Source organism: Acinetobacter sp. SM1B (assembly GCF_003289665.1).
GTDB classification, from domain to species: Bacteria; Pseudomonadota; Gammaproteobacteria; order Pseudomonadales; family Moraxellaceae; genus Acinetobacter; species Acinetobacter schindleri.
The window spans coordinates 428,357-531,319 of record NZ_QMBM01000001.1 but is presented as its reverse complement, the minus strand read 5'-3'; the positions used below and the strand labels follow the sequence as shown (position 1 = coordinate 531,319).

90 protein-coding genes and 2 pseudogenes are annotated in these 102,963 nt (G+C 43.0%); 31 read left to right on the top strand and 61 right to left on the bottom strand.

What is annotated here, in order from left to right; all coding sequences use genetic code 11:
- Positions 1-17 precede the first annotated feature (17 nt).
- Positions 18-1,079: an RNA-guided endonuclease InsQ/TnpB family protein gene (locus C8322_RS02590; protein ID WP_111810742.1), complete on the bottom strand. Its 1,062-nt coding sequence runs from the start codon at positions 1,077-1,079 to the stop codon at positions 18-20.
- 20 nt (positions 1,080-1,099) lie between these two features.
- Here C8322_RS02590 and tnpA point away from each other — a divergent pair, with 20 nt between their 5' ends.
- Entirely contained in the window at positions 1,100-1,513 is a 414-nt protein-coding gene (gene tnpA, locus C8322_RS02585; RefSeq protein WP_004889908.1) for an IS200/IS605 family transposase, read from the top strand.
- Between the two features lie 17 nt (positions 1,514-1,530).
- Here the strand turns inward: tnpA and C8322_RS02580 are convergent, their stop codons facing one another.
- From C8322_RS02580 to C8322_RS02560, 5 genes and pseudogenes are all read right to left on the bottom strand, one after another.
- Complete coding sequence (locus C8322_RS02580; protein ID WP_004889909.1) at positions 1,531-2,001, bottom strand: HAD hydrolase-like protein; 471 nt, start codon at positions 1,999-2,001, stop codon at positions 1,531-1,533.
- 243 nt (positions 2,002-2,244) lie between these two features.
- Positions 2,245-2,742, bottom strand: coding sequence for a translation initiation factor IF-3 (gene infC / locus C8322_RS02575; RefSeq protein WP_004889910.1), 498 nt, complete (start codon positions 2,740-2,742; stop codon positions 2,245-2,247).
- A 59-nt stretch (positions 2,743-2,801) separates the two neighbouring features.
- A complete protein-coding gene (thrS, locus tag C8322_RS02570; RefSeq protein ID WP_004813026.1) occupies positions 2,802-4,724 on the bottom strand; it encodes a threonine--tRNA ligase in 1,923 nt (640 codons plus the stop codon).
- 238 nt (positions 4,725-4,962) lie between these two features.
- Positions 4,963-6,120: pseudogene (locus C8322_RS02565) on the bottom strand (alanine racemase).
- A 22-nt stretch (positions 6,121-6,142) separates the two neighbouring features.
- Entirely contained in the window at positions 6,143-7,423 is a 1,281-nt protein-coding gene (locus C8322_RS02560; RefSeq protein ID WP_004889919.1) for a D-arabinono-1,4-lactone oxidase, read from the bottom strand.
- 481 nt (positions 7,424-7,904) lie between these two features.
- Here C8322_RS02560 and C8322_RS02555 point away from each other — a divergent pair, with 481 nt between their 5' ends.
- A complete protein-coding gene (locus tag C8322_RS02555) occupies positions 7,905-9,545 on the top strand; it encodes an acyl-CoA synthetase (RefSeq protein WP_004889922.1) in 1,641 nt (546 codons plus the stop codon).
- Between the two features lie 56 nt (positions 9,546-9,601).
- Here C8322_RS02555 and C8322_RS02550 read toward each other — a convergent pair whose 3' ends face one another.
- Together C8322_RS02550 and znuD are read right to left on the bottom strand one after the other, a co-directional pair.
- Positions 9,602-11,065, bottom strand: coding sequence for a phospholipase D family protein (locus tag C8322_RS02550; protein WP_111810353.1), 1,464 nt, complete (start codon positions 11,063-11,065; stop codon positions 9,602-9,604).
- A gap of 106 nt (positions 11,066-11,171) precedes the next feature.
- Positions 11,172-13,346 (bottom strand): zinc piracy TonB-dependent receptor ZnuD, encoded by a 2,175-nt coding sequence (gene znuD / locus C8322_RS02545; RefSeq protein ID WP_111810352.1) that lies wholly within the window; start codon positions 13,344-13,346, stop codon positions 11,172-11,174.
- A gap of 140 nt (positions 13,347-13,486) precedes the next feature.
- Between znuD and C8322_RS02540 the strand changes: the two genes are divergently transcribed.
- The 4 genes from C8322_RS02540 (at position 13,487) to C8322_RS02525 (ending at position 17,449) form a co-directional block, all read left to right on the top strand.
- Positions 13,487-14,251 (top strand): DUF4184 family protein, encoded by a 765-nt coding sequence (locus C8322_RS02540; protein ID WP_111810351.1) that lies wholly within the window; start codon positions 13,487-13,489, stop codon positions 14,249-14,251.
- Between the two features lie 162 nt (positions 14,252-14,413).
- Positions 14,414-16,195 carry an aspartate--tRNA ligase gene (gene aspS / locus C8322_RS02535; RefSeq protein ID WP_111810350.1) on the top strand — a complete coding sequence of 594 codons (1,782 nt, stop codon included), beginning with the start codon at positions 14,414-14,416 and terminating at the stop codon, positions 16,193-16,195.
- Positions 16,196-16,355: 160 nt separating this feature from the next.
- A complete protein-coding gene (locus tag C8322_RS02530; RefSeq protein WP_004908914.1) occupies positions 16,356-16,577 on the top strand; it encodes a hypothetical protein in 222 nt (73 codons plus the stop codon).
- A 5-nt stretch (positions 16,578-16,582) separates the two neighbouring features.
- A complete protein-coding gene (locus C8322_RS02525; protein WP_005402070.1) occupies positions 16,583-17,449 on the top strand; it encodes a lysophospholipid acyltransferase family protein in 867 nt (288 codons plus the stop codon).
- Positions 17,450-17,495: 46 nt separating this feature from the next.
- Here C8322_RS02525 and C8322_RS02520 read toward each other — a convergent pair whose 3' ends face one another.
- Positions 17,496-18,218 carry a putative nucleotide-diphospho-sugar transferase gene (locus C8322_RS02520; protein ID WP_005402069.1) on the bottom strand — a complete coding sequence of 241 codons (723 nt, stop codon included), beginning with the start codon at positions 18,216-18,218 and terminating at the stop codon, positions 17,496-17,498.
- A gap of 287 nt (positions 18,219-18,505) precedes the next feature.
- Here C8322_RS02520 and C8322_RS02515 point away from each other — a divergent pair, with 287 nt between their 5' ends.
- Entirely contained in the window at positions 18,506-19,408 is a 903-nt protein-coding gene (locus C8322_RS02515; protein WP_008303447.1) for a hypothetical protein, read from the top strand.
- 182 nt (positions 19,409-19,590) lie between these two features.
- The gene (locus C8322_RS02510) at positions 19,591-20,484 is read left to right on the top strand and encodes a hypothetical protein (RefSeq protein ID WP_005402067.1); all 894 of its coding nucleotides are present in this window, start codon (positions 19,591-19,593) and stop codon (positions 20,482-20,484) included.
- A gap of 24 nt (positions 20,485-20,508) precedes the next feature.
- On the opposite strand, the gene C8322_RS02505 is transcribed toward C8322_RS02510, so the two are convergent.
- The 16 genes from C8322_RS02505 to mazG all read right to left on the bottom strand — a co-directional run bounded on the left by C8322_RS02505 (position 20,509) and on the right by mazG (position 36,506).
- Complete coding sequence (locus C8322_RS02505) at positions 20,509-21,420, bottom strand: glycosyltransferase family 32 protein (RefSeq protein WP_005402066.1); 912 nt, start codon at positions 21,418-21,420, stop codon at positions 20,509-20,511.
- A gap of 54 nt (positions 21,421-21,474) precedes the next feature.
- Entirely contained in the window at positions 21,475-22,233 is a 759-nt protein-coding gene (locus C8322_RS02500) for a glycosyltransferase family 25 protein (protein ID WP_111810349.1), read from the bottom strand.
- A 3-nt stretch (positions 22,234-22,236) separates the two neighbouring features.
- Positions 22,237-23,211, bottom strand: coding sequence for a Stealth CR1 domain-containing protein (locus tag C8322_RS02495; protein ID WP_111810741.1), 975 nt, complete (start codon positions 23,209-23,211; stop codon positions 22,237-22,239).
- 27 nt (positions 23,212-23,238) lie between these two features.
- Positions 23,239-23,961, bottom strand: a complete 723-nt coding sequence (locus tag C8322_RS02490; RefSeq protein ID WP_111810348.1) for a glycosyltransferase — start codon at positions 23,959-23,961, stop codon at positions 23,239-23,241.
- Positions 23,962-24,089: 128 nt separating this feature from the next.
- Positions 24,090-25,016, bottom strand: coding sequence for a branched-chain amino acid transaminase (locus C8322_RS02485; protein ID WP_111810347.1), 927 nt, complete (start codon positions 25,014-25,016; stop codon positions 24,090-24,092).
- Positions 25,017-25,040: 24 nt separating this feature from the next.
- A complete protein-coding gene (glnE, locus tag C8322_RS02480; protein WP_111810346.1) occupies positions 25,041-27,791 on the bottom strand; it encodes a bifunctional [glutamate--ammonia ligase]-adenylyl-L-tyrosine phosphorylase/[glutamate--ammonia-ligase] adenylyltransferase in 2,751 nt (916 codons plus the stop codon).
- Between the two features lie 78 nt (positions 27,792-27,869).
- Positions 27,870-29,147, bottom strand: a complete 1,278-nt coding sequence (locus tag C8322_RS02475) for a sensor histidine kinase (RefSeq protein WP_111810345.1) — start codon at positions 29,145-29,147, stop codon at positions 27,870-27,872.
- Positions 29,148-29,840: 693 nt separating this feature from the next.
- On the bottom strand, positions 29,841-30,374 hold the full coding sequence (yjgA, locus tag C8322_RS02470; RefSeq protein WP_004813080.1) for a ribosome biogenesis factor YjgA: 534 nt from the start codon (positions 30,372-30,374) through the stop codon (positions 29,841-29,843).
- A 2-nt stretch (positions 30,375-30,376) separates the two neighbouring features.
- The gene (locus tag C8322_RS02465) at positions 30,377-30,646 is read right to left on the bottom strand and encodes an HPr family phosphocarrier protein (RefSeq protein WP_008303424.1); all 270 of its coding nucleotides are present in this window, start codon (positions 30,644-30,646) and stop codon (positions 30,377-30,379) included.
- Positions 30,643-31,494, bottom strand: coding sequence for an RNase adapter RapZ (rapZ, locus tag C8322_RS02460; protein ID WP_008303422.1), 852 nt, complete (start codon positions 31,492-31,494; stop codon positions 30,643-30,645). Before rapZ ends, C8322_RS02465 begins: the two co-directional genes overlap by 4 nt.
- Positions 31,495-31,508: 14 nt before the next feature.
- Positions 31,509-32,360: a pantoate--beta-alanine ligase gene (gene panC / locus C8322_RS02455; RefSeq protein ID WP_103800619.1), complete on the bottom strand. Its 852-nt coding sequence runs from the start codon at positions 32,358-32,360 to the stop codon at positions 31,509-31,511.
- A 1-nt stretch (position 32,361) separates the two neighbouring features.
- Positions 32,362-33,171, bottom strand: a complete 810-nt coding sequence (gene panB / locus C8322_RS02450) for a 3-methyl-2-oxobutanoate hydroxymethyltransferase (RefSeq protein ID WP_004813084.1) — start codon at positions 33,169-33,171, stop codon at positions 32,362-32,364.
- A gap of 52 nt (positions 33,172-33,223) precedes the next feature.
- Positions 33,224-33,709: a 2-amino-4-hydroxy-6-hydroxymethyldihydropteridine diphosphokinase gene (gene folK, locus C8322_RS02445; protein WP_111810344.1), complete on the bottom strand. Its 486-nt coding sequence runs from the start codon at positions 33,707-33,709 to the stop codon at positions 33,224-33,226.
- Positions 33,706-35,172 carry a polynucleotide adenylyltransferase PcnB gene (pcnB, locus tag C8322_RS02440; RefSeq protein ID WP_008303415.1) on the bottom strand — a complete coding sequence of 489 codons (1,467 nt, stop codon included), beginning with the start codon at positions 35,170-35,172 and terminating at the stop codon, positions 33,706-33,708. The genes folK and pcnB overlap by 4 nt, the downstream gene beginning before the upstream one ends.
- Positions 35,173-35,308: 136 nt before the next feature.
- Positions 35,309-35,734, bottom strand: coding sequence for a ComEA family DNA-binding protein (locus C8322_RS02435; RefSeq protein WP_108675800.1), 426 nt, complete (start codon positions 35,732-35,734; stop codon positions 35,309-35,311).
- Positions 35,691-36,506 carry a nucleoside triphosphate pyrophosphohydrolase gene (gene mazG, locus C8322_RS02430; protein WP_111810343.1) on the bottom strand — a complete coding sequence of 272 codons (816 nt, stop codon included), beginning with the start codon at positions 36,504-36,506 and terminating at the stop codon, positions 35,691-35,693. The genes C8322_RS02435 and mazG overlap by 44 nt, the downstream gene beginning before the upstream one ends.
- A 90-nt stretch (positions 36,507-36,596) precedes the next feature.
- Between mazG and C8322_RS02425 the strand changes: the two genes are divergently transcribed.
- The gene (locus C8322_RS02425) at positions 36,597-37,370 is read left to right on the top strand and encodes an SDR family oxidoreductase (RefSeq protein ID WP_111810342.1); all 774 of its coding nucleotides are present in this window, start codon (positions 36,597-36,599) and stop codon (positions 37,368-37,370) included.
- Positions 37,371-37,387: 17 nt separating this feature from the next.
- On the opposite strand, the gene C8322_RS02420 is transcribed toward C8322_RS02425, so the two are convergent.
- The 19 genes from C8322_RS02420 to C8322_RS02330 all read right to left on the bottom strand — a co-directional run bounded on the left by C8322_RS02420 (position 37,388) and on the right by C8322_RS02330 (position 57,167).
- Positions 37,388-38,035, bottom strand: coding sequence for a 4'-phosphopantetheinyl transferase family protein (locus C8322_RS02420; RefSeq protein WP_111810341.1), 648 nt, complete (start codon positions 38,033-38,035; stop codon positions 37,388-37,390).
- Between the two features lie 107 nt (positions 38,036-38,142).
- Positions 38,143-39,555 carry a ribosome biogenesis GTPase Der gene (gene der / locus C8322_RS02415; RefSeq protein WP_004889995.1) on the bottom strand — a complete coding sequence of 471 codons (1,413 nt, stop codon included), beginning with the start codon at positions 39,553-39,555 and terminating at the stop codon, positions 38,143-38,145.
- 176 nt (positions 39,556-39,731) lie between these two features.
- Positions 39,732-40,880, bottom strand: coding sequence for an outer membrane protein assembly factor BamB (gene bamB / locus C8322_RS02410; RefSeq protein WP_111810340.1), 1,149 nt, complete (start codon positions 40,878-40,880; stop codon positions 39,732-39,734).
- Positions 40,877-41,575: a YfgM family protein gene (locus C8322_RS02405; protein WP_004813100.1), complete on the bottom strand. Its 699-nt coding sequence runs from the start codon at positions 41,573-41,575 to the stop codon at positions 40,877-40,879. Before C8322_RS02405 ends, bamB begins: the two co-directional genes overlap by 4 nt.
- A gap of 30 nt (positions 41,576-41,605) precedes the next feature.
- Entirely contained in the window at positions 41,606-42,901 is a 1,296-nt protein-coding gene (gene hisS / locus C8322_RS02400) for a histidine--tRNA ligase (RefSeq protein ID WP_111810339.1), read from the bottom strand.
- A 3-nt stretch (positions 42,902-42,904) separates the two neighbouring features.
- The gene (gene ispG, locus C8322_RS02395) at positions 42,905-44,026 is read right to left on the bottom strand and encodes a flavodoxin-dependent (E)-4-hydroxy-3-methylbut-2-enyl-diphosphate synthase (RefSeq protein ID WP_111810338.1); all 1,122 of its coding nucleotides are present in this window, start codon (positions 44,024-44,026) and stop codon (positions 42,905-42,907) included.
- A gap of 23 nt (positions 44,027-44,049) precedes the next feature.
- Complete coding sequence (locus C8322_RS02390) at positions 44,050-44,841, bottom strand: helix-turn-helix domain-containing protein (RefSeq protein ID WP_111810337.1); 792 nt, start codon at positions 44,839-44,841, stop codon at positions 44,050-44,052.
- Complete coding sequence (pilW, locus tag C8322_RS02385) at positions 44,832-45,632, bottom strand: type IV pilus biogenesis/stability protein PilW (protein ID WP_111810336.1); 801 nt, start codon at positions 45,630-45,632, stop codon at positions 44,832-44,834. The genes C8322_RS02390 and pilW overlap by 10 nt, the downstream gene beginning before the upstream one ends.
- A 14-nt stretch (positions 45,633-45,646) precedes the next feature.
- A complete protein-coding gene (gene rlmN / locus C8322_RS02380) occupies positions 45,647-46,882 on the bottom strand; it encodes a 23S rRNA (adenine(2503)-C(2))-methyltransferase RlmN (RefSeq protein ID WP_111810335.1) in 1,236 nt (411 codons plus the stop codon).
- A 122-nt stretch (positions 46,883-47,004) separates the two neighbouring features.
- The gene (ndk, locus tag C8322_RS02375; RefSeq protein ID WP_004813112.1) at positions 47,005-47,436 is read right to left on the bottom strand and encodes a nucleoside-diphosphate kinase; all 432 of its coding nucleotides are present in this window, start codon (positions 47,434-47,436) and stop codon (positions 47,005-47,007) included.
- A gap of 110 nt (positions 47,437-47,546) precedes the next feature.
- A complete protein-coding gene (gene iscX / locus C8322_RS02370; RefSeq protein ID WP_004813114.1) occupies positions 47,547-47,747 on the bottom strand; it encodes a Fe-S cluster assembly protein IscX in 201 nt (66 codons plus the stop codon).
- A gap of 89 nt (positions 47,748-47,836) precedes the next feature.
- Complete coding sequence (locus tag C8322_RS02365; RefSeq protein WP_048881427.1) at positions 47,837-48,388, bottom strand: phosphatase PAP2 family protein; 552 nt, start codon at positions 48,386-48,388, stop codon at positions 47,837-47,839.
- 69 nt (positions 48,389-48,457) lie between these two features.
- Positions 48,458-48,868, bottom strand: a complete 411-nt coding sequence (locus C8322_RS02360; protein ID WP_004890015.1) for a hypothetical protein — start codon at positions 48,866-48,868, stop codon at positions 48,458-48,460.
- A 12-nt stretch (positions 48,869-48,880) separates the two neighbouring features.
- Positions 48,881-51,214, bottom strand: coding sequence for a fimbria/pilus outer membrane usher protein (locus C8322_RS02355; protein WP_111810334.1), 2,334 nt, complete (start codon positions 51,212-51,214; stop codon positions 48,881-48,883).
- Positions 51,215-51,258: 44 nt separating this feature from the next.
- A complete protein-coding gene (locus C8322_RS02350) occupies positions 51,259-51,960 on the bottom strand; it encodes a molecular chaperone (RefSeq protein ID WP_004813121.1) in 702 nt (233 codons plus the stop codon).
- 113 nt (positions 51,961-52,073) lie between these two features.
- Positions 52,074-52,595 (bottom strand): DUF4402 domain-containing protein, encoded by a 522-nt coding sequence (locus tag C8322_RS02345; protein ID WP_004813123.1) that lies wholly within the window; start codon positions 52,593-52,595, stop codon positions 52,074-52,076.
- Between the two features lie 1,234 nt (positions 52,596-53,829).
- Complete coding sequence (gene ilvC, locus C8322_RS02340; protein ID WP_111810333.1) at positions 53,830-54,846, bottom strand: ketol-acid reductoisomerase; 1,017 nt, start codon at positions 54,844-54,846, stop codon at positions 53,830-53,832.
- Positions 54,847-54,951: 105 nt separating this feature from the next.
- Positions 54,952-55,443 (bottom strand): acetolactate synthase small subunit, encoded by a 492-nt coding sequence (gene ilvN, locus C8322_RS02335; protein WP_004813125.1) that lies wholly within the window; start codon positions 55,441-55,443, stop codon positions 54,952-54,954.
- Complete coding sequence (locus C8322_RS02330; RefSeq protein WP_004813127.1) at positions 55,440-57,167, bottom strand: acetolactate synthase 3 large subunit; 1,728 nt, start codon at positions 57,165-57,167, stop codon at positions 55,440-55,442. Before C8322_RS02330 ends, ilvN begins: the two co-directional genes overlap by 4 nt.
- Positions 57,168-57,856: 689 nt before the next feature.
- On the opposite strand from C8322_RS02330, the gene C8322_RS02325 reads away from it, so the two are divergent.
- The 7 genes from C8322_RS02325 to C8322_RS02295 all read left to right on the top strand — a co-directional run bounded on the left by C8322_RS02325 (position 57,857) and on the right by C8322_RS02295 (position 67,566).
- Positions 57,857-58,183, top strand: a complete 327-nt coding sequence (locus C8322_RS02325) for a DUF4124 domain-containing protein (protein WP_227591025.1) — start codon at positions 57,857-57,859, stop codon at positions 58,181-58,183.
- 121 nt (positions 58,184-58,304) lie between these two features.
- Positions 58,305-60,926 carry a leucine--tRNA ligase gene (gene leuS / locus C8322_RS02320; RefSeq protein ID WP_111810332.1) on the top strand — a complete coding sequence of 874 codons (2,622 nt, stop codon included), beginning with the start codon at positions 58,305-58,307 and terminating at the stop codon, positions 60,924-60,926.
- 212 nt (positions 60,927-61,138) lie between these two features.
- Positions 61,139-61,672: an LPS assembly lipoprotein LptE gene (locus C8322_RS02315; RefSeq protein ID WP_004813132.1), complete on the top strand. Its 534-nt coding sequence runs from the start codon at positions 61,139-61,141 to the stop codon at positions 61,670-61,672.
- 9 nt (positions 61,673-61,681) lie between these two features.
- Entirely contained in the window at positions 61,682-62,668 is a 987-nt protein-coding gene (holA, locus tag C8322_RS02310; protein WP_004813133.1) for a DNA polymerase III subunit delta, read from the top strand.
- A gap of 119 nt (positions 62,669-62,787) precedes the next feature.
- Positions 62,788-64,161: an efflux RND transporter periplasmic adaptor subunit gene (locus C8322_RS02305; protein ID WP_017401602.1), complete on the top strand. Its 1,374-nt coding sequence runs from the start codon at positions 62,788-62,790 to the stop codon at positions 64,159-64,161.
- A 2-nt stretch (positions 64,162-64,163) separates the two neighbouring features.
- Entirely contained in the window at positions 64,164-66,140 is a 1,977-nt protein-coding gene (locus C8322_RS02300; protein ID WP_004813135.1) for a MacB family efflux pump subunit, read from the top strand.
- A gap of 10 nt (positions 66,141-66,150) precedes the next feature.
- Positions 66,151-67,566 (top strand): efflux transporter outer membrane subunit, encoded by a 1,416-nt coding sequence (locus C8322_RS02295; RefSeq protein ID WP_111810331.1) that lies wholly within the window; start codon positions 66,151-66,153, stop codon positions 67,564-67,566.
- A 41-nt stretch (positions 67,567-67,607) separates the two neighbouring features.
- On the opposite strand, the gene C8322_RS02290 is transcribed toward C8322_RS02295, so the two are convergent.
- Positions 67,608-69,440, bottom strand: a complete 1,833-nt coding sequence (locus C8322_RS02290; RefSeq protein ID WP_005220932.1) for a tetratricopeptide repeat protein — start codon at positions 69,438-69,440, stop codon at positions 67,608-67,610.
- Between the two features lie 99 nt (positions 69,441-69,539).
- Positions 69,540-70,310: a ThiF family adenylyltransferase gene (locus tag C8322_RS02285; RefSeq protein WP_005220931.1), complete on the bottom strand. Its 771-nt coding sequence runs from the start codon at positions 70,308-70,310 to the stop codon at positions 69,540-69,542.
- A gap of 426 nt (positions 70,311-70,736) precedes the next feature.
- On the opposite strand from C8322_RS02285, the gene C8322_RS02280 reads away from it, so the two are divergent.
- Entirely contained in the window at positions 70,737-70,985 is a 249-nt protein-coding gene (locus tag C8322_RS02280; RefSeq protein WP_005220930.1) for a hypothetical protein, read from the top strand.
- A 35-nt stretch (positions 70,986-71,020) separates the two neighbouring features.
- On the opposite strand, the gene orn is transcribed toward C8322_RS02280, so the two are convergent.
- The gene (orn, locus tag C8322_RS02275) at positions 71,021-71,575 is read right to left on the bottom strand and encodes an oligoribonuclease (RefSeq protein ID WP_004813140.1); all 555 of its coding nucleotides are present in this window, start codon (positions 71,573-71,575) and stop codon (positions 71,021-71,023) included.
- Positions 71,576-71,699: 124 nt separating this feature from the next.
- Here orn and rsgA point away from each other — a divergent pair, with 124 nt between their 5' ends.
- The 4 genes from rsgA to secB all read left to right on the top strand — a co-directional run bounded on the left by rsgA (position 71,700) and on the right by secB (position 74,033).
- Entirely contained in the window at positions 71,700-72,758 is a 1,059-nt protein-coding gene (gene rsgA / locus C8322_RS02270; RefSeq protein WP_005220929.1) for a small ribosomal subunit biogenesis GTPase RsgA, read from the top strand.
- Between the two features lie 93 nt (positions 72,759-72,851).
- On the top strand, positions 72,852-73,259 hold the full coding sequence (locus C8322_RS02265; RefSeq protein ID WP_004813143.1) for a rhodanese-like domain-containing protein: 408 nt from the start codon (positions 72,852-72,854) through the stop codon (positions 73,257-73,259).
- A 22-nt stretch (positions 73,260-73,281) separates the two neighbouring features.
- A complete protein-coding gene (gene grxC, locus C8322_RS02260) occupies positions 73,282-73,536 on the top strand; it encodes a glutaredoxin 3 (protein ID WP_004813145.1) in 255 nt (84 codons plus the stop codon).
- A 38-nt stretch (positions 73,537-73,574) separates the two neighbouring features.
- A complete protein-coding gene (secB, locus tag C8322_RS02255; protein WP_004813149.1) occupies positions 73,575-74,033 on the top strand; it encodes a protein-export chaperone SecB in 459 nt (152 codons plus the stop codon).
- A gap of 61 nt (positions 74,034-74,094) precedes the next feature.
- On the opposite strand, the gene C8322_RS02250 is transcribed toward secB, so the two are convergent.
- The 7 genes from C8322_RS02250 to cadR form a co-directional block, all read right to left on the bottom strand.
- Positions 74,095-74,490: a cytochrome b562 gene (locus C8322_RS02250; RefSeq protein WP_005220927.1), complete on the bottom strand. Its 396-nt coding sequence runs from the start codon at positions 74,488-74,490 to the stop codon at positions 74,095-74,097.
- Between the two features lie 179 nt (positions 74,491-74,669).
- A complete protein-coding gene (locus C8322_RS02245; protein ID WP_004890043.1) occupies positions 74,670-75,476 on the bottom strand; it encodes an enoyl-ACP reductase FabI in 807 nt (268 codons plus the stop codon).
- A 129-nt stretch (positions 75,477-75,605) separates the two neighbouring features.
- A complete protein-coding gene (locus C8322_RS02240; protein ID WP_111810330.1) occupies positions 75,606-76,427 on the bottom strand; it encodes a TatD family hydrolase in 822 nt (273 codons plus the stop codon).
- Positions 76,424-77,377, bottom strand: a complete 954-nt coding sequence (locus C8322_RS02235) for an RsiV family protein (RefSeq protein WP_111810329.1) — start codon at positions 77,375-77,377, stop codon at positions 76,424-76,426. Before C8322_RS02235 ends, C8322_RS02240 begins: the two co-directional genes overlap by 4 nt.
- Positions 77,378-77,428: 51 nt before the next feature.
- Positions 77,429-78,265, bottom strand: a complete 837-nt coding sequence (locus C8322_RS02230; protein WP_111810328.1) for a hypothetical protein — start codon at positions 78,263-78,265, stop codon at positions 77,429-77,431.
- Between the two features lie 91 nt (positions 78,266-78,356).
- The gene (locus tag C8322_RS02225) at positions 78,357-79,949 is read right to left on the bottom strand and encodes a peptide chain release factor 3 (protein WP_004813164.1); all 1,593 of its coding nucleotides are present in this window, start codon (positions 79,947-79,949) and stop codon (positions 78,357-78,359) included.
- 355 nt (positions 79,950-80,304) lie between these two features.
- Positions 80,305-80,712 (bottom strand): Cd(II)/Pb(II)-responsive transcriptional regulator, encoded by a 408-nt coding sequence (gene cadR, locus C8322_RS02220; protein WP_001219642.1) that lies wholly within the window; start codon positions 80,710-80,712, stop codon positions 80,305-80,307.
- A gap of 95 nt (positions 80,713-80,807) precedes the next feature.
- Here cadR and C8322_RS02215 point away from each other — a divergent pair.
- From C8322_RS02215 to C8322_RS02195, 4 genes and pseudogenes are all read left to right on the top strand, one after another.
- A pseudogene (locus C8322_RS02215) lies at positions 80,808-81,038 on the top strand (heavy-metal-associated domain-containing protein); the annotation flags it as partial.
- Positions 81,039-81,125: 87 nt separating this feature from the next.
- Complete coding sequence (lspA, locus tag C8322_RS02210; RefSeq protein WP_227592301.1) at positions 81,126-81,584, top strand: signal peptidase II; 459 nt, start codon at positions 81,126-81,128, stop codon at positions 81,582-81,584.
- Positions 81,585-81,605: 21 nt separating this feature from the next.
- Positions 81,606-82,895 carry an ISL3-like element ISPpu12 family transposase gene (locus C8322_RS02205; RefSeq protein ID WP_034424732.1) on the top strand — a complete coding sequence of 430 codons (1,290 nt, stop codon included), beginning with the start codon at positions 81,606-81,608 and terminating at the stop codon, positions 82,893-82,895.
- A 103-nt stretch (positions 82,896-82,998) separates the two neighbouring features.
- A complete protein-coding gene (locus tag C8322_RS02195; protein ID WP_004813176.1) occupies positions 82,999-83,463 on the top strand; it encodes a PaaI family thioesterase in 465 nt (154 codons plus the stop codon).
- Between the two features lie 38 nt (positions 83,464-83,501).
- Here C8322_RS02195 and C8322_RS02190 read toward each other — a convergent pair whose 3' ends face one another.
- Together C8322_RS02190 and C8322_RS02185 are read right to left on the bottom strand one after the other, a co-directional pair.
- Positions 83,502-85,562, bottom strand: coding sequence for an EAL domain-containing protein (locus C8322_RS02190; protein WP_111810327.1), 2,061 nt, complete (start codon positions 85,560-85,562; stop codon positions 83,502-83,504).
- Positions 85,563-86,010: 448 nt separating this feature from the next.
- A complete protein-coding gene (locus tag C8322_RS02185) occupies positions 86,011-88,200 on the bottom strand; it encodes a carboxy terminal-processing peptidase (protein WP_111810326.1) in 2,190 nt (729 codons plus the stop codon).
- Positions 88,201-88,399: 199 nt separating this feature from the next.
- On the opposite strand from C8322_RS02185, the gene nagZ reads away from it, so the two are divergent.
- Both nagZ and C8322_RS02175 read left to right on the top strand, forming a co-directional pair.
- Positions 88,400-89,425, top strand: a complete 1,026-nt coding sequence (nagZ, locus tag C8322_RS02180; protein WP_103800317.1) for a beta-N-acetylhexosaminidase — start codon at positions 88,400-88,402, stop codon at positions 89,423-89,425.
- A 115-nt stretch (positions 89,426-89,540) separates the two neighbouring features.
- Complete coding sequence (locus C8322_RS02175; protein ID WP_103800316.1) at positions 89,541-90,407, top strand: class I SAM-dependent methyltransferase; 867 nt, start codon at positions 89,541-89,543, stop codon at positions 90,405-90,407.
- Positions 90,408-90,461: 54 nt separating this feature from the next.
- On the opposite strand, the gene C8322_RS02170 is transcribed toward C8322_RS02175, so the two are convergent.
- Positions 90,462-91,799 carry an alpha/beta fold hydrolase gene (locus tag C8322_RS02170; RefSeq protein WP_008302009.1) on the bottom strand — a complete coding sequence of 446 codons (1,338 nt, stop codon included), beginning with the start codon at positions 91,797-91,799 and terminating at the stop codon, positions 90,462-90,464.
- Between the two features lie 325 nt (positions 91,800-92,124).
- Here C8322_RS02170 and C8322_RS02165 point away from each other — a divergent pair, with 325 nt between their 5' ends.
- The 3 genes from C8322_RS02165 (at position 92,125) to pta (ending at position 97,269) form a co-directional block, all read left to right on the top strand.
- Positions 92,125-93,387, top strand: coding sequence for a glutamate-5-semialdehyde dehydrogenase (locus tag C8322_RS02165; RefSeq protein WP_004813189.1), 1,263 nt, complete (start codon positions 92,125-92,127; stop codon positions 93,385-93,387).
- A 463-nt stretch (positions 93,388-93,850) separates the two neighbouring features.
- Positions 93,851-95,074, top strand: a complete 1,224-nt coding sequence (locus C8322_RS02160; protein ID WP_071320597.1) for an acetate/propionate family kinase — start codon at positions 93,851-93,853, stop codon at positions 95,072-95,074.
- Between the two features lie 53 nt (positions 95,075-95,127).
- Entirely contained in the window at positions 95,128-97,269 is a 2,142-nt protein-coding gene (pta, locus tag C8322_RS02155; protein ID WP_111810325.1) for a phosphate acetyltransferase, read from the top strand.
- 188 nt (positions 97,270-97,457) lie between these two features.
- Here pta and C8322_RS02150 read toward each other — a convergent pair whose 3' ends face one another.
- Positions 97,458-97,697: a DUF2171 domain-containing protein gene (locus tag C8322_RS02150; RefSeq protein ID WP_004813194.1), complete on the bottom strand. Its 240-nt coding sequence runs from the start codon at positions 97,695-97,697 to the stop codon at positions 97,458-97,460.
- Positions 97,698-98,343: 646 nt separating this feature from the next.
- Here C8322_RS02150 and C8322_RS02145 point away from each other — a divergent pair.
- Entirely contained in the window at positions 98,344-99,870 is a 1,527-nt protein-coding gene (locus tag C8322_RS02145) for a fumarate hydratase (RefSeq protein WP_004813196.1), read from the top strand.
- A gap of 70 nt (positions 99,871-99,940) precedes the next feature.
- On the opposite strand, the gene C8322_RS02140 is transcribed toward C8322_RS02145, so the two are convergent.
- From C8322_RS02140 to clpP, 3 genes are all read right to left on the bottom strand, one after another.
- Complete coding sequence (locus C8322_RS02140; protein ID WP_004813198.1) at positions 99,941-100,654, bottom strand: DUF2846 domain-containing protein; 714 nt, start codon at positions 100,652-100,654, stop codon at positions 99,941-99,943.
- Between the two features lie 164 nt (positions 100,655-100,818).
- On the bottom strand, positions 100,819-102,129 hold the full coding sequence (gene clpX / locus C8322_RS02135; protein WP_004813200.1) for an ATP-dependent protease ATP-binding subunit ClpX: 1,311 nt from the start codon (positions 102,127-102,129) through the stop codon (positions 100,819-100,821).
- A 29-nt stretch (positions 102,130-102,158) separates the two neighbouring features.
- Positions 102,159-102,764, bottom strand: a complete 606-nt coding sequence (clpP, locus tag C8322_RS02130; protein ID WP_004813202.1) for an ATP-dependent Clp endopeptidase proteolytic subunit ClpP — start codon at positions 102,762-102,764, stop codon at positions 102,159-102,161.
- Positions 102,765-102,963: the final 199 nt, after the last annotated feature.

Below are 102,963 nucleotides of genomic sequence, written 5' to 3'. Positions count from 1 at the left end.
TTGACATCCTCACCCACCTAAAGGAGGGTGATTCCTACTGCTAGACGCTCATGCCCGAGCGCAAGAATGTTTAGAGCTGAGTTTTTATCTCTATCGTGAGCTGTACCGCAACTCACGCACTCCCATTCTCTTATTCCAAGACCCGTCCTACCTTTCGGACTACTTGAGGTGATCTCACCACAGCACGAACAGATTTGGGTGGTATAGGCTTCATTGACTTCCTCAAACAATACCCCTGCGTTCTCGCATTTATACTTGAGCAATGTTTTTAGTGCCGAAAACCCTGTATCTAAAACAGACTTTGCCATTTTAGTTTTGACTAGTTTCCTGGCACTTAAGTCACCCACAACAATTAGTGCATTGTTTTTTACAAGCATGGTGCTTGCTTTGTGCAAATGATCTTTACGACAATTTGCAATCTTAGCGTGTAATGCACGAACACGCTTTTTATTCCTTGATCGTTGAGCAATCCCTAATTTCTGCTCGTACTTCCGATAGAATTTAGGGTTTGTGATCACTGTGCCATCAGAGCAGGTGGCAATATCTTTTAAACCTAAATCAATGCCTATGGCTTTGGTTGCTATTGGTTTTTCTTGTTTAGATGATTCAACCACGAGGCACACATACCAGCGCCCACGACTATCTTCAACAAATGAGCCAGTTTTAACCTTGTATTTGCCTATACCATAACTGTCCCATAAGTTGAATTTAGTTTTCCCGTACTCAACCCAGCCATCGGCATACTTGAATCCTGATTTTTTAAATGGTATCCAACCCAAAGATCGTCTTGCTGATTTTTTGTTGCTTACACGCCATTTCAGCTTTGCTTTTTTAAATTGCTTTCTTCGGGTAATAAGTTCTTCTGTAATGGCTTGAACAGTTTGACTATGCAGGTTGCATTCCTTAGAAGTACCTTTGGTGTATTCTGCAATATCGTATGCCGATAGAAATTCACCCTTACGCTTGAGATGTTTAAATCCTAAATCATTCACATAATTCCAAACAAAATTCACCTCAGATGCCAATTGGTCTAGCACCTTGCAATGTTTGTTTCTTATACGTAATTTAAGTGTTTTCATCATTAGAATATATTTAGTCTATGAACAATAGTCAAGAAATTAGAACAGGCCGTCACTGTGTCTTTAATATGCACATTCACTTGGTATTTGTAGCGAAATATCGTAGAGATGTTTTCACCAATGCCATGCTTGAAACGATGCGTGAAGTATTTGAACGTGTCTGCTTAGACTTTGAAGCTGAATTGATAGAATTTGACGGTGAACATGATCATGTACATTTGCTCGTCAATTATCCACCTAAAGTCGCCATTTCTAGTTTAGTGAATAGCTTAAAAGGTGCGTCTAGTCGCATTCTACGCACTAAGCATCCTGAAATTAAGAGCAAATTATGGGGCAATGCCCTGTGGTCCCCAAGTTACTTCGCTGCGTCATGCGGAGGTGCGCCAATCGGAATTATTAAACACTATATTCAGCAACAGCAAACACCGCATTAATGGCTTACGCCAGTCGCTTATATCCTCGGGCTGAACCCCGAAGTTTTACGCTCCAACGAATAAATTGAAGCATTGCTTTCGACCCACTCAAATAGCTGAAACAGTTCCGCACCTAGATACTTTCGGCAATTATTCGGAGTATTGGAGGTGACAATTGCCATGCGAACGCCCTGCTGTTTGAGATGGCGAAGCAAATCCGCAATACCTTCAAACAATTCTGGCATTTTGCCACTACGACGCATCTCCCGTTTACAGTCATACATTAAGCGAAAGGTCTGAAATATTGACAGATTGAGTGCCTGACGGATCTGTCGTGGTGGTAAAGCTCTTAAATGCTCGACCTGATCTTTATGCATCAATGCATAGCGATATTTACCGGCAAAGCAATTCAGCAACTCGATAAACTGTTCAAAGGAATCAACCAGAGTACCATCTATATCAAAAATGACCAGCTGATAGGGTACAACGCGATTATTTAAAAAAGCCATAAGCCAGTCATCCAGCAATTTATGCCAAGTTTAAAAAATATATCTTTTCTCTACTCATATTCACTCATATTTGTAATGTTTATCACTGTAATCCTGATCAAAATTATTTCGGCACAAATAATGTGCGGCATAGTTGAGTTATTTTTTAGGCTTTAAACTGATAGCAGAAACTAGACTGTCTATTTTATGGCTATAAAATAAAAAAGCCCTGCAAGTGCAGGGCTTTTTTCGCTCAATGAGTGCTTACTTTTTCTTTTTAGGACCAAGCAGCATACCCATTTGACGGCCTTCCATTTTTGGAGACTGTTCAACTACACCAATTTCCGCTACATCAGCTTCAATTTTTTGTAATTGAGCCAGACCCAACTGTTGGTGAGCCATCTCACGACCACGGAAACGAAGCGTGATTTTTACCTTGTTGCCTTCTTCAAGGAACTTGATAATTGCACGCAGTTTTACGTTGTAATCACCTACATCAGTACCAGGGCGTAGCTTGATTTCTTTCACCTGTACTTGATGTTGTTTTTTCTTCGCTTCTTTCTGCTTTTGTTTAAGATCAAACAAATGCTTGTTAAAGTCCATGATTTTACAAACAGGTGGCTCAGCATTTGCTACGATCTCTACAAGATCAAGCTCTACGCTTTCTGCTGCACGTAAAGCTTCAGTTAAGCTTACTATACCTTTTTGCTCACCATTTTCGTCTACAAGACGGACTTCTTTCGCACGAATTTCATCATTCAACGCAGGACGGTTTGATTTGTTACCGCCCTGTTGATTACGGTCAGGCTGTTTAATCGCTGTTACTCCACAATGTACCGGCCGCGTTCGGCAACGGCTGTTTTTACCAGATCAACGAAAGCATCGATTGACATGGTACCCAAATTTGTTCCTGAGCGTGTACGGACATTTACCGTACCTTCCTCTACTTCACGGTCCCCAAGTACCAGTAAGTAAGGAATACGCTCTAAAGTACGTTCACGAATCTTAAAGCCGATTTTCTCATTTCTCAAGTCGGAAATCGCGCGGATACCGCTTTCTTTAAGTTTTGCGACGACTGACTCACAAGCCTCGGCTTGAGAATCGGTAATATTCATGACACACGCCTGAATTGGTGATAACCAAGGTGGCATAAAGCCTGCGTAGTGTTCAATAAGTATACCAATAAAACGCTCGAAACTGCCAAGAATTGCACGATGTAACATTACTGGCTGATCACGGTCGTTGTCTTCGGTCACGTAAGATGCATCTAGACGTTCTGGAAGGTTGAAGTCACATTGAATCGTACCGCATTGCCATACACGGCCCAAGCAGTCTTTCAATGAGAATTCGATCTTCGGACCGTAGAACGCACCCTCACCTGGCTGCAATTCCCACTCCAGACCAGCAGCATCTAAAGCATCTGCCAAAGATTTTTCTGCCATATCCCAAAGTGTATCATCACCAACACGTTTTTCAGGACGAGTTGACAACTTCATTTGTACTTCTTCGAAGCCAAAATCTTTGTATACATCGAGTGTCAATTTGATAAAGTCTGCAACTTCAGTACCGATTTGCTCTTTGGTACAGAAAATATGTGCATCATCTTGGGTAAAGCCGCGAACACGCATAATCCCATGTAAAGAACCTGATGGTTCGTTACGGTGACATGACCCGAATTCTGCCAGACGTACCGGAAGATCACGGTATGACTTTAAGCCTTGGTTGAACACTTGTACGTGACAAGGACAGTTCATTGGCTTCACCGCATAGTTACGATTTTCAGAATGCGTCGTAAACATGTTGTCTGCATAGTTGGCAGCATGGCCTGATTTTTCCCATAACGTGAAATCAACCACCTGTGGTGTGCGGATTTCTTCGTAGCCATTGTCCTGCTGAACTTTACGCATGTACTGTTCAAGAACCTGGTAAATGGTCCAGCCATTCGGATGCCAGAACACCATACCCGGTGCTTCTTCCTGCATATGGAACAAGTCTAGCGCTTTACCGATTTTACGGTGATCACGTTTTTCTGCTTCTTCGATACGTTTTACATAAGCAGCAAGCTGTTTTTTGTCCGCCCACGCTGTACCGTAAATACGTTGTAACTGTTCATTTTTCGCATCACCGCGCCAGTAAGCACCCGAGATTTTAGTCAGCTTGAACGATTTTAAGAATTTAGTATTTGGAACGTGCGGACCACGGCACATATCCAGATAGTCTTGATGGTAGTACAGGCCCATTTGCGTTTCTTCAGGCATGTCTTCGATCAGACGGAGTTTGTATTCTTCGCCACGTGCAGTAAATTCTTTGATCACTTCATCACGTGGTGTCATTTTTTTGATGACATCGTAGTCTTGGTCGATGAGCTTTTTCATACGCTCTTCAATCGCTGCCATGTCGTCTAGAGTAAATGGACGTGGCATCCAGATGTCATAGTAGAAACCTTCTTCAATGACTGGACCAATTACCATTTTTGCTTCTGGGAACAATTGCTTAACAGCATGACCCACTAGGTGTGCGCAAGAGTGACGAATGATATGAACACCATCTTCGTCTTTAGGCGTAATGATCTGTAAGGTTGCATCTTCAGTAATAAGATCACAAGCGTCTACTAAACGATCGTTCACACGACCTGCAACAGTATTTTTTGCTAGACCAGGACCGATGCTTTGAGCAACTTCCATCACAGATACGGCTTGATCAAACTGTTTTTGATCGCCATTTGGCAAAGTGATAATTGGCATATGAAATCCTTAAGGAGTGATGCCCCGTACAATGGAGCATGTCACCGCGAGATTATGATCGAGGAGAACCTCAAAAGATAAAAACGGTGGATAAATAAAAAATCGCCTAGAATTTTACACGTCTCGGGCCATTTAATAAACCGTTAATCCTTTTTTCTCGGCTGAAAACATGCTTTGCTGCCAATCCTTTGCAGTATGTTCAGGATGACTTGGGAGATAACCACCATGATCTATCCTGTTATTCCCTAAAATTCTCCCACTTTTGATATTGTCCCTGCTCATAAGCATACAGCGAAGCAAATTGTGGCAGAATCGATTCACTTTGGGCTGGTCGGAAAAATACATAATCATCGACCTGAATCCGGCAACCAGATGGAATCTGCAACAATTCCTGATTACTACTGCGCCCATACAGTAAATGCGGTTTCGTACCTGGTGGATAGATGCATTTCCCGCGCCAGTAACCACCATAAATACATACCGCCCGTTGCCGCGGTTGAAACCGCTTTAATCGCTCTAATCCAGGTAACTGAATTTGGTCCAGCACTTTCAATACTGGTGCAGCAATCCATAAAGCCGGTTGCATGGGCTCTAGGCCTTCCAGATCAAAATCAGTTGGCTTGAGCAACATTGAACCGAAGGATACATCATTACAGACCGTCTGGATAAAGTGGTGATGCAAGGTACCACTTCCCGCTCCATTCAGACAAAGAGCAGACAGATCCAGCTCAGGCAGCATCTGGCACATGACATTCATGAAGTTCATATAACACTGTTGAGATTTCTGATAGCTCTGGATGGGAGGAAATAATGCACTAGGCAACTTAGAAACATGAGCATCGTAACCCATCAGACCACTTAAACTCAGATATTCCGAATGGCTTTTGATAATCGCCAGGCAGTGCATAAACTGCTCTAGATCTGACAACCCACCACGATGAAGGCCAATATCAATTTCCAGATTGATCCGCAGCTGTAGATTCCGCTCCTTGGCATATGTCAGATAATTTTTCAGACGCTCAGCTGAATCAATCAGTCACTGCACTTTCGGCAGATGCTCAGCCTGATCTTCGGTAAAGCTTTTCAGGCATTGCAAAGGCACTGGCTTGCCCATCAGAATATCTGCCTGCGTATAGGCTTGCAGGATATGGACCGCATGCGGAAGATGGAACACCATAAAAGACTGGGTATTAAAGGCTTTAGCAATTCGTTTTAGCAATATTGAATTGGCTAATGATTTCACCACCAGACGCGGTTTCAGATGGGTCGGCATCTTATGTTGTAACCAGTCAATATTCTGTTCCAGCTTAGACAAATCCAGAATCAATTGAGGTTGTCCATTTCCTTGCTCATGCAGAGTTTTCTGGAGTTCCTGAAAGTAGTCAAGATATAGCATACTGTATTCCTCCTCAGCTCATTCAAGATGGAATGAACAGGCGCTCCAGATAAGGATTGAGCCATTTATCCTGTGGATCAAGGGATTTTCGTAACTGCATAAACTCATCCCATTTCGGATAGAGTTCACAAAGCTGTCGGGCTTCCAGCGAATGCAGCTTGCCCCAGTGCGGGCGTCCTCCGTATTTTCTGAAAATCGGTTCTACCAGATCAAAAATCACCTGATAATCCTGTTTGTAAAATTGATGTACGGAGATCGAAACTGAATCTTGTTGATAAAATGGACTTAGCCAGATATCGTCCCCACGTACATAACGAAATTCAATTGGAAAAAATACCGGCGCTTTCTGTTGCTGTAGTATTTCCATAACCTCCTCAAAACAGGCCAGTCCCTGTTTCACCGGCAGCTGATATTCCATTTCATTAAAACGGGTATTACGTACACTAGGAAAAATACGGCTGGACCAGTCCACTGCTTTCGATGGCCGGATCGCTATATTTAACAGACGCTGTAACCAGGGATTCAGTCCTGGCCAAATTCGATTCAGCTCACAGCACATGTTCAACATGAAGTCCTCATCCAGCCAACCATCCGGTCTTGCCTGTGCTTCTTCCTGGGTTTCATCCAGACTTTTTAGAATGACATTATCGCTATGGGTAAAGGCCCAGAACTCTATATGCCGGTGCTGATGCTTCCATTTATCGATGCTTGCATATAGATCGGTGAGTGAGCAAAGTCGAATCTGCTCCTGCAACCTGTACATGGGCCGGTTTTGTAGCTGGATACGGGTCATAATGCCCAGACTGCCACATGCCACCCGTCCTGCAGCAAAGATATCTGCATTCTGCTCAGAGTTACAGCATAGCAAGTGACCGTCCGCAGTCAGCAATTCAAATTCAGAAACCAGAGCAGAAAGACAAGGTAACTCCACCCCGGTTCCATGCGTACCTGTAGCAATGGCACCTGCCAGACTTTGCCGGTCGATATCCCCTTGGTTTGCCAATGCCTGATCAATGGTGGCCAGCTTCTCACCCACATCATACAAACGGGTCCCGGCCCAAAAGGTACTGCGACACTGTTCTCGATCATAGTCACACATCCCTTTAAGCTGATCTAGGCAAACCAGCACGTCGCTGGTTTTTGCCAAGGCACTAAAGGAATGGCTTGCACCCACAACACGTAATTTTGGATAGACACGCACAAGCCCCTGCAGCATCTCAATGCTGTAAGGATGAAAAATACTGGGACTGGATCGCTGGGAACCTGACCAGTTGGCCCACATCTCTGCACGTGCTATCTCCATAGCGGCTTCCTTTTACCCGGTTTTAAGTCAATAAAACCCGGACATAATTGCTCTTATTTTTGTTGTTATGAATATCTTTTTATTTAGAAATCATCATGCAGTCATTTAGAGAAACAAGTCAATTTTAAAGTCTATGTAAATTTGTAAAACTCGTTTTTTTATAAATACTTGCAAAATAATTTGATTTTATTAGTCACTAATCCACAAAAATAAAAGCCAGTCATTTTATCTATTTGCGCGGGTCTTTGAAGCTAAATTTCACACCGGATTCTATTTAACCCAACTTTATTCTGTTTATTATAGTGACAGACATGTAAAGTAACAGTTCATTTTATCCATCAAAGTTCAATAAAAACAAAAATATAGATATTAAAAGCTTGATCTTTCATTCACGCTCGACTAAAGCATAAATGTCACAATCACTAAAAATTGCTAGATTTAGAGTAATTAAATAATAATTATTTATTCAGGGAGTAGAACAATGGGCAGTGCATATGATGAATTACCACGCACACCAGCAAACTTTGTAGCGCTTTCACCTTTACGCTATCTAGAACGTGCGGCCTATATCTATCCCAACCAGAATGCCATTATTCATGGCCAGCGTGAAATTACCTGGCGTGACACTTATCAGCGCTGTCGTCGGTTCGCTCACCAGTTGCAACAGCTTGGTGTAGGCAAAAATGATACCGTATCTGTCCTTTTACCTAACGTCCCAGCCATGATTGAGGCGCACTTTGCTGTTCCGATGGCAGGTGCTGTACTGAATACCTTAAATACCCGTTTAGATGCCAAGACTTTGGCTTTTATGCTAGAACATGCGGAAACTAAAGTTCTACTTGTCGATCCTGAATTTACTGCTGTGGCGCAGGAAGCGCTGGCACTGATCAAGCAGGATATTTATATCATCGATGTAGCAGATGAGAACTATGAAGAAGCTGCTGATCGTATTGGCCAGATTGAATATGAAAGCTGGCTGGCTCAAGGCGATGCCAATTTTGAATGGCACTTGCCACAAGATGAATGGGACGCAATCAGCCTGAACTATACTTCAGGTACAACTGGCAACCCAAAAGGCGTGGTTTATCATCATCGCGGTGCGTATATTAATGCAGCCAGCAACATTATTGCCTGTGGCATGATGCCACGTGCAACCTATCTCTGGACCCTGCCATTATTCCACTGTAATGGCTGGTGTTTTGCCTGGACCATGGCGGCCAACGGCGGAACCAATGTCTGCTTACGCAAAGTTGATCCTGAACTGATCTTTCAGCTGATTGCCACACATAAAGTCGATTATTTCTGTGGTGCACCAATTGTCCTGTCGATGCTCATCAATACACCGGAAGAGAAAAGAACCAAATTTGATCACCGTGTAGAAGTTATGGTGGCAGGTGCTGCGCCTCCAGCAGCCATCATTGAAGGTATGCGCAATATTGGTATCAATGTAACCCACGTCTATGGTTTAACCGAGACATATGGTCCTTCTGCCCTATGTGCATCTCAAGCTGGCTGGTCCGATCTCACCATCCAGGAACAGGCCCAGTTGCACTCACGTCAAGGTGTACCATATCCATTGCAGGATGGTATGAAAGTGCTTGATCCTGAAACCATGCAGGAAGTGCCACATGATGGTAAAACGCTGGGCGAGATCATGTTCCGCGGTAACATCGTCATGAAAGGTTATCTGAAAAATCCGGAAGCTACGGCAGAAGCCTTTGCCGGTGGCTGGTTCCATACCGGTGACCTCGCTGTTTGCCAGCCAGACGGTTATGCCAAAATCACTGACCGCTCTAAAGATGTCATCATTTCTGGTGGTGAAAATATTTCTTCGCTAGAAGTAGAGGAAGTGCTGTATCAGCACCCTGCGATTCTGACTGCAGCGGTAGTCGCCAAACCAGATCCACGCTGGCAGGAAGTGCCGTGTGCCTTTATTGAACTCAAACAGGGCTTCGAAGTTACACCAGAAGAAATTATTGAATTTTGTCGTGAACATTTGGCGCGTTTCAAAGTGCCAAAAGATGTGGTGATTACTGAGATTCCAAAAACTTCGACTGGCAAGCTGCAAAAATTTGTCCTGCGTGAATGGGCCAAAGAACGCTCAACTGGTGAGTTTAGCTAATCCATTATTATTCGATAAAAAAAGGAAGTCATCTCGACTTCCTTTTGATTTCTCATCTAGAACGTCGACCAGCCACTCCATTCCATAAAACGGTATAGCCAGTATTTAAAGAACGAATCTTCTGCATATTGCGTATAGTCCACGCTCATGGCACGACCATTCAGATTTGACCATGCACCGTCAAAATATTGCTGGGCATCCTTGAACACTTCGGCCTGAGGCTGACCTAGCACACGCATATTGGTTTCCAGATTATAGTTTTTCAGATTCCGTACGGTAAAATTAGCCGAGCCTAAAATCATTTCAGCTTGCTGAGCATTGCGCTTCATCAGTATTTTACTATGACATTGCTCTCCTTGAGTACGGCACCAGCGTACATCAATACCTGCTTTATGCAGTTCCCAAGCCACTTGCCGGTTTGGAATTCCGTTTTTCTCACGGCCAAAAGCATCTTTATTTGGATCGAGTAAAACCCGGACTTTGACACCACGCTCATGTGCCGCGATCAGGCTTTTAATAATTTTGCGCTCAGACAGATAAAACATCGCCAGATCAATCTGCTCATTGGTTTTGGCGGTCTGAATGAGATTCAAAATCGCATCATAAATAGCTTTTTCAGTCAGCACCTGAACTTGTGGCTGGCTGCTGTCTGCCTGAAAATCCCCGGCGACAATGGCAGGCATATTGGCTTGGGACATCATGCCGACAGATTGCTCTGTTTTCAGGATATCCACAGCGGTGCTACCCCAGACCAATAAACCGATATTGGAATGGCGTGAACTGCCATCATGCGGATTCATGGACGTGACCAGTGCTTTCCAGCCCTGATCGGTATCTACCACCATGGTTTTACGATGATTGGCTTTAAAGTTAAACAGCTCAAAATAACTGCGCAGGGTAATTTTTTCTGTTCCAAATGGGTTCGGCAACCAGCCCTTTTCCGGATTATTGCCAATGCCCTGGCAACAGATATACCAGAAACCGGACCAGCTTGGATTGGAAGCCCGCAATGGCGTCAGATTGGTTTCAATCACATCCACACCGTGCTGACGTAATTCCCGATACTGCTCGGATCGAATGCCACCATAGACCGAATTAATCGGATCAGTAATAAACTTGATCTCCACCTCAGGCTGCAGCAGACGCTTACTGATTAAAGCATCACTCAGCTGTTGACTCAGTGCCTGATGCTGCTGCGTAGATGCACCGGTTTGCTGATTAAATAAAAACATATCCAGCACAATCAGCGATTTGGCTTCTTCAATCATTTTCAGTATTTCATTAAAAATGCGATGATCCAGATGCTGTTTTCCTTCGGCATCCAGATAAGTCTGATCGGCCAGAAACTTGACTTCGGCATGGCGAAGCTTGCCTGTGTAATTCAGACCTTCCGGCAACGGCTTATACGTGTGGTAGATCGCCGAAGCTAGATAACCCACAGCCAGCATACTAATGATCAAAGCCGCATAACGGCGATTCGACCAGTTCAATTTATTGTGAATTCGTTGAAAGATACGCATAAGAAAAAACCTAACCCAATAGGCTCAGGCTAGGTTTAATCTTATGATTTTTCAAGTAGATTTCAGTGAGATCTAGATGATTTGGTCGATTATTTTCGTAGACCTGTTAGAAATCATACTGCACGCCGACAGTAAAGTTGCGACCGACTTGCGGAATATTGGACAGGAATGAGGTATGTGAATAGACCTGATCATCCAGCAGGTTATTGGCTTTGAAATACACGCGATAAGCATTTTTATCGGCAATCGTATTGGCATAGCTTAGGCCAAGATTGACCATATTGTAGCCCTGAGTTTCATCTTCATAACTGGCAATTTTGTCCTGGTTAAAGACATGATAATACTCAGCCAAACCTGACCAGCCATCGGCAAAGTCTGCTTCGACTTTTGTTCCTAGACGGCCTGCCGGTACACGTGGTGCATTCTCAGCTTCAATCTTGCCACGCACATAGTCACCAAAGACACTGAGCTTATACATGTCATTGATCTGATAACCGGCTTGTGCTTCTGTACCATAGAATCTGGCTTTGTCTTGGGTATAGTGCACGCCACGTAGATTACCATTCTGCGCTACTGTTTCGCCGTAAATATAATCATCAAACCAGTTATGATAGACATGCACATGGTAATCCAGTTTATCCCCTTCATAATGCAGACCTAATTCGAGATTATTTGAAGTTTCTTTATCGAGATCAGGATTACCGAATTCGTAGGTATTGGTCGCAAAATGCAAGCCATCAGCATAGAGCTCCTGAGCTAAAGGTAAACGCTGTTGGTGTGAACCTACGATTGATAATTTATAGTTCGGAGCAAACTCCCAATTTGCTGCTGCTGAAGCAGATACGCCTGTTCCAGAATAATCTTTCTGTTCTGAATCTACTTTCACTTTTTGATGATCGACACGCGCACCAAGTTCAACATGCACATCGCCAAGTTGTTTATGTTCCAAAGCAAATAAGCTGTATTTTTGAGTTCTTGTGTCCGGCATTACCACACCTGAACCATGAACATGATGTTCTTCATCATCTTCATCGCCATCTTCATGATGGTCATGCTCTGAAGCGGCAAGATTAATTTTTTGCTGGCTATATTGAGTACCAATGACCCCTTCCCAACCCGCAACTGGAACGTGTACCAGTTCTAAACGTGCATCATAGCCTTTACTTTTAAAATTACTGATGACTTCATTTTCTTCCAGTTCATCATGTTCATAATCAGTGAAGCTGGCATGGGCACGCAACTTGTCAAAACCGGCAAATGGGTTATTTAACTCAGTGCGCATATCATAACGATGTGATTCCAGATCAACCCATGGACCACCATGTGCGTGTTCTTCTTCAACTGCATTTGGATCCGGTTGTGGTGCTGGGCCATGTCCGCCACAATGCAATTCATTACCATGTGGATGACAGTCATGATATTCATGACTATGCCCTGGCAAACCATATTGGTCTTGGCGGTTACTATAAGATAGACCAACAAAACCACGATCATGAATCCATGATCCGCCAATATTGACTGTTTGTCCTTCTGCAAAGGTATTATCTACACGGCGGGCTTTTTCACGATGAATTTCTTCAATTTCATTTCCATTTTCATCTTCTTCATGATGAGAATGTTCTGTGAAATAACCTGCATGAGCAATATAGTTATTAGCTTTACGTTTTGAACCTTCTACACGTAGAGCAAAGTTTTCACCAATACCTGCTGTCACACCAGCACTTGCCAGTTTTTCGTCACTACCTGAGTTATAGCGCAGGCCGACTGCACCTTCCAGACCATCTTCAGGCATCTGGGTCGGAATTTTTTGATCGGTGACATTCACCAACCCACCGACTGTACCGGCACCGTAAAGTAATGTAGATGGCCCCCGAATCACTTCGACCTGTTTCGCCAGAATCGGATCAACGGTGACAGCATGATCCGGAGACAAGGTTGAAACATCGGCTGTTTCTGAAGCATGTTGTAAGACTTTGACACGTGGGCCATCCTGACCTCGGATCACAGGACGGCTGGCACCTGTACCAAACTGATTCGAATATACCCCCAGCTCATCTGCCAAGGCATCACCAATGGTGGTTGCACGTTCAGATAGTGCTTTCTGATCCACCACATGATCCACAACCGCAAAATCTGCTGCGGTTTGTACTAATGGATGGGCCTGAACCTGGATGGTTTCCAGCGTTTGTACCGTTACCGCCGATTGTTCTTGTTGTGCGAATGCAGATGGTGTAATAACCGCAAAAATAGAGAGTGTTATTAAATTCTTATGAAAAGACATGACCCAAGCTCAAAATAACTAAAATAGAATAATGTTATAATATAACATTTCATTATTTTTGCAATCGTTTACGATAACCAGTGATATATTTTATTAGAATGCTCTTTGAATATTTTTTATTACATTAAAACATTATTTTTATGCCCTTTACCTTATCCCATGCTGTGCTTGCCCCACCTATTTCACGTTTAAGCGGTAATCGGCTACCGATTGCTGCGTTGGCGATTGGCTGTATGGTGCCCGATTTACATCGACTCTTTACTTCGAGCAATTCAAATATCACGCATTTATGGTCTTCGCTGATTCATCCAGACCTCTGGATTGGGCTGGCTTTCTGTAGCATCTGGTATCTGGTTTACCGGCCCGTAATTTACCGTTTCATCGGCATTCAGCATGATTTAAATATTTACAGCATCCTTTCAGCTTTAAGATTCATCTTGGAGATGTGTCTAGCACTGATCATCGGCACAGCCACTCATTTAATCTGGGATGGTCTGACCCACGTCGATTTTCGGACTTTTGCCTTCCATGAAGTTTTAGCACAACAGTTTCAGTTGTTTGGACAAAGTTATCCGCTGCACCGGATTTTACAGATTGGCACGTCCGTGATTGTTTTGCCGTTTATGCTGTGGATGAGTGTGCACTACTATAAAAAGCATCGCCAATATCTCGCAGTCAGTCTGAAAATCAAATCATTTGCCGGAGGCTTATTTTTCTTTTCTATATTAACCGCTCTGTTTTCAGTCTGGGATTATGCCCGCTATATCCCTACAGACGTCTGGCAATCGGATCTGTACTATTTTACTGGACGATCTATTAATGAATTTAGTCAGGGCTTCCTAATCACATTCAGCCTAGGCTGTTTACTGTTTTTATTTTTGGACAGAGGTCGCAGGATGGGTTAGATAAAGCGCTGGCTTTTCGTCTATTCACTTTAAAATGATATTGTTTTTAACCCAAGTTCTTGTGACTACATGCCCAAAGAGGCATAATCCTACCTTTACGAAAAGCGGTACGCTGTTTACGTATTCGCTGACCTTAAACCATATAGTTGGATTTTTAACGCTATGATGCGAACTCATTACTGCGGTTCATTAACCGAAGCTCAAATTGACCAAACCGTAACATTATGCGGTTGGGTTCACCGTCGCCGTGACCACGGTGGTGTAATCTTCCTTGACATGCGTGACCGTGACGGTCTTGTTCAAGTGGTTATTGACCCAGATACTCCTGAAGCATTCGCAACTGCCGATAAATCACGTTCAGAATTTGTATTAAAAATTACAGGCCGCGTACGTCGTCGTTATGCAGGGACTGAAAACGCAAATATCACCAGCGGTCAAATCGAAGTTCTTGGTAAAGAAATTGAAGTTCTTGCTGCGTCAGAAACTCCGCCATTCCCATTGAATGACGAAAATACCAACATTTCTGAAGAAGTACGTTTAAAGTACCGTTTTTTGGACATCCGTCGTCCAGAAATGCTGGATCGCCTACGTTTCCGTTCTAAGTTGACCAACCTGATTCGTAACTACTTCGAAGACAATGGTTTTCTTGACGTTGAAACTCCGATTCTCACCCGTGCTACGCCTGAAGGTGCACGTGACTATCTAGTACCAAGTCGTGTTTCTAACGGTAGCTTCTATGCGCTTCCACAATCTCCACAGCTGTTCAAACAGTTGTTGATGGTGGGCGGTATCGATCGTTATTACCAAATCGCAAAATGTTTCCGTGATGAAGACTTGCGTGCTGACCGTCAGCCAGAATTCACCCAGATCGACGTTGAAACATCGTTCATGAGTGACGATGACATTATGGATTTGATGGAAACATTGACGATCAAGATGTTCAAAGAACTTCTAGACGTTCAATTCGACAAATTCCCACGTATGACCTACGCAGATGCAATGCGTGACTATGCATCTGATAAGCCAGACTTACGTATTCCTTTGAAACTGGTTGACGTTGCAGACCTCATGCAAGACGTTGAGTTCAAAGTATTTGCAGATCCTGCAAAAGATCCTAAAGGTCGTATTGTAGCGTTACGTGTTCCTGGTGCAGGTTCACTACCACGTAGTGCGATTGACGAATACACTAAATTCGTAGGCATCTACGGTGCTAAAGGCTTGGCTTATATTAAAGTCAATGAACTTGAGAAAGGCATCGAAGGTCTTCAATCACCAATCGTTAAATTCATCGAACCAATCGTACTTGACCTACTCAAACGCGTTGGTGCTGAAAACGGTGACATCGTATTCTTTGGTGCTGACAAAGCGAAGATCGTAAATGATGCGATGGGTGCACTTCGTGTGAAAATCGGTCATGACTTGAATCTTGCAACGTGCGAGTGGGCTCCACTTTGGGTCGTTGACTTCCCAATGTTCGAAGAAACTGATGATGGCAAATGGACTTCTGTTCACCACCCATTCACACTACCAAAATCAAGTGTTGAAGAAGTAAAGAGCAATCCAGGCGCGGCACTATCAGTTGCATACGATATGGTATTGAATGGTACTGAAATTGGTGGTGGTTCACTTCGTATCTATACACTAGAAATGCAAAAAGCAATTTTTGAAGCTTTAGGTATCGGCGAAGAAGAAGCGGAAGAAAAATTCAGCTTCTTATTGAACGCATTACGTTATGGTGCGCCTCCACATGGTGGTTTGGCTTTTGGTCTTGACCGTTTGATCATGTTGATGACTGGTGCATCTTCAATTCGTGATGTGATCGCATTCCCTAAAACGAAGACTGCTGAATGTCCATTGACTCAAGCTCCAGCTCCTGTTGAAGCAAATCAATTGCGTGACTTAGGCATTCGTTTACGTGAAAAGCCGAAAACTGAAGAAAAATAATCTGTAGTTTTATGGATTAAATAAAAACCCTGTCTTGTACAGGGTTTTTTTATGGCTATAAGATCTCCTCCTTTTGGAGAGCGTTGGTACGATAATTTATACTTTGAGAATATCTATGCTAGTGGCATAATGAACTGCTTTTTATTGAGAGGTCATTGTTATGGCAATGCGTCCTGATGTACGTCGACATGCAATTGTGATTATTGTGTTTTCTTTGGCACAATGGTTTTTTATGCGCTATATCTTAGCAAATGAACTTTTCAATATGACGACCAATGAACGCATTTTATATTTTTGCGTTAGTAGCTTAGCAGGTGCACTTCTCATCTTTGTCGCCCTCATTTATATGGTGCTCAAAGGCAACGCGAATAAACAAGATTAATCGCAATGTCGTTTTATACCACTTTACTCCGTATTCTACCTTTAGCATTTTTGCGCAGTATTGCAAAAGTGGCGGCTTACTTTATTAATCAAAACCCAGATAAAAGTATGCTTTGGAAAACACGGGTAAATCTAAGTCTTGCTTATCCAGATATTCCTGAGAGTGAGCGTGAAAAGCTTGCTAAAGAAAGCGTAACGAAGCAATGTTTAAGTTATATCGAATCTGGGAAATGCTGGGCAATGCCTCCCGAATGGAGCATTCAGCAAATTCGTACTGTACATAATTTAGAAGTATTAACAAATGCTTTAAGTGATCCGCGTGGTGCTTTGATTATTACTCCGCATTTGGGTACATGGGAAATGATGAATGCATGGGTACATCAATATGGTATTCCCACCATTATGTATAAACCCATGAAAGACTCAGGATTTAATGCTTTTGCTTTACATGCTCGCCAACGGTTAAACGCGACACTAGTTCCAACTGATGCCAACGGTGTTAAAGCATTATTCAAAAACCTCAAACAAGGTGGTTTCAGTGTAATTCTGCCAGATCATGTCCCTCAACCCTCTGGTGGTGTCGTGGTTCCTTTTTTTGGAGTTCCCTGCTTAACCAGTACTTTAGCCAGCAAAATGGCACAAAAAACTCAATGCCGCTTAGTGGGATTAAGTTGTTTCCGTAGAGAGGATGGTGAAGGTTTTGAGGTCTACTGTGATGATCTCAATGATCCTGAACTCTATGATCGAGATATAGAAGTTGCAACAACTGCATTAAATAAAGCGGTAGAGCAAATGATCAACCGCTTCCCAACTGAATACATGTGGGGGTATAAAAGATTTAGAGGTGATTATCAAAAAGATTACTATAGATAAAAACTAACAAAATATTTATGAAACTTTTTTGATTAAAAAATTTTATTTAATCCAACAGATCAGAAAAACTTAATTGTATATCAATACCTAATTGCTTAGTTCTAGCATTCACAACATCATGTCTGTTTGCAATTTTTTTCGTGCTCTTAGACAATAATGGATATTTTTTATACCATTGTTCAAACCGACTTCTTTCTTTATATTTTTTCAACCAACGCATATCACGGCTTGCCTGCAATTGCTCAATAATAGGTTCGTAAGCATCACCATATGTACGACGAGATGTATCAAAAATAAAAGTATAGTTAGGAGGTAGCTTATTCAAAGTTACTTTCTTATTTTCAACCCATTCATCAACTAATTCTTGCAATACAATTTGATCCCATACTTCTGGTTGCTGCAACTGTCTACGCTCCCATTCATCCATCAACAAATGTGCATTTGGGGTATCATTAATAAAAATTGTACTACTAATCAAACGCGTACCGTTAATATAGTGAACAGCAATATCTTCTACAATTGTTTCAAAAAATGGACGAATATCTTGAAGAATAATCGCATCAGCATCAACAAATAGAATTTTACCCGTTAACTCTCTTCTCATTTTTGCGATGAACTTTGGTTTAAATGCAATAATTTTCTGCCAATCATCTTTAGAAACTTGATGAAAGTAAACATTAATATCGAATTTTTTTGCTGAGCATGTCAGAATTTGTGCATGTTTAGTATACAACTTATCATCTGTATGGAAACCGAAAATTGTTAACATAGCAAACCTAGAATCTATTATTTAAATACATTATACTTATTTTAATTTTTATGAATAGCAACACAACTGAAAATTTACAGACTTTAACTACTTTTGACTTTTAACATATTACCTACAAGTAAAAAATTAAAAATACTAAAAGCAAAAAATAATTTTCTAGTAAAATTACATTTCTATATTTACAATACAAAAATTACAAATATTTTAGTCTTTCAATCAGCAATGGTACATTTCTCACCTACAAATGATAGATTGATATTTACATATAACGAGGGCTCAACGTGAATATGAACGATGATGTAATAAAAGTTTTTGTTGGTTGTGATCCAAATAACTGTGATTTAGAACAAATGATGGTGCTTGATTATAGCATCCGTAAAAATACACAGCATCCAGTAGAAATTACATGGATGCAGTTGAGCCATGACCCTGCTAGTCCGTGGTATAGCAATCAAGAAACGCATGAAGGATGGCATACTGAGAAATGGGCAACCCCATTTTCTGGTTTCCGTTGGGCAATTCCAGAATCATCCAACTTTGAAGGGCGTTCAATCTATATGGATGCTGATGTCATCGTTTTATGTGATATCGCAGAGTTATGGTCGCATCCGATGAAAGATGATGCAATCGTCATCGCCAAAGGTGGCAAAAGTTCAGCTCGTTTATGTACTTGTGTTTGGGATTGTGAAAAAGCTAAACAATATTTACCTTCACTTAAAACGTTGCAATCTGATCCAGATGGTCACAAGAAGTTAATGCAACTAATCAAAGACCAACCACATCTAGTCCAAAACTACAATAGTTCATACAACTGTATTGATGGTGAAGGCTTAAAAATAGAAGATATCAAGATTCTTCATTACTCCGACATGGGTACTCAGTTTAGCCATAAATACTCGTTACCGCGCCTAGAAAAAAACAATCAAAAACATTGGTTTGATGGAAAAATCATGCCTCATCCAAGACAAGACTTAGTTGAGTTATTTGATCAATATTATCAAGAAGCGTTGGATAATGGTTATAAACCTGAAGACTATTTAGTAAAAGCTTATGGAACATTTCAAAAAGCAACTCAGATTAATTACAAAGGCAATAAAGTCACGCGCCCTCAACAAGATAGGAATTGGTTAAGTCGTTCTATTTCAAATTTAAAATCTAAACTAATAAAAAAAGGTTTTTCATTAGATTAGTAATGAATAAATAATCAAGATGAGAAGGTTTTTATCAGATTTCCCTACTAGATTAATACTCTAGCATTAGAAATTTCATCTTTTTTAATAGAACAAACGTATTTCACGTTTGAATTTATATTCATGCGATTTTGAATAGAATGTAAATCCAAAAATATCTTAATTTTTAATGCGGTTACTTAATGAATTATTTTTTCTCACACCATATCTTACGAAATATTTATAAATTTATTTATAAAACTTTCATGCCAAAAACTTATAAGCATAACCGTCGTTTTTGGCCACTTTATCAATCAGAAAGAAGCCCAGATGGTCAATTGAAAAGAATATATTTCAATAAAATACTTATTTCTGATAACACTTACATTACTCCAAGCAATAACAAAAAATGTATGCTAATTGCTACGGGTCCTTCTATAAAAACACTTGATCCTAATATATTCAAAAAAAAAGATATTGATTATATTGGTGTAAATGGCGCTATTTCCATGCAGGAAGTTAAATTCTCAAGATATATTATTATTGATCACAACTTTATTGAATCTAGATTTGATTTAGTAAAAAAAGTATTAGACTCAAATTGTATCTTTTTCACCACCCCTCGTTGTCTTGATGCTATTTTAAGAAAGATTGCGTTCGAGAATATTTTATGTCAAATAAAATTAATTGAAACTATTAAAGAAAATACTATTGAAGCATTTCTGCAAAAAGAAACTAAAATTAATAAAAATATGAGCTATTATTATTTTCACAACAATTTCGGCTTCTCAAAGGAAATATTTTATGGCGTATTTGACTATTACACAGTAGCATATGTTTCGTTACAAATTATTTACAAGCTAAATTACAAACATATATATATTGCAGGACTTGATATGAGTAACTTCAATAAACCTAGATTTTATGAAACAAAAGAAAATAAGCAAACTACTTTGTTAGACATACATACACCTACAGTTATAAAAGCTTTCGACACAGCTGCTTTATTTTTAAAAAAAAATGAAGTTAATGTTTTTAATTTATCTAAAAATAGTGCAGTCGAATCATTTGAAAAAATTGATTCAAATCAACTTTAAAGATATTCCTCCTATTAGCAATTTTTAGATATCAATAAACGAGTCGTTAAAATACATTTTCTTACAGTAATAACGACTTAATATTCCCCTTTCTTTTCCTGCCAGTTTGATCAGCTTAGGCTTTTCAACTGGCGGATAATTGAGGGCAAGATCAATCAACACTTTTTCTTTCATCCATTTATTTTTTACTTGATAGAAAAAAGCATTCCGATCACAGTTAATCAAGGTCATACTCGGTAAAGTGGTACGCATAATTTTTTGGCAGGCAACATAAGCAACCAAATATTCTAAACGGCCTATCTCTTGAAAATAGTCCTGATAATTTTCGTTATTTTCTTTAATCTGCTGAATATAAACCTTTGGTGTTAATTCTATAGCTTTAAATAACTCCTCAAACCAAGACTTAAAAAACATATTTTTGGCAGAACTTGCCAATAACCAATTCTCTAAAACAGGAAAGTCTGGGCAAGTAGTATTTTTCTTTCGATAGTAGGCAAAACTGTTCGTTTGATGTTGAGCAACTAACTTTTCAATCCAATCTAGATTTTCATAAACAATTGTACTGGCATCTAACCATATCCCACCGTGTTGATAAATTAATTCAAATCGAATGAGATCAGCTTTCTGTTGTGGTGTCGCATGCTTTAAACGACCATAATCAATATCACAAAACTCTTTGACATTATTAGGTGTTAGAAAGTTTACAACATAGTTTGGATTGTTCTTTTTTATATTATCAACGCACTTCTGCACAAACTCAGGGAGTGAGCCTTCCCAATACATCCAGATAATTTTGGGAATAACCGCATTTTGCTGACCAGGATTGAGAACGATCAGGTCCGCGTAGTTATCTATTGACTCATTGATTTCTCTTTTTTGGTTTGAATACATTGTATAAAATTTCAAAAGATAGAAGAGCTTCTTAAAAAACTTCATAAAATGTACTCAACAAAATAGAGAAAATTATTTATTACAGTCCATAACTAGGACTCAAGACATTAAATGTTTAATTGCATAAAAGCGATCACGCCACATACGCTTCTGCTTCTTAAATCCATGAGAAGCACTTCGATTCTCAAGTTGCTTCCGTTTGATACCTTGAGCAGCAACAGTACCTAAAATATCACTATCCAGACCTGCTGGCCTCACAAATGGCGGCCACACTCCCAAACCTTTACCATTTTGACTTAACCAAGATTGGAAGAAAATATCCACTGGCATATTAATGCTTTTCCCTGCTTCTAAAAATGCTTGTGCACCTTGGCGTGACCAAATTAGACCTAAACCTCGGATGGGGAAATAAAATGCATGCCATAAACTCATGGAATTTAGTTGCGTAATATCTTTAGCAAACTTTTTCTTTTTCGCTGCGATATTCACTAAATACCAATCAAGCTCTTGATGTTGGTCTAAGTATTCAAGTGTTGCTTGTAGCTGTTGATGAAAATTATCATCAATTTTCATGTCATCTTCGAGCACCACAAGATAATCAGCATCGATGGTTAAGAATTTTTCAGCACAACCATAATGACTTAAGTAACAGCCAAGCTCAGAGTTCATCAAACTACGACCCAATAAGTCTTGTGCACCTTGGTCATCGTATTGACTAAACTCAGTCAATGCTTTGCCACGGCCATCAAATGCAGAGAAACGTTCAAACGGCCAATTCACCGCATTAAGCTGCGTCGTCGCCTGTTCTAGACGTTGATCACTACCATCTAGATTAATTAAATAAGTAACAAATTTCATAATTTACTCTTGGTCTAGAAGTGACTGCGGTAAGTAGCCCATAAATTTTTCATTCATAGCAGTGATCACTTGCTGTCTTTGCTTAGGTGCAAACTGATCCAAACTTTGCACACAACCATACGGAATATCAGGTTGCTTGAGGGCTTGCTTGAATGCTTCAATACCATCTGCATTTTTTAAATACACAATCTGAACATCAGGCAGTAACGTTGCTTGCTGATTTTGGATACACAGATGATTACTTAAACCCACAGGCAGTAATTGATAAAAACTGCGGAAGCGTGGTGATATTTGCTCAATCAGAAGCTCAGGATTCGCTTTAAAAAACGTAGCAATCTCTTGCTTCACAAGCACATGCGGTCGATGGTGGATTTCAAAGTAACGATCAAGCCCAAGCACATCCGCACTCAGCATTTGCGCCATTGTATATTTGGCTTTAGGCGTTTTCTTCAACTGACGATTTAACCAATCTCGCCATTTGAACTTCATCTTCAAGCTTTTACTTGATTGCCAATGACCGTAAATTTTGACTTTACTATCTTCGACAAAATCTTCAGCCACTGATGGCGCATTAAAAAAAAAGTCATCATTCAAATAAAGGAAATACGGTGAAATATCAGGAATATTCCACAACATCATTTCAATAGATAATGAATTAAATGTTGGTAAATACTGCTGATAGCTAGCAAATAAAACTTGATGATCAATGATTTTGATCTGATCTTTAGCAGCTAACCCTTGTTGCTCAAACTCATCTAACCACGTGGGTTTTTGCTGATCCGTCACTACATAAATATGTCGCACATAAGGCACATATTTTAAAATAGAGGCAATGTTGTAATAAATTTCATTATTACTAGCATAGCGCGTCGCTTCAGTCTGTGCTTTCGTTTGACCGAGGTAACGTTGACGTTTTTTCTGAAGCTCAGCATCATTGCCATCGACCCATGCAATGACAATATCTAAGGGCTGCTGCATATTCAATTTAATACTCACCAAATACGCTTACTGCCAAGCATCCTTAATCCACTGCGATGGCAAAACATAACGGTACCACTTTCCACCACCACCATTGACTGCATCAGGTGGATTAATTTCACCATGAAACACAATAATTTTGGCGCCTTCAGGCTTCACTGGGTGCTTGAAATAAGCCATCGGAATTTTTTGCAGGCAATGATATTTATAACTCTTACACCAGCTTTCCGGCCAATAAGTCTGCTTGCCCTCTTTATCTACATACCAAGACAAATAAGCCTGCTCATTACGGAATTTTTGACGGATTTCATCAAAATTTTCACGGAAATACGGTAAAAGTCGCGGAAATGCACCCAGTTTAAAACGATACACCGAACTGTTGCCGGTAATCCGCCAAGGACGTTTCCAGTCATGGATAATCAGAAAATCACCCGGATAGCTAAAGAACTCATCGATGTTATCGACAATCACCACATCAAGATCGAGAAATAGCGCATTGCCCTCTAAACCATATAAATCCGGTTCAAAAGTAGACAGCTTATTCCAGCCACGTTCAGGCGCACCTTCAGGCAATGCCAAAGGTGGAATTGGGAAACATTGTACTTCAGGATTAATTCCTTCAGTACGATCCGTCAGACAGACCATTTTGAAATCGACTGTCGTATGTCGTTTAACCATGTTGTATAAACGATTGACATATTCAGAACCGTATTTGGTTCCCCATTTCATACAAATAACGATGTTACTCATTGCGTATGCCTAAGCTCATCTTAAAATCTTCTGGATACCGAATATGATGACATAAGTTCGGCAGAATAAGTATATCCCTTAAAAAAAACCTCTCAAATGAGAGGTTTTTTCAATCAGTAAATTATTACTTATTTCACGTAAGTTAACCAATGTGCATATTTAGGATCTTTACCCTGAACTGCATCAAAATAAGCTTTCTGGATTTGCGTCGTGATTGGACCACGGACACCTTCACCAATTTGACGGTCATCATATTCACGGATTGGTGTCACTTCCGCAGCAGTACCGGTAAAGAACACTTCATCGGCAATATAGAATTCATCACGGGTAATACGGCGTTCAACCACGTCATAACCCAGGTCTTTGGCAATGGTAATAATGGTTTGACGGGTAATACCATCCAGCGCACCACCGGCAATATCAGGGGTATGAATTACACCGTCAGTCACCAGGAATACGTTTTCGCCTGACCCCTGGCATACATAGCCTTGTGGATCGAGCAACATGGCTTCGTCATAACCCGAATGCGCGACTTCCTGATGCGCCAGAATCGACAGCGTGTAGTTACCAGACGCTTTGGCTTTACACATGGTCACGTTCGGATGATGATGGGTAAATGATGAAGTTTTCACGCGAATACCCTTCGCCATGGCTTCTTCACCCAAGTAAGCACCCCAGCTCCATGCCGCAACCACAGCATGAATCGTGTTATCAGTTGCAGCAATACCCAGTTTTTCAGAACCAATAAAAAGGATTGGACGTAAATAGCAAGATGCCAGTTTATTTTCACGCACCACATCAATTTGCGCTTGTTCTAATGTTGCATGATCAAATGGAACTTTCATTTGATAAATTTTTGCAGAATTCAACAAACGCTTGGTATGTTCTTTTAGACGGAAAATAGCCGTTCCATTCGGAGTTTCATAAGCTCGGACGCCTTCAAACACACCCATGCTGTAATGCAAAGTATGGGTTAATACGTGGGTTTTCGCCTCACGCCAGTCAACCAGTTGTCCATCTTGCCAAATAAAACCATCACGATCAGCCAAATTCATGCCACAAACTCCAATTTTTCACAATTATTCACTATCCAGCGCAAAGCTTGCACTTGGATCAATTAGTCTTTGCCATAACTTGCAAACGGTCATTCGGGTATCGTGCCAGTCGCTTGCAGACACTTGCATGGATTGATTTGCAAGGGCTAAGCGGTGGCTCTCGGCGCGTTCACTGAGATAAGCTTGAATCAGAGCAGTCGCATCGTCGCTGGATAAGCAACCTGATTTTGCGGTATCCTCAAGAATTCTTACATTGTCGGAGAAATGGGCGAGATCTTTATTCGTCCCACTCCAGGCCAACACCGCATACTGTGCCATAAATTCGATGTCTACGATACCACCTGTATCTTGTTTTAAATGAAAAATTCCATCTTTTTTCTGCGCTTTGGAGGAGCCCAGATGATCCTTCATTTTCTGACGCATTTTTAGTACTTCTGCCCGCACATAATTTTCATCACGAGGCTGAATCAAAATATTACGGCGTAAGATTTCAAATTTTTGTCTTAGGCTTAGCTCACCCGCAATTGGACGCGCGCGCACCAAGGCTTGATGCTCCCATAACCAGGCACTCTTAAGCTGATATTGTTCAAAGGCTTTCAGACTGGTGACCAAAAGGCCTGCTTCACCTGAAGGACGTAAACGGGTATCGACTTCATAGACCCGCCCATCCAGGGTTTGCGTGGTCATCAATGACATGAATTTTTGTGCCACGCGCATGGCAAACTCAAAACCACTAATCGGCTTGAGTCCATCCGTATCGGCCTGTTCTCCCATAAAATGAATAAACACTAAATCCAAGTCCGAGCCATAACCCAGTTCAATGCCACCGACCTTGCCATAACCAATGACCGCAAAGGCAGTATGCTCGATTGAACAGCGCTTGCCTTCGGCATCGAGGGGAAAACCATGCCTTTTGGCCACCATCTGATAGGCCAAATGCAGAGCTGCATTGACAGATACTTCGGCAATATCGGTTAAGGCATCAGAAACTTTCATCAAAGGACTTTCAGCCAGAACATCACTGGCTGCGACGGCCAAGACATTGGATTTTTTAAACAGGCGCAATACCCGCATCTGATCTTCAACCTGATCAATCTCAATACGGAGTAATTGCTGGCGTAAAGAATCTTCCAGATCCTGTCGTTTCGGTAACTCAAAATCCATCGACAGAAACTCATCCAGCAATACCGGATATTGTGAGAGTTCTTCACAAATCCAGGGACTCACCGTGGCCATTTTCACCAGTCGTTGCAGTGCGCCTTTACTTTCAATCAGCATGACCAGATAGACAGTACGGCGCATCACCGACTCAACCAAGGGCATGAGACGCAACAACGCCATTTGCGGCTTGGCAGACTCCAGAATCGCTTCAATCAGATAAGGCCAAAAGGTTTTTAAACGTTGAATCGCCTTGGCCGGTAGCTTTTTCAATGCATGACCATGCCAGAATTCATGAACCAGATTCTTGGCGGCATCATCCAGAACATCGTTGAGCTTCTTTTCCAGCTGGACAAAACTTTCGACCTGGGCTTCCGGTTCATTTTCCTTAATCAGATGCTCAAACTGATAAATGACTTTGGCTCGCTTCTGGTTCAGGACAGTCATAAAATCTGACCAGTCTGCAAAACCTAAGGTCTCTACCATTCGCTGACGTAAATCAGGCTCAGTCGGTAAAGATTGGGTTTGTTGATCGTTTAAGGCCTGAATCGCATGTTCCACCCGGCGCAGGAACAAATAGGCATCTTCCAGATCTTGGACTGCCTGTTCATCCAAGAGTTCGGCATCATCGAGATGGTTCAGATTGACCAGACATTGGCGATCCTGCAATTCAAGTTTGGCTCCACCATAAATCAGCTGAAAGACCTGCACGATAAATTCAACTTCGCGAATACCGCCAGCACCGAGCTTGATATCATCTTCAATATTACGCCGCTGGACTTCACGCTCGATCATGGTTTTCATTTCGCGCATGGCTTCAAAAGCGCTGTAATCGACGTACTTGCGAAATACAAATGGACGGGTCATCTCCAGCAGCTCATCGCCTTCCGGACTTGGATTGACAATACGCGCTTTAATCCAGGCATAACGCTCCCATTCACGCCCATGCTGGCTCAGATATTTTTCCAAGGCCGCGTGGCTAATGGCCAGCGCCGAACCATCGCCCCAGGGACGGAGGCGCATATCCACCCGGAATACAAAACCATCCGCCGTGATCTGATCCAGCAAATGAATCAGTTTCTGTCCCCACAGGATGCAAAACTGCTGCACATCAATACATTTGCGCCCATCGGTTTCACCCTGCTCATCGAAGGCAAAAATCAAGTCGATATCACTGGAAAGATTGAGTTCTTGGGCGCCGAGTTTGCCCATCGCGATGACAATCAGATCCTGGACTTTTCCGTTATAGCCAATCGGCTGGCCATACTTGGCAGCGACCGGAATACGGGCAAAATCTTTCGCCGCACAGATGCAGGCATCGGCAAAATCGGAGAGTTCTTGAGTGAGGGTAATAACATCGGTGAGTTGATTGGCATCCTGCCAGATCCAGCGAAACATCAGGCGAGCACGCAGAGTACGTAACGTACTCATCCATTGCTCTTCATCACTAATATTGGTAAGAGTATCTGTGACAGATTGCTTGATTTGTTCAGTACTTAAAGCATGCTGAAAATGGTCAACTGCATAGTCCTGCTGCAGCAAGGCAGCGTGTCTGGACAATACCTGCTCGGCATATTGGCTTGCCCTTAAAGTTTTCTGCAATTGTACGTCATTCATTTCCAGTCCTTGTCACCTGCAAGATTTTTTCTAGTTATAACAGGTGACTGGCAGCCCTGTGAATGCCTTGGACGGAAATTAATTTTTTTCTTTTAATGCACCTGCCGGTTCAGCAAGTGCCAGTGCCTGATGTTCATTGGTGGCTTTTGGCAACAATACACTAAAGGTCGTACCCTGACCTTCTTTAGAGTCCACATAAATTTGACCATGATTCAGATCGACAAATCGCTTACACAATACCAGACCAAGACCCGCGCCTTTTTCATTATCTGTGCCTTTCACACTTACTGTCAGATTTGGCTTAAACAGATTTTGCATCTGTTCTTCAGTCATGCCCAGACCGGTATCCTGCACGCTGATTCTGACCAGCTCGTCTTCAGCTTCAGCAGTCAAAATGACCTGACCCTGCTGATCGGTTGGGGTGAATTTCAGTGCATTGGAGACCAGGTTTTGCAGCACTGAAGTAATCATGTTGATATCCGCATTGACCTTCACTCCTTCAGGAATGCGGTCAATCAGGTCGATTTTTTTATTCAATGCTAAGCTTTTGAGTACATCGCAAACAATTTTGCTGGACTGTTTTAGCTCAAAGTTGATCGGATGGTAAACAAAACGTCCACCTTCAGCCATCGCCCAAGTCAGCAGGCTTTCCAGCAAGTTATAAGTTGACTTGGCATTTTCACAGAGATAATCGGCAATATTCTGAACACTTGAATCATCCAGTGTATGACGTTCTTCAGCCAATACTTCCGAGAATCCAAGTAAACCATGAAAGGGTGCACGCAGGTCATGAGCAATGATCTGGAAGAATTTCGTCTTACTAAAGTTCATGGCGCATTGCTGCTCGTACATTTCCTTCAGTTCATTATAGTCTTCATGCAAGCGAATCCGTCCGACCAGCCCATCGGCAAACTCCTGCACCAGACGAATATCTTCTTGATCAAAGCCCTCTTCTTCCTGATCAAAAAATACCACATGACCAATTGAATGGGTATCACTGGCTTTCAAATTAAAGGAGATCAGGCGCTTATGCTCTACGCCAAGACTACGAATATATTCTGACATTTCTGTATAGGCAGGATGCGTACGATCCAGACAGTTATCATTTTTAAGATAATTGAGCAAATTTAATTCGTGCGGGGTTTCGAACCCCCAAAATTCTGAAGCAGTGGAATACCAGATATAAGGTTCTTTATGAAAACCCAGTAAACATTTTTCAGTCTTGAGTAGCCGACGTGCGACTCGAGCAAATGTATTAATTAGGTTATTGGAAGTATTTACGCCCAAAATAAGAGACAGGCGGCATGAGCTTAGCTGTTCAGTATTTTGACCTATCTCCAGAAGGTTAAGCTTCATCTCTGCCTCTCATGGTTATGTTTATTTATTCGACCAATTTTACACAATCAATAACAAAGAATCTAAACAGTCTCAACAACATTTCCTAACATCTAGATTAATTGATTTCATTACATTTAACTACGTATACGTTCATTTTTTCTTTAAAAAATGTAAAACAAATTTGACATTAACCGTTATTTGTAAACCTATAAACAACCCTAATAATGTCACTAGAATGTCTATTTTTTCACCACCACTTGTAACATGCACCTAAACTAAATACTAGTGTCAAGCCTATAGATAATTAATTTAATTTCAAATAATAGCACTAAAATAAATTATTTAGATTAATATTGTTAAGAATTTCTTCACCAAACAATCTTTTACGAGTAAATATCCTATTTTTTGCTTCATAATGCTCAAATGATTAATCTTCTAACTAACCATGTAATTTAGTTAATTCTTTGATATGTCTAATTTTTGTTAATTAAGTACAATAAAACTGGCATAAAGTACCAATTTTTTTGTTAATGACTGAGATTTCCTTACTGTTAATTGTAAGCAGCCACTACAATTCTTATAAATTGTTTCTTTAAAAATTATGCTTGAGCTCATAATTCCAGCTCATGAATCTTATATAATTTTCTGTTTGGTAAAATACGGATATAAAAAAAGCGACCTTCTAGGATCGCCTTCTCTATCGACACGAAATCAATTATCTGAAATCAATGCTACTTGCTGTACATAGTTGAACAGTTTCAGCTTTGATGCTGTAACCTCTTCTTCAGGTGCCTGATTTTTTAGATCACGATGTACACGCAAATAATGCTGACGTAAGGTATGACGTTCTGTTGCATTATAGGTTTTGGTAAATTCGTTAATCGCCGGATCACCATCTTTGACAATACGGTCAACCCAACGCTGTAATTGTGCTGTCTTTTTCAAACCCTGTTTTGGGGTCAGATAGGACAGAATTACGGTTTCATTTTCGTTACGTAGTAATTTACCAATACGTGAGAATTGGCGACGACGTGCTTCATGTGAACTAATTTGCTGAACATCCAGCAAGGCTTCAATCAAACGCTCTTCAACAGGAAGGTTCTTGATTTGTTTCGCACTCAGTTCTGCCAACTGTGCGCCTAAAGCAGCCATACGCTGGACTGCTTTTTTCTGTTCGGTTTTACTTGCGCGTCCCTCTAAAGATTCGAAATCTTCTTCAGTTAAACTGCTCGGTCGACGTGCCACGATTAATCTGCCTCATAAAATTTTGCCGCAAACAGTGCCTGAATTTCAGATAAAGCTTTTTCTTCATCTGCTCCTTCAAGTACCAAGCGTAATGTTGTGCCTTTGCCCGCTCCTAGCATGAGCAAGGACATGATATTTTTTGCATCGACGAGCTTGTCACCCTTTCCAATCTGAATATTGGAACGAAATTTGGTGGTGACTTCAATGAGCTTACCCGATGCCCGCGCATGTAAACCCAATTTGTTAATTACGTCAACCGTCGTATCAATCATGACCAGTGCTTCATTTCTCGGTGGAGGACTTGAACAGACCATTTTGCCTCAAGCGCTTTTTTTAGTCTATCCACAATATAAACAGAACGATGCTGACCACCGGTACAACCCACAGAAACTGTGATGTAGTGACGGTGCCCTTCAGCAAAAGCCGGTAGCCATTTTTCCAAAAAGTGGTAAATGTCCTGGAACATGTCTTCTACCTGCTCACTCTTTTCTAAGAAAGTCTGTACAGGCTGATCCAGTCCGGAAAATTTACGTAGTTCCAGATCCCAGTGCGGGTTAGGCAGATGACGCACATCAAAGACATAATCGGCATCCAATGGAATACCATGCTTATAACCAAAGGACTGTAAAATCAGAATTAGGTTATCGGTCTGACCGAGCTTATGCAGTAAGGTATGCTTCAGGTCATGCACACTTTTGTCAGAAGTATCGATATGTACCGTCGAGCGCAACTGGATCGGAAGCAAAAGTAATTTTTCTTCCTGAATGCATTCATTCAGACTTTTAAAACGTGCAGCCAGCGGATGCGGACGGCGTGAAGCACTAAAACGTGCAATCAGCTCCTGATCCTGCGTAGTTAGATAAATAACATCGACTGTGCCATGTTGTTGCAGCTGTTCAAACACATGATCAAATTCTTGCAGATCCGCCCGGGTGCTACGAACATCCACTCCTAATGCCAACTGTTCCAGGTTATTTTCCTGATCCAGTTTCGCGACAATTTCAGGAAGCAGTGCCAGCGGCAGGTTATCGATACAGTAATAACCCAGGTCTTCCAGTACCTGCAAGGCAGATGACTTACCTGAACCAGATTGGCCTGTCACAATTAAGATGCGCTTCATGCACTGCTACCCTATTAATGACGTGCAGAATATTTTACCTGCAGATTGTCGATCAAACGTGTCTTACCTAATTTTGCTGCAATGAATAACACAAGATCCTGATTAAATTCATCAATCTTTTGCAATTCTGGCGTACGTGCCTCAATATAATCTACCACAAAACCAGCCTCAGTGAGGGTCTGGCGAATACCAGTCAACACAATATCTAATACTATACCTTCATGCAGCTGCTGTTCCGCTGCTTTTAAGCTGCGGTAGATCACTGGTGCAGTCTGGCGTTCTTGCTCGGTCAGATAACCGTTCCGTGAACTCAGTGCCAAACCATCTTCAGCGCGCGCTATCGGCACCCCAATCACTTCCAGTGGAATATTCAGGTCTTGCACAAACTGGCGAATCACTGCCAGTTGCTGATAATCTTTTTCACCAAAGAAAGCATAGTTTGGCTGAACCATGTTAAACAATTTTGTCACGACAACTGCTACGCCATCGAAATGCCCCGGACGCTGTAAACCACACAGGTCGTTAGTGATATCCGAAACACTGATATTGGTCAGACGCGGCTTGTTGCCATACATCTGTTCCACACTTGGAGCAAAGACGATGTCACAGCCTACTTCAGCCAATAACTGCTGATCCTGTTCCAAGGTACGTGGATAATTATCAAAATCTTCGTTTGGCCCAAACTGAATCGGATTCACGAAGATGCTGACCACGACTACATCACATAACTTGCGGGCTTCACGTACCAGATTTAAGTGACCTTGATGCAGATTCCCCATGGTGGGTACGAAGCCAATAATTTTACGTGCTGAACGAGCCGGATTTAATGAGGCCGCCAAACCCTGGATGGTAGTTTCTGTTTTCATGTTATAACTCAACTTGGAATGTATGTTCAGGTGCAGGGAATGAGCTGTCTAGTACAGCAGCATGATAGGCCTTGAATGCATCCAGGATTGCATTGGCACCTGATTGTTCTTTCATAAAGTTACGTACAAATTTAGCTGTATGACCAAAGTTCAGGCCCAGCATGTCTTGCACTACAAGCACCTGACCATCCGTATCTACACCCGCACCAATACCAATCACTGGAATCTCCGGGAATAACTCAGCCACTTCTTTGCCAAGTTGTGCAGGCACACATTCAAGCAATAACAAGGCAGCACCGGCTTCAACCACAGCCTTACAGTCAGCAAGCAGCTGATCTGCCGCTGCACGGTTACGTGCCTGTAATTTATAACCACCAAATACATTCACTGATTGTGGTGTCAAACCTAGGTGTACACAAACTGGAATACCGTTACGCGTCATGACCTGTACGGTTTCAGCCAGCCATGCTCCACCTTCCAGCTTGACCATCTGAGCACCCGCCTGCATCACGGTACGGGCACTTTGCAAGGCATCATTCAATGTTGCATAACTCATAAATGGCAGATCAGTCAGGATAAAGGCATGCTGATTCGCACGGCGCACTGCAGCAGTGTGATATGCCATATCTGCTACAGTGACTGGCAAAGTAGAATCATGTCCCTGAATGGTCATACCCAGGGAATCCCCGATCAGAATCGTATCTACTTCGGCAATTTCCATGGCTTTGGCCATGCTGGCATCGTAGCAGGTCAGGCAGGAGAATTTACGGCCGTCCGCCTTGAATCGTCTTAAGTCGCTCAGACTGATCATGAAGGTGTTCCTCTCTTATTGAAGTTCTCGCGAACATACCAATAACTAAAAATTAAATATTTGCCCAATTCGTGCGATCAAGGACCGTCAAAGTCGATTGTTTTACGATGTCCAGGTCTTTTAATGATTGTCCATTCAGCTGTAATTCAGTATCAAGATCCAACAACGGCAATAATACAAAATCACGTTCCATTACACCGACATGCGGCACAGTCAAACGCTCATTCTGAATACGTTCATCACCATAAATAAGCAGGTCCAGATCCAGGGTACGTTCACCCCAGTGGCGTAAACGTACCCGACCCGCTTCCTGTTCCAATGCCTGTAGGCAATCCAGCAGATCGAGTGGTGCCAGATCGGTGACTAACTGCACCACAGCATTATGATAATTTGGCTGATCCTGTGGACCCATCGGTGGACTTTGATACAAATGGGATATTTTCACTGTTCCCAAGCTTGCCAGTTTCTGTACCGCCTCAGCCATAATCTGGCGCGAATCACCAAGATTACTGCCTAAGCCAATATAAGTAATGGTCATTGTGTCGGTCCAAAAACAACTTGGTTTAAATCACGCTGTACACGCTTACGTTTCATAATTGGATGATCCGGACCAATCTCACCGCTTGCACTCGCTGCTGCATGAGAAACTGGTTTCTCTGCTGCTGGCTTAGGTTTGCGGGTACGACGGTTACGTGGTTCCGGCTCATTGACTAATGGCTCAATCTCAGTGGTTTCCTGAACAGCCAGACGCTGTTCCAGATGCTCTTCCTGAGTCGCTTTACGACGGCTCTTGGCACGCTGACGGTTATACTGTGCAATGGCACGTTCTTTTTCGTCACCGCCCATTTGCTGATAAGCATCCCACCAGCTCCCCATGCCCTGTGCCGTTTCATCACCTGATTTTTCGCGGAGTAACAGGAAGTCAAAGCCGGCACGAAAACGCGCATGACCAGACAGCGCTTCAATCTGCTGCGGTTTTGGATTCAACAGCCGGGTCTGCATTTCCCAGACTTCACGGATAAAGGTTTCCGCAAAACGTGGAATGATGGTACGGGTTGCTTGACGCTTCAGCACATCCAGGCCTGCTTGAGCACGTGCTTCAGCTGGAATAATGCCTTTACTCAAGTAGAAATCACAACGTTCCAGGAATGGCTTCCATAACAATACAGCATAGAAGAACGCGGGATTAATCGTCTTGCCAATCGAAATACGCTGATCGGTATTGGTCGCAGCACGTTCAATAAACGGTGTGATTTCAGGCTTGATCTCTGCAAACAGCTGACGCCAGATCCCGAAATCAATCAGCATTGGTAAGACGCGGTTGAGATGCCCCATGGTGAACAGCTTCTGTGACTCATCATAAAGACGATGCGGAGATACATCACGAAGCAGCTGGGTCATTTCTGGTGTAAAAATATCCAGAATCGCTTCATCAATATTGAAATTTAATTTTGCTGCAAAACGCAACGTACGCAGCATACGGACTGGATCTTCTTCAAAGCGGAGTGTTGGATCACCCAGCAGGCGCAGTGTTTTATGTTTAATATCATCTACTGCATTGCAGAAATCCAGCACAATACCTTTACGTGGCTGGTAATACATTGCATTAATCGAGAAATCACGGCGAGCAAAGTCCTGCTCGATAGTTCCCCAGTTATTGTCACGCAGAATCATGCCCTGCGCCGAAGTGACGGCCTTTTTCGGCGGTGCCCGGAAAGTCGCGACTTCTACCAGTTCGCGACCAGAATAGACATGAGCCAGCTCAAAACGACGCCCGATAATACGACAACGTCGCCCGAATACTTCTTTGACCTGAGCGGGAGTTGCGTTAGTGACAGCATCGAAATCCTTGGGATTCAAGCCCAGCATCAGATCTCGTACACCACCACCAACAATATAAGCTTCATAGCCGGCCTTATTTAAGGCATCAATCACATCGAGGATATAAGAAGGTAATTGAGCGGTTGATAAACCACATTTTGACGCGCGCAAAGTTTGCAAAAGACGCTGTCTCCTACGTCTGAACGTAAAATTCTAAGATGACGCTAATCATATCGCTTACACGGCTAAAGGGCAATTTGATTATGTCAATCCTGTATCCAGCAATGATAGAGGATTCACTTTAAATTTAGATGATTTACAGCGCCAGTCGAGCTTGATTTTTAGCAAATAGTGCGGGACCAATCCCCTTGACCAACTGAATATCTTCAACACGTTTAAACTTGCCATGCGTGTTGCGATATTCAATAATTGCTTCTGCTTTCTTCTGACCAATGCCATGCAGCTGCTGCAACTGCTCGACCGTAGCGGAGTTCAGCCGGATCCTGTCTGCACTGGAAACAGCTGCAAGCTCTGGCTTCGCCAGATAGTGATTGCTATGATTTTGGGATGGCTGATTCTGCTGTTGTTTCAGCCGTGCATCATATTGTTGCTGTTTGGCCTTCCAGTCAGCATAACTTTCATTTTGAGCAGCAGCTGCAAACGAACTGTACAGTACAGATAAAATTGTAAGGATGATACTAATCAGTTCTCTGCTGATTGACCGAATTTTTATTATTTTCATGCGTGACCCGTTGTTTTAATTCTTGTTTCGCCTGTTCCCACAACTGATCCAGTTCAGTCAGTGACAGGTCTTCTATATTCAGATTCTGTTGTACTGCCTGATGTTCCATCAAGGCAAATCGAGTACGGAATTTATGGATAGTACCTAATAGTGCCATCTCACTCGAAATTCCAAGTTTACGACCAACATTGACCAGAGAGAATAAGCAATCACCAAATTCTTCCAGAATTTCGTCGGATTTCTGTCCTACCATTGCCTCTTTAAATTCACCTAACTCTTCTTCAAGCTTACCGAATGCACCATCCACATCAGGAAAATCAAAACCAATTTTTGCCACATTTTTCTGGATTTCGTCTGCCTGTACGAGTGACGGTGCATGTTTCACATCATCCAGACGGGAACGGGGCTTACCCTGTTTTTCTTGTGTCTTAATCTTTTTCCACAATACAGCCACATCTTCAGGGCTGAGTTTGGAAAACTGTTCAGCCTGAAATACATGCGGATGACGGCGGATTAATTTATCGCTAATCGCCTGCACTACATCCTGGAAATTAAAAGCACCTTGCTCACTGTACATCTGCGACTGGAAAACCACTTGTAATAACAGGTCACCAAGCTCATCACGTACATCTTCAGTCTTACCGGAACGAACAGCCGCTTCAACTTCATACGCCTCTTCAATCGCATAACGTGTTAATGATTCAGGTGTCTGCTGTTGATCCCATGGACATTTTTCACGTAGTTCACGCATGATGCTCAGTAATTGTTCCACCTTAAAACCTCTTTATTTTATCGGACAAGAAAATATCTTTTGCTCAATGTTTGCTATGCTCTAAAAACAGTCAACATGGAGGTAAGCTCAATGCACAGTATCTTTATTAGCGGTGCAGCACAAGGAATCGGTGCTGCTGTTGCCAGCCTATTTTGCCGCGAGGATTACAAGGTCGGTATTTATGATCTGAATATTAGCCTTGCCGAACAACTGGCTGAACAGCTAGGCCCGAATGCACACGCTGGCTATCTGGATGTTGCCAGTTATGCATCCTGGCAAACCGCCTTAGAAGATTTTGAAGCCTGGGCAGGCAAGATCAATATTCTGGTGAATAATGCCGGCATTCTCTATTCAGGAAATTTTGAAAAGTCCCCCATTGAAGCACACCACCGTACGGTCGATATTAATATTAAGGGTGTGATCAATGGCTGTCATGCAGCTTTTCCCTTTCTGGAGCGGGCTGCTTTTGCCCGGGTCATTAACCTTTCCTCTGCTTCCGCGATCTATGGTCAAGCTGACCTCGCTTCTTATGCGACCAGTAAATTTGCCGTACGAGGACTGACAGAAAGCCTGGATATTGAATGGCACAAGCATGGCATCCGGGTCATGGATGTAATGCCACTTTTTGTGCGCACTGCAATGGTTCAGGATATGCAGGCAGAAAGCATCAAGAAAATGGGCGTACATTTGAGTGCAGAAGACGTCGCTCAGGATATTTTAAAACTGGTACAGCGCAAGGACAATTTACTGGTTCCTACCCATCAGCCAGTCGGCTTTAAAAGCCAGTTCTTATACCATTTGTCACGTTTCAGTCCGCAGTTTGTGAACCGCATGAGTAATTTGCTAATTGCCCGAAAACCCTGATTCTTATATCCCCCTGTTTATGCTACCGGATACTGGTAAATCTGAATCTGTGGAAAACTGAAGCCACGGCATGACTGCTCAGCCTGCCATGCCACGCTGAGCACACAATCACCAAATACATAGTTTTGAAATCCAAAGACCCCAAGCTGCGCATGCTGACACAGGCCACCCTGCTGCTGTGGATGTACTTTAGTATTGAGCTCACTCAGGTTCATACGAATACCCATACCATGTGCTTTTAATACTGCTTCTTTGGTGGTCCAGACCTTAAACCAGTATTCAGGATCACAGTCTAACTGTTGCCAGCTCGCGTATTCTTCAGGGTGAAAAGCATGCTGTGCCAATGCATCAAAACGAACTTTACGGCTTAATTCTTCAACATCCACCCCAATTTCTTTGACTGTTTGGCTCATGGCAAGTGCATAAAAATTCTGGCTATGGCTATGGTTAAAGGCAACATGTAAGTGATCTTTGAGATAGGGTTTGCCATGCTCCGCACGTGCAAGATCATGATCACTAATCGAGCAATTTAAAGCACTGGATAAATACTGATTTCGCAATTGAATGATGTGTTGTTTACGTTGCTGCAGATACGCTTGACGCGTTAGTCCGCCAGATATGGCTTGAACTGGCAGTTTATGTAAATCAATTCGAATCTGACGCATTACATGGTCCTTTATTGCTCAAGTGAATTATAGAACAGTTCAGACCTGCATGGTGAAAGCACAAAAAAGCCTGCTATTGCAGGCTTTTTACTTTATTGAAATACAGATTAACCGCGTTTGAATTTCTTTTCAGCTTTCTTGAATTTCTGAACATAACGACGCTTACGTGCTGCAGTACGTTCATCAATTTGCGACTTACGACCTTCGAACGGGTTTTCAGAAGTTTTAAATTCAATTCTTACTGGCGTACCTTCAAGTTTATAAACTTTACGGAATACATTTTCCAGGTAACGACGGTAATCCGCAGGAGTTTTATCGACCTTGTTACCATGAATGACAATGGTCGGTGGATTCTGACCGCCAATATGCGCATAACGCATTTTGATACGACGGCCTTGAACAGTTGGCGGCTGGTGAGCTTCAGTCGCATCTTGCAGAATCTGGGTGATTTTTGCAGGAGAGACTTTCAGGTGTGAAGAATCATAAGCACGGTGGATCGAAGGATAAAGCTCACCGACACCGGTACCATGTAATGCAGAGATCAAGTGAATCTTCGCCCATGGAATAAAGTCAAAACGACGTTCCACATCCAACTTGCACTGCTTACGATCATATTCAGACATGTTGTCCCATTTATTGATCGCAATCACCATGGCACGGCCTGCTTCAATCGCATAACCGATCAAGTGCAAGTCCTGCTCTACAATCCCTTCACGTGCATCAACAACTACGACAACCACATGCGCATCTTTCATCGCCTGCAAAGTTTTCACGATTGAGAATTTCTCAATCATCTCATCGACTTTACCTTTACGACGTACACCTGCGGTATCGATCAAAGTGTATTTACGGCCATCACGTTCAAATGGAATGTAAATCGAGTCGCGGGTTGTACCTGGCTGATCAAATGCAACCACACGCTCTTCCCCCAGTAAACGGTTGACCAAGGTGGATTTACCAACGTTCGGACGACCAATAATCGCTAAACGCAAACCGGTATTTTTATCGTGTTCAGCTTCAGACTCATCTTCAGGCACATCTGCAAGTACTTCTTCAAGCATCTGCTGTACACCACGACCATGACTCGCCGCCACTTGCATCGGCTCGCCCATGCCAAGTTTATAGAACTCAACTAAAGCAGCTTCTGCGTGTACTCCATCTACCTTGTTCGCAACAAGGAAGACTTTTTTACCCAAAGTACGCAGCTCACGGGCAATCTGTTCATCAGATGCCAACAATCCGGCACGTGCATCGACCACAAAGATGATCATATCTGCTTCATGAATTGCAGTTTTAGACTGCTCTGCCATGTAAGAGTCGATCCCACCTTCGTTCTCACCGATACCGCCAGTATCAACGACAATGAAGGATTTATTTTGATAGACAGCATCGCCATACTTACGGTCGCGTGTCAGACCTGCAAAGTCTGCCACCAATGCGTCACGGCTCTTGGTTATCTGGTTGAACAGCGTTGATTTTCCGACGTTCGGACGACCAATGAGCGCAATTACGGGTTTCATAGATTAACCTTTATTCAATATCAGGCTGTCTAAAAATGGCCTGAACATCAGAAAGTTCTGGAAGAAAATGGGAATAGGATTAAAGCCTAAAATAAATAAAAACACGGGGCATTGAACATTCAATCACCCCGCGTAAAAAATACGGTTGGCTTATTTTAGCATAAGCCACAGAAAAATTAACGATTCTGCCAGATACTGTAAGCACCCTTACGTGTCGACACATAGAGCTGGTTGTCGATCACACGCAGTGTGCGAACCTCACCAGAAGTCTTGGAACGACCAACAATCTGTCCAGTAGACGGATCAATCAGGTGTAATACGCCATCCAGGTCACCGACTACAAGGTCTGTACCCAGCATGACCGGGTTGCTCAGCTGACGGTTTAACAGCTGGTCATTTTCCCACAGTTTCTGGCCAGACGTAATTTCATAGGCGGTGATTTTACCATCAGTCTGAGCTACAAAGACACCATTACCTACAACTTCTGGACGCTGGATACTGCTGGCATCTTCACTCCAGATCACCTGTTGTGAAGCCAGATCAAGCACAGTCACCTGACCTTGATAGCTGGTTGTTACTACAAACTGACCAGCAACGACCGGTTCACCATCAAGATCATTCAGACGTTGAATATCGGAGCGACCATCGGACACCGCTACACGGCGCTGCATTTTTGGCACGCCAGTAACTGCATCCAGAGCATAAATATAGCCGTTTGCTGAAGCAATCAGTACATGACGTGGGTCAAGTGCGACTGGTGCCGCCATACCACGCAGGCTGAATTGTACATTAGGTAGCTTATAAGTCCACACCTGTTTACCAGTACTGACTTCATGAGCGAAGACCATACCATCATTCGCCACGGTAATCACACGGTCTGCATGCACTAAAGAGGGCGCAATAATGGCACCCGACAATTGGGCAGCCCAACGTTGTTCACCCGTTTGCTGATCTAAAGCAAACAGCTGACCTTTGGTATTCCCGGAAATCACCAGACCAGAAGCCGCCTCCACACCTGCGCTTAAGCCGGCTTTAGACACTTTTTTCTGCCAAAGACGTTGCTTGCCCTGATAAGCAGAAATTTCCCCATTTGGATTAATGGCAAAAATCACACCGTTGTCTGCATCGAGGCGTAAACGTAATGGATCTGCTTCATCCGTAGAAGAAACACTGCTAGAAAATACAGGAACCAGTGATTTTGCCTGTGCAAGTTTAGGAAGTGGATTTGGCTTGGCTTCTTCCACTTTAATGGTTTTTCCCGCACAACCTGCCAAAGCAAGGGTTAACACGGTTAAGGCACAGGTGAGTTTGTATTTTCTATTCATTCAGTTTCTTCCACTTGTGTATCTATAATCGGGCGTTCAATTTCAGGATCATCGACCAATACGCCAACACTTTCTAGTTTAATTTGTAAAATCTGACGTTCTTCTTTGCGTTCTACCAAAGTATCCCATGCACTTTGATACACTTTCTTGGCATTTTCAATATCATTTTTAGCAACATAGATATCTCCACGTGCTTCATCCGCAGTTGCTTTAAAAGCAGGCTCATTCACCGCTTCTAAAGTTTTCAGTGCTGCATCATATTTTTTCTGTGCCAGCTGGGCATATGCCAGACGAAGTTTAACTACTTGCACCAGACCTGCATCATCCACCTTGGAGTTTTCAACTTTCTTCAGTGCACGTTCAGCTGCTGCATAATCTTCTTTGTCATAAGCCAGTTTTGCCATTACTAGCTGAGTCTGAATCGCCTGCGCTGAGTCAGGTGCTTCCTTGACAATCTTGTCCGCAGTATCAGACAGTTTAGCAAACGCATCGCCCTGAGTAGAACGTGCATCATCCATTAACTGCTGTACCTTGGCAGTTTGCTTCTGCGACTCCGCCAGGTTTTTCTTCTGCCAATATTCCCATCCAAAAAAGGCAATCAGCGCAACCAGAATCCCGGTAATGATTGAAGAGCCATACTTCTTTGTGAAGGATTTCAAACTTTCAAGTTGTTCATCACCACCAATTGCGCTCATGTGATTACCCCTTTCCTAATGTCTTATCGATTATTTTGAAGAAATTTTAGTTGTGAAGAATGCCACAAAATCAGTAAATGGCACATCTGATTGTTCTGCTGTTGCTAGCTCTTTTACAGTAAAGGTCTGTGCTTCAAGTTCACGTTCACCCATAATCACGGCATAGATCGCACCAGACTGGTCTGCCTTTTTCATTTGCGATTTCATTGAACCTTGTGAGCCAACTTTCAGGCGAATACTACTCCCGGCAGCTTCTAACTGGTCACGGATCTGTTCAGCCAAGACCAGTGCCTGACCTTGAGAAGCAGGGTCTGCCACCAGAAATACTTCACAATCACGTACAAGTGTGTTGTCTTCAACTTGCTCCAGTAAAAGCAGTAAGCGCTCCATCCCCATCGCAAAACCAACCGCAGGTACAGACTGGTCCGCCTTACCTTTTAACTGACCCACCAGCCCATCATAACGACCGCCGGCACAGACTGTACCTTGTGAACCTAAATGTGTTGTGGTCCATTCAAATACGGTTTTGTTGTAGTAATCTAGACCACGTACCAGTTTCTGGTTGATGACAAAGCTGACGCCTGCATCAGTCAGGTATTGCTGTAACTGGTTAAAGTGCGCCAGTGTTTCTTCACCCATAAAGTCATGCAGTTTAGGTGCATTTTCTAAAATAGACTGCGTTTTGGCATCTTTAGAATCCAGGATACGTAATGGATTCGTGGTTAAACGACGCTGAGAATCTTCATCCAGATCGGTTTTATGCGCTTCCAAGAATTCAACCAATGCCGCGCGGTATGCCGCACGTTCATCCGACTCACCCAAAGTGTTGAGTTCAAGCTGAACTTTGTCCGAAACACCCATACGTTTCCATAAACGCGCTGTCATTAAAATCAATTCAGCATCTTGATCTGGCGTTGCTACACCAAAAGTTTCCACACCAAACTGGTGGAACTGACGGTAACGGCCTTTTTGTGGTTTTTCATAACGGAACATAGGTCCGACATACCACACTTTCGGGGTCGCACCACGCAGCAGGTTATGCTCAAGCATGGCACGTACGCAACCTGCTGTACCCTCAGGACGCAGCGTCAAAGACTCCGGTGGATTGCCTTTGTCCAGAAAAGTGTACATTTCTTTTTCAACGATATCCGTTGCATCACCGATTGAACGTTTGAACAGATTCGTATGTTCAACGATTGGCAAACGAATTTGTTGATAACCATAGGCATCCATCAGGCCCGATAAATGCTGTTCAAGACGTCTCCAAGCTGGGGTTTGCGTTGGGAGAATGTCATTAAAACCTTTGATTGCGACGATTGAACTCATGATCTACTCAGGAAAACTTGTACGAATAATTTCTTTAGATTTAGCTTCTTCAAGCTCGGAAACACGTTGACGAACCATAGCCTCGATTTCATCAACCAGTTGATTGGTATCAATTAAATGACTTTTTTCGCCATTACGATACACCAGCGAACGTGGACTTGCACCTACTACACCAATGTCGGCTTCCTTAGCTTCACCCGGACCATTTACTTTACAGCCGATCACGGATACATCCATTGGTGTACGAATATCTTCCAAACGTTCTTCAAGCGATTGCATCACTTTAATTACATTAAATTCCTGACGTGAGCAGCTCGGGCAGGCAATGAAGTTAATCCCGTTAGAACGTAAACCCAGCGATTTTAAAATATCAAAACCAATTTTCACTTCTTCTTCAGGTTCTGCTGCCAATGAAATACGCATGGTGTCACCAATGCCTTCCATCAACAGACCACCAAGGGCGATTGCAGACTTCACCGAACCTGTACGGTAAATGCCCGCCTCAGTCACACCCAAGTGCAGCGGGTTATCAATCTGTTTAGAGAGCAGGCGATAAGCATCCATGGTCAGGAACACATTGGATGCTTTTACCGATATTTTAAATTCATGGAAATCTAAACGGTCTAAAATATCGATATGACGCATCGCCGATTCAAGCAGTGCTTCGCCTGTCGGCTCGCCATATTTTTTCTGGATGTCTTTTTCTAATGAACCAGCATTGACACCAATACGCATCGAGATATCGTTATAACGCGCAGCTGCCACGACTTCACGAATCTTGGCTTCTGAACCGATGTTACCTGGGTTAATACGCAGACAGTCTGCGCCCAAGTCAGCTACTGCCAGGGCAATTTTGTAGTCGAAGTGAATGTCTGCAACCAATGGCACACTCACCTGTTTACGGATTTCCCCAAACGCTGCCGCTGCTTCCATACTTGGTACAGAAACACGCATGATATCAGCACCCGCATCGACGCAGCGCTGGATCTGTGCGACCGTTGCGGCTACATCACAGGTTTCGGTATTGGTCATACTCTGGATGCTGATAGGCGCATCACCACCGACATAAACAGAACCAACACGAATCTTGCGGGTTGGACGGCGTTGAATCGGATTCACAATCATGATTTGTTTCTACTCTCTTGCCATTAACGTGATAAACGGAATTCTGCTTTTCCGTTTACAGTATATGGTGACAATGAAATATTTTCGTTATTCAGGGTCATGGCCACAGCGGTTGCATCATCAAGACGGATCTGAAATGGAGTTTCACCATTTAAATCCAATGTTGATGATTGACGACCAGTAGCAAGCACTTTACCGGTTGAGTCAACAATATGGACTGAAGTAGGACGGCTAAACTCAAGTTTTAGCTGATCACCAGATACTGCTGCATTGGAATCCATATTAATGATTTCAACGTCTGATGCCTGAGTCATTACTTTCGGTTCTACTTCAGCGCTACTATTGCCTGACCAGTTTTGGATCATCGCTACCAATGCACCTAAAACTGCTAACGCCACTAATGCGACTAAACCGCGTTTCAACCATTTACGGTTACGGTCACGATTAGAGCCTGGTAATTTACCCATAATCTTGATTGGGGAGTTGTTCAAGGCATGATTCGGCAACAGACCGGTATCATTGGCATAAATCTCATCAAAACGTTGAATGATATTCGATGCATCGACGCCTAAGAACTTCGCATAAGTACGATAATAACCCTTGATAAAGGTCGCTTCCGGTAAAGCTTTATAATCATCCTGTTCCAGTGCAGTCAAAGTTTTGACTGGAATATTCAGTTCACTTTCAACATCTTCCAGCTCAAGTTTCTGGTTGATACGAATCTGGCGCAAGTACTCACCTGGACGTTGAACATTTCCTAACGCGTTTGGCGCTACGCTCGAATTATTCGATGGTGAATTAGGATTTACTTCCATACGGCCTCAGTAGTGTACTGTAATTGCAAATAACGTTGGTATTCCGGGCTTTCAGGGAATAATGCGCGCAATTGGTTGACCAATACTTGCATGCCCATTTGATCACCCTCGGCACGCGCAGTACGAATGCCGATCCAGAGCGCACGAGCACCCTGGTTTTTCTGTCCCACTGAACGTACAAATTGTTGATACATATTCGACGCTGCCGGGAACTGCTGATTCAGATAAAAAATCTCTGCCAACTCTAACATTGAAATGTAAGAATCGCGATTGGCTTGCAGGGCCTGTTTGAATGATTTTTCAGCATTCACCAGATCACCTTGCTTCAGGTAGATCCGCCCCATATTTTCAAGCGCAAGATAACGCTGGTCATAGCCCAGTGTCGCGCCTGCAATTGCAAACTGTTCAATTGCATCATTATAACGTTCAATCTGATACAAATAGGTGCCATAATTGTTACGTGCCTGTGCATTTTTAGGTTCGACTGAGATCGCGCGCTTAAAATAAGTTTCGGCACGATCCAAGTTCAGCTTACTGCCTTCCTGCTGTAACAAAACACCCATCATCATATTAGCTTGAGCATCACGTGAATTAATTTTAAGCGCCTCATCTAGCGCTCTTTTCGCTGAATCCAGATCACCAGTCTTCAGATATTCAACCGCCAATTGAGTACGCACCTGGGTCGCTTTTTTAGGATCCTTTTTACCCACTTCTGCCGTTTGACAGCCAGATAGAGCAATAGAAACACATGCTGTTGAAATAAAAGCAATTTTAGATGTCAGATTTCTCAATTGGTGACCTCTTGTTATCCTTGTGAGCGCATAATCTCATTGGACTGCGCGATTTTCTTCTTCCATTGTTCCGCACGGCGAGTACGGTCAGCAACTTGTCCCACTAATTGACCACACGCAGCATCAATATCATCACCACGTGTCTGACGAATCGTACACACAAAACCTGCATCAGACAAAGTTTTTTGGAAAGAAATAATACGGTTACGGCTTGAACGGCCATAAGGCGCATGCGGGAATGGATTAAATGGAATCAGGTTAATTTTGCTTGGCAAATTCTTCAATAATTTAATCATCTGCTGGGCATGTTCCGGTTTGTCATTCACGCCGTCCAGCATGACATATTCAATGGTCACATGTTTACGTGCGCTTTCATTGCCATCTTTAGTGATATAGCGCTGACATGCTGCAATAAGTTGCTCAAGCGGATATTTTTTATTGATTGGCACGAGTTCATTACGCAGTTCATCATTAGGTGCATGCAATGAAATCGCCAGAGCGACATCAATGTCTTGTGCAAGTTGATCAATTTTAGGCACCACACCTGATGTTGACAGTGTCACACGGCGTTTTGACATACCGTAGGCAAAGTCATCCAGCATGATACGCATTGAATTGAGTACAGCATCGTAATTCAATAACGGTTCGCCCATTCCCATCATGACGACATTCGTCACTGAACGTTCACGCTCAGCCACAGGCACATCTTCCATATAGGAATAGTTTGCCATCCATAATTGGCCGATAATTTCAGCCTGGCTTAAATCACGTTGGAAACCCTGTTTACCAGTTGAACAGAATGAACAGTCCAGTGCACAGCCCACCTGTGAAGAAATACACAAGGTCTTACGTGAGCCAGTTTTATCTTCTGCCGGAATCAGGACAGTTTCAACCAGTGAACCTTCACCATCACCGACACGGAACACCCATTTACGCGTACCGTCTTTAGAATAATTTTTATGCACCACTTCTGGCGCTTTAATTTCACAAATTTTTTCCAGCTTTTCACGCAACTTGCCTGAGATATTGGTCATCTCAGCAAAATCAGTCACAAAAAATTGGTGAATCCACTTCATCACCTGCCCGGCACGAAACTTCTTCTCACCCATATCTTCGAAGAATTTTTCCATTTGCGGACGTGACATGCCAAGTAAGTTCACTTTCTCGACAGCCTTTTGCTGTGCTGGAGCGGATGGAGTGTGTTGCTGTGTCTCAGAAACTGCTGATACAGCGACTGCTTCAGTACTCATGTGTATTACCTAAACCATGTCTAAAGATGAAAGGAGAAGCTCAATATCTGAGCAAAGAATTATTCAGGGAATAAAAAAACCAGATAAGTATAATAACACTTATCTGGCTTGAATACTGCGAATTAACGAGTACGTGGAGCAATCTCAGTTTGAGCGAAGAAGTAGTTAACTTCACGGTCAGCAGATGCTACAGAGTCAGAACCGTGAGCAGCATTTTCGTCGATGCTTACAGCGAAATCTGCACGGATAGTACCAGGAGCAGCTTCTTTAGGGTTAGTCGCGCCAAGGATTTCACGGTGAGCAAGAACTGCGTTTTCACCTTCAAGAACTGAAACAACAACTGGACCAGAAGTCATGAATGCAACTAGGTCACCAAAGAAACCACGTTCTTTGTGCTCAGCGTAGAAGCCTTCAGCTTCAGCTTGAGTCAGGTGCTTCATTTTAGTAGCAACAATTTTAAGACCCGCTTTTTCGAAACGAGCAAAGATTTCACCGATTACGTTTTTAGCAACTGCATCTGGTTTAACGATAGATAATGTACGTTCAATAGCCATGATTGGCTCCTTTAGTCAATGGTTGACATGAAAATTTGGCGCATTATACCGAGATAATCCGCAATTTTCTGCTTTTACTCTGTAAAAAAATCGCTTTTTTAGATGAGGTCTTAGCGCGCCTCGTCAATCCATGCCATTTGAATGGCTTCAAGCAGGCCTTCAGTTGATTTTTCAGGATTATCTTCAAAGTCTGGAAGTGCACAAACCCATGCATGCAAATCAGTAAAACGAATCCATTGCGGATCCACGTCCGGGTGTGCTTCATACAGTTCAATTGCGATATCAAGAGTATCAGTCCAACGTAAACCCATATCTATTCCTAATAGCCATTTGCTTCGATGTGGTACTTTAGCAAATCTGGCAGAATCTGCGAGTGTTTAACGGTTCCAGAGCTATATTTTTATAACACAATGTTCAAGAGCGGTGCCAGAGATATAAAACTTACCGCCACAGTTATACCGATGACAGCCCCCATTGCTACATCACTCGGATAATGCAGACCGAGTATCATTCGTGAGGCTGCGACCAACACAGTAAAAGGCAGCATTAAAATCAGTAGAACTGGAACTGCATAACCCAGCATCGTCGTTGCCATGACGGCATGCAGGGTATGTCCTGAGGGAAAACTGTAATAGTCTAGAGGATGGTCACCGAGACGAATAAGCTGATGCACCTGATAAGGTCGGGGGCGTACAGTTTTGGTTTTTAGTACCTTGTAGATTGCCGTACCAACAGTACTTCCCAAAATTAAATACAGCATTTGCAGGCTGTATAATAAACCTTGTAGCGCCCAGGTAGCGATGATCATCACGTACCAGAATACGCCATTGCCAAGCCGGCTGATAATTTTGAAAAAAACAGCCACACGTCCAGAATGCGAAAGATGATTTAATACTACGCAACCTTTTAAATCCATCTCCATTAATTTTTGTTTTGCATGATGGAATTTCACCGTTTGGCTTCCTGTAATATTTTCAGTTCATTTTATCGATTCTTAGCTATCGAATTATTTAAATCAAATTTAGAAATTAATATCGACTGAAATCCGATCACGATAGGTACCTGCTGGAACACCATTAAAAGGATTATCTACCAGTTGAACAGATACGATAAATTTCTGTCGCTGGGCTGCGCTCTGTTGGAGTGGTACTCCCCACGCATTACCGCTTGCTCCTCTTAAATTTAACTTAGTGCGGAGTTTATAGGCGCCATTAGATACATAACTCATACCATCAGTACTAACCAGATTTTGGCTATTAAATAAAATTGAATAACCAGTATCACAACTGATATTAAAAGACGTGGCTGCCTGGCTACGCTGGTAGCTTTGCAAACGAAGCTCATCATTAGCAAAGCCATCAATTGAACAATATTGAGCAGATGCCATGGTGCTCATCGCGGATACTGCTATTAATAACAAGAGCTGTTTCATTATAATTTTCTCCTACTTGCAAACCGTTTCAAAAACATGTTTGTCCGCATTCTGGAATTGTATTTCATTCAGATTAAATTGTGCCTGGCATTGCTTTCCGCCTTGAGTTTTAATTTTCAGGTTATATGCACCTGCCTTAAATAAATAAAGATAGACCATACCCTGGCTATCAACAAAAGAAGCTTCCTGACTGAGCCCGTCTACAAGAACTTCAGACCCTGCAACCAGCGAATTTTGCTGTGCATCCTTAAGTTTGACAGCAACCCGTTTTGTTTTATAAATCGGAAAATCTAGACGATATCCGCGTTGATCTAAGCCCACCAGTTTCTTAGAAGAGTGTTCAAAAGTTTCATCCATTGCCAGCTGGTTATGATCAAAAGAAATGTCATAATGAATATAAGGAATAAGATTATGAACAAACATATACCCTTGTTTATTGGTACTTCCTACACGTGTTGCCGAGCGATAAATATCAATATCTGAATGTTGGTCCACATTAACCAAGGCAAAAGCGTTATCGGCATATTTGGTCAATGCAACTTTATTCCCCATCCAAACTAATGCGCCATCAAATGTAACTTGTGAATTACGGCGATCCTCATATTCATCATGAGATAATTGCAAGTTACCTACGCTGGTTTTCCACAAACCATAAGCATTGTAGTTAATTTCTTCATCACTTCGGTTTACACCCACGACATAATCAAAGCCATTCTGGGTCATGGTTCGATGGGCATAACTTAAACTTGTTTCATTATCTGCGGTATCATGATCCAGAGAAAGCCGCCCTCGTTCGCCCCAGTTATAATAAAAGGCGATACGAAATCCCTGATCTCCGTCCTCACTAAAGTCTTTATAATAGCCAAAATCCGTATATAAATTTCTAGTTAGACCTTTTGTCGCTCTAATATCAAAAAACTTACGGTCTTCTCTTGGTGAATCATCAAATTCATTATAATAAGATTGATAAATAAAATTAAAATTTAGACCATCAATAATTTTAAGATTAGAAAAGTTGAAATATAAAATACTTGAAGTCTCGATTTCGGAATCATATAAGTCAGTATTTAAATATTGATACTCTTGAGTAAAATATCGACTATTTAAGCCAACTGACCAGTATTGGGAACTTCGACTCAAGCCAACTGCAGCAGCATAACCTTGCTCATCTATACGATCTGCCTTACTTGCTGATACGGCGATATCTAAAAGAAAATACTTACTGATACCTTGGGTCCACAACACATCCACATTGCTAACATCTTCACTATAAAGTAAATCTAGGCCCAAGGTTGTAGAAGAGGTGATTCCTCGGCGAAAATAGAGTTTGCTAAAAAAATCACGATAATCATCATCCACAAGATCATAGTTATAACGCAGCTTTCCTAACGAAATATTGTATTCATTTAACCTTGGCTTCAATAACCGGCTATTAATATAAACAGGAAAACTCCGAACAGTACGATTTCCAAGTATATCTTCTACCACAATTTGAGCATCACCTGCCTGATTGACGACTCCTCCAGCTGGTAAATTGTAATTACCTGGGGTGATTGAATCCCGGTAAAGTCTTACACCATTAATAAAAAGATCTACCGTAGAGGGTAAGCTGGCGCTACCATTTAAGGCCGGGATATTCCAATACACAAAATCAGGACGATCAATATAATTGGTTCCAAAGCTTAAACCGCCAAAACGAAAAGAATTATTTAGCAAGTTATAAGGACTGGTCGTATCACCGAAAGTCAGCTTTAAAAATTTTGTCGGAAAATCGATATCTAAGGTACTGTTTACGCGCAAAAACGTTTGTTCTGTTTCCTCAGGTTCATTCCGATAGAGAAACGCATTTTTAAACAACCAATAATCTTTAAAGATCCCAAACTCTGAGAACGTATTAAACTCCTGATCTTCTTCATCCTTACCATAGAACAGACTATAGTTCACAAAGCCACCAAAGTTTGCTTTTTCCGGAACTTCTATTTCCAGCTCATAATCGGTTCCTACGAAAAAATCTGCAGGAAAGAAGATTTTAATCGCCTGAAGACTATAATCATCCTCGACTGTAATTCCTGGCTGTGTTAATGAACAAAAATCTTTCTTAGCTAGGTGTCGTGAAATTTTTTCTACCCGTATTCCAATATCAGATAAAGCTTCACATTCAACAAATCTTTTCCCATTCTCAGAAAATGTTACAGTTTCAGTGTGATAATCCACACCATTGATCCATATATTAACGATAAGTACTTCTGGACTTTTTAGTTGATTTGATTCTTGACTAAGTTCTGCATTTGCATTTATCGCTCCCATACCACATGCAATCATTAGGAAAAGTTTTGTGGCTTTCATAGCATGATCCTTTTACTATTTCTTATTTTTATGAGATAGAACTATCACCCTTTTACTGGAAACTCTAAATACCCTGCCTGCTCATCTAACTTAATTTTTAATTTGGCTATATTCCCAGTTTTAATTTCACCTAATTCAAATTTAATTTTATTACCGCTTAACACATACAACGCCAAATCTTGTCGCAGTAATTCATTATTTTTATTATCGAGCACAACAACTTCAGTAATTTTCGCAAAAGAATTTTCTGAATTAATGATATTGAGATAGGCTACATTATTAATTTTATGTAGATCCACACTGAGCTTTGGAGGAACTACCTTTCCAGCAAAAAGTGGTAAAGAAAAATTAAATAAAAAGTTAATTGCAGACTCCTCTACAACCGGTGTTACTTCCTTAAAAACTACTCTCCAAGACTGTTGTTTTTCCAGGTTTTCTGGCGGCTGACTAAAGCCAATACGCACAATCTGCTTACTTTCTGGTTTAAGTTCAAAAGTTTTTGGATTAAATAATAAAGTTCTATCTTCTACGAGAACATCTTCTCCTTTTTCATCCTGCTGCCATTTAAATGCATTAACTTCATAGATTTTAGATTTAGATAGACCAGTACTTTCGATATTAACCGTAGTACTTTTCTGTCTTTTAAAATCTTGGATATTTAATTGTATTGGATTAAATTTAATTCCTGCAGACAAAGAAGCACTGTAGAGGAGCATAATTAGCAACCCTATTAATTTTATATTCACCTTTGACTCCAAATATTTAAATATAATTATTATTAATTTTTTATATTAAAGTAGGAGATGTTTAAAACATCTCCTAACGGTGTAACTATTTTATAAGAATGATTTTCTTATTTTTAGAATCGAACCGCTACTGTATAAGTACCACGGTAAGTACCAGCATCAGCGTTGTTATAATCATTTTGTGCAACTGTTGCAGTTACATTAAATGCCTGATCGGCATTGCCTGTACTAGCTAAAGTACCACCATTGTACGCATCAGCAGCGCCATTTTGACGTGTGCTCACTTGTACCGGTACTGCGCCACCCGCTCCAGTTAAAGTATTTGGTGCTGAGATTTGCAGTCTGTATGGTGCATTTGTACGTACATTAAATGTTCCTGTATCTGTCCAAGTACCATTTTGTGCTTGAGCCAGCGTTAAGGTTTCATCTACGACATCTAGGTCGCAATGTCGAGCAACATCTAGAACTACATTAATTTTTCCATCACACTTATCACCACAAGCATGCTTGCCTGGTTTATGTGGTTTAGTCGGTTTAGATGGACCTGGGCCACGATCTGGGCCACCTGCATATACACTTGCTGATCCTAAGCCAAGTACAACTGATGCTAATGCTGTTAGAACTATTTTATTCATTTTTTTCTCCATTCTTTTAAAAGAATATAAATATTTATTTCGAAGAACGGTTAATGCAAAACTCTTATTATTATGAGTGCAGCTACCTAACCGTAGGCTTATCTTATTATTATTAGTTCCAAAACATACAAATGTGATAACTTTCACAATATGTTTTATTATTCTTTCACAAAAGCACACTTTTATCTTAGATCACTATATTTTAAAGAATTATTTTTTCGAATTTTGCAATTAAGGCAAATTAAAGAGAAATTTATAAAAACCAATTTTCTATCAATATTTTCAATCTAAAAAAAAGATTAAAAATAAGTTATTGTTTTTATTTTATTTATATTAAATAAAGAATAGTTTCATTAAATATTAAAACCTTACAAAACCTTACAATTTATAATCAAATATTTTAAAATAAAAAAATTACTAATTCTATTTTTTTGATTTTTCATATATTTACATTATCCTTCTCATCAAAAAAACATTCAATATAAATAATTAAATTTTTACAATCAACAACTTAATAAATTATTTTTCACTATTTTAATACTTGTATCATAATTAATGACTTTTATCTCTTTTTCTATACAAATTTATTCAACCTTAAATTTTATGATAATCTTACTGGATATAAATTTAGTTCAAATAATAATTTAATTAACTTTACATTAAAATAATTAAATTATTTTTCATTTTAAATATAAAAAATTTAATTGTTCCTAAGTTATTAAGACCTGCTAATACTTAAAAAACATTTTTACTTATTAATTAATCATATAAGCCACTATCTTCTATATTTTATTTTATCTTAATTTTATTTATTAACTTTCTATAATTCACCCTTAGATCTAATTATTCGCATTTCCAACTTATCAAAGAAAATTAATAATCAACAAATAATCAATTATTTTAAAATCCAATAATATACATCTCTAAAAATAAAAATATAAAAACACCATTCAATTTGAGTGGTTTTTTCCTTTAAATCAAATGATCCGAGAAATTAGTTTTACGCTTTATAACGATCTTGTTTTCTTAAATCCAAGGTATGAACGAGTACAAAACACTGTTTTGTAAGAAGTGTAAGGAGGCAAAGCACTGCTTTCAATGAAGCACAAGAAGTGAAAGCACACTGTTTTCATCTATTTGAGGCACGAAGTTCAACTCAAATAAATTAGTTCTTTTACAAGACATAAAAAAGCCCCTGTTAAAAACAAGGGCTTTTCGACTTAGAAATTAGAACTTAGTTCTTTTCTTTGTCTACGATTTTGTTTGCTTGAATCCAAGGCATCATCGCACGAAGTTTGTTACCCGTTACTTCGATACCGTGAGCAGCATTTTGACGACGACGAGCTGTCATAGATGGGTAGTTCAACGCACCCTCTTGAATGAACATCTTCGCGTATTCGCCAGATTGAATACGTTTAAGCGCATTGCGCATCGCTTCACGAGACTGTTCGTTAATAACTTCAGTACCAGTTACATATTCGCCGTATTCAGCGTTGTTAGATACTGAGTAATTCATGTCCGCGATACCACCTTCGAACATTAAGTCAACGATCAATTTAAGTTCGTGTAGACATTCGAAGTATGCCATTTCAGGCGCATAACCCGCTTCAACCAAAGTTTCAAAGCCCATTTTAACAAGCTCAACAGCACCACCACAAAGAACTGCTTGCTCACCAAATAAGTCAGTTTCAGTTTCTTCACGGAAAGAAGTTTCGATGATACCTGTACGGCCGCCACCAACACCTGATGCATAAGAAAGCGCAACGTTACGAGCGTTACCAGAAGCATCTTGATGAATAGCGATTAGGTCAGGAACACCTGAACCACGTTGATATTCAGAACGCACAGTGTGACCAGGCGCTTTAGGCGCAACCATGATTACGTCAAGATCAGCACGTGGAACAACCTGGTTGTAAAGAACAGAGAAACCGTGAGCAAATGCAAGAGTCGCGCCTTCTTTGATGTTTGGCTCGATTACGTCACGATAAAGTTGTGCTTGGAACTCGTCTGGAGTCAAGATCATCACTACGTCAGCTTGAGCAACAGCAGCAGGGACTTCAGCAACTTTAAGACCAGCGTTTTCAGCTTTTTTCCAAGAAGTAGAACCAGCGCGAAGACCTACAGTTACGTCTACACCAGAATCTTTAAGGTTAAGCGCGTGCGCGTGACCTTGTGAACCATAACCAATGATCGCTACTTTCTTAGATTGGATGATAGATAAGTCGCAGTCTTTATTGTAAAAAATTTGCATTGCTGTCTCCGCTTAATGCTTGTTTGTCTGTTTAACCAGGCAGTGAATCTTGTATTTACACTGCCTGATACCCCCTTCTTTTTAGGATGAGGAAATACTTTAAAATTAGATTGTCAGTACTTTTTCGCCGCGTGCGATACCCGAAACACCTGAACGAACCACTTCTAAAATGGTATGTTCTGCAAGTGCATCAATAAACGCATCCACCTTTTCAGTTGTACCTGCAATTTGAATGGTATAAGTCGTTGGTGTTACATCAACAATCTGACCACGGAAAATATCGGCAGTACGTTTGATTTCATCACGCGATGAACCGAGTGCTTTGACTTTAATGAGCATCAGTTCACGTTCAATATGCGCACCTTCTGACAGATCCACTACTTTTACTACTTCAACTAATTTATTCAGCTGTTTAGTAATTTGTTCGATCTTGTGATCATCGCCATAAGTAGTCAATGTCAAACGAGAAAGTGTTGGATCTTCAGTTGGCGCAACGTTTAATGTTTCGATGTTGTAGCCACGTTGTGAGAATAAACCCACTAAACGGGAAAGCGCGCCTGCTTCGTTTTCAACAAGTACAGAGATGATATGTCTCATGCTGTGCGCTCCCCTTTTGCCAACCACATATCCTGCATTGACTGACCTGCAATAAGCATCGGATAAACGTGCTCAGAGCGATCAACCATTACGTTAATAAATACGCACTTATCATTGATTGCCATCGCCTCTTCAAGCTTAGACTCAAGCTCATCTGCATGATCAATCTGAATACCAACATGACCATAAGCTTCCATCAATTTTGCAAAGTCCGGCAATGACTCTACATAAGAGCTAGAGTGACGACCTTCATAGTTCATATCCTGCCACTGTTTTACCATACCCAATGCACGGTTGTTCAGGCACAGAATTTTCACGTTCAAGCCGTATTGCTTACAGGTTGAAAGCTCCTGGATACACATCTGGATCGATGCTTCACCAGTGATACACACCACTTGCTGATCCGGAAATGCAAGCTTAGCCGCCATTGCATATGGCAGACCTACGCCCATCGTTCCTAAACCACCTGAGTTGATCCATTGACGTGGACGCTTGTAGCGATAGTGCAATGCGCCGAACATCTGGTGCTGACCCACGTCAGAGGTGATGATCGCTTCGCCATTGGTCACTTTGTCGAGCGCACGAACTACTTGTTGAGGCTTCATCGAACCATCAGTCGGTAGATCAAACTTCAAGCAGTTCACTTGACGCCATTCATCAATTTGCTTCCACCATGCCGCAATCGCTTCAGGATTTGGCTTGGACACATTCATCTGTTTCAGCTGGTTCAGCATTTCGTTTAGTACAGGTTCTACTGCACCCACGATTGGAATGTGTGCCATGATGGTTTTAGAAATCGTCGCTGGGTCAATATCAATGTGAATGACTTTGGCATTTGGACAGAATTTCGCAGGATTATTGGTTACACGGTCATCGAAACGCGCACCGATACACAGAATCACGTCTGCATTGTGCATGCTCATGTTGGCTTCATAAGTACCGTGCATACCGAGCATGCCCAGGAACTGTGGATCATCGCCCGGGAATGCACCAAGACCCATCAAGGTATTGGTTACTGGGAAGCCCAACAGATGTGCAAGTTCAGTCAATTGTGCTGAAGCATTGCCTTGAACCACACCACCGCCAGAATAAATCACTGGGCGTTTAGCATGAATCAGTTCGTCAATCGCTTTACGGATTTGACCTGAATGACCACGGTATGGTGGCTGATACGAACGCATCTTCACTTTTTCAGGATATTCGTAAGCAAATTTCTCTGCTGGATTGGTCGCATCTTTCGGAATATCAACAACGACTGGACCTGGACGACCAGAAGCAGCGATATAGAATGCTTTTTTGATAATTGCCGGAATTTCGCTGGCATGACGAACCTGGAAGCTGTGCTTCACAATCGGACGGGAAATACCAACCATGTCCGTTTCCTGGAACGCATCCTCACCAATTAAGTGACTTGCAACCTGACCAGACAGGATCACCATTGGAATGGAATCCATATAAGCTGTTGCAATTGGGGTTACGGTATTGGTTGCGCCCGGACCTGAGGTCACAAGCACGACACCTGTTTTACCTGTTACGCGCGAGTATGCATCTGCCATATGGCCGGCAGCTTGTTCGTGACGTACGAGGTAATGATTAATTTTGTCTTGTTGAAATAGCGCGTCGTAGATATGTAGAACTGCGCCGCCTGGATATCCAAAAACATGTTCAACGCCTTCATCCGCTAATGCGCGAACGAGCATTTCACCACCAGATAAAAGTTCCAACGTGATTCACCCTAATATTATTCACTGCACAAATGGGAGGCATTTGCAGTGTTCATTCATTAACTGTCTGCACTGTTATAGCACATAAATTTCATAGTTTTCATAGCAATAGGAAAAAAATCTGGTCTCTTTACTGTTCGAGCAATACAAGACCTAAAACATGTTGGGATAAACATATTTTGCTTAGCTTTGTTCAATTTCTCGGCTAGAGAAATCGCCCACTGCATGAAATGACACTTATTCGAAGGGTGATCGATCTAAGGCATATAAAACTATTGCAGCATTCTTGTGTTTTCAGTCTGTAAAGTCAAGTTCAAAAAACACTCTGTTTCATCTAGCTTATAGGGTTTTTGCTGTTTTTCTAAACTTTTATTAAAGATATAGCTTTACACCCCCTCTTTATAAAGAAAAAATATTCAATAAAATCATTATGATAAATATTTATTTTTATAAAATTTTAGTATGCCTTATATAAAAAAAATGAATGAATTTTTCTATTTTTTGATTTTAATGTTTATAAATAAATTTACTTATTAGTCTGTTTATATTTTCTTCAATTAGCTTTTTCTGCATTTATTACGAAAAGTCGATAAAAATACTCCTCTGATTATTTAAACTGACTACAATATGCACAACCTGAATGCTGAAACTGCAAAGGATCAATAACCATGAGACATTCACTGTTTGCCATGTTAACAAACACCCTTCTACTCTGTTTTATGAGTGGAAACACCATGGCAAATCAATACTATAAATGGGTCGATGCCAAGGGAGTAACGCATTACACCAAAACACCACCGCCAAAAAATGCAAAAAAAGCAGGTAAAGTAGAAACTTATGGCTGGAAAAATTCAGCCCCAACCCCTCCTAGAAATACTGAACCTGCTGAACAAACTGAGCACGCATCTCAAGAACAGCTGCAACAATCGCCTCAAGCTCCAGCGAATCAAGACCAGCAGCAACGCGAAGCGAACGAAGCCTTGCAACAATCTAAAAAGCGTGCAGTCGCTTTATAAGGCATCCCTTTAATAGGACAGTCGTTTTTCTTCGGGAAATGTGAGTGCAAAATTCACTATAAGTGCATTTTGCGCTATGCTGTGCCTCATAATTTTTTAACCGTTCTCTTGTATTACGTATATGACTACTCACATTGACTCAGAATACCAAGCCAGTGCGATTGAGCCTCAAGTCCAACAGGACTGGGAATCGCAGAAAGCCTTTAAAGTTGCCGACACTGTAGAAGGTCCACGTCGTTATATCCTCTCGATGTTCCCTTACCCAAGTGGCAAACTGCATATGGGTCATGTGCGTAACTATACGATTGGTGACGTGATCAGCCGTTTCCACCGTTTAAAAGGTGAAACTGTGCTTCAACCAATGGGTTGGGACGCTTTTGGCTTACCTGCGGAAAATGCAGCAATTGCGCATCAGGTTGCACCTGCAAAATGGACCTTTGAAAACATTGATTACATGCGTAATCAGTTGAAAAAGTTAGGTCTTGCAGTGGACTGGGATCGTGAATTCGCAACCTGCACACCTGAATACTACCGCTGGGAACAATGGTTATTTGTTCAGCTTTATAAAAAAGGCCTGATCTACCGTAAACTTTCAACCGTGAACTGGGATCCAGTCGATCAAACAGTTCTTGCCAACGAACAAGTTGAAAATGGTCGCGGCTGGCGTTCAGGTGCATTGGTTGAAAAACGTGATATTCCAATGTACTACTTCCGCATCACTGACTATGCGCAAGAATTATTAGACGATTTAGACACATTAAAGGACGGTTGGCCACAACAAGTCTTGACCATGCAACGTAACTGGATTGGTCGCTCGCAAGGTATGGAAATTACCTTCCCTTCAGCAAATCCTGAAGTTTACTCAGATGGTCTAACTGTATTTACCACACGTGCCGACACCTTGATGGGTGTGACTTATGTTGCTGTTGCAGCAGAACACCCAATGGCGCTAAAAGCGGCTGAAACGAATCCTGAGCTTCAAGCATTCATTGAAGAATGCCGTATGGGTTCTGTGGCAGAAGCGGATCTTGCCACTGCCGAGAAGAAAGGCATGGCAACAGGTTTGTCAGTTAAGCACCCTGTAACAGGTGAACAAGTTCCAGTTTGGATCGCAAACTATGTGTTGATGTCATACGGTTCAGGTGCGGTGATGGCGGTACCTTCACACGATGAACGTGACTTCGAATTTGCCAACAAATATGGCTTAACCATCAAGCAAGTGATTGATGCCAAAGGCGCAGATGATGCGGACTTTGATGCAACACAATGGCAAGAATGGTACGGTTCGAAAGAAGGCAAATTGGTCAATTCAGGCGAATTTGACGGTTTAGATTTCCAAGGCGCATTTGATGCATTCTTAGCGAAACTTGAGCCACAAGGTCTTGCGAATGTAAAAGTTCAATTCCGTTTACGTGACTGGGGTGTCTCTCGTCAGCGTTATTGGGGTTGTCCAATTCCAATGATCAACTGCCCAACGTGTGGTCAAGTGCCAGTGCCTGAAGAACAACTTCCTGTTGTACTGCCAACTGATGTGGTGCCAGACGGTTCAGGCAACCCATTGAACAAAATGCCTGAGTTCTACGAAACTAAATGTCCTTGTTGTGGTGGCGATGCACGTCGTGAAACCGATACGCTAGACACATTCGTAGAATCATCTTGGTACTATGCACGTTATGCATCTCCAGACTTTACAGATGGCATGGTGAAACCTGAAGCGGGTCAAACCTGGCTTCCTGTCAACCAATACATCGGTGGTGTTGAACACGCGATTCTACATTTGCTTTATGCACGTTTCTTCCACAAATTGATGCGTGATGAAGGTGTGGTACAAGGTAACGAACCGTTCACTAACTTGTTAACCCAAGGTATGGTGCTTGCTGATACGTATTACCGCGAAGCGGAATCAGGTAAGAAAACATGGTTCAACCCTGTGGACATCGAGCTTGAAAAAGACGAAAAAGGTCGTATCACTTCTGCGAAATACAAAGAAGATGGTCAAGACGTTGTCGTTGGCGGTCAAGAGAAGATGTCGAAATCGAAAAACAACGGGATCGACCCGCAAGCGATTATTGACCAATACGGCGCAGACACTGCACGTGTATTCATGATGTTTGCTGCACCACCTGATCAATCTCTTGAATGGTCTGATGCCGGTGTTGAAGGTGCAAACCGCTTCCTGAAACGTGTATGGCGTTTGGCAACAGGTTTCCTTGAAAAAGGTAATACTGCGACTGAATTCGATAAAGCCGCTCTTTCTACTGCTGCGCAAGACTTACGCCGTAAAACGCATGAAACCATCCAAAAAGTGGGTGATGACATCGAACGTCGTCATGCATTTAACACTGCCATTGCAGCGATGATGGAACTTCTGAACGCAAACAATAAGTTTGAAGCGAAAGATGACAATGACGTGGCGGTTGCACGTGAATCGATCATTACGCTTTTAACGTTGCTTGCACCATTTGCACCACACTTAAGCCAGACTCTATTGGCGCAGTTTGGTATTGAGTTAACTTCTGCTCAGTTCCCAAGCGTTGATGAGTCTGCATTAACCCGTAATACCCAAACCATCGTGGTTCAAGTGAACGGTAAACTTCGTGGCAAATTAGAAGTATCTGTCGATGCGTCTAAAGATGACATCTTGGCGCAAGCGAAAGCATTGCCAGAAGTTCAACAATTCTTGACGGGTCCAACCAAGAAAGAAATTGTGGTGCCGAATAAGTTAGTGAATTTGGTGGTTTAATATCCTCAAGTTCCCTCTCCTATTAGGAGAGGGTTAGGGAGAGGTAAGTTGAAAAAATCACCTCATCCTAGCCTTCTCCCAGAGGGAGAAGGGACTTTATAAAGGATTTCACAATTCCCAAACAAAGCCCGTTGCCAGTCAACGGGCTTTGACTTTACAATCCCCTACAGAATTTCAATATTTTCCCATTTTGGAAAAACAGAGGACAGCGCATGCATTTGGGCAAACGTTTAGCAGTAATTGTTTTAACTTGTGGCCTGAGTGCAGGCCTAGTCGGCTGTGGCTTCCATCTTAAAGGTAATAATCCAAGCTCAGTACCTGTGGCTTATTCAGTAATGAGTCTGGCTTTACCTGCCAATACCGAGGAACTTCAGGAAAAACTAGCAATTTATCTGGGTGCAGCCGGCGTACAATTGTCAAATTCACCAAATGCCTATGTATTGCGTGTACTGGATTATACTCCGCGTCGTTTGGAATTAAACGGTAAACTGGTAGAAACATTATTACGTCTCAATGTGACTTTCCGTATTGAAGATGCACAAGGTAATCCTGTGACTGAACCGCGTACGATCGTCGCGACCCGCACCTATCAATATGATATCGAGACAGTAAATACTGACGACCAGGAACAGGTTTTCCTGAAACAGGTTCTCATTGATGATGTAGCACAACAGATTGCGCGTCAGATATCATCAAATCGCCTACCATTGGCAAAACCTGAAACTCCTACTCAACCGGCACAATAAGACTGAACCATGAAACTTGATTACCTTCAGGCATTAAAACGTGTCTCCGATGCTCGCGGTGCCTGGGTGTTACATGGTCAGGAACCTCTGCTTGAGCAGAACCTGATGGATGCTTTTCGTGCTAGCTGGCAACAGCGGGAAGTTGAACGTCAGCGCTATGATGTCAGTTCGGTCAGTGACTGGAAAAATGTCTTTAATGCATTAAATAGTTTGTCTCTGTTTTCGACTCAATTAGCGGTTGAAGTACATGGCAACATCAAGCCGGACGCTAGTGGCATCAAGCTATTAAAAAGCTATTTGCAGCAGGACAGTGACAATTTATTGCTGATCATCATGCCTAAACAGGATAGTAGCAGCCTGAAATCCAGCTTTTTCCAGGTCATGGATGCCAATGGCGTCAATGTCTCTCTTACAGCCAATTATCCGCGCGACCGTCAGCAAATTTTGTCAGTTGAGGCAGAAAAGCTCGGCATTAAGCTTGCCAATGATGCCTGGGCTTGGCTGGAACAACACCATGAGCATAACCTGCTGGCAGCCAAAAATAGTCTGATGCGTGTCAGTGATACCTTTGCTGAGATCGATGTAATCCAGGTGGATCATCTGTATGCCTGCCTGCAAGATCAGTCGCGTTATAGTACCTATGACCTGAGTGATGCCCTGCTAAATGGTAATCTGGCACAATCGATTAAAATTTTTCAGTATTTGATTGCTTCTGGTGAGCCATTGAGCTTAATTCTTTGGAGTATCAGCAAGGAAATGCGTTTGTTAATGCAGCTGTTTGAACAGCCACAAAATGCGCTACAGATCGGTATCTGGAAAACCAAAGTTAGCCTATATCAACAGGCTTTACGTCGACTTAGCCCACAAACCTTTTTAGCTTGGCCGGCCCTGTTATTAAGAATTGATGCTTCTATCAAAGGGTTGGGGCATGAAAACCCTGAACATTTGGTGCAGCAAGCCATTGCCAGCATGTGTGGCAAAACTTTATTTCATTAATAGCTTAATCATCAGATAAATAAAATAATAATCATTCTTATTTGTTAAAAAAAATTCACGATTTATCCTTAATTCGCTTTTATAATCACTCACATATCTCTGACTTAAATCTGTTCACTATGCCAAAAATAAAACCGTCCAAACTGATCATGGCAGTAGTCATTGCCATTGCACTTATAGCCACCGGGTGGTATTTCCTCAAACCTGAAGAACAGCCAACACAATACATTACTGCTGAGGTGACTCAGGGAGATATTGAAAACTCGGTACTGGCAACAGGTGTACTGGAAGCCACCAAAATGGTCAGCGTCGGTGCGCAGGTTTCTGGTCAGGTGAAAAGAATGTATGTGCAACTGGGCGATCAGGTTAAACAGGGTCAGTTGATTGCTCAAATTGATTCTGTACGTCAGGAAAATGATTTAAAAACTGCTGAAGCCAGTATTAAAAACCAGATGGCACAACTTGCTGTGCGACAAGCAAATCTGGCCAAAGTTGAAGCAGAATATAACCGTCAGAAAGCCATGTATGCACAGGATGCGACTTCCCGTTCAGAGCTGGAATCAGCCTTGGCAAGTTATAGGACAGCACAAGCGGACATTACTGCAATTAATGCTCAGATTGAACAGTCACGTTTAACTTTGGCCACTGCAAAAGAAGATCTGGGTTATACCCAAATCGTGGCACCGATGGATGGTACCATTGTGGCGATTGTGACTGAAGAAGGCCAGACCGTAAACGCAAACCAGAGTGCACCGACCATTGTGAAGCTGGCAAAACTTGACACCATGACCATCAAAGCCGAGATTTCTGAAGCAGATGTCATGAAAGTTGAAGAAGGTCAAACGGTTTATTTCACCACCCTAGGCAACAGTGAAAAGAAAATCTACGCGAAACTACGTCAGGTAGAACCAGCACCAAATTCAATTAATACCGATACCAATACTTCAAGTTCATCTTCTAGTTCTGCAGTGTATTATAACGCCTTATTCGATGTACCGAATGAAGATGGCAAACTGCGTATTGATATGACGGCGCAAGTCTATATTGTGCTAGATGAAGCACGAAATGTATTGACCATTCCAGCCGCTGCGATTCAAACCTCTAACCGTCCACAACGTCCAAATCGTGGTGAAGGCACTCAAGAAACACGTGGCGAGGGTCGTCCACGCAGCGAAGAGTCTGCTGCTCGTGATGAAAGCCGTGCTGACAATGCAAAAGGTGAACGCCCTGCCCGTCTGGAACTTTCTGATGTAGAACGTGCTCTGATTGAACAAGGCAAAGCTCAACGTGCCATGGTTCGCGTATTACAAGCGGACGGCACTGCTAAACCGACACCAGTGCTGATCGGTCTGAATAACCGTGTGACAGCGCAAGTGATTAAAGGTTTGAAACGTGGTGATCAGGTGATCATTGCCGATGGTTCAGACACTTCAAATGACGGTGCTAAACGAAGCGGTGGTGGTCGTAGTGGCGCCGGCCCAATGAGAATGTAAGCATGAATCAACAACAACAGCCTCTGTTAGAGGTCAAGAATCTGATTCGTGAATTCCCAGCGGGTGAAAGTACGGTTCAGATTCTCAAGGGTGTTAACCTCGAAATCTATCCCGGCGAGCTGGTTGCCATTGTTGGTCAGTCCGGTTCAGGTAAATCAACCTTAATGAACATTTTGGGTTGTCTGGATAAACCCACTGCTGGCAGCTATAAAGTCAAAGGGCGTGAAACCCGCGAACTGGAAGCGGACGAGCTGGCCCAGTTACGCCGTGAATACTTCGGCTTTATTTTCCAGCGTTATCATCTTCTTGGTGACTTGAATGCTGCAGGCAACGTTGAAGTGCCTGCCATTTACGCGGGAGCGGACTCAACTGAACGTCATGAGCGTGCTGTCAAATTGCTGACAGATTTGGGGCTAGGTGAAAAAACCGAAAACCGTCCAAGTCAGTTGTCTGGTGGTCAGCAGCAGCGTGTTTCAATTGCTCGAGCTTTAATGAATGGTGGTGACGTTATTCTTGCCGATGAACCAACAGGGGCATTGGACAAGAATAGCGGTATTGAAGTAATGCGCATTTTGCGCGAGCTGAATGCCAAAGGTCATACCATTATTCTGGTCACACATGATCATAATGTGGCCAAGAATGCGACCCGTATTATTGAGATTTCAGACGGTAATATTATTTCTGACCAGCAGAATGTACCTGAAGTCGATGATGGTTTTACAAAGCAAACACTAGAACGCAGTGAACAGAAGAAAATCTCCAGCTGGCGTTCAGCAGTAGATCGTCTCGGTGAAGCATTCCGTATGGCGCTACTGGCCATGAATGCCCACCGCATGCGAACCTTTCTGACCATGCTTGGGATTATTATCGGGATTGCCTCCGTGGTTTCCGTGGTTGCGCTGGGTAACGGCTCGCAAAAGCAGATTCTGGAAAATATTAGCAGTCTCGGGACCAATACTATTACTGTATTCCAGGGCCGTGGCTTCGGGGATAATTCACGGTCCTCCCAAGCCAAAACCCTAATTCCTGCCGATGCGGATGCTCTGGCAGAACAGCCCTATGTTGATGGTGTCAGTCCATCGGTCAACAGCAGTGTCACTGGACGGTATAAAGAAATTGAAGCTTCAACCACCGTCAACGGCGTCAGTGAAGACTTCTTCTATGTCAGAGGTATGACTTTTAAGTCCGGTCAGCCTTTTGATAAGGAAAGTGTTACGGAACAGGCCCAAGATGTGGTCATTGATACCAATACCCAAAACACTTTCTTCAAAGATGGCACCAATCCGGTTGGACAAGTGATTCTGCTCGGTAGTGTTCCAACCCGAGTGATTGGGGTCATTGATGCGCAAAAAGGCATGATGGGCAACAATGATACGCTGAATGTATACCTGCCTTATTCAACTGTTATGAGCCGTATGCTAGGGCAGTCCAATGTGCGTCAGATCATTGTACGTATTAAAGATGAGTACCCAAGTGCCGCGGCTGAAAATGCGATCCTGAACTTACTGGTACAGCGCCACGGTGCGCAGGATGTATTCACTCAGAATGCGGACAGTATTCGTGAAACCATTCAGCAGACAACCCAGACTATGACCTTGCTGATTTCTGCGATTGCAGTCATTTCTCTGGTCGTCGGTGGTATTGGCGTGATGAACATCATGCTGGTGTCGGTAACAGAACGTACCCAGGAAATTGGGGTACGTATGGCTGTTGGTGCTCGTCAAAGTGATATTCTGCAGCAATTCCTGATTGAAGCAGTACTGGTGTGTATTCTGGGCGGTATTTTGGGTGTGCTGCTATCCCTCGGTATTGGTCAACTCATTACCCATTTTGCTGGAGGTACTTTCCAGATGGCATATTCGACTACTTCCATTGTGGCAGCCTTTGTCTGCTCCAGCCTGATCGGTATTGTGTTCGGCTTTATCCCGGCGCGTAATGCAGCACGACTGAATCCTGTCGATGCCCTCTCTCGAGAATAAGGAATCTGATATGCAAATGAATTTAACCAAACTTGCCAGTGCCCTGCTCCTCGGGAGTTCACTGGTGGGGTGCGCAGCTGTGGTAAAAACACCTTACGAACAGCCAAGCATAGCTGTGCCTGGCAGTTTTCAGAATAATACTGTGCTAAGTAAGCAGATTTATGATGATGTCCTGGCTGATCAGTGGTGGACCTTATTTAAAGATCCTCAACTGAATACGCTTGTCGAGGATGTATTATCACGCAATAGCAACCTTGCAGTAGCCGGGATTAATCTGCAACAGGCACGTATTCAGGCCAGACAAACGCAAAGCCAGCAAGGTATTCGTATTGGTGATGCTGGACTGACCACTCGTAGAAATTTTGATTTAGAAGGTGGTGATAGCTCTTCTAGTCTTGGTGTAAATTTTCCTGGCTTAAGCTATGAGCTGGATCTATTTGGCAAGCTTGCCAATCAGACTGAAGCAGCCCGTTGGGAAGCTCGTGCTACTGAACAAGACTTGCAGGCAACGGTGCAAAGCCTGATTGGAACGACTGCACAGCTTTACTGGCAATTGGCTTATTTAAATGAGCGCTATAGTGTCGTACAGCAGAACCTGGCAACGGCACAGAAGACTTATGACCTGGTACGGGTACAGTATCGTGCTGGTGCCGTTTCTGGCCTAGACCTGACCCAGACTGAACAGGCAATCCAGAGCCAGCAAGCTACTTTAAGTCAGATCGAGCAACAACGCGTTGAAACACGTACCGCACTTGCAGTCCTCATGAATATGCCGGTGCAGCAGCTTTCTATTCAGGAACCACAACGTCTGCCGAATATCGCCTTGCCTGCGATTGCAGCGGGTTTGCCTGCAAGTCTGCTGTCACGTCGTCCAGACTTAAATGCTGCTGAATTACGTTTACGTAAAGCGCTCGCCAATAAAGATGCTAACAAGGCCAGCTATTATCCATCAATTAGTCTGACCGGTAGCTTAAGTACGGGTATTGGTACCAGCACGTCTTTGTCAGATGCGCTAAAAAATCCGGTTGCAACATTGGGCGCAGGTCTCACCTTGCCCTTCCTGCAATGGAATGACATGAAGCGTGATCTACAAGTGAATGAACTGGAATATGAAAAAGCAATTCTGCAATATCGCCAAACCATTTATGAAGCTTTTGCCGATGTAGAAAATGCCCTGTCAAATCGTACTGAGCTGACGAAACAGGTCGAGCTACAGCGTCGCAATGTCGAGCTGGCAGAGAAAACAGAACGTTTGACTGAAGTGCGTTATCGTAATGGTGCAGTTGCCTTGAAGAACTTACTTGATGCGCAGGAAACCACACGTAATGCGCGCCTCAGTCTGGTACAAACGCGTCAAAATCAATACAACGCTTATGTCACTTTGCTGCAGGCGCTAGGTGGTAGTCCAATCAAGCAATTACCATAATATCTTCAAATAAAAAAACCGCTGCCGAGGCAGCGGTTTTTTTATGCCAGTCTATTTTTCATTTGCAGATAGGCATTTAAATTGTTTAGCTGTTCCTGTGAAGCCGCATGTCCTAGCAGACTTCCCTTCTCTAGCCATGCTCGGGCAAGCGTTACATCACGATCTACACCAATGCCCTTAGTGTATACACGTCCCAGATGACTATAAGCGTCAGCATTTACCTGTGCAGCAGCTTTATGATAGAACTGGATCGCTTGATCCATATTAGCTTCAACGCCAATACCGTGTTCCATCACTTCCCCGAGCGCATTCAAGGCCATGGCATTCTGCTGGGCAGCTGCCTGCTTTAAATAATTCAGACCTAAAGCAATCTCCTGCTCTATGCCTTCACCTTTAAGATACATCACCCCAAGCTGTGCTTGTGCCTGTGCATGACCGAACTGAGCCGCTTGATGTAAATAGCGTTTAGCCTGATCTTCGTCAATAGTAAATACTGGATATTGACCTGACAGTACCTGATACAAATACCAGGCGGCATCAGCCGAACCTTTGCTTACGGCCTGATTCAGATATTGAATGGCCTTATCGCGGTTGGGCAATGGATACTCAGGCAGGCTATAGAAGCGTCCAACGATATAAATTAGATCCGCTTCAGATTGTGCACCGATATTCCAGTGCTGCTGCGCGTTCTGCTGAATGATTTGCGTGGCTTTAGCGGTATCTTTAACTGTACCAATACCATGCAGATAGCACAGTGCGAGACCCATCTGGCTATAGAAATAAGCTGGATCAATTCCGGCAGCAGCCTGATACAGGCTAAACGCTTTTTCAGGCTCATTTGCGACCAGATAAGACTCATAATATAATGCTGCAATCATGCACAAAGCTTGAGGAAACTGAGTATTCGCCGCTTCACTCCAATAGCGAAAAGCCATGGTTTCATTCTTATCGACAAACCAGCCATAAAAATAGGCTAAACCAAGTAAAGTTTTGGCTTGAGCATCTTTATGCTCATAAGACAGCTGTTGTAAATGCTGCAAGATTCGCTGCCGCTGATCAGCATCAATCGTACCTAGTAATACACCAGCATAATAATCATACAAACCATTCTGATCACCCAAATTAACGCTTTGTTTAATGAAGCGTAAGGCTTTTGACTGATCCTGTGGTAATAGCTCACCGCGTACATACAGTTGTGCAATCTGTTGGGTTGCTTCGAGATGATCTTGCTGCGCGGCCAGAAACAGATAATGGATTCCCAAGCTTAAATCTTGGGTGGTACCCTCTGCCAAATAGTATTGTGCCAACTGGTACTGTGAACCCGAGTGTCCCTGATCTGCATTCTGAATCAGCAGTTGTAGACGATGCTGTTCTGCTGCATCCTGAGTGGGTTCGGACAATTCGGTAATTCGATACTGGGCTTCCAGATTACCGCGTGCCACAGCATGACGATACCAATACAGTGCTTTTTCGCGATCTCGATGCTGATAACGGTCATCCTCAAAGACCTGTCCCAGATGGTAAGCAGCTTCATCACTGCCAAGACGGAATGCATTTTCAAACAGATTAATCGCATTTTCGGTACTTTGCGGACGCCCCAAACCTTTGAGTTGCATCAGCCCCATACCGACATAGGCCTGAGGGATTTCCTGCTGTTGAGCCAGATCCTGATAGATCTGATAGGCACGCGCATAACTCGACTGCTGCCCTTCAGTACTGAGACGAGCCGCGTGCTTGAGCTGGGCCTCAATCTGTTCAATCCATAGGTCATGTTGCACTGCCCTGGCTTGATCTCGTGTTACCGGGTCAGGACGCTTCCACATCCAGATCCCCAACGCCACGATTCCCAAAATCAGCACCAGTAAGAACCACATAGCTGCTCCCTGATATTGTTTTTTGTTATATAAATCTAGTCTTCATTCTAAACTCAGGCACAAAAAAAGCACAGTAACTGTGCTTTTTTATTTTGTATATCAGACTTTTGCTCGCTTCATATCCAACTTTTTCAACACTTCTGATACTGCAACCATGGCAAAACTGGAAGTCACCACTACCGCTGAACCATAGCCACCACAACGTAAGCCCGCGCTTGGACAGACATCGGCACTGGAGAAGGGATTGTCGATTGAATAAACACAGGTGATGCCAAATTTTTCTTTCGGTTTTTTACAGATACCTTTTGCACGTAATTGCGCACGTAATTTTGCCAGCATCGGGTCCTGTTCAGTTTTGGATAAATCAGCCACCCGGATTTTTAATGGGTCCAGTTTACCGCCTGCTCCACCCGAGACAATCAGAGGAATTTTATTGAAACGACAATGCAGCATCAAAGCAAATTTAGCTTTTACATCATCAATACAGTCCAGAATAATGTCAGGTTTTCCCGCTAGGATTTCTTTAACATTTTCAGGCGTGAGATAGTCATCAATCAAGTTTACTTTAATACGTGGGTTAATCGCACGGCAGCGTTCTGCCATGATTTCAATCTTTTCACGGCCTAAGGTGGTCGTCATCGCGGGTAACTGACGATTGATATTCGATGCCGCCACTACATCCATATCAACAATAGTTACTTCACCGATGCCGGTACGTGCCAGTGCTTCGACTGCCCATGAACCGACACCGCCAATTCCAATCACCATCACATGACTGTTTTCATAATGATAAAAGCTGTCATCGCCATAAATTTTGGCTACACCGGCAAAGCGGCGGTCATATTCATCATCTTGAAGCAGATCAGTCATAGGTCATCAATAGCAAGAAAAACATCGGGGCATTTTAGCAAATTCGCAGCCGGTTGACTGCCACTAAAATTCAGACACAAAATCAGTCAAAAAACTATTCTTTAACCATCCATAAAAAGCTTAAAATCGATCAAATTCTATTCACCATTAAAATCATCACAATAGATCTTTTTCATAAATCAAAACATGATCGTTATATTCATATTTAAATGGATATTGAAAGCTCCTTCTCCCTCTTGAATGAGAAGTATTACTTCGCAAGAGGAGGGAGATTTCTTAGATATAACCTTTTCCTTGCGCAGCAGTACTACTCATCTCCTACAAAGAGAGCAGAATTTCATTTTAATGATTAAAAAATGATTTATGAAAGAACCCTAATAACCAGAATATTTTAATCCTTCTCAGCTTATAGGGAGTCAGGTCAGTATGCTATTTAACGCCCTTTATGCACTCATGGTTGTTCTGTTCCTGCTTTATCTTTATGGCTTAGTTTTTAAAAAGCGGAAAAATTATTATTTCAGTATCATGATTCGCTTACTGACTTTGGGATTATTTGCTTTAATTGTCTTTGATCAACATGAAACCCAGTTCCATCTGGCTTTGGTCCTGCTCACCTGGGTACTGTTTGAAAGCAGCGACAATTTTTATAATAAAAGACTCTCTTCAAGTAAATAAAAAAGAGGCTTTACGCCTCTTTTTCAATGTCCGGATTATTTGTTCATAATGAAGAAATATTCACGATAGTATTTCAGTTCAGCAATTGAATCACGAATGTCATCCATCGCCAGATGGGAAGCATTTTTCTTGAGGCCACTCATGATTTCCGGACGCCAGCGTTTTGCCAACTCTTTCACTGAAGACACATCCAAGTTACGGTAATGGAAATATTGCTCCAGTTCTGGCATCAGACGGTGTAGGAAGCGACGATCCTGACAGATCGAATTACCACACATGGGTGATACTTTTGGATTGACCCATTTTTTCAGGAATTCAATGGTTTGTTGTTCAGCATCTTGTGCAGTAAGTTTGCTGCGACGCACACGCTCCACCAGACCCGATTGTCCATGTTGACGGGTATTCCATTCATCCATGGCATTGAGCACACGATCCGACTGATGAACTGCAAGGACAGGACCTTCGGCAAGAATATTTAAATTGTCATCGGTTACAATCGTTGCAACTTCAATAATCTGGTCATTGTCTGTATCCAGACCTGTCATTTCCAGGTCGATCCAAATCAGGCGGCTATCCGGGGTGCTGCTCATAAATGTGCAATCTTATTAGGCTATAAAACATTTATAGTAGCAAATTTATTACGTCGATGCTGTAACTGACACCCTGCTTCATGCTATTTTTGCCATCTCACTCCCATGGTTTTTTAGGATTTGAATGGCTTTAATACGTAAACGTCGTTTAACTGAACAACAACAACGTCGTATTCAAAAACAGCACAAAACGCGTCAGGAAGAGGCGGATACCTCTCAAGACCTGGAAGGACTGGTCGTGCAGCATTATGGTCGACAGCTAGAAGTCCAAGCTCTCTCGGTTCCTGAACTGCATCCTGAAAAACCGGTGGTGGCTGAAGGTGAACCTGAACCCTTCTGGAAAGAAATTGAAATGGGCAGTGTGTGGCGCTGTCATACCCGTACTAACCTTGAATTGCTGGTCACAGGTGACCGGGTCAAATGGCAGGCTGATCCAAATACTGGCTTGGGAATTATCACTGCGATTCATCCGCGTAAATCGCTGCTGACCCGACCTGACCGTTATCACAAGGTTAAACCGGTCGCAGCCAATATTTCCCTGATCGTGATTGTATTTGCACCATTGCCTGAGCCAGCACCAGGCCTGATTGATCGTTATCTGGTGGCTTGTGCCGATGCAGAGATTCCCGCATTAGTAGTCCTGAATAAATCAGACTTGCTCAAGGAAAATGATCCAATTCTGGACCTGCTCAAAGAATATAAAAATCTGGGTTATGAAGTCATGCAGACCCAGTCTGATGGAGATCTGACTGAACTTTCTGCGCGTCTCAATGATGAAACAGTCGCATTTGTGGGGCAGTCAGGTGTAGGCAAAAGCACTCTGATCAATGCCATCGTGCCGGATGCAGCTCAAAAAACCAATGTCATTTCTGAAAACTCGGCATTGGGTCAGCATACAACGACTTCAACACGCCTGATTTCCTTTGGTGATGGCGCAGCGCTGATTGACTCTCCGGGGATTCGTGAATTTGGCCTGTGGCATTTGACTTTAGACAAGGTACAAACCGGTTTTCCAGAGATTGAAAATCTGCTAGGGCACTGTCAGTTCCGTAACTGCACGCATAAACATGAAAAGCAATGTGCTTTACGTCAGGCAGCAGATTCAGGTGAAATTTTGCCACGTCGTTTGGACAGCTATCTGCGATTAATTGATGAAATCACGGAAGCTCAACAAAAAAATTGATATTCTTAAGCTTTAGCCCTTGAAGCGGTGATTTTGATCACCATATTTATGAGCTATACTCTTGGCAATTTTGAAATTGTAATTAGGTGAATTGTGGAACGTTGGTTCGAGTTTATGGGGAATCACCCCTTCTTGTTTGGTGCACTTGCAGCATTGGTGGTTTTGTTCTTCATTATCGAAGGTCAACGTAACGGTCGTAAAATTTCTCCGCAATCGCTGGGAATTTTGGTTAAGGCAAAAAATGCCATGCTGATTGACCTGCGTGATGCCAAAGATTTCCGTGAAGGTCATATCAGCGGTAGCCGTAATATTCCATACAGCCAAATTACCAAACATGTCGAAGAGTTAAAAACAGCAGATCGCCCATTGGTGTTCATTTGTAATCTTGGGCAAGTTGCAGGTACTGCGCTACAACAGGTCGGTCATGCAGATGCTTACCGTCTTGATGGCGGCATCAGCAACTGGAAAGCCCAAGGCTTACCTCTGGTGAAAAGTAAATAATTTACGATCAGGAGATTCATTCATGGCTGAAGTCATTATCTATTCAACGACTGTGTGTCCATACTGTGTCCGTGCAAAACAGCTCCTTGAGCGTAAGGGCGTAGAATATAAAGAAATCAATCTGTCTAAAGAAGATCCGCAGGTTCGTCTTGATTTGATGCAACGCACCAATCACCGTACCGTGCCACAGATTTTTATTAATGAACAATTCATCGGCGGTTTTGACCAGCTTTATGCTTTAGAGCGTGAAGGCAAACTCGACGAATTACTGGCTTAATTGCCCTTTAATTATCACCTCATATTAAGGATTAAAGAATGAGTGAAGAACAACAAGCTCAACCACAATTGGCATTAGAGCGTATTTATACCAAAGACATTTCTTTTGAAGTACCTGGGGCACAAGTTTTTACCAAGCAATGGCAACCTGAGCTGAACATTAACCTTTCTTCTTCTGCAGAAAAGATTGATCCAACTCATTTTGAAGTCGCTTTAAAAGTGGTAGTACAGGCAAACAACGAAGGTGATACAGCATTTATCGTTGATGTCACTCAAGCAGGTATCTTCCTGATTGATAGCGTTGAAGAAGAGCGTCTGCCTTACATTCTTGGTGCGTACTGTCCGAACATCCTGTTCCCATTCCTTCGTGAAGCAGTGAATGATCTGGTCACTAAAGGTAGCTTCCCACAGCTACTGCTTACACCAATCAACTTTGATGCTGAATTCGAAGCCAACATGCAACGTGCGCAAGCTACTGCTGTTGAAGGTCAAGCTTAATCGTTTGATCCTGAATCAAAAAAGACCGCAATTGCGGTCTTTTTTATGGTCTGCTTATAACTTATTTAAAGGCTTGATGTCCCTGCTTTTTAATCTCATCCATTTTCACGGACAAATTTTGGGCTTCCTGTAACTGCTTAGCAGCAACCAGCTGTTCTGCCTTTTTAATCTCTTTTAGCAAATCCTTTAGCAATCCCTGATAGGCCACTACATGTGCATCTTCGGCTTTCAGTTTTTGCAGCTTGGATGGTAAATGTTTCTGGTAGCTTTCTACAGTTTGCTGCATGATCTGTAATGCTGCTTGTGCCTCTTTAGAATCCTCTGCAGCTTTAAATTTTTTCAAATTTTTATCCAGGTCATGCATGCTGTAATGCTGGTGCTCTTCTACTGCCATAGCCGAAGTTCCCAGACCTAAGCCTATGATGAAAATGATGCTAATCCACAGTGATTTAAACATGGTTATTTTCCTGATTTTTTTGTTTTAAGCATCTTAATGGCAAAGTATTAAAAGATAAATTATCTTCATCCTATTTTTTAGACTTGATGTCATCAGATTTACATCATTGTCCATTAGCATAAAAAATAAAAACCCCTCAATTGAGGGGTTTTCTTTGCTTGAAATAAGTATTAAAAATCTTATTCTGCATCCAGCATCAGCTCTGCGCTCATGCCAACCGTATTATAACCGGCATCAACATACATGATTTCGCCAGTAATGCCATTCGCCCATGGTGAGCACAGGAATAATGCAGCATTACCAACATCTTCAATGGTGACATTACGTTTAAGCGGAGCCACTTTTTCATTCAGATCCAGCATTTTACGGAAAGATTTAATGCCAGACGCTGCAAGGGTACGGATTGGACCAGCTGAGATGGCATTAACGCGGATACCGTCTGCGCCCAAGCTAGATGCCAGGTAACGTACACCCGCTTCTAGTGATGCTTTCGCCAGACCCATCACGTTGTAGTTCGGCATCACGCGCTCAGAACCTTGATAAGTCAGAGTGAGTAGACAACCTTGGCGTGCAGCTAAAAGTGGCTTTGCAGCACGTGCCATCGCGATAAAGCTATAAGCACTGATATCATGTGCAATCTTGAAACCTTCACGATCCGTCACATCAGTAAAGTCACCGTCTAAGGTATGTGCAGGTGCAAAACCGATTGAATGCACGACTCCATCCAGACCATCCCAGTGTTTTGCCAGTTCTGCAAATGCATGGTCAATTTCTGCATCTACCGCCACATCACAAGGAAATACCAATTCAGAACCGAATTGTGCAGCAAAATCATCTACACGTTTTTTCAGCTTTTCATTTGGATAGGTAAAAGCAAGTTCTGCACCTTCACGGTGTAATGCCTGAGCAATACCAAAAGCAATTGATAATTTACTTGCAATACCTGCGATCAGGAAGCGCTTACCCGCCAATAGTCCTTGTGCCATGTGAATCTCACTCAAAATAATTTATATGCATGATGCCAAGTCTAAAGCATTTTAGAAATTGCATAATGCGCCTTTTTTCATTGGATCATACATTGAAATACAGTTTTCGACTGATGCAAGGATTTTATATTAGATATCCAGATGCAAAGCCTGATGGGTATTTTTCCAGAGCTGTTCTGCCAGTCCCTCTTGATTCATGTGCAAACTTTTAGCCAGTCCTTGCAGAACGTAGGGCAGATTTGCAGGCGTATTGCGGGTACGCTGTTCAGTAGAATGCTGACAGCATAAGGGCGTCATGTCTGGACAATCAGTTTCAAGGACCAGATGTTCCGGGCCCATCTGCTGTACCACCTGATGCAGTTTTCTGGCATTGGGATTGGTAATTTGTCCTGTCACCCCAATCTTGAAACCCAGTTTGACAAAAGCCTTGGCTTCTTCGATTCCCCCACCAAAGGCATGCGCAATACCGCCCTGTTGAAATTGATGCTCTTTCAGTATCTTGAGTACTTCCGCATGCGATTTACGGATATGCAGTAAAATCGGTTTGTCATACTGCTGTGCCAGTTCAATCTGAGCAGTAAAAAAGTCTTTCTGCTTCTGGAAAATTTCTGCTTGCTTATGCTGTTTCAGAAACGTATCCAGACCAATTTCACCAATGGCGATACAGTCTTCAGTTTGCAGGATCTGCTCTAAATCCTGCAAATGATCCTGCTGATGTTGCTCGATATAAAAAGGATGTAAGCCGGGGGCTAGATAGCTCCTTGGCGCATCGGCAAGATTATTTAAAAAATGCTGGGTTTGAATCAGGTCCTGAAAACGCTGCTGTAAAAAGCCGATCAGGATTAGCCCTTCCACTCCTGCCTTTTTAGCGGCATAAGCTAACTGTTCCCGATCATGCTCAAAATCAGGAACATCGAAGTGGGTATGCGTATCAAACAGTTTTAGGCTCATTTTGCAACTTGAGCTTCTGAAGCAGCCTGTTCAGTTTTCGGCAGATACTCTGGTTTTAAGATTCCCTGTAAATCACTATAAGGAATATTTAAACGCGGCAAGCCGACCACATAAGGTCCAATTTCATATTCTGCATATTGCAGTGCCAGACCTTGTTTGGTCAGGAAGAAATTATCTGTTAACTTGAATTTCCAGGCCTGCTCGTATTCTGCAACATCAGTTGCCAGCTCTGAATTAATTACCCAGGTTTTAAAGGCTTCATGCGCTTTACCTTCCAGCTGAGCCTTTTGTTTTGGCAGGACAATATCATCCAGTTTGACCAACTTTTTACTATCCAGGTCAAAGTTATAATAGTTCTGTGCAGTAGAACCATGTGCCCCACCCAGATAATGTGTGCTATTTAATACTACTGTGGCCAGCGGATTTCCAGGATTCAGGATCTTCGGCTTGATCATCAGGCTAATACTGTGATTGGCACTGAGTGCTTTCAGCTCCTTGTCCAGATTCAGGAAAGTCTGCATATAAGGAATACTCTGCTTTTCCAGCTGCTGACGTGCACTGAGCTGGGGTTGAGTTACAGCTGCCTCTGAAGCTGCGGATTGAACAGGTGTTAGCTCACTGGCAGCTTGTACTTTCGCTGACGCAATCGCATCAACGTCAAGCATACCCTTCAGTCGGGCTAAAATCTGTTGATCAATAAATTCGTCAATAAAACGCTGATTACTGTTCAGACGTTCAATGGTGATTTCAGGACAGCTTTTACCATCACATTCCGGGAGATCCAGGTTAAGCTTTTCGGTTTCACCCTTGAGCTGGACGATTTCAGGCTCTGCTTGAGTGACTTCCGGTGGATTAACCTCTTTGGCTTCCTTTTCTCGAGGCTGACAGGCAGTCAACAGAATCGCTGTCGCCAATAGAGACAGGCCGAATATCTTGTTATATTTTGGCATTCAATACCCTTTTGTGTTACATCACATTCCACCCGTTTTCGGGCATCAATCCTAAAACATATGCTGATACACTTCAGCTTTCAAGACCTGTTGTGTTTGTTCTTGACTAAGATAAATATCAAGTTGTTTAGCATCCTTGACAATTTCCGCACCACGATAATGCAGCCCAATCCCCTCCTGATCAAAGAACCAGTCAGCTTGCCCCCAATACAGTTTTTTCGGAGCAGTTTGTCGGACTTCTTTACTATTTTCTTTTAGCCATTTTGCATAAGCATCTTGCACGATCTTGTCCATCGTGACCCGTCTTTGTGGATCAATAATATCTAAGGCCGTCAGATTTTTTTGACTGCGGCGGTCTGCCACATAAAAATAATAGCGTTCCTTCACCGTAACATTTTCCTGCTCTGTATCCACCCCAATCTGCATTAACACATACTGATTATGCTGATAAGGGATGCGGGTATACATGGATAGTTGATAGGCTTTATTGATTTTAATCTGTTCCTGCCAGGCATCTGACTTTTTTACATAGGCATTGACGGCCTGTTGTAAGTTCATGTCCTGCAGCTGATCTTTATCCCTAATCTGATCCTGAATCACCAGTGCCTGTTTACGTTCCATCCACTGGTTCAGCCATGGATCTACCGTATCCAATGTCTGAATATCCAGTTCGATACAGTTTTTGGTTTCACAAAATGGGAGTGCAATCTTGGCTGGCTGTTCCTGAATATTCAGATAAGGCAATACATCTGCCTTTTCTACTTGCTCAATTTCGACTACCGTATCCTGAGTTTTTGTTTCTGGTTCTGATTTTTTTTGATCGCAGGCGCCCAGCAATAATCCTAAACTGATTGCTGAACTCAGCAAGACTGCATTGCTAAGTTTCATATTCCCAAGCAAATTTGAAAAGATAAGTGAATGTAGCACAAAATAAAACAGCTTCCTGAGAAGCTGTTTTATTTTTAAATCATTTTATTACTTAGTGTTCACGGGTATTGCGGAACACGATGTCAGGATAACGTTCTTGCATCAGTTGCAAATTGACACGGCTTGGTGCCAGATAAGTCAGATGACCGCCACCATCCACAGACAACTGGTCATGGGCTTTTTTCTTGAATTCATTAAATTTCTTTTCATCATCACAAGAAACCCAACGTACAGTATTAATACTCACAGGCTCATACACGCAGTCTACTTTGTATTCTTCTTTCAGACGATATGCGACAACTTCGAACTGTAGCACACCTACTGCCCCAACGATCAGGTCATTATTATGTTGCGGCATGAAGACCTGAGTTGCGCCTTCTTCAGAAAGCTCTTTCAGACCTTTTTGTAACTGCTTAGATTTCAATGGATCTTTCAGACGCACACGGCGGAACATTTCCGGCGCAAAGTGTGGAATACCTGTGAACTGCAGATCTTCACCTGAAGTAAAAGTATCACCAATCTGAATAGTACCGTGGTTATGCAGGCCAATAATATCGCCTGGCCATGCTTCTTCCAGATGTTGACGGTCACCCGCCAAGAAGGTCAATGCATCACTAATACGTACATCTTTACCCAGACGCACATGCTTCATTTTCAGGCCTTTTTCATACTTACCTGAACAGATCCGCATGAAGGCAATACGGTCACGGTGCTTCGGATCCATATTGGCCTGGATCTTGAAGACGAAACCACTAAAACCTTCTTCAGTTGCTTCAACTTTACGGTTTTGTGTTGGATGTGCTTTCGGCTCCGGTGCATATTCACTAAATGCATTCAGGACATGGTCTACACCAAAGTTACCCAATGCCGTACCGAACAACACTGGTGTTTGGCGACCTGCCAGGAATTCTTCACGGTCTAATGGCTCATTGGCCATTTGAACCAGTTCAAGAGATTCTTCAAATGCTGCCCATGCCAGCTCACCTACTTTTTCACGCAGGTCTGCATGGTCATAACCATCACGTACTTCGATGTCAGTAATCACTGAACCGAAACCCGCCTTATAGACATAGAATTTTTCTTCAATCAGGTTGTATACACCAGCGAAGTCACGACCAGTACCCAACGGCCAAGTGATTGGCACACATTTAATTTTCAGGACGTTTTCGATCTCATCCAGAAGCTCAAGCGGCTCACGGATTTCACGGTCCATTTTGTTGACGAAAGAGATGATTGGTGTATCGCGCATACGACACACTTCCATCAATTTAATGGTACGGTCCTCGACACCTTTTGCACCATCAATCACCATCAGCGCCGAGTCCACAGCAGTCAGAGTACGGTAGGTATCTTCCGAGAAATCTTCATGCCCCGGGGTATCGAGCAGGTTGATCATCTTGTCTTTAAACGGGAACTGCATGACCGAGGTCGTGATCGAAATACCACGTTCCTTTTCCATTTCCATCCAGTCCGAAGTCGCCGCACGGTCAGACTTACGGCTTTTTACCATACCGGCAACCTGGATCGCCTGCCCCCATAACAGCAATTTTTCTGTCATGGTCGTTTTACCGGCATCGGGGTGGGAAATAATCGCGAAAGTACGTCGCTGAGCGACCTGCGCCGCTAACTCTTGTTTAAAACTCATGGAAAATACCTACTGCAGATCCGCAGTGCAAAAGATCAAGCACGATCAATATGAAAAATTGGCGATATTGTAGCAGAATTTCTAAATGCAGTACTCATTCCTCAATGCCCACCCTCTCCTGCACTTGTCCTTTATAGAATGGACAGTTTTTAGAAGAACACCGTCTTCAGGTTGAAATTTCAGGAGAAATATTGACTTTTATCTCATGGTGAAACCTATTTAAAATAGATTTATATTTTAAGAGATCATTTAGTTTCTAGAAATTTAGGGTAAGCGGATTAAATGGTTGATCTTACCTTTGCATGAGAGTGAGGCAAACCGGCATCTCATCGGATTATCTGGTTGGCACTCCAACCTACTGCTGATGCATGCTTCCCTCGCTAATTCCAGCAAGAACCCCACACGCCTTAACTTCCCGGTCATCGTTGCAACGCGCTCTTAGTGAAACGAGTTGTTTCTCAAGCGCCTGTAGAGCGGTTATCTGCGAGCGCACATGAGAGATGTGATCATCGAGCAAGGCATTGACAGCGGTACAGGACTGATGAGGGTCGTCCTGATAGCGCTTTAGTTCGTGAATTTCTGCCAGTGACAGATCCAGGATGCGGCAGCGACGAATAAAGGCCAGCCGCTCAACGTGTTTCTCGGTATAGACACGGTAACCGTTCTCCTGCCGACCAGGCGGCGGCAACAAGCCCTGCCGTTCGTAGAAGCGGATCGTCTGTGTATCTACCCCTACTGACTGTGCCAACTGACCAATACGCATCGGGTTCCTCCGCAACGGATTCTCTACGCTATTGACATTATAGCGACTATATAGTTTTAAATGAAAACCCGATCACATTCAAGTGGAGTCATATCATGAGTAAAAACTGCGGAGGCCCCTGTGGCGACCATGCAAGGCCTGCGGCGGATACCGATATGCAGGCCTCCTCCGATGCGTCGGGGGAATGGGTCAGTGTTTATGCCGTGCCGAAGATGGACTGTCCATCAGAAGAGCGCATGATTCGCCTGGCCCTGAACGGCGTTGAGGGGATTCGGGCACTGTCCTTCGACTTGTCGAACCGCCGGTTGAAGGTCGTGCTTAACGGTGCTAGACGCATTCTGGCGCTCAAGGATTAAGCAATGTCCATTTTTGGCAAACATCTGTCACCGTACGCTCTGTTGTCCATATCGGGCCTGCTGGCAGCGTCTGATCAGGCCGTAAAATGGCTGGTGCAACAATCAATGGCATATGGCGAGTCTATTTCAGTGACCTCATTCTTTAACTGGGTACACGTATGGAATACCGGTGCCGCATTCAGTCTTTTTGCGAATGGTGGAGGCTGGCAGCGCTACTTTTTTATCGGAATCGCGGTAGTGGTCTCGATTTTTCTGATCAAGCTGATCCTTGAAAATCGTCATAAAGGAGAAGCCATCGCTTACAGTCTTATCCTCGGTGGCGCCATGGGCAACCTGATTGACCGGGTCTTTCGCGGCTATGTTGTGGATTCCTTTGATTTCTATTGGCGAGACTGGCATTGGCCGGCCTTCAACCTGGCTGATATTGCAATTGTCCTCGGTGCCTTACTTTTAGTTTCCAGCAGCTTGTTGGGTAAAAAAGCAAACACCAATGCCGAGTCGGATGGATCTGACTGACACCTACGCCTATACAACACCATGACCGAACTTCCCGACAACATCCTTCACCTGCCGCAATACCAAGTACTGGGCTGCAAATCAACCGACGACGAAATGCACTTCCAGGTGGACGTGCCCGATCCCATCGCCTGCGAGGAATGCGGCGTGCAGGGTGAGTTCGTACGGTTCGGCAAGCGTGACGTTCCCTATCGTGATCTGCCCATCCACGGCAAGCGGGTCACTCTCTGGGTGGTCCGCCGCCGATACACCTGCCGGGCCTGCAAGACAACATTCAGGCCCCAGCTACCGGAGATGGTGGACGGATTCCGTATGACACTGCGGCTGCATGAGTACGTGGAGAAGGAATCCTTCAACCACCCCTACACCTTTGTGGCGGCACAGACCGGCCTGGACGAGAAGACGGTGCGCGACATCTTCAACGCCCGCGCCGAGTTGCTGGGGCGCTGGCACCGCTTCGAGACGCCCCGCATCCTGGGCATTGACGAGCTATACCTGAACAAGCGCTACCGCTGCATTCTGACCAACATTGAGGAACGAACCCTGCTCGACCTGCTGGCCACCCGCCGCCAGGACGTGGTGACCAACTACCTGATGAAGCTGAAAGACCGGCAGAAGGTCGAGATCGTCAGCATGGACATGTGGAACCCCTACCGGGCAGCGGTCAAGGCTGTGCTGCCCCAGGCCCGTATCGTGGTCGATAAGTTCCATGTGGTGCGCATGGCCAACGATGCCCTAGAGAGAGTGCGCAAGGACCTCAGAAAGGAGCTGAAACCGTCCCAGAGCCGGACTCTCAAGGGAGACCGGAAAATCCTGCTGAAACGCGCTCACGAAGTCTCAGACCGGGAGCGCCTCATCATGGAGACCTGGACAGGCGCGTTCCCGCAACTGCTGGCCGCCTACGAGCACAAGGAGCGCTTCTACGGCATCTGGGACGCCACCACACGGCTCCAGGCAGAAGCCGCCCTGGACGAGTGGATAGCCACCATCCCGAAGGGCCAAAAGGAAGTCTGGAGCGATCTGGTCAGGGCAGTGGGAAACTGGCGCGAAGAGACCATGACCTACTTCGAGACGGACATGCCCGTCACCAACGCTTACACGGAGTCCATCAACCGACTGGGCAAGGACAAGAACCGTGAAGGGCGCGGTTACTCCTTCGAGGTGATGCGGGCACGAATGCTCTACACCACGAAGCACAAGAAGAAGGCACCGACTGCGAAGGTCTCTCCTTTCTACAAGAAAACCATCGGTTACGGACTGCCGGACTTCGCAGAGGAACTCAACTACGGAGTCGATCTATCAACCATCTGAGGGTGGTATCAGATTGATGGGGTGAAGGTGCCCCATCAACCATTAAATCCGTATACCCGAAATTTATTGAAGCACCTGATCACATTTAAATAAGGATAAAAAAATGACAAGGATTGCCTTTCAGGATCTGTATGCTGAACCCTACACCCACTGTTACGGCTGTGGACGTGACAATCCACATGGTCATCAACTGAAAAGTTACTGGGACGTTCCTTTTGTACAGACTATTGCACATATTTTTCCCGCCTCTCATTATACCGGCGGTGTACCCGATCATCTGTATGGTGGCTTGATTGCATCTCTTCTAGACTGTCATGGGACCGCCTCTGCGGCAGCATTTAAAAGCCATACAGCTGGCATCGCCTTTGACGGTAGTGAAGCCTTAATTCGATGTGTTACTGGTAGTCTGAATATGCAGTTTATTCGACCGGTACCTGTGAATACTGAATTGATGTTGACGGGTCGATTACTGAAAATTGAAGGTCGAAAAATCCAGATTGCACTTTCTCTGTCTGCCGATCAGATTGAATGTGCAAAGGCTGAAATGCTCGCTATTCAAATTAAGTAGCTTCTGAGTTCAGAGGCTGATTGATAAAATTAAACAGATTAAGAAACGATAGCGGCTTCGGGTAAATCTTTCACACTAACTGGTCTACTGAATAGGAATCCTTGTAACTGCTGGCAACCCAAACGGGTCAGGATGTCTGCCTGTAACTGAGTTTCTACCCCTTCAGCAGTAACCTGCAAACCCAGCTTAATTGCAAGATGGATAATACTTTCCAGGATCATCTCTTCCTTGGAACCTGCGGTCAGGTCTGCAATAAATTCTTTATCGATTTTCAGCTCATTCACTGGCAGGTTCTTCAGATACAAGAAACTGGAATGCCCTGTACCAAAGTCATCAATTGCCAGCTGAATCCCCATATCACGCAAGCATTCCAGGGTACGCACACTGCTATCAATATGATGCATGGCTGTAGATTCAGTAATCTCAATCATCAAGTGATTCGGATTAATCTGGTAACGTGCTAACAGTTCTTCCAGATTTTTAAACAGGTTCTTATGTTCAAACTGCACGGCAGACAAATTAACAGCAATCGGAAAGAAATTCGTTCCTTCCGTTTCCCATTGATGAATCTGTTTACAGGCCTGCTCCAGTGCCCAATACCCCATCTGAATAATCAGGCCGGTTTTTTCTGCCCCCCGGATAAACATTACTGGTGATAACAAGCCCAGTGCCGGGTGCCGCCAGCGGATCAAGGCTTCAACCCCACAAATCTGCAAATCCTCGGTACGATATTTAGGCTGGTAATACAGCTCAAACTGGTGTTCTTCAACCGCTTTATACAGGTCATTAATCAGCTTGCTCTGACTTCTGGATTCCTTTTCATCATTACTGAAATTGAACAATGAATAGGTATTACGCCCCTGATTTTTGGAAGTCAGCATGGCTGAATCGGCATTAATCAGAAGATCCTGAACATTTTGACCATGTTCCGGATACATTGAAATACCAATACTCCCTGAAACATTAATCACCTTGCCAGCAATCGTAAAGCTTTCCTGAATCATGCTTAAAATCTTTTCAGCGACTTCAGCGGCCTGTTGTGGTTCTGCATTTTCCAGAATCAACAAGAATTCATCACCCCCAATTCGCAGTAATCTCGAGTGCTCATTGAGTAAACTATGAATCCGGTTAGCCAGCTGGATCAGGAGCTGGTCCCCCACATGATGCCCAAAGACATCATTTACTGCTTTGAAGCGGTCAAGATCAATATACAGAAAGGCAAACTGTGCATTACGGTAATGATGATCATTAAACAGAAAGTGAGAATACTCTGCCAGATAGAAACGATTGGGTAACTTGGTTAGATTATCCTGCACAGCCAGATTGGCCAGCTCTTTATTGGCCTCAGCCAGCTGACGATTGCGATGCTCAAGACGCTGTTCCAGCATGGCTACACAGAAACCGGCAACAAGAACCAGACAGGTAATGAAAACTACAGTAATCAGTAATTCGCGCTCAAGCGTGGACATTTCGGCCAAGCCTTCACCCACTATGGAATGAAAACTGGTCGCTGCCATCCCGGTATAGTGCATCCCGACAATGGAGAAAGTTAGCATCAATGCCACACCTGCTTTCAGCCAGAAGCTACGGCGAGCAATACTGCGATTCTTAAACAGCATCCAGAAGCCTAAACCAGCCCCGCTAATCGCAATGAGTACCGAACAGATCACCAGTACCGGATCATAGCGGATCACATAACCCTGCACCACCATACTTATCATGCCGGTGTAGTGCATGCCGGAAATTCCCAGCCCCATTAATACCGCGCCGAGTACCAGACGGGGAAAAGGCAGGGTTTGTCGTGTCGTCAGCCAGATGGCAAAGGTCGAGGCGATAAAAGCAATAATGTAAGAGGTAACAGTCAGTCCGGAATCAAAATAGGTATTGTCTGGCAAATGACTGGCGGTCATGCCGACAAAGTGCATACACCAGATAGAGAATCCTAAAATCGCACCACTTGTAACCAAAATCAGCTTTTCATATTTGGGAGGAGCTTTATCAAATAACAGCTGTTCAATTGAAATGGCAAGAAAACAAACTACCAAAGCTACAATGAGCGAGCCTATAACCAGATTAATGTCATAATGAACATGAATCATATAAGAGTCCTGTAGAAGCTTGCTTTCCCGAACTGCTTAAGCCCACATTGCATCTTTACCTGCCTAACTCGAGGGCACCCAAGAACATTGCTCAACCCATACACCCTTGGTCATACTTGACCCATAAAAAATTTTTAATTTATCGATACTTGAACCGCAATATTTAAAGCACAACAAAAACTATAATTTTACTACCTTAAATCCAAATCTGACAAAAATAAGAAATATGTGACATATTAAAAGTGTTTCAAGTTTTAGCAAATGGTTAAATTCATTCATTGACTAGAATTTAGCAGATCTAGATCACAACATTATGAATTTCAACAAAACAGATAGCATTTTTAACACTTATCAACTTTTTTCTTGCTTACTATTTTTCAACAAAAAATAGAAAAACAGCCTGCATATGCAGGCTGTTAGTCAAATTAAATTCTTCAATTCTGAATAACTATTTCGCTTTTCCTTGTAAACGGGCATAGTCATGCAAAACATTGGCAGCTTCTACAACAAATACTTCCTCTTCAGGGAGCTGCGGACGATCTTTAGCTTTCATCTTGGCACGTGCTTCAATTAATGCATCCATTGAGGCCTGATAGCTTTCCCAGTTTGGATAAGGTTTCTGACCGGTTGCTGCACGACGTGCATTTTCAGATTCCAAGGTCTTACGTTCAAGTTCCAGCAATTCCGCTTTACGCTGATTCAGATCCAATACTAGACGCTTTTTCTCATCAGTTTTCTTAGCAATCGCTGTACGTTGCTCAAGATACTTGAATTGTGGATCCAGATTGACACGAACCTGTGAGCTCTTGATCAGATCAGGTACATATTTCTGTACTTCACCTTCACGTTTAAAGGGTGCCGTCGGAATAGTATCCCACTGCAAGGCATTTTTAGCCTTACGCTCACCAAACTCTTCATTGTAAATATCGACCAGTTTGATATCCGGGACCACACCCTTGTTCTGGGTACTGCCACCAGTGATACGATAGAACTTACGTTGTGTCAGTGTAGCCTGTCCATGCGCCAAGGTATCCAGCTGTACTTGTGCAGTACCTTTACCTGTCGTGGTGCTACCAATGACAATACCACGTTCATAATCCTGAATTGCAGCAGAGTAGATTTCACTTGCCGATGCAGAAGCGAGGTTGACCATGACCGCCAGTGGACCGGCATAGGTCTGTGCACCGCCATCATCATCTTCAAAGACACTGACATTACCATTGCCATCACGAATCTGTACCACTGGACCAGACTTGATCACTTGCCCCAGCATACGCGCAACTTCTTCTAATGAACCACCTGGGTTATTGCGTAAATCAACAATAATCCCTTCAACATTTTTGGCTGAAAGTTCTTTCAGGGCATTGTTGGTATCTTCAGATACAGAACGATAATCTGTACCTGCACGTCGTGCACGATAGTTTAAGTAAAAAGATGGAATTTCTATCACACCATATTGATACTTTTTACCATCTCGTTGAATCTCGACCACACGGGTACGTACGCCAGCATCTTCTTCCTGGATCACATCACGGGTAATGGTGACATTACGCGCCTGTCCCAATGTTGCGCCAGCGCCCAGCAATTTCAAAGTAACTTTAGTACCACGTTTACCACGAATCAGACCGACAATTTCATTACTCGGCCAACCAATGACATCGACCATTGGTCCGCCATCCTGAGCGACCCCAATAATACGGTCACCGGATTTCACTTGACCTGATTTACTCGCCGGACCACCTTCCACAATAGTTTCAATCTTGGTGTAGTCTTCATTGCCACGTTCTGGGCGAATTGAAACCCCGACACCTTCAAGCTGTAAAGTCGTTTGGCGGTTCAGCTCCATCGCATCCACAGGTGGGAAATAATTGCTGTGTGGATCATAGGTCAGCATCATGGCATTCAGGGTTTTATCCAGCACATCATCGCTCTTGATGCGACTTAAACGTTCAAGCTGACGGGTATAACGCTTGGTTAAGGTTTGTGCCGGTGTCAAATCCTCTGGACCACTCAGATCCTGACCATTGGCCAGTTCTGGGTTATCTTTTAATGCTTTTTGTTTGGCCTGCTCTTCTTCTTTACTGATGGTCAGATTAATCAGCTGAGAAACCAGCATTTTTGACCAGTAAGCGCGTTGTTCTTCTGGTGTCTTGAAGAATGGTGCTTTCTCACGGTCAGTCTCAATATAAACATTACTTTGATTCAGGTTTTGAGGCTTTTTCAGTTCATCCAGCATAAAGGTATAAAACTGCTTGAGGCGTTCACTATAATGTGCATGAATCTCAAATGGACCAGCCAGATTGCCTGCTTTCAAGTTGGCACCAAAATTGGCAACATAACGTTTCTTATAGTTATCAATTTCAGGTGCCAGAAACAGACTATGCTCCGGATCCAGACTATCAATATAAAAATCAAAAATGCGCTGTGAGGTTTGAGCATCCAGACGCATATTCAAATAGTGCTGACGATCCACTAAAGTAGCCAGCTGTCTAGATACGAGCGCTTGTTCTTGAGATGGTTGAAGGGCTTTGCTTACGACTTCTGATTTTTCAGCAGCAATCGCGTCGCTCACCACATGGGTAAAAAAGAATCCGCCTGTCGCAACTGCAACTGCGCAAGCTACTGTTTGAAGTTTCATAAAAATTCGTACTTCCTTGGCCTTTTGACCAATTTAACCGTGTCGTTTTCCGATCTGAAATAAACGTATCCGCGATCTTAAACAACTTAATAAGTTTATGTTGTGTAGTTTTATCATATTCTGTGCAGTCAAAGTGTAGCAAAAGATTGCAGAAATCAGGTATTGTTTTCGCTGAAAAATTCTAATATGGACACCGCATATGATTGGCGCATTGATGCTCGACATCGCTGGCACTCACCTTACCCAGGAAGATATTGAACTGCTACAGGCTCCGCAGGTTGGCGGGGTCATTCTGTTTGGCCGTAATATTGAATCACCTGCACAGGTTCGCGCCCTAACGGATCATATGCGTCAAATTCGTCCGGATATTCTGATTGCAGTCGATCAGGAAGGTGGTCGCGTTCAGCGCTTGAAACAGGGTTTTACTTTACTCCCGGCCATGGGTCATTTTGGAGAACTTTACCAAAGCAAACCTGAACGTGCGTTAGAATTGTCAGAGAAATGTGGCTGGTTAATGGCGATTGAAGTGCTGGCAGTCGGCATTGATTTTAGTTTTGCTCCTGTGCTGGATCTGAATGACATCAGCGATGTTATTGGTGACCGTAGTTTTGCCACAAATATTCAGGACATCACTCCACTGGCAAGCGCTTTCCTGAAAGGTATGAAACGTGCTGGCATGGCATCGACCGGCAAACACTTCCCGGGTCATGGTTCTGTAAAAGCCGATTCTCATGTGGCAGCGGCCGTAGATCCACGCAGCTATGAAGAAATCCAGCAAAAAGACATGCAGACCTTTATTCAGCTACAGTCACAACTGGATGCCTTGATGCCAGCGCATGTGATCTATAGTCAGGTCGATCCTAATCCAGCCGGTTTTTCAGAATTCTGGATTCAAAAGGTTTTGCGTCAGGAACTTGGTTTTGACGGTGTATTGTTCTCGGATGATTTGAGTATGCAAGCCGCCTGTGTCGCAGGTGGCGCTGATGCCCGTATTCAGGCAGCACTAAAGGCAGGTTGTGATATGGGTCTGGTCTGTAATGACCGGGCAGCACAATGCCTGGCCCTTGAGGGAATTGTAGATTTACCATTGCCGAATCAGGAACGTCTGCAACGCATGCGCGGTCGTATTCCTCAGATTCAGATTCATGACGTTTTAGATCTTGGTGAAGAATGGCGTCAGGTTCGTGATGAAATTACAGGATTTAGAAATCAGGTGGCTTCATAAGCATATTTAGCTAGTACGATTCAGGAATACGATAAAAGGAACACCACAAGTGTTCCTTTTTGTTTATGATGTAAAAATACAAAAACTTATACAATAACAATAAGGTCAGGAAGACATGACACAACCACTCTCGCAACATCGACATATCTCTTTTACTGCGCACTATACCGGCTATATCTGGTACCAAATGGGAATTTCTCATCCAGTGTTTGCGACTGGGCGAGGTAAATTTCTCGCTGCATTGGTTCATCCCTTGGAAACCTGGGCTGAAAAGCACGTGGGCGGCAGTATGCGTACTACCTTAAAACAGCGCCACCAGATGATTGATGAACATCTCTGTCAGCTCATTACTCAGCACCCACAGCTACAAGTACTGGAAATTGCTTGCGGACTATCTCCGCGTAGCTGGAATTTCAGACAAAAATTTCCTGAAATCAATTACCGTGAACTTGATCTGCCAGATATGGCCAAGATCAAAACTCAGGCGCTGAAAATTCTGGATCAGGATGCACCAGAAGTCTTGACCGCTGATATTTTTAGTGAAGAGCTTGTCAATATTTTTCAGGTTTTTGATTCTGAACGACCACTAGTGGTCATTAGCGAAGGACTGATCAACTACTTTGACAAGGACATGCTGCACACCTTATTAAAAGGTATTACCGAGTATGGACAACGCTTTCCGGAAATTCATTACCTCAGCGATATTTACCCTGAACCGGTGAAGAACCGATTAGCCAGCTTTATCTGGATATGCAGCCGTTTACTGAAGTTTATGTCACATAGTGCTTTTACTTTCCACTTTAAGTCCCCCCAAGAATTACAGCAGTTTTGTCAGCAGACCGGTTTTATAGCGGTAGAAGTAAAACAGCCGCAGCGCTATTTTGCCCAACCTCAGCAGTCCAATCCAGCATCTGAGCAAGATGAGCATTTAGGTGATCTAGTCTGGATGATTCATGCGACCAAAAAAAACAGCGTTGAATAACGCTGTTTTTTTTCAAAGTATCTATTTAACTTTCAAATTCAGGCCGGGAGCATTCTAAACGACTGCATCCAGCACTTGTGCTTCAAGTAAAGCTTTTTGAGTCTGCACAAAACCTAGCAAACGTTCCGCCACTTCAAAACTACCGTGCTTAAACAAGGCACGAATCTGCGTTTCATCATGCTGGAAAATCAGGCATTCAATTTTGAACTCACCTTCTTCATCTTCCAGATGCAAAGCCAAATCCCTTGGATACTGGATGGCCTGCTGCACCTGCGCTTCTTCCATTTCAAATAAGACACCAAAGAAACTTAAATCCACAATAGTGGTAGGCAAACGCAGATCCGAGTGTCGATGGCTCAGGAAACGTTCTGGCTCTTGTACCGGAATACGGTCTTCACCACGACGTTCAAGTTTCAGCATCTGTTCCCGAGTAAAGGGAATAATCCCTTCCAGCTGATCTACGGGTTCATCACGCAGGAAAGTGGCGAACAGATGCATGGTTTCTTTACGGCGCTGCAGCTGCGGTACATGGTCGGCACTGGCAATCTGTACATACTGCATGTCTGGACACTGTAGGGCAAAGCCAGCATTTTCATGCGGCAGGGTAAAACTGTCATATTGGCCGCAAGCAACGAGTACTTTACATTGTGGAATGGGTACATGTTTCAGGCGTAATAGACGGTTGCAGTTAACATCATAACGATTCTGCTCAGTTGCGGTAAACTCTGCCATCTGTCTAAAAAACAGACGCTTGGCCGTCGGTGACATACGGGTTTCTTTTAAACGGGCATGATTGACCAGATACAAAATGACAGCTTGACCAAACTCGTCCATACGCCCTTCTTTCATCAGGTGCAGGGATTCTTCCAGCAACATCCGCCAGCTCTTGCGGGTCTTTTGCATCACCCCCATCAGGATCATGCGATCCACCAGCTCAGGACGCTGATCTGCCAAACAGGAAGCCACGACAGATCCTAATGACATGCCCAATACTGCAACCTTAGGCAAGCACATTTGCTCTAGCCAGCGCCCTAGCATGCCTGCGAGATCTTCCAGTTCCAAAGAGCCTGCAGAGACGCCAGTATCCACATTGGTGATCTGCTGGTTAGCGCCCATTGAAGGCAAGTCAATCAGGATGATTGGACCTGCAGCGAACAGCTGCTCTACACAGTATTTATAGGAATTAAAGTTCTGAAATGCCCCACCAATAATAACCATCGGTGTCATATGCAGGGTTTCAGGGCGGGCAATTGCCATATATTCAATTTTCCAGCCATCCATCCAGGTCGTACGTGGTGGCTGTTTAAAACTGTTTTTATCGTATAGATCAAAAAACGCATAGTGGCTGTGTTGCTCAATGCGGTGGTGGTCCATCTGGATAATGGAATTCATCTTCCTTTCCTCCATCCTTGCCTTATTTTTATTGTGCAAGCAATTATTGAGAGATTTCATGCTTCAAGATCAAATGTGAAAGACCTGAATACGCGTCCTACTCTTTATTTATTATTGAATTCGACATCAATGTCGCTGTCATTCATTCTATACAGAGGTTCTTTTTACAAGCAACTAATCTTGCAACCGCTTGTCTGCTTTTAAAGATAAAACGATTTCAAAATGTTTAACGATTGTAAAAGCACATGAAATTTAGCCAGCAGACTTCATTGTATCGGCTCAGGCTGTTAATATCAGAAGGATATTTCTAAGTGATCGAACCGCTATGCAAGAGTCTATTGAACAATATATGCAAACGGTAGGACAGCAGGCTCGTCAGGCTTCACGCGTCTTGGCGCGTGCGTCCACCCAAACAAAAAATGATGCATTGTCAGCAATTTATACTGCTTTAAAAAACAGTGAAGCTGCGATTTTGGCTGCCAATCAGATTGATATGGCCAAAGCGCATAGCAATAATCTGGACAGTGCTCTCCTCGATCGCTTAGAACTGACTCCCGCACGCTTCAAAGGCATGCTACAGGGCTTAAATGATGTGATTAGCCTGGTCGATCCGATTGGTGAAATTACCGATATGGCCTATCGTCCATCTGGTATTCAGCTGGGTAAAATGCGCGTACCTCTGGGCGTAGTCGGCATGATCTATGAATCACGCCCAAACGTGACCTTGGAAGCAGCATCTTTAGCACTGAAATCTGGTAATGCCATTATTTTACGTGGTGGTTCGGAAGCACTTGAATCTAACCAGGCCATTGCCAAAGCGATTCAGCACGGCTTGCAGGTTTCAGGCTTACCAGAAGCAGCTGTGCAAGTGATCAATACCACAGACCGTGCAGCAGTGGGTCAGCTGATTACCATGTCTGAATATGTCGATGTGATTGTGCCTCGTGGTGGTAAGGGCCTGATTGAACGCATTACCAATGATGCGCGTGTACCAGTAATTAAGCATCTTGACGGTAATTGTCATGTTTATGTAGAAGCACAGGCAGACTTGCTCAAAGCCTTACCTATTGCCCTGAATGCTAAAACTCATCGCTATGGTGTATGTAATGCCATGGAAACTTTGCTGGTCGATGAAAAAGTTGCAGAAGAGTTCCTGCCACGTATTGCCGAACTTTATGAAGAAAAGCAGGTAGAACTGCGTGGTTGTCCTGCAACTCGCCGTATTCTGGAAAATGCAGTACCTGCTTCAGAAGAAGACTGGTATACCGAATATCTTGGTCCGATCCTGGCAGTTAAGGTGGTTTCTGGCGTTGAAGAAGCGATTGAACATATCAATAAATATGGTTCACATCATACCGATTCAATCATCACTGAAAACTACAGTATTGCGCGCGAATTTTTAGCTGGTGTGGATTCAAGCTCGGTAATGATTAACGCCTCTACCCGCTTTGCTGATGGCTTTGAATATGGTCTCGGTGCGGAAATTGGTATTTCAACCGACAAGATTCATGCCCGTGGTCCGGTTGGCCTTGAAGGTCTGACTTCACAGAAATGGATCGTATTTGGTGACGGCCAGATTCGTCAATAACAATGCAGTAAAAAATCATTTTCAGCTCTGTTCGCGCAGGGCTGATTTTTTATAGAAGTGAATGAAGAAAATAAAAAAACAGCTCAGTGAACCTTCAGGTCACCTTTTATGAAGATTATCTTTGGAAATTTGTAGCTTGTTTAAATTTCCAGCAATTCAATGTATAAACTATAAAAAGTGAATCTGTTTAGCGTGCTTTATAAGGTTTATTGGCTCAACGCTATTTTGAATGAGGTGTGCTTTTACTACTATTTCATTGATAAATGAAAACGATGAACTGATAAATTTTAATTATAACTGGCAAAATGATCGATAGTGCTTAAGTCTAATCACCTAAAGTCTATCTAGGACAGAAAAATATCGCATGTTACAACTGCATCACTGATCTAAATTGCATCGCCTAGGCGCACAAAATAGATCAATCAAATGGATGAGAATTTTAATTAGAATCGGGTAAACAATCGTGTCTAAATCAGTATTAGTTATTAATTGTGGCTCTTCTTCAATCAAGTTTGCCTTATTACTTGAAGAACAGAATTTCCGTATTCACGGCTTAGCTGAGAACTTAGGCACAGAAAATGCCCGTATTAAAGGTGTGACTGTCGGTAATGAACCGGTAGACATCCATATCCCATTTGCAGATCATAAAAAAGCACTGGAAGTTGGTCTGGAGCGTCTAGCCAATTATAAACCAGATGCGATTGGTCACCGTGTGGTACACGGCGGCAGCTTGACTAAAGCCGAACTGATCAATGATGAAATTATTGAAAAAATTCGTGAAGCTACCCCGCTTGCACCGCTACATAATCCAGCACACCTGATTGGAATTGAAGCAACGCAACGCCTGTTCCCGGATCTGCCACAGGTTGCAGTATTCGATACCGCATTCCATCAAACCATGCCAGCACATGCTTACCGTTATGCTGTGCCTAAATTCCTTTACGCTGACTTTGGCGTTCGTCGCTACGGTTTCCATGGTACCAGCCATGCTTATGTATCTGAGCGCGGTTCTGAACTGGCTGGCAGCTTTAAACAAGGTGGCTGGTTAACAGCACATCTGGGTAATGGAAGTTCGACCTGTGCCGTATGGAATGGGCAAAGTGTAGATACTTCTATGGGCCTGACTCCACTGGAAGGTCTGGTAATGGGTACCCGTAGTGGTGATGTTGACCCAAGTCTGCATAGCTTCCTGGCAGCGAATCTGGGCTGGGACGTCTATAAAATTGACAGAATGCTAAACAAAGAAAGTGGCTTGCTCGGTTTATCAGACAATCTGTCTAATGACATGCGTACGCTGATCGAAGCTTCTGAAAATGGCAATGAAGATGCAACGCTTGCAATTGAAGTATTCTGCTACCGTCTAGCAAAATCACTGGCTGCTTTAAGCTGTGGTCTACCGCGTCTTGATGGTCTGTTCTTCACAGGTGGTATCGGTGAAAACTCAGCTTATATCCGTGAAAAAACTATGGCTTACCTGCCACATTTTGGCTTCAATCTCGATAAAGATGCTAATAATGTATTAAAGCGTGGTACTGAAGGTCGCATCGATAATGGTACAGGCCCACAAATCTGGGTCGTACCAACCGATGAAGAAGGCCGTATCGCCAAAGAAACCCAAAGCGTGGTTGAGCAGGAAGTGGAGAACACCACTGCAAAAAAGTCTGAACCTGAGGCTACGCTTGCTTAAGCAAGCGTAGGATTCCTATACCTTCTATTTGATTTTAGATATTTAAATACGCTATGAAGACCATTCTATTAGTTCCGACTGGGGAAGGCGTTGGTTTAACGTCTGCATGCTTAGGCCTGATTTACGCACTGGAATGCCAAGGTGTAAAGGCTGGTTTTGTCAAACCATTTTCTCAGGAAATTACGGATACGGCAGACCGTACCACTGCCCTATATCGTCATATCTCCAATGCAAAAACTGTGGAACCCATCAGCTATAACGCAATGATGCAACGTCTCAGTCATGGCGAGCAGGATGAACTTCTAGAAGATGCCGTGCGTCTGCATCGTGAAATTGCCCGCAATCACGACCTGATTATTGTAGAAGGTGTAGTGCCAAATGGTCGTGACAGCTTTGTCGATGAACTGAATGCTTCTCTGGCTCAGGCACTCGATGCCAAAGTGGTTATTGTCAGCAATGCCGATATCCGTCATCCAGTGCAAACAGCAGAAAAAGTTGAAAATCAGATTCGCAATTTTGGTGGTGCAAGCTCAACACGCCTGTCTAGTATCCTTTTCATGCGTACCAAAGGCTTACCTGAAGAATCTGCCCAGATTCCAGTGACCATTGATCCAGAATTGCGTCTGACTGCTGAAACTGAACAGTTTGTACAAGCTATTCAGAAAACCCATCCATATATCGGCTCTGACAAACTTCCAGTGATTGGCTTGGTTCCGTTTAGTAAAACCTTGAGCGTGCCACGTATGTCCGACCTGGCTGCACATATTTCTGTGCTATGGATCCATCAAGGTGAAGCGGCTCAACGTCGTGTTCAGCATAGCAGCCTGATTGCATCCAGCATTGAACATGAACTGCATAAATTTGTCGCGGGTGAACTGATCATTACTGCCTCTGACCGTGTCGATGTGCTGCTGGCAAGTAGCTTGGCGAGCTGTAATGGTATTCCATTGGCGGGGTTAGTCCTGACTGAACAACATCAGCCAAATGAACAGGTGCTAGGCTTCTGCCAGTCTGCAATTAAACATGGCCTGCCAATTTTACATACTCCATTAAGCACATTCGAAACTGCGCAGAAGCTGGCCAATCTTGGCAATGAAATTCCAGTTGATGATACAGAACGTGCTGATCAGGTTACCCGTTTTGTATCTAGCCATATCAATCCAGACTGGCTGATTCAGATGCTAAATGGCACCTACAAGCCACGCCTGTCTCCTTCTGCTTTCCGTCATGAATTGGTACAGAAATCGATTGCAGCAAAAAAACGCATTGTGCTACCTGAAGGTGATGAGCCACGTACTATTCAGGCCGCGGCTATCTGTCAGTCACGTGGTATTGCGCATTGTATTCTGCTGGCTAAGCCTGAAGCTGTACTGGAAGTTGCCAAAGCACGTGGCATTGAATTGCCAGAAGGTTTAGAAATTGTCGATCCTGACCTGATTCGAGACGACTATGTCGAAAAAATGGTAACGCTGCGTAAAGGCAAGCTGAATGAACTGCAAGCCAAAGAACAACTGCAGGATACTGTTGTTTTAGGTACGATGATGCTGGCACTTGATCAGGTGGATGGCCTGGTATCTGGTGCAGTTCACACTACTGCGAATACTGTGCGTCCAGCCTTCCAGCTGATTAAGACTGCGCCAGATTATTCACTGGTTTCTTCGGTGTTCTTTATGCTGTTACCAGATGAAGTATATGTATATGGTGACTGCGCTATTAATCCGGATCCGGATGCTGCGCAACTGGCAGAAATTGCCATCCAGTCTGCTGACTCGGCAAAAGCTTTTGGTATTGACCCACGTATTGCCATGATTTCTTACTCTACTGGAACTTCTGGTGCCGGTGCTGATGTAGAGAAAGTGGCAGAAGCTACCCGTATTGCCAAGGAACGTCGCCCTGACCTGTTGATTGATGGTCCATTGCAATATGACGCTGCATCGGTTGAAAGCGTGGGGCGCCAAAAAGCACCTGATTCACAAGTGGCTGGTCGTGCCAATGTCTTCATCTTCCCGGATTTAAATACAGGTAACACTACTTATAAAGCGGTGCAACGCGCAGCAAATGTGGTGAGTGTTGGTCCAATGCTGCAAGGCCTGAATAAGCCAGTAAATGACTTGTCACGGGGTGCTTTGGTGGATGATATCGTCTTTACCATTGCACTCACTGCGATTCAGGCGGATCAGCAGGCAGCCCACTAACCTGCCAACCCCATTCTCTATCTGTGCTTTCACCATCTAATGGACACATTGGATAGTTTTTTGTTTTTAGTTCTTAAAAATTGCATATATGAGAATGCCAGTCGATTTGACTGGCATTCTTTGATAAATCATTTGCTTTTCTTATCAACTTATACAAAGAGATATAAGTTAAAGAAAAGTAGTTTGACTTACATCGTGGTCCATTCATTACGGACATCATCGGCCGCTTTATTCAAAATGACCTGATCGCCTTTCACTTCACTGACCCAACTTAACGGAATCAGATGATGCTCATTATTTTCGTCATCACTTCTTGTTAATTTAATTGAATCTTGACCTTCTAAATGGTCCACTTTTCCAACTTGTGTTCCGTCTGAAGCAATTACTGATGCATGTTCCTTGATGTCACTTGGATTTACTGTAGTCATTACAATTGCCCTATTATTAATAGAAGTTGAGAGAAATCAGTCTAGGCAATAAAAATTCGACTGTGTGTAAGGGTTATCAGGCTTTGAGTATTACTGGGTTAATAGTGTAATGATAAAAATACAGTGTGTTTCAACAAGTGAGTAGCGTAACGAATTGATGGAAAGATTTAGGGGATTGTCTGTTCAGAGAAATATGGGAATAATTTTTTTAGCATAAAAAAAGAAGATTAAGCTTAGGCTTGATCTTCTTTCTGACCGTACATCCAAGTCGCCGCGATATATACACAAAAACCGCTAGCCATCAAAATACCTGTAACCATTGTCTTAGGATCTCTTCGTTTCGATGTGTGCATTATGCGAAAGTTTTATGACAGTTATATGACAATATACGAAGTATTTTATTTTTAAAATAATTATTAATTTCAATTATTTGAAAAAATAAATACTATTTTTTGGGTTTTATAACATGAAATATGACAGTTATTATGACAATTTTTACTCAAATTATAACGCCGTAGACTTTATCTCTAGGCAGTTAAACGAGTATTAAACTTTCGCCCAAAAGCCCTTTAAAACGTCCCACAACTTTTATGTTTTGTCATATAATTTAGCCCGCTAGCTATCAGCCCGCTCAAGAGATTTTTGTATGACAACTATTATCAAGCAAGATGACTTGATCACATCGGTTAAAGATGCGCTTCAGTTCATTTCTTACTACCATCCACAAGATTTCATCCAGGCGATGAGTCGTGCGTATGACCGTGAAGAAAACAAAGCGGCTAAAGATGCGATCGCGCAAATCTTAATTAACTCTCGTATGTGTGCAGAAGGCCACCGCCCAATCTGCCAGGATACCGGTATCGTAAACGTATTCGTTGAAGTGGGCATGGACGTTAAATTCGATTTAACGATGAGCTTAGACGATGCGATCAACGAAGGTGTACGTCAAGGTTACCTAGAAAATTCTAATGTCTTGCGTGCGTCTGTACTTGCTGACCCTGCATTCGGTCGTAAGAATACGAAAGACAACACCCCTGCTGTGATCTACCACAAACTTGTTCCAGGTAATAAAGTTGACATTACTGTTGCAGCGAAAGGTGGCGGCTCAGAAAACAAATCTAAACTGGCAATGCTTAACCCATCTGACTCAATCGTGGATTGGGTACTAAAAACTGTTCCAACAATGGGTGCAGGCTGGTGTCCACCAGGTATGCTGGGTATTGGTATCGGTGGTACTGCTGAAAAAGCCATGATGCTTGCAAAAGAAGCATTGATGGAAGAGATCAACATGGACGAACTTCTTCGTCGTGGTCCACAAAATAAACTTGAAGAACTTCGTATCGAAATCTTTGAAAAAGTAAATGCTCTGGGTATCGGTGCGCAAGGTCTTGGCGGTTTAACCACTGTTCTCGACATTAAAATCAAAGATTACCCATGTCACGCTGCGGGCAAACCAGTCGGCATGATTCCGAACTGTGCTGCAACGCGTCATGCACACTTCACGCTTGATGGTTCAGGTGTTGCAAACATTATTGCACCGAAACTTGAAGACTATCCTGAAGTAACTTGGGATTCATCATCATCTAAACGTGTTGACCTAGACACGATTACTCAAGAAGAAATGAATGCTTGGAAACCAGGCGATACCCTACTTCTTAACGGTACAATCTATACAGGTCGCGACGCGGCTCACAAACGTATGGTTGACATGTTGAACAACGGTGAAGAGCTTCCTGTCGATCTTAAAGGCAAGTTCATCTACTACGTAGGTCCTGTAGATCCAGTAGGCGACGAAGTTGTAGGTCCTGCTGGTCCAACCACGGCTACACGTATGGATAAATTTACACGTCAAGTACTTGAAGCAACTGGCATGTTTGGCATGATTGGTAAAGCGGATCGTGGCCCTGCTGCTGTTGAAGCCATCAAAGACAACAAAGCGACTTACCTCATGGCTGTGGGTGGTGCTGCATACTTAGTATCTAAAGCCATTCGTGAAGCTGAAGTGGTTGCATTTGCTGACCTGGGTATGGAAGCAATCTACAAGTTCGTGGTGAAAGACATGCCTGTATCTGTTGCGGTTGACGTAAACGGTACTTCTGTACACGCAACTGCACCAAAAATCTGGCAAGCTAAAATTGGCAAGATTCCAGTAGTTGACGCTGCTGCAGGCTAATTTAATCTGCAATAAAAAAGCATCCTTGATGGGTGCTTTTTTATTGCGCTCTTTTCCTATAAAAGTTTAATTACCAAGTACGCGGATCCCATAACTTAAATGGCGTAGTCAATTGTACGTCTTCAGTTGGATCATATTCGATGGCTTTAATTTTCTGGGCTTTCTTGCGAAGTTTCCCCGTTTCCTGATCTTGGGCAACAAAGTTAAAACTATCCGACTTAAGCTGGGTAAATGCAATTTCATTTAAACCGACAGTTTCAGGCATCAGCATTAATGGGCCTGTAGCTGTACGGCGAGTCGTTATATTTTCTTCATCATATTTAATGAAGTAAGATCTGCCGGATTCCACGCTAAAATCCAGATATTTCGGTTTCTGGAAATGCAGTGCACCGAGCGGACGGCTGGTACTTAGACGATACGTACCTGGTGGCAGCTCAACCCAGTAATAATGATTATGCAACAGACTTGGAATACGTTCCTGATTGATAAAGATACTGGCAGCCACAATTTCCTGGCGGTTCCATTTCGAATCTGGACGATATAAGTAAACCATTGCCGCCTGTTCATGCTGCGGCTTCACTGGTGCAAAACGTTGACCCAGCTTTTGATTAACCCATCCACCAATCGTGAACATGCCTACCTTATGCTGCTCGACAAACCCCGGTTTTTTGTTTAGATCGATATTTTTCAGTGTTGATGTCAGTTGCTGTTCCTGAACAGCGTGCTTCGAATGACACCCCATCAAGGCTAAACTGCTGATGAGTACAATTGCGGCTCCACGCATGCTTATCCCTCACTGCGTCTTTATTATTTTATGTACATTTTTATAAATTTATATGAATGATCAGGCGTCCACGCCTAAGAAACGAGATTAACATTGTGATTTATTTTTGAAAATAAAAAACGTGCGAAAACAGTTCATTTTCGCACGTTTCAGACGAACAGCAGTTAAGCAGACTTGCTATTTACTACCTTTAAGTCTGCCTTGGGAGTAGCAGTCTGTTCAATAGCGGCCTGACGTTCCGGACGGAATTCCGGTTTAGCCTCGCCATTGATCACAGCCTCACTCACTACCACAGTACCAACATCGGTACGGCTTGGCAGGTCATACATGGTTTCAAGCAATGAGTTCTCAAGAATAGAACGCAGACCACGCGCACCTGTATTACGTTCTAGGGCTTTTTTCGCCACAGCGCGTAATGCAGAATCTTCAAAGACCAGGTCTACATTTTCCATATCGAACAGATGCTTATACTGACGAGTTAAGGCATTCTTCGGCTCAGTCAGGATTTGCATCAAAGCTTCTTCATCCAGCTCATCCAGCGTTGCGATCACTGGCAGACGGCCAATGAATTCTGGAATCAGACCGAATTTCACCAGGTCAGTTGCTTCAACTTGGCGGAACAGGTCAGATAGCTTCTTAGTTTCCTCTTTATTGCGTACTTCTGCAGTAAAGCCGATACCGCCCTTCTCCTGACGTTGCTGCACAATTTTCTCAAGTCCTGAGAATGCACCACCACAGATAAACAGGATATTTGAAGTATCAATCTGAATAAATTCTTGCTGCGGATGCTTACGACCACCTTGTGGAGGAATTGAAGCAACCGTACCTTCGATCATTTTTAATAACGCTTGCTGCACGCCTTCACCCGATACATCACGTGTAATGGATGGGTTTTCAGACTTACGGGTAATCTTGTCGATTTCATCGATATAGATAATACCCTTTTGCGCTTTCTCGACATCATAATCAGCTTTTTGCAGCAGCTTCTGTACAATGTTTTCAACGTCTTCACCGACATAACCTGCTTCGGTTAAGGTCGTTGCATCTGCCATGGCAAATGGTACATCTAGCAACCGTGCAAGGGTTTGTGCCAGTAAGGTTTTACCCGAACCTGTTGGACCGACCAGCAAAATATTACTTTTGGCAATTTCAACGCTGTCATCAGCTTTTTTACCATTGGTCTGCACTTTTAAACGCTTGTAATGGTTATATACCGCAACAGATAACGTCTTTTTCGCTACGTCCTGACCAATTACATATTGATCTAGCGCCGCACGGATCTCATGCGGTTTCGGCAAAGGACGATTCGCCCAGTCATTGGTTTCTACCTGTTGACTGGTCTGAACCAGATCCAAGCATACGTCTACACATTCATTACAGATGTAGGCGTCTTCGCCAGCAATCAGCTTGCCGACTTCAGACTGCGTTTTACCGCAGAATGAACAATGCTTTTGTCCTTGAGTATGTTCGGACATAGTCTCTCCAATATCTCAATCTTTCAAACTTATGGACGTTTCGTTAGAACTTCGTCCACGAGACCATATTCTTTCGCTTGCTGAGCAGTCATGAAGTTATCACGGTCAGTATCACGCGCGACTTTATCAAAGTCCTGGCCACTGTGTTCTGCCATCAGACGGTTTAAACGCTCTCTGATAAACAGGATTTCACGGGCATGGATTTCAATATCAGATGCCTGACCCTTAAAACCACCCAATGGCTGGTGAATCATGACACGGGCATTTTCAAGGCAATAACGTTTGCCTTTTGCGCCCGCATTTAGCAGAAATGCACCCATTGAGGCAGCCTGACCCATACAATAAGTCACAACATCCGGCTTAATGAATTGCATGGTATCGTAAATCGCCATACCTGCAGTCACCGAACCGCCTGGCGAGTTAATATATAGATGAATATCCTTGTCAGGATTTTCAGCTTCTAAAAACAGCATTTGCGCAACAATCAAGTTGGCCATGTTGTCTTCAACTTCACCAGTCAAGAAAATTACCCGCTCACGTAAAAGACGTGAATAAATATCAAAAGAACGCTCACCACGAGATGATTGTTCTACCACCATTGGAACTAAAGCGTTTTCAATCGCTGGAACATACATACGTTTATTTATTCCTAAATTTTTTGTGACTTAACCCATAATTACAATATGAGGGATAATGATCTAAATTGCAAAAAAATCGCCATGAATTCCATGATATTTTTTGCATTAGTTTTGTGAAAAACGGATTAGGTCATAGAAAGCTAAAGTATAGGACTTACGCATTGACAGATTCAAAAAAGTATTAAAATACTTTATA

What these genes read in the sequence shown, in the direction of transcription:
- bamB (WP_111810340.1), bottom strand. Translation starts at nt 40,880, where the DNA reads ATGAATAGAAAATACAAACTCACCTGTGCCTTAACCGTGTTAACCCTT.
- C8322_RS02525 (WP_005402070.1), top strand. Translation starts at nt 16,583, where the DNA reads ATGTCGTTTTATACCACTTTACTCCGTATTCTACCTTTAGCATTTTTG.
- ilvC (WP_111810333.1), bottom strand. Translation starts at nt 54,846, where the DNA reads ATGCAAATTTTTTACAATAAAGACTGCGACTTATCTATCATCCAATCT.
- ndk (WP_004813112.1), bottom strand. Translation starts at nt 47,436, where the DNA reads ATGGCTATTGAACGTACATTATCTATCGTTAAACCAGATGCAGTTGCT.
- C8322_RS02250 (WP_005220927.1), bottom strand. Translation starts at nt 74,490, where the DNA reads ATGTTTAAATCACTGTGGATTAGCATCATTTTCATCATAGGCTTAGGT.
- C8322_RS02505 (WP_005402066.1), bottom strand. Translation starts at nt 21,420, where the DNA reads ATGAAGTTTTTTAAGAAGCTCTTCTATCTTTTGAAATTTTATACAATG.
- cadR (WP_001219642.1), bottom strand. Translation starts at nt 80,712, where the DNA reads ATGCGTATTGGTCAGTTGGCACAGTCAGTAGGGGTAGATACACAGACG.
- thrS (WP_004813026.1), bottom strand. Translation starts at nt 4,724, where the DNA reads ATGCCAATTATCACTTTGCCAAATGGCGATCAAAAACAGTTTGATCAA.
- pta (WP_111810325.1), top strand. Translation starts at nt 95,128, where the DNA reads ATGAAGACCATTCTATTAGTTCCGACTGGGGAAGGCGTTGGTTTAACG.
- C8322_RS02390 (WP_111810337.1), bottom strand. Translation starts at nt 44,841, where the DNA reads ATGGAAGTAAATCCTAATTCACCATCGAATAATTCGAGCGTAGCGCCA.
- C8322_RS02495 (WP_111810741.1), bottom strand. Translation starts at nt 23,211, where the DNA reads ATGCAGCAGCCCTTAGATATTGTCATTGCATGGGTCGATGGCAATGAT.
- C8322_RS02425 (WP_111810342.1), top strand. Translation starts at nt 36,597, where the DNA reads ATGCACAGTATCTTTATTAGCGGTGCAGCACAAGGAATCGGTGCTGCT.
- C8322_RS02285 (WP_005220931.1), bottom strand. Translation starts at nt 70,310, where the DNA reads ATGACTGATCTGCTTCAAGATGATGAATATGACCGCCGCTTTGCCGGT.
- iscX (WP_004813114.1), bottom strand. Translation starts at nt 47,747, where the DNA reads ATGGGTTTACGTTGGACTGATACTCTTGATATCGCAATTGAACTGTAT.
- C8322_RS02315 (WP_004813132.1), top strand. Translation starts at nt 61,139, where the DNA reads ATGCATTTGGGCAAACGTTTAGCAGTAATTGTTTTAACTTGTGGCCTG.
- aspS (WP_111810350.1), top strand. Translation starts at nt 14,414, where the DNA reads ATGATGCGAACTCATTACTGCGGTTCATTAACCGAAGCTCAAATTGAC.
- C8322_RS02185 (WP_111810326.1), bottom strand. Translation starts at nt 88,200, where the DNA reads ATGAAACTTCAAACAGTAGCTTGCGCAGTTGCAGTTGCGACAGGCGGA.
- panB (WP_004813084.1), bottom strand. Translation starts at nt 33,171, where the DNA reads ATGATCAGTCTGAGCGACTTAAGACGATTCAAGGCGGACGGCCGTAAA.
- C8322_RS02560 (WP_004889919.1), bottom strand. Translation starts at nt 7,423, where the DNA reads ATGGAGATAGCACGTGCAGAGATGTGGGCCAACTGGTCAGGTTCCCAG.
- ispG (WP_111810338.1), bottom strand. Translation starts at nt 44,026, where the DNA reads ATGATTGTGAATCCGATTCAACGCCGTCCAACCCGCAAGATTCGTGTT.
- C8322_RS02145 (WP_004813196.1), top strand. Translation starts at nt 98,344, where the DNA reads ATGACAACTATTATCAAGCAAGATGACTTGATCACATCGGTTAAAGAT.
- C8322_RS02590 (WP_111810742.1), bottom strand. Translation starts at nt 1,079, where the DNA reads ATGAAAACACTTAAATTACGTATAAGAAACAAACATTGCAAGGTGCTA.
- C8322_RS02550 (WP_111810353.1), bottom strand. Translation starts at nt 11,065, where the DNA reads ATGCGTATCTTTCAACGAATTCACAATAAATTGAACTGGTCGAATCGC.
- C8322_RS02345 (WP_004813123.1), bottom strand. Translation starts at nt 52,595, where the DNA reads ATGAATAAAATAGTTCTAACAGCATTAGCATCAGTTGTACTTGGCTTA.
- C8322_RS02235 (WP_111810329.1), bottom strand. Translation starts at nt 77,377, where the DNA reads ATGCCAAAATATAACAAGATATTCGGCCTGTCTCTATTGGCGACAGCG.
- C8322_RS02225 (WP_004813164.1), bottom strand. Translation starts at nt 79,949, where the DNA reads ATGAGTTTTAAACAAGAGTTAGCGGCGCAGGTCGCTCAGCGACGTACT.
- C8322_RS02360 (WP_004890015.1), bottom strand. Translation starts at nt 48,868, where the DNA reads ATGAAACAGCTCTTGTTATTAATAGCAGTATCCGCGATGAGCACCATG.
- C8322_RS02515 (WP_008303447.1), top strand. Translation starts at nt 18,506, where the DNA reads ATGAACGATGATGTAATAAAAGTTTTTGTTGGTTGTGATCCAAATAAC.
- C8322_RS02170 (WP_008302009.1), bottom strand. Translation starts at nt 91,799, where the DNA reads ATGAATTCCATTATCCAGATGGACCACCACCGCATTGAGCAACACAGC.
- nagZ (WP_103800317.1), top strand. Translation starts at nt 88,400, where the DNA reads ATGATTGGCGCATTGATGCTCGACATCGCTGGCACTCACCTTACCCAG.
- clpP (WP_004813202.1), bottom strand. Translation starts at nt 102,764, where the DNA reads ATGTATGTTCCAGCGATTGAAAACGCTTTAGTTCCAATGGTGGTAGAA.
- C8322_RS02520 (WP_005402069.1), bottom strand. Translation starts at nt 18,218, where the DNA reads ATGTTAACAATTTTCGGTTTCCATACAGATGATAAGTTGTATACTAAA.
- C8322_RS02355 (WP_111810334.1), bottom strand. Translation starts at nt 51,214, where the DNA reads ATGAAAGCCACAAAACTTTTCCTAATGATTGCATGTGGTATGGGAGCG.
- C8322_RS02190 (WP_111810327.1), bottom strand. Translation starts at nt 85,562, where the DNA reads ATGATTCATGTTCATTATGACATTAATCTGGTTATAGGCTCGCTCATT.
- ilvN (WP_004813125.1), bottom strand. Translation starts at nt 55,443, where the DNA reads ATGAGACATATCATCTCTGTACTTGTTGAAAACGAAGCAGGCGCGCTT.
- C8322_RS02280 (WP_005220930.1), top strand. Translation starts at nt 70,737, where the DNA reads ATGCTATTTAACGCCCTTTATGCACTCATGGTTGTTCTGTTCCTGCTT.
- C8322_RS02420 (WP_111810341.1), bottom strand. Translation starts at nt 38,035, where the DNA reads ATGCGTCAGATTCGAATTGATTTACATAAACTGCCAGTTCAAGCCATA.
- C8322_RS02245 (WP_004890043.1), bottom strand. Translation starts at nt 75,476, where the DNA reads ATGGCACAAGGACTATTGGCGGGTAAGCGCTTCCTGATCGCAGGTATT.
- holA (WP_004813133.1), top strand. Translation starts at nt 61,682, where the DNA reads ATGAAACTTGATTACCTTCAGGCATTAAAACGTGTCTCCGATGCTCGC.
- C8322_RS02175 (WP_103800316.1), top strand. Translation starts at nt 89,541, where the DNA reads ATGACACAACCACTCTCGCAACATCGACATATCTCTTTTACTGCGCAC.
- C8322_RS02305 (WP_017401602.1), top strand. Translation starts at nt 62,788, where the DNA reads ATGCCAAAAATAAAACCGTCCAAACTGATCATGGCAGTAGTCATTGCC.
- C8322_RS02140 (WP_004813198.1), bottom strand. Translation starts at nt 100,654, where the DNA reads ATGCGTGGAGCCGCAATTGTACTCATCAGCAGTTTAGCCTTGATGGGG.
- znuD (WP_111810352.1), bottom strand. Translation starts at nt 13,346, where the DNA reads ATGTCTTTTCATAAGAATTTAATAACACTCTCTATTTTTGCGGTTATT.
- C8322_RS02475 (WP_111810345.1), bottom strand. Translation starts at nt 29,147, where the DNA reads ATGAAGCTTAACCTTCTGGAGATAGGTCAAAATACTGAACAGCTAAGC.
- C8322_RS02490 (WP_111810348.1), bottom strand. Translation starts at nt 23,961, where the DNA reads ATGAGTAACATCGTTATTTGTATGAAATGGGGAACCAAATACGGTTCT.
- C8322_RS02510 (WP_005402067.1), top strand. Translation starts at nt 19,591, where the DNA reads ATGAATTATTTTTTCTCACACCATATCTTACGAAATATTTATAAATTT.
- leuS (WP_111810332.1), top strand. Translation starts at nt 58,305, where the DNA reads ATGACTACTCACATTGACTCAGAATACCAAGCCAGTGCGATTGAGCCT.
- C8322_RS02465 (WP_008303424.1), bottom strand. Translation starts at nt 30,646, where the DNA reads ATGATTGATACGACGGTTGACGTAATTAACAAATTGGGTTTACATGCG.
- C8322_RS02540 (WP_111810351.1), top strand. Translation starts at nt 13,487, where the DNA reads ATGCCCTTTACCTTATCCCATGCTGTGCTTGCCCCACCTATTTCACGT.
- C8322_RS02300 (WP_004813135.1), top strand. Translation starts at nt 64,164, where the DNA reads ATGAATCAACAACAACAGCCTCTGTTAGAGGTCAAGAATCTGATTCGT.
- rapZ (WP_008303422.1), bottom strand. Translation starts at nt 31,494, where the DNA reads ATGAAGCGCATCTTAATTGTGACAGGCCAATCTGGTTCAGGTAAGTCA.
- C8322_RS02530 (WP_004908914.1), top strand. Translation starts at nt 16,356, where the DNA reads ATGGCAATGCGTCCTGATGTACGTCGACATGCAATTGTGATTATTGTG.
- grxC (WP_004813145.1), top strand. Translation starts at nt 73,282, where the DNA reads ATGGCTGAAGTCATTATCTATTCAACGACTGTGTGTCCATACTGTGTC.
- hisS (WP_111810339.1), bottom strand. Translation starts at nt 42,901, where the DNA reads ATGAGTTCAATCGTCGCAATCAAAGGTTTTAATGACATTCTCCCAACG.
- C8322_RS02195 (WP_004813176.1), top strand. Translation starts at nt 82,999, where the DNA reads ATGACAAGGATTGCCTTTCAGGATCTGTATGCTGAACCCTACACCCAC.
- C8322_RS02150 (WP_004813194.1), bottom strand. Translation starts at nt 97,697, where the DNA reads ATGACTACAGTAAATCCAAGTGACATCAAGGAACATGCATCAGTAATT.
- orn (WP_004813140.1), bottom strand. Translation starts at nt 71,575, where the DNA reads ATGAGCAGCACCCCGGATAGCCGCCTGATTTGGATCGACCTGGAAATG.
- clpX (WP_004813200.1), bottom strand. Translation starts at nt 102,129, where the DNA reads ATGTCCGAACATACTCAAGGACAAAAGCATTGTTCATTCTGCGGTAAA.
- C8322_RS02165 (WP_004813189.1), top strand. Translation starts at nt 92,125, where the DNA reads ATGCAAGAGTCTATTGAACAATATATGCAAACGGTAGGACAGCAGGCT.
- C8322_RS02240 (WP_111810330.1), bottom strand. Translation starts at nt 76,427, where the DNA reads ATGAGCCTAAAACTGTTTGATACGCATACCCACTTCGATGTTCCTGAT.
- C8322_RS02325 (WP_227591025.1), top strand. Translation starts at nt 57,857, where the DNA reads ATGTTAACAAACACCCTTCTACTCTGTTTTATGAGTGGAAACACCATG.
- secB (WP_004813149.1), top strand. Translation starts at nt 73,575, where the DNA reads ATGAGTGAAGAACAACAAGCTCAACCACAATTGGCATTAGAGCGTATT.
- C8322_RS02485 (WP_111810347.1), bottom strand. Translation starts at nt 25,016, where the DNA reads ATGAATTTGGCTGATCGTGATGGTTTTATTTGGCAAGATGGACAACTG.
- glnE (WP_111810346.1), bottom strand. Translation starts at nt 27,791, where the DNA reads ATGAATGACGTACAATTGCAGAAAACTTTAAGGGCAAGCCAATATGCC.
- C8322_RS02500 (WP_111810349.1), bottom strand. Translation starts at nt 22,233, where the DNA reads ATGAAATTTGTTACTTATTTAATTAATCTAGATGGTAGTGATCAACGT.
- C8322_RS02555 (WP_004889922.1), top strand. Translation starts at nt 7,905, where the DNA reads ATGGGCAGTGCATATGATGAATTACCACGCACACCAGCAAACTTTGTA.
- rsgA (WP_005220929.1), top strand. Translation starts at nt 71,700, where the DNA reads ATGGCTTTAATACGTAAACGTCGTTTAACTGAACAACAACAACGTCGT.
- tnpA (WP_004889908.1), top strand. Translation starts at nt 1,100, where the DNA reads ATGAACAATAGTCAAGAAATTAGAACAGGCCGTCACTGTGTCTTTAAT.
- C8322_RS02290 (WP_005220932.1), bottom strand. Translation starts at nt 69,440, where the DNA reads ATGTGGTTCTTACTGGTGCTGATTTTGGGAATCGTGGCGTTGGGGATC.
- der (WP_004889995.1), bottom strand. Translation starts at nt 39,555, where the DNA reads ATGAAACCCGTAATTGCGCTCATTGGTCGTCCGAACGTCGGAAAATCA.
- C8322_RS02230 (WP_111810328.1), bottom strand. Translation starts at nt 78,265, where the DNA reads ATGAAACTTAGCAATGCAGTCTTGCTGAGTTCAGCAATCAGTTTAGGA.
- C8322_RS02405 (WP_004813100.1), bottom strand. Translation starts at nt 41,575, where the DNA reads ATGAGCGCAATTGGTGGTGATGAACAACTTGAAAGTTTGAAATCCTTC.
- folK (WP_111810344.1), bottom strand. Translation starts at nt 33,709, where the DNA reads ATGACCATTACTTATATTGGCTTAGGCAGTAATCTTGGTGATTCGCGC.
- C8322_RS02295 (WP_111810331.1), top strand. Translation starts at nt 66,151, where the DNA reads ATGCAAATGAATTTAACCAAACTTGCCAGTGCCCTGCTCCTCGGGAGT.
- C8322_RS02435 (WP_108675800.1), bottom strand. Translation starts at nt 35,734, where the DNA reads ATGAAAATAATAAAAATTCGGTCAATCAGCAGAGAACTGATTAGTATC.
- panC (WP_103800619.1), bottom strand. Translation starts at nt 32,360, where the DNA reads ATGAAAACAGAAACTACCATCCAGGGTTTGGCGGCCTCATTAAATCCG.
- C8322_RS02580 (WP_004889909.1), bottom strand. Translation starts at nt 2,001, where the DNA reads ATGGCTTTTTTAAATAATCGCGTTGTACCCTATCAGCTGGTCATTTTT.
- C8322_RS02205 (WP_034424732.1), top strand. Translation starts at nt 81,606, where the DNA reads ATGACCGAACTTCCCGACAACATCCTTCACCTGCCGCAATACCAAGTA.
- rlmN (WP_111810335.1), bottom strand. Translation starts at nt 46,882, where the DNA reads ATGAGTACTGAAGCAGTCGCTGTATCAGCAGTTTCTGAGACACAGCAA.